Annotated in this window: 111 protein-coding genes (2 of these 111 running past the window's edge); 61 read left to right on the top strand and 50 right to left on the bottom strand. The window is 55.9% G+C overall.

The features are described from left to right. Together glmS and nhaD are read left to right on the top strand one after the other, a co-directional pair. A protein-coding gene (gene glmS / locus QEN58_RS19250; RefSeq protein WP_280105188.1) for a glutamine--fructose-6-phosphate transaminase (isomerizing) crosses the window boundary here: on the top strand, nt 1–1,129 show its 3' portion. Its footprint begins 713 nt before the window's first position; 1,129 of the gene's 1,842 nt are visible here — the last part of the coding sequence; its start codon lies off the left edge, out of view; its stop codon occupies nt 1,127–1,129. Between the two features lie 156 nt (nt 1,130–1,285). Continuing rightward, nucleotides 1,286–2,752 (top strand): sodium:proton antiporter NhaD, encoded by a 1,467-nt coding sequence (gene nhaD, locus QEN58_RS19245; protein WP_280105187.1) that lies wholly within the window; start codon nt 1,286–1,288, stop codon nt 2,750–2,752. Between the two features lie 90 nt (nt 2,753–2,842). Here the strand turns inward: nhaD and QEN58_RS19240 are convergent, their stop codons facing one another. From QEN58_RS19240 to QEN58_RS19205, 8 genes are all read right to left on the bottom strand, one after another. Beyond that, complete coding sequence (locus QEN58_RS19240; RefSeq protein ID WP_280105186.1) at nt 2,843–3,442, bottom strand: CBS domain-containing protein; 600 nt, start codon at nt 3,440–3,442, stop codon at nt 2,843–2,845. A gap of 130 nt (nt 3,443–3,572) precedes the next feature. Continuing rightward, a complete protein-coding gene (locus QEN58_RS19235) occupies nt 3,573–4,958 on the bottom strand; it encodes an ATP-binding protein (protein ID WP_280105185.1) in 1,386 nt (461 codons plus the stop codon). Continuing rightward, nucleotides 4,955–5,632: a response regulator transcription factor gene (locus QEN58_RS19230; protein ID WP_280105184.1), complete on the bottom strand. Its 678-nt coding sequence runs from the start codon at nt 5,630–5,632 to the stop codon at nt 4,955–4,957. The genes QEN58_RS19235 and QEN58_RS19230 overlap by 4 nt, the downstream gene beginning before the upstream one ends. Nucleotides 5,633–5,643: 11 nt before the next feature. Beyond that, the gene (locus QEN58_RS19225; RefSeq protein ID WP_280105183.1) at nt 5,644–6,309 is read right to left on the bottom strand and encodes a hypothetical protein; all 666 of its coding nucleotides are present in this window, start codon (nt 6,307–6,309) and stop codon (nt 5,644–5,646) included. Further along, entirely contained in the window at nt 6,306–7,148 is an 843-nt protein-coding gene (locus tag QEN58_RS19220; protein ID WP_280105182.1) for an SDR family oxidoreductase, read from the bottom strand. Before QEN58_RS19220 ends, QEN58_RS19225 begins: the two co-directional genes overlap by 4 nt. Beyond that, nucleotides 7,135–7,827 carry an iron-containing redox enzyme family protein gene (locus tag QEN58_RS19215; RefSeq protein ID WP_280105181.1) on the bottom strand — a complete coding sequence of 231 codons (693 nt, stop codon included), beginning with the start codon at nt 7,825–7,827 and terminating at the stop codon, nt 7,135–7,137. Before QEN58_RS19215 ends, QEN58_RS19220 begins: the two co-directional genes overlap by 14 nt. Further along, nucleotides 7,824–9,284, bottom strand: coding sequence for an AMP-binding protein (locus QEN58_RS19210; protein ID WP_280105180.1), 1,461 nt, complete (start codon nt 9,282–9,284; stop codon nt 7,824–7,826). Before QEN58_RS19210 ends, QEN58_RS19215 begins: the two co-directional genes overlap by 4 nt. Then, nucleotides 9,268–9,909 (bottom strand): thermostable hemolysin, encoded by a 642-nt coding sequence (locus QEN58_RS19205; RefSeq protein WP_280105179.1) that lies wholly within the window; start codon nt 9,907–9,909, stop codon nt 9,268–9,270. Before QEN58_RS19205 ends, QEN58_RS19210 begins: the two co-directional genes overlap by 17 nt. 115 nt (nt 9,910–10,024) lie before the next feature. On the opposite strand from QEN58_RS19205, the gene QEN58_RS19200 reads away from it, so the two are divergent. Together QEN58_RS19200 and QEN58_RS19195 are read left to right on the top strand one after the other, a co-directional pair. Then, nucleotides 10,025–10,972, top strand: a complete 948-nt coding sequence (locus QEN58_RS19200) for a GNAT family N-acetyltransferase (protein ID WP_280105178.1) — start codon at nt 10,025–10,027, stop codon at nt 10,970–10,972. Nucleotides 10,973–11,155: 183 nt separating this feature from the next. Beyond that, nucleotides 11,156–12,016 carry a c-type cytochrome gene (locus tag QEN58_RS19195; RefSeq protein WP_280105177.1) on the top strand — a complete coding sequence of 287 codons (861 nt, stop codon included), beginning with the start codon at nt 11,156–11,158 and terminating at the stop codon, nt 12,014–12,016. Nucleotides 12,017–12,149: 133 nt separating this feature from the next. On the opposite strand, the gene rep is transcribed toward QEN58_RS19195, so the two are convergent. After that, nucleotides 12,150–14,219 carry a DNA helicase Rep gene (gene rep / locus QEN58_RS19190; RefSeq protein WP_280105176.1) on the bottom strand — a complete coding sequence of 690 codons (2,070 nt, stop codon included), beginning with the start codon at nt 14,217–14,219 and terminating at the stop codon, nt 12,150–12,152. A 96-nt stretch (nt 14,220–14,315) separates the two neighbouring features. Here rep and QEN58_RS19185 point away from each other — a divergent pair, with 96 nt between their 5' ends. Next, nucleotides 14,316–14,786 (top strand): tRNA (cytidine(34)-2'-O)-methyltransferase, encoded by a 471-nt coding sequence (locus QEN58_RS19185; RefSeq protein ID WP_280105175.1) that lies wholly within the window; start codon nt 14,316–14,318, stop codon nt 14,784–14,786. A gap of 2 nt (nt 14,787–14,788) precedes the next feature. Here QEN58_RS19185 and pyrE read toward each other — a convergent pair whose 3' ends face one another. Next, nucleotides 14,789–15,454, bottom strand: coding sequence for an orotate phosphoribosyltransferase (gene pyrE / locus QEN58_RS19180; RefSeq protein ID WP_280105174.1), 666 nt, complete (start codon nt 15,452–15,454; stop codon nt 14,789–14,791). A 141-nt stretch (nt 15,455–15,595) separates the two neighbouring features. Here pyrE and QEN58_RS19175 point away from each other — a divergent pair, with 141 nt between their 5' ends. Continuing rightward, nucleotides 15,596–16,363 carry an exodeoxyribonuclease III gene (locus QEN58_RS19175; RefSeq protein ID WP_009286323.1) on the top strand — a complete coding sequence of 256 codons (768 nt, stop codon included), beginning with the start codon at nt 15,596–15,598 and terminating at the stop codon, nt 16,361–16,363. 142 nt (nt 16,364–16,505) lie between these two features. Here QEN58_RS19175 and QEN58_RS19170 read toward each other — a convergent pair whose 3' ends face one another. From QEN58_RS19170 to QEN58_RS19110, 13 genes are all read right to left on the bottom strand, one after another. After that, nucleotides 16,506–18,263 (bottom strand): ABC transporter ATP-binding protein, encoded by a 1,758-nt coding sequence (locus QEN58_RS19170; RefSeq protein WP_280105173.1) that lies wholly within the window; start codon nt 18,261–18,263, stop codon nt 16,506–16,508. 10 nt (nt 18,264–18,273) lie between these two features. Further along, on the bottom strand, nt 18,274–19,221 hold the full coding sequence (locus tag QEN58_RS19165) for an acetamidase/formamidase family protein (RefSeq protein ID WP_280105172.1): 948 nt from the start codon (nt 19,219–19,221) through the stop codon (nt 18,274–18,276). Further along, the gene (locus QEN58_RS19160; RefSeq protein ID WP_280105171.1) at nt 19,221–20,837 is read right to left on the bottom strand and encodes an ABC transporter substrate-binding protein; all 1,617 of its coding nucleotides are present in this window, start codon (nt 20,835–20,837) and stop codon (nt 19,221–19,223) included. Before QEN58_RS19160 ends, QEN58_RS19165 begins: the two co-directional genes overlap by 1 nt. Nucleotides 20,838–20,858: 21 nt before the next feature. Continuing rightward, a complete protein-coding gene (locus QEN58_RS19155; protein ID WP_280105170.1) occupies nt 20,859–21,785 on the bottom strand; it encodes an ABC transporter permease in 927 nt (308 codons plus the stop codon). Continuing rightward, complete coding sequence (locus QEN58_RS19150; RefSeq protein WP_280105169.1) at nt 21,786–22,634, bottom strand: ABC transporter permease; 849 nt, start codon at nt 22,632–22,634, stop codon at nt 21,786–21,788. Then, a complete protein-coding gene (locus tag QEN58_RS19145) occupies nt 22,631–23,230 on the bottom strand; it encodes an ANTAR domain-containing response regulator (protein ID WP_280105168.1) in 600 nt (199 codons plus the stop codon). Before QEN58_RS19145 ends, QEN58_RS19150 begins: the two co-directional genes overlap by 4 nt. Further along, on the bottom strand, nt 23,227–24,369 hold the full coding sequence (locus QEN58_RS19140) for a transporter substrate-binding protein (protein WP_280105167.1): 1,143 nt from the start codon (nt 24,367–24,369) through the stop codon (nt 23,227–23,229). Before QEN58_RS19140 ends, QEN58_RS19145 begins: the two co-directional genes overlap by 4 nt. Before the next feature lie 444 nt (nt 24,370–24,813). After that, the gene (gene rph / locus QEN58_RS19135; RefSeq protein ID WP_280106965.1) at nt 24,814–25,536 is read right to left on the bottom strand and encodes a ribonuclease PH; all 723 of its coding nucleotides are present in this window, start codon (nt 25,534–25,536) and stop codon (nt 24,814–24,816) included. 139 nt (nt 25,537–25,675) lie between these two features. Beyond that, nucleotides 25,676–27,232 carry an FGGY-family carbohydrate kinase gene (locus tag QEN58_RS19130; protein ID WP_280105166.1) on the bottom strand — a complete coding sequence of 519 codons (1,557 nt, stop codon included), beginning with the start codon at nt 27,230–27,232 and terminating at the stop codon, nt 25,676–25,678. A gap of 12 nt (nt 27,233–27,244) precedes the next feature. After that, nucleotides 27,245–28,234 (bottom strand): ABC transporter permease, encoded by a 990-nt coding sequence (locus QEN58_RS19125; protein ID WP_280105165.1) that lies wholly within the window; start codon nt 28,232–28,234, stop codon nt 27,245–27,247. Beyond that, on the bottom strand, nt 28,231–29,229 hold the full coding sequence (locus QEN58_RS19120; RefSeq protein ID WP_280105164.1) for an ABC transporter permease: 999 nt from the start codon (nt 29,227–29,229) through the stop codon (nt 28,231–28,233). The genes QEN58_RS19125 and QEN58_RS19120 overlap by 4 nt, the downstream gene beginning before the upstream one ends. After that, nucleotides 29,222–30,709 carry a sugar ABC transporter ATP-binding protein gene (locus QEN58_RS19115; RefSeq protein WP_280105163.1) on the bottom strand — a complete coding sequence of 496 codons (1,488 nt, stop codon included), beginning with the start codon at nt 30,707–30,709 and terminating at the stop codon, nt 29,222–29,224. Before QEN58_RS19115 ends, QEN58_RS19120 begins: the two co-directional genes overlap by 8 nt. A 93-nt stretch (nt 30,710–30,802) precedes the next feature. Then, entirely contained in the window at nt 30,803–31,786 is a 984-nt protein-coding gene (locus QEN58_RS19110; protein ID WP_280105162.1) for a substrate-binding domain-containing protein, read from the bottom strand. Nucleotides 31,787–32,101: 315 nt separating this feature from the next. Between QEN58_RS19110 and QEN58_RS19105 the strand changes: the two genes are divergently transcribed. The 5 genes from QEN58_RS19105 (at nt 32,102) to QEN58_RS19085 (ending at nt 36,798) form a co-directional block, all read left to right on the top strand. Further along, nucleotides 32,102–33,118, top strand: a complete 1,017-nt coding sequence (locus tag QEN58_RS19105) for a substrate-binding domain-containing protein (protein WP_280105161.1) — start codon at nt 32,102–32,104, stop codon at nt 33,116–33,118. A gap of 117 nt (nt 33,119–33,235) precedes the next feature. Then, nucleotides 33,236–34,099, top strand: coding sequence for a YicC/YloC family endoribonuclease (locus QEN58_RS19100; RefSeq protein ID WP_280105160.1), 864 nt, complete (start codon nt 33,236–33,238; stop codon nt 34,097–34,099). 32 nt (nt 34,100–34,131) lie between these two features. Then, a complete protein-coding gene (locus tag QEN58_RS19095; protein WP_280105159.1) occupies nt 34,132–34,707 on the top strand; it encodes a histidine phosphatase family protein in 576 nt (191 codons plus the stop codon). Nucleotides 34,708–34,768: 61 nt separating this feature from the next. Then, a complete protein-coding gene (locus QEN58_RS19090) occupies nt 34,769–35,809 on the top strand; it encodes a zinc-dependent alcohol dehydrogenase family protein (RefSeq protein ID WP_280105158.1) in 1,041 nt (346 codons plus the stop codon). Nucleotides 35,810–35,922: 113 nt separating this feature from the next. Next, nucleotides 35,923–36,798, top strand: a complete 876-nt coding sequence (locus tag QEN58_RS19085) for a pirin family protein (RefSeq protein ID WP_280105157.1) — start codon at nt 35,923–35,925, stop codon at nt 36,796–36,798. An 11-nt stretch (nt 36,799–36,809) separates the two neighbouring features. Here QEN58_RS19085 and QEN58_RS19080 read toward each other — a convergent pair whose 3' ends face one another. Beyond that, entirely contained in the window at nt 36,810–37,436 is a 627-nt protein-coding gene (locus QEN58_RS19080) for a DNA-3-methyladenine glycosylase family protein (RefSeq protein ID WP_280105156.1), read from the bottom strand. 151 nt (nt 37,437–37,587) lie between these two features. On the opposite strand from QEN58_RS19080, the gene QEN58_RS19075 reads away from it, so the two are divergent. From QEN58_RS19075 to QEN58_RS19060, 4 genes are all read left to right on the top strand, one after another. Then, a complete protein-coding gene (locus tag QEN58_RS19075) occupies nt 37,588–38,931 on the top strand; it encodes a type II toxin-antitoxin system HipA family toxin (protein WP_280105155.1) in 1,344 nt (447 codons plus the stop codon). A gap of 16 nt (nt 38,932–38,947) precedes the next feature. Further along, nucleotides 38,948–39,268, top strand: a complete 321-nt coding sequence (locus QEN58_RS19070; RefSeq protein WP_280105154.1) for a helix-turn-helix transcriptional regulator — start codon at nt 38,948–38,950, stop codon at nt 39,266–39,268. Between the two features lie 159 nt (nt 39,269–39,427). After that, nucleotides 39,428–40,639 (top strand): MFS transporter, encoded by a 1,212-nt coding sequence (locus QEN58_RS19065; protein WP_280105153.1) that lies wholly within the window; start codon nt 39,428–39,430, stop codon nt 40,637–40,639. A 157-nt stretch (nt 40,640–40,796) separates the two neighbouring features. Then, nucleotides 40,797–41,048, top strand: a complete 252-nt coding sequence (locus QEN58_RS19060; RefSeq protein ID WP_280105152.1) for a hypothetical protein — start codon at nt 40,797–40,799, stop codon at nt 41,046–41,048. Between the two features lie 15 nt (nt 41,049–41,063). Here the strand turns inward: QEN58_RS19060 and QEN58_RS19055 are convergent, their stop codons facing one another. Beyond that, nucleotides 41,064–41,759 carry an extensin-like domain-containing protein gene (locus QEN58_RS19055; protein WP_280105151.1) on the bottom strand — a complete coding sequence of 232 codons (696 nt, stop codon included), beginning with the start codon at nt 41,757–41,759 and terminating at the stop codon, nt 41,064–41,066. A gap of 149 nt (nt 41,760–41,908) precedes the next feature. Here QEN58_RS19055 and gmk point away from each other — a divergent pair, with 149 nt between their 5' ends. The 4 genes from gmk (at nt 41,909) to QEN58_RS19035 (ending at nt 45,559) form a co-directional block, all read left to right on the top strand. Next, nucleotides 41,909–42,541 (top strand): guanylate kinase, encoded by a 633-nt coding sequence (gene gmk, locus QEN58_RS19050; protein ID WP_280105150.1) that lies wholly within the window; start codon nt 41,909–41,911, stop codon nt 42,539–42,541. A gap of 95 nt (nt 42,542–42,636) precedes the next feature. Next, nucleotides 42,637–42,894: a DNA-directed RNA polymerase subunit omega gene (gene rpoZ / locus QEN58_RS19045; protein WP_007112267.1), complete on the top strand. Its 258-nt coding sequence runs from the start codon at nt 42,637–42,639 to the stop codon at nt 42,892–42,894. 32 nt (nt 42,895–42,926) lie between these two features. After that, nucleotides 42,927–45,071: a RelA/SpoT family protein gene (locus tag QEN58_RS19040; RefSeq protein WP_280105149.1), complete on the top strand. Its 2,145-nt coding sequence runs from the start codon at nt 42,927–42,929 to the stop codon at nt 45,069–45,071. A 98-nt stretch (nt 45,072–45,169) separates the two neighbouring features. Next, nucleotides 45,170–45,559, top strand: coding sequence for a RidA family protein (locus tag QEN58_RS19035; RefSeq protein WP_022521094.1), 390 nt, complete (start codon nt 45,170–45,172; stop codon nt 45,557–45,559). Here the strand turns inward: QEN58_RS19035 and QEN58_RS19030 are convergent. Then, nucleotides 45,556–46,437: an SDR family oxidoreductase gene (locus QEN58_RS19030; RefSeq protein WP_280105148.1), complete on the bottom strand. Its 882-nt coding sequence runs from the start codon at nt 46,435–46,437 to the stop codon at nt 45,556–45,558. The genes QEN58_RS19035 and QEN58_RS19030 overlap by 4 nt on opposite strands. Before the next feature lie 216 nt (nt 46,438–46,653). On the opposite strand from QEN58_RS19030, the gene QEN58_RS19025 reads away from it, so the two are divergent. Together QEN58_RS19025 and recG are read left to right on the top strand one after the other, a co-directional pair. Beyond that, on the top strand, nt 46,654–47,583 hold the full coding sequence (locus QEN58_RS19025) for a hydrogen peroxide-inducible genes activator (RefSeq protein ID WP_280105147.1): 930 nt from the start codon (nt 46,654–46,656) through the stop codon (nt 47,581–47,583). Further along, on the top strand, nt 47,580–49,655 hold the full coding sequence (gene recG / locus QEN58_RS19020) for an ATP-dependent DNA helicase RecG (protein ID WP_280105146.1): 2,076 nt from the start codon (nt 47,580–47,582) through the stop codon (nt 49,653–49,655). The genes QEN58_RS19025 and recG overlap by 4 nt, the downstream gene beginning before the upstream one ends. On the opposite strand, the gene yccS is transcribed toward recG, so the two are convergent. Beyond that, on the bottom strand, nt 49,652–51,862 hold the full coding sequence (gene yccS, locus QEN58_RS19015; RefSeq protein ID WP_280105145.1) for a YccS family putative transporter: 2,211 nt from the start codon (nt 51,860–51,862) through the stop codon (nt 49,652–49,654). The genes recG and yccS overlap by 4 nt on opposite strands. 172 nt (nt 51,863–52,034) lie before the next feature. Here yccS and QEN58_RS19010 point away from each other — a divergent pair, with 172 nt between their 5' ends. The 5 genes from QEN58_RS19010 to QEN58_RS18990 all read left to right on the top strand — a co-directional run bounded on the left by QEN58_RS19010 (nt 52,035) and on the right by QEN58_RS18990 (nt 57,084). Beyond that, on the top strand, nt 52,035–52,853 hold the full coding sequence (locus QEN58_RS19010; RefSeq protein WP_223288301.1) for a DUF3100 domain-containing protein: 819 nt from the start codon (nt 52,035–52,037) through the stop codon (nt 52,851–52,853). After that, nucleotides 52,840–53,334 carry a hypothetical protein gene (locus QEN58_RS19005; protein ID WP_280105144.1) on the top strand — a complete coding sequence of 165 codons (495 nt, stop codon included), beginning with the start codon at nt 52,840–52,842 and terminating at the stop codon, nt 53,332–53,334. The genes QEN58_RS19010 and QEN58_RS19005 overlap by 14 nt, the downstream gene beginning before the upstream one ends. Before the next feature lie 10 nt (nt 53,335–53,344). After that, complete coding sequence (locus QEN58_RS19000) at nt 53,345–54,502, top strand: M20 aminoacylase family protein (RefSeq protein WP_280105143.1); 1,158 nt, start codon at nt 53,345–53,347, stop codon at nt 54,500–54,502. Nucleotides 54,503–54,646: 144 nt separating this feature from the next. After that, nucleotides 54,647–55,537 carry an NAD(P)-dependent oxidoreductase gene (locus QEN58_RS18995; RefSeq protein ID WP_280105142.1) on the top strand — a complete coding sequence of 297 codons (891 nt, stop codon included), beginning with the start codon at nt 54,647–54,649 and terminating at the stop codon, nt 55,535–55,537. Continuing rightward, nucleotides 55,534–57,084, top strand: coding sequence for an aldehyde dehydrogenase family protein (locus tag QEN58_RS18990; RefSeq protein ID WP_280105141.1), 1,551 nt, complete (start codon nt 55,534–55,536; stop codon nt 57,082–57,084). The genes QEN58_RS18995 and QEN58_RS18990 overlap by 4 nt, the downstream gene beginning before the upstream one ends. Here the strand turns inward: QEN58_RS18990 and QEN58_RS18985 are convergent. The 4 genes from QEN58_RS18985 to QEN58_RS18970 form a co-directional block, all read right to left on the bottom strand. Next, entirely contained in the window at nt 57,063–58,010 is a 948-nt protein-coding gene (locus tag QEN58_RS18985; RefSeq protein WP_280105140.1) for a LysR family transcriptional regulator, read from the bottom strand. The genes QEN58_RS18990 and QEN58_RS18985 overlap by 22 nt on opposite strands. Nucleotides 58,011–58,088: 78 nt before the next feature. Beyond that, complete coding sequence (locus QEN58_RS18980; protein WP_280105139.1) at nt 58,089–58,445, bottom strand: hypothetical protein; 357 nt, start codon at nt 58,443–58,445, stop codon at nt 58,089–58,091. Next, entirely contained in the window at nt 58,445–58,717 is a 273-nt protein-coding gene (locus tag QEN58_RS18975) for an HU family DNA-binding protein (protein ID WP_064232353.1), read from the bottom strand. The genes QEN58_RS18980 and QEN58_RS18975 overlap by 1 nt, the downstream gene beginning before the upstream one ends. A gap of 108 nt (nt 58,718–58,825) precedes the next feature. Beyond that, the gene (locus tag QEN58_RS18970; RefSeq protein WP_280105138.1) at nt 58,826–60,016 is read right to left on the bottom strand and encodes an NAD(P)/FAD-dependent oxidoreductase; all 1,191 of its coding nucleotides are present in this window, start codon (nt 60,014–60,016) and stop codon (nt 58,826–58,828) included. Between the two features lie 137 nt (nt 60,017–60,153). On the opposite strand from QEN58_RS18970, the gene QEN58_RS18965 reads away from it, so the two are divergent. The 4 genes from QEN58_RS18965 (at nt 60,154) to phoR (ending at nt 63,747) form a co-directional block, all read left to right on the top strand. Next, on the top strand, nt 60,154–60,717 hold the full coding sequence (locus QEN58_RS18965; RefSeq protein WP_280105137.1) for a chorismate--pyruvate lyase family protein: 564 nt from the start codon (nt 60,154–60,156) through the stop codon (nt 60,715–60,717). Between the two features lie 35 nt (nt 60,718–60,752). Beyond that, nucleotides 60,753–61,643 carry a 4-hydroxybenzoate octaprenyltransferase gene (gene ubiA, locus QEN58_RS18960; protein ID WP_280105136.1) on the top strand — a complete coding sequence of 297 codons (891 nt, stop codon included), beginning with the start codon at nt 60,753–60,755 and terminating at the stop codon, nt 61,641–61,643. Between the two features lie 125 nt (nt 61,644–61,768). Next, nucleotides 61,769–62,458 carry a phosphate regulon transcriptional regulator PhoB gene (gene phoB, locus QEN58_RS18955; protein ID WP_007112280.1) on the top strand — a complete coding sequence of 230 codons (690 nt, stop codon included), beginning with the start codon at nt 61,769–61,771 and terminating at the stop codon, nt 62,456–62,458. A gap of 2 nt (nt 62,459–62,460) precedes the next feature. Further along, on the top strand, nt 62,461–63,747 hold the full coding sequence (gene phoR, locus QEN58_RS18950; RefSeq protein ID WP_280105135.1) for a phosphate regulon sensor histidine kinase PhoR: 1,287 nt from the start codon (nt 62,461–62,463) through the stop codon (nt 63,745–63,747). A 948-nt stretch (nt 63,748–64,695) separates the two neighbouring features. Here phoR and QEN58_RS18945 read toward each other — a convergent pair. The 7 genes from QEN58_RS18945 to QEN58_RS18915 form a co-directional block, all read right to left on the bottom strand. Next, complete coding sequence (locus tag QEN58_RS18945; protein ID WP_280105134.1) at nt 64,696–65,187, bottom strand: copper chaperone PCu(A)C; 492 nt, start codon at nt 65,185–65,187, stop codon at nt 64,696–64,698. An 87-nt stretch (nt 65,188–65,274) separates the two neighbouring features. Next, on the bottom strand, nt 65,275–66,006 hold the full coding sequence (cysZ, locus tag QEN58_RS18940) for a sulfate transporter CysZ (protein WP_280105133.1): 732 nt from the start codon (nt 66,004–66,006) through the stop codon (nt 65,275–65,277). Between the two features lie 74 nt (nt 66,007–66,080). After that, a complete protein-coding gene (gene phoU / locus QEN58_RS18935) occupies nt 66,081–66,806 on the bottom strand; it encodes a phosphate signaling complex protein PhoU (protein ID WP_280105132.1) in 726 nt (241 codons plus the stop codon). Between the two features lie 31 nt (nt 66,807–66,837). After that, nucleotides 66,838–67,653 carry a phosphate ABC transporter ATP-binding protein PstB gene (gene pstB / locus QEN58_RS18930; RefSeq protein ID WP_280105131.1) on the bottom strand — a complete coding sequence of 272 codons (816 nt, stop codon included), beginning with the start codon at nt 67,651–67,653 and terminating at the stop codon, nt 66,838–66,840. Then, complete coding sequence (gene pstA, locus QEN58_RS18925) at nt 67,647–69,068, bottom strand: phosphate ABC transporter permease PstA (RefSeq protein WP_280105130.1); 1,422 nt, start codon at nt 69,066–69,068, stop codon at nt 67,647–67,649. The genes pstB and pstA overlap by 7 nt, the downstream gene beginning before the upstream one ends. After that, nucleotides 69,065–70,183, bottom strand: coding sequence for an ABC transporter permease subunit (locus QEN58_RS18920; RefSeq protein ID WP_280105129.1), 1,119 nt, complete (start codon nt 70,181–70,183; stop codon nt 69,065–69,067). Before QEN58_RS18920 ends, pstA begins: the two co-directional genes overlap by 4 nt. 131 nt (nt 70,184–70,314) lie before the next feature. Next, the gene (locus tag QEN58_RS18915; RefSeq protein WP_280106964.1) at nt 70,315–71,238 is read right to left on the bottom strand and encodes a PstS family phosphate ABC transporter substrate-binding protein; all 924 of its coding nucleotides are present in this window, start codon (nt 71,236–71,238) and stop codon (nt 70,315–70,317) included. Between the two features lie 181 nt (nt 71,239–71,419). On the opposite strand from QEN58_RS18915, the gene QEN58_RS18910 reads away from it, so the two are divergent. After that, nucleotides 71,420–71,836: an acyl-CoA thioesterase gene (locus QEN58_RS18910; protein ID WP_071694786.1), complete on the top strand. Its 417-nt coding sequence runs from the start codon at nt 71,420–71,422 to the stop codon at nt 71,834–71,836. Nucleotides 71,837–71,921: 85 nt separating this feature from the next. On the opposite strand, the gene QEN58_RS18905 is transcribed toward QEN58_RS18910, so the two are convergent. The 4 genes from QEN58_RS18905 to hexR all read right to left on the bottom strand — a co-directional run bounded on the left by QEN58_RS18905 (nt 71,922) and on the right by hexR (nt 76,929). After that, nucleotides 71,922–73,016: a TRAP transporter substrate-binding protein gene (locus QEN58_RS18905; protein ID WP_280105128.1), complete on the bottom strand. Its 1,095-nt coding sequence runs from the start codon at nt 73,014–73,016 to the stop codon at nt 71,922–71,924. 104 nt (nt 73,017–73,120) lie between these two features. Continuing rightward, nucleotides 73,121–73,600: a phosphate-starvation-inducible PsiE family protein gene (locus QEN58_RS18900; protein WP_280105127.1), complete on the bottom strand. Its 480-nt coding sequence runs from the start codon at nt 73,598–73,600 to the stop codon at nt 73,121–73,123. 56 nt (nt 73,601–73,656) lie between these two features. After that, nucleotides 73,657–75,855: a DNA helicase II gene (gene uvrD, locus QEN58_RS18895; RefSeq protein WP_280105126.1), complete on the bottom strand. Its 2,199-nt coding sequence runs from the start codon at nt 75,853–75,855 to the stop codon at nt 73,657–73,659. Between the two features lie 219 nt (nt 75,856–76,074). After that, nucleotides 76,075–76,929, bottom strand: coding sequence for a transcriptional regulator HexR (gene hexR, locus QEN58_RS18890; RefSeq protein WP_022521119.1), 855 nt, complete (start codon nt 76,927–76,929; stop codon nt 76,075–76,077). 327 nt (nt 76,930–77,256) lie between these two features. Here hexR and QEN58_RS18885 point away from each other — a divergent pair, with 327 nt between their 5' ends. Further along, entirely contained in the window at nt 77,257–77,472 is a 216-nt protein-coding gene (locus tag QEN58_RS18885) for a PA3496 family putative envelope integrity protein (protein ID WP_035556145.1), read from the top strand. A 33-nt stretch (nt 77,473–77,505) separates the two neighbouring features. Here QEN58_RS18885 and QEN58_RS18880 read toward each other — a convergent pair whose 3' ends face one another. Continuing rightward, nucleotides 77,506–78,849: a sodium-dependent transporter gene (locus QEN58_RS18880; protein WP_280105125.1), complete on the bottom strand. Its 1,344-nt coding sequence runs from the start codon at nt 78,847–78,849 to the stop codon at nt 77,506–77,508. A gap of 155 nt (nt 78,850–79,004) precedes the next feature. Beyond that, complete coding sequence (locus QEN58_RS18875) at nt 79,005–79,859, bottom strand: DUF72 domain-containing protein (RefSeq protein ID WP_280105124.1); 855 nt, start codon at nt 79,857–79,859, stop codon at nt 79,005–79,007. Between the two features lie 214 nt (nt 79,860–80,073). On the opposite strand from QEN58_RS18875, the gene hglS reads away from it, so the two are divergent. From hglS to mscL, 3 genes are all read left to right on the top strand, one after another. Then, a complete protein-coding gene (hglS, locus tag QEN58_RS18870) occupies nt 80,074–81,435 on the top strand; it encodes a 2-oxoadipate dioxygenase/decarboxylase HglS (protein ID WP_280105123.1) in 1,362 nt (453 codons plus the stop codon). 58 nt (nt 81,436–81,493) lie between these two features. Beyond that, complete coding sequence (aroQ, locus tag QEN58_RS18865; protein ID WP_280105122.1) at nt 81,494–81,946, top strand: type II 3-dehydroquinate dehydratase; 453 nt, start codon at nt 81,494–81,496, stop codon at nt 81,944–81,946. Nucleotides 81,947–82,188: 242 nt separating this feature from the next. Beyond that, nucleotides 82,189–82,713 carry a large-conductance mechanosensitive channel protein MscL gene (mscL, locus tag QEN58_RS18860; RefSeq protein ID WP_280105121.1) on the top strand — a complete coding sequence of 175 codons (525 nt, stop codon included), beginning with the start codon at nt 82,189–82,191 and terminating at the stop codon, nt 82,711–82,713. A gap of 54 nt (nt 82,714–82,767) precedes the next feature. Here mscL and QEN58_RS18855 read toward each other — a convergent pair whose 3' ends face one another. Both QEN58_RS18855 and QEN58_RS18850 read right to left on the bottom strand, forming a co-directional pair. Continuing rightward, complete coding sequence (locus tag QEN58_RS18855; RefSeq protein ID WP_280105120.1) at nt 82,768–84,045, bottom strand: heme biosynthesis HemY N-terminal domain-containing protein; 1,278 nt, start codon at nt 84,043–84,045, stop codon at nt 82,768–82,770. Then, nucleotides 84,042–85,046: a uroporphyrinogen-III C-methyltransferase gene (locus QEN58_RS18850; protein WP_280105119.1), complete on the bottom strand. Its 1,005-nt coding sequence runs from the start codon at nt 85,044–85,046 to the stop codon at nt 84,042–84,044. Before QEN58_RS18850 ends, QEN58_RS18855 begins: the two co-directional genes overlap by 4 nt. Before the next feature lie 40 nt (nt 85,047–85,086). On the opposite strand from QEN58_RS18850, the gene QEN58_RS18845 reads away from it, so the two are divergent. Both QEN58_RS18845 and QEN58_RS18840 read left to right on the top strand, forming a co-directional pair. After that, a complete protein-coding gene (locus tag QEN58_RS18845) occupies nt 85,087–85,233 on the top strand; it encodes a hypothetical protein (RefSeq protein ID WP_280105118.1) in 147 nt (48 codons plus the stop codon). A 24-nt stretch (nt 85,234–85,257) separates the two neighbouring features. Further along, a complete protein-coding gene (locus QEN58_RS18840; RefSeq protein WP_280105117.1) occupies nt 85,258–85,506 on the top strand; it encodes a hypothetical protein in 249 nt (82 codons plus the stop codon). Nucleotides 85,507–85,575: 69 nt separating this feature from the next. Here the strand turns inward: QEN58_RS18840 and QEN58_RS18835 are convergent, their stop codons facing one another. Together QEN58_RS18835 and hemC are read right to left on the bottom strand one after the other, a co-directional pair. Further along, nucleotides 85,576–86,355, bottom strand: coding sequence for a uroporphyrinogen-III synthase (locus QEN58_RS18835; protein WP_280105116.1), 780 nt, complete (start codon nt 86,353–86,355; stop codon nt 85,576–85,578). Next, nucleotides 86,352–87,296, bottom strand: a complete 945-nt coding sequence (gene hemC, locus QEN58_RS18830) for a hydroxymethylbilane synthase (RefSeq protein ID WP_280105115.1) — start codon at nt 87,294–87,296, stop codon at nt 86,352–86,354. Before hemC ends, QEN58_RS18835 begins: the two co-directional genes overlap by 4 nt. A gap of 135 nt (nt 87,297–87,431) precedes the next feature. Here hemC and QEN58_RS18825 point away from each other — a divergent pair, with 135 nt between their 5' ends. From QEN58_RS18825 to QEN58_RS18790, 8 genes are all read left to right on the top strand, one after another. Then, complete coding sequence (locus tag QEN58_RS18825; RefSeq protein ID WP_280105114.1) at nt 87,432–90,221, top strand: bifunctional diguanylate cyclase/phosphodiesterase; 2,790 nt, start codon at nt 87,432–87,434, stop codon at nt 90,219–90,221. A 97-nt stretch (nt 90,222–90,318) separates the two neighbouring features. After that, nucleotides 90,319–91,722 carry an argininosuccinate lyase gene (argH, locus tag QEN58_RS18820; protein WP_280105113.1) on the top strand — a complete coding sequence of 468 codons (1,404 nt, stop codon included), beginning with the start codon at nt 90,319–90,321 and terminating at the stop codon, nt 91,720–91,722. Further along, nucleotides 91,719–91,850 carry an LPS translocon maturation chaperone LptM gene (gene lptM, locus QEN58_RS18815; RefSeq protein ID WP_007112308.1) on the top strand — a complete coding sequence of 44 codons (132 nt, stop codon included), beginning with the start codon at nt 91,719–91,721 and terminating at the stop codon, nt 91,848–91,850. The genes argH and lptM overlap by 4 nt, the downstream gene beginning before the upstream one ends. Before the next feature lie 46 nt (nt 91,851–91,896). Next, the gene (gene lysA / locus QEN58_RS18810; RefSeq protein WP_280105112.1) at nt 91,897–93,168 is read left to right on the top strand and encodes a diaminopimelate decarboxylase; all 1,272 of its coding nucleotides are present in this window, start codon (nt 91,897–91,899) and stop codon (nt 93,166–93,168) included. Next, on the top strand, nt 93,168–94,001 hold the full coding sequence (gene dapF, locus QEN58_RS18805) for a diaminopimelate epimerase (RefSeq protein ID WP_280105111.1): 834 nt from the start codon (nt 93,168–93,170) through the stop codon (nt 93,999–94,001). The genes lysA and dapF overlap by 1 nt, the downstream gene beginning before the upstream one ends. A gap of 16 nt (nt 94,002–94,017) precedes the next feature. Further along, nucleotides 94,018–94,728, top strand: a complete 711-nt coding sequence (locus QEN58_RS18800) for a DUF484 family protein (protein ID WP_280105110.1) — start codon at nt 94,018–94,020, stop codon at nt 94,726–94,728. Next, nucleotides 94,721–95,665 carry a tyrosine recombinase XerC gene (locus QEN58_RS18795; protein WP_280105109.1) on the top strand — a complete coding sequence of 315 codons (945 nt, stop codon included), beginning with the start codon at nt 94,721–94,723 and terminating at the stop codon, nt 95,663–95,665. The genes QEN58_RS18800 and QEN58_RS18795 overlap by 8 nt, the downstream gene beginning before the upstream one ends. Beyond that, complete coding sequence (locus tag QEN58_RS18790; RefSeq protein WP_280105108.1) at nt 95,662–96,420, top strand: HAD-IA family hydrolase; 759 nt, start codon at nt 95,662–95,664, stop codon at nt 96,418–96,420. The genes QEN58_RS18795 and QEN58_RS18790 overlap by 4 nt, the downstream gene beginning before the upstream one ends. Here QEN58_RS18790 and yihA read toward each other — a convergent pair. Further along, nucleotides 96,393–97,031, bottom strand: coding sequence for a ribosome biogenesis GTP-binding protein YihA/YsxC (yihA, locus tag QEN58_RS18785; RefSeq protein ID WP_280105107.1), 639 nt, complete (start codon nt 97,029–97,031; stop codon nt 96,393–96,395). The two genes, QEN58_RS18790 and yihA, sit on opposite strands and share 28 nt — an antisense overlap. 354 nt (nt 97,032–97,385) lie before the next feature. Here yihA and QEN58_RS18780 point away from each other — a divergent pair, with 354 nt between their 5' ends. From QEN58_RS18780 to dtd, 10 genes are all read left to right on the top strand, one after another. Further along, nucleotides 97,386–98,015, top strand: coding sequence for a c-type cytochrome (locus QEN58_RS18780; protein ID WP_022521226.1), 630 nt, complete (start codon nt 97,386–97,388; stop codon nt 98,013–98,015). Nucleotides 98,016–98,218: 203 nt separating this feature from the next. Then, the gene (locus tag QEN58_RS18775; protein WP_280106963.1) at nt 98,219–98,851 is read left to right on the top strand and encodes a thiol:disulfide interchange protein DsbA/DsbL; all 633 of its coding nucleotides are present in this window, start codon (nt 98,219–98,221) and stop codon (nt 98,849–98,851) included. A gap of 2 nt (nt 98,852–98,853) precedes the next feature. After that, nucleotides 98,854–99,690, top strand: a complete 837-nt coding sequence (locus QEN58_RS18770) for an endonuclease/exonuclease/phosphatase family protein (RefSeq protein WP_280105106.1) — start codon at nt 98,854–98,856, stop codon at nt 99,688–99,690. A gap of 101 nt (nt 99,691–99,791) precedes the next feature. Further along, entirely contained in the window at nt 99,792–100,352 is a 561-nt protein-coding gene (locus QEN58_RS18765; RefSeq protein WP_280105105.1) for a TRAP transporter small permease subunit, read from the top strand. Beyond that, complete coding sequence (locus tag QEN58_RS18760) at nt 100,352–101,758, top strand: TRAP transporter large permease (protein ID WP_280105104.1); 1,407 nt, start codon at nt 100,352–100,354, stop codon at nt 101,756–101,758. Before QEN58_RS18765 ends, QEN58_RS18760 begins: the two co-directional genes overlap by 1 nt. Nucleotides 101,759–101,927: 169 nt before the next feature. Beyond that, nucleotides 101,928–103,040 carry a TRAP transporter substrate-binding protein gene (locus QEN58_RS18755; RefSeq protein ID WP_280105103.1) on the top strand — a complete coding sequence of 371 codons (1,113 nt, stop codon included), beginning with the start codon at nt 101,928–101,930 and terminating at the stop codon, nt 103,038–103,040. A gap of 137 nt (nt 103,041–103,177) precedes the next feature. Then, nucleotides 103,178–104,008 (top strand): bifunctional hydroxymethylpyrimidine kinase/phosphomethylpyrimidine kinase, encoded by an 831-nt coding sequence (gene thiD, locus QEN58_RS18750; protein WP_280105102.1) that lies wholly within the window; start codon nt 103,178–103,180, stop codon nt 104,006–104,008. A 127-nt stretch (nt 104,009–104,135) separates the two neighbouring features. Then, entirely contained in the window at nt 104,136–104,981 is an 846-nt protein-coding gene (locus QEN58_RS18745) for a universal stress protein (protein ID WP_280105101.1), read from the top strand. Between the two features lie 126 nt (nt 104,982–105,107). Further along, nucleotides 105,108–105,692 (top strand): chalcone isomerase family protein, encoded by a 585-nt coding sequence (locus QEN58_RS18740; protein ID WP_280105100.1) that lies wholly within the window; start codon nt 105,108–105,110, stop codon nt 105,690–105,692. A 44-nt stretch (nt 105,693–105,736) separates the two neighbouring features. Continuing rightward, on the top strand, nt 105,737–106,174 hold the full coding sequence (dtd, locus tag QEN58_RS18735) for a D-aminoacyl-tRNA deacylase (RefSeq protein ID WP_280105099.1): 438 nt from the start codon (nt 105,737–105,739) through the stop codon (nt 106,172–106,174). Between the two features lie 26 nt (nt 106,175–106,200). Here dtd and QEN58_RS18730 read toward each other — a convergent pair whose 3' ends face one another. Next, nucleotides 106,201–108,177, bottom strand: a complete 1,977-nt coding sequence (locus QEN58_RS18730; protein ID WP_280105098.1) for an ATP-binding cassette domain-containing protein — start codon at nt 108,175–108,177, stop codon at nt 106,201–106,203. Nucleotides 108,178–108,206: 29 nt separating this feature from the next. On the opposite strand from QEN58_RS18730, the gene QEN58_RS18725 reads away from it, so the two are divergent. From QEN58_RS18725 to bamJ, 6 genes are all read left to right on the top strand, one after another. Further along, complete coding sequence (locus tag QEN58_RS18725; protein WP_280105097.1) at nt 108,207–108,794, top strand: TIGR02444 family protein; 588 nt, start codon at nt 108,207–108,209, stop codon at nt 108,792–108,794. A 185-nt stretch (nt 108,795–108,979) separates the two neighbouring features. Continuing rightward, on the top strand, nt 108,980–110,026 hold the full coding sequence (locus QEN58_RS18720; RefSeq protein WP_280105096.1) for a TRAP transporter substrate-binding protein: 1,047 nt from the start codon (nt 108,980–108,982) through the stop codon (nt 110,024–110,026). Nucleotides 110,027–110,258: 232 nt separating this feature from the next. Continuing rightward, complete coding sequence (locus QEN58_RS18715) at nt 110,259–110,837, top strand: TRAP transporter small permease (RefSeq protein ID WP_280105095.1); 579 nt, start codon at nt 110,259–110,261, stop codon at nt 110,835–110,837. 30 nt (nt 110,838–110,867) lie between these two features. Next, a complete protein-coding gene (locus QEN58_RS18710) occupies nt 110,868–112,151 on the top strand; it encodes a TRAP transporter large permease (protein ID WP_280105094.1) in 1,284 nt (427 codons plus the stop codon). Between the two features lie 21 nt (nt 112,152–112,172). Next, nucleotides 112,173–112,616, top strand: a complete 444-nt coding sequence (locus tag QEN58_RS18705) for a universal stress protein (RefSeq protein ID WP_280105093.1) — start codon at nt 112,173–112,175, stop codon at nt 112,614–112,616. 132 nt (nt 112,617–112,748) lie between these two features. Next, nucleotides 112,749–113,314, top strand: the 5' portion of a protein-coding gene (gene bamJ / locus QEN58_RS18700; RefSeq protein ID WP_280105092.1) for a BamJ family beta-barrel-assembly machinery protein. The gene runs 115 nt beyond the window's last position; only the first 566 of its 681 coding nucleotides appear in the window; it begins with the start codon at nt 112,749–112,751; the stop codon falls past the right edge of the window.

Here is a 113,314-nt window from a genome sequence, read left to right as displayed (position 1 = left end):
CCCTATTCATACCTTTGAGCACGGCGATGGCGCGGCCAGTAAGGGTGAGTATCGCCATTATATGCTCAAGGAAATTTTTGAGCAGCCGACGGTTATTGAGGCAGCATTAGAAGGGCGGCTAAGCGCTCAAAGCGTATTAGTGGAGAGCTTTGGCCCGGATGCACAGGCGCTCTTCCAACGTACTCGCCACGTGCATATCATCGCCTGTGGCACCAGCTACCACGCGGGGCTGGTGGCACGTTACTGGCTAGAACGTTATGCGGGTGTGCCGGTGCAGGTCGAGGTTGCCTCCGAGTATCGCTACCGCCACCCGGTCGTACCCGAAGGCACACTATTTGTCACTCTCTCCCAATCTGGCGAAACCGCCGATACGTTGGCCGCACTGCGCTTTGCTAAAACCCTCAACTATGTGGGCTCGCTGGCGATCTGTAATGTGCCTGGTAGTTCGCTGGTGCGTGAATCAGATATCACGTTAATGACCCGTGCTGGCCCTGAAATTGGCGTTGCTTCGACCAAAGCCTTTACCACCCAGCTAGTGGCGTTAATGCTACTAACGCTTTCAGTGAGTAAAGCCAAAAACCAAGTCGAATACCCGGATATCATCGACGCGCTGCGCACGCTGCCAGAAGTGTGCCAGCGAGTGCTAACGTTGGATAGCCAGATCGAAACGCTTTCCCAAGCGTTTGCTGAGAAACATCATGCACTCTTCTTGGGACGCGGGGCTCAATACCCGATTGCCCTTGAGGGGGCGTTAAAACTCAAAGAGATCTCCTATATTCACGCTGAGGCGTACCCCGCTGGCGAATTAAAGCACGGCCCGCTGGCGCTGGTGGACAGTGAAATGCCGGTGATCTCGGTCGCCCCCAACGATGACCTGCTTGAAAAGCTTAAATCCAACCTACAGGAAGTCCGCGCCCGCGGCGGCCAGCTGTTTGTATTTGCCGATGAGAGCGTGGGTATCGACGTCCAGGAAGATATTCGCGTACTGACCCTGCCCCACGTGCACGAAGCGCTGGCGCCGCTGCTATATACCCTGCCACTACAGCTATTGAGTTACCACGTGGCTGTGCTCAAAGGCACCGATGTAGACCAGCCCCGTAACCTAGCTAAAAGTGTGACGGTTGAGTGAGTTAGGTGTCAGGTTTTATATTGAGTTAAGCCAATAAAAACGCTTTACAAGATGCGGCAATTAGCCGCATCTTATGCGCAGCCGTTGCGTTGCAGCATGTTGATAGGGTGCTTATGATCGTGGCGGTCTTTCTCTCCCTGATTGGATAACATCGCCATGAAACCACCAAACGTCCTCGTAACCCGGCATTATGCTAGCCGGGTCGCTTGGTTGTTGCTCGCCTGCACGCTTTTTGTCTTTCCTTCGCTCGTCTATGCTGCCGCCGGACCCCTCGATCTTACTCTCACGCTTGCCGGTATCTCTTCTGTCGTGATCTTCGTACTCGCCTATGCGTTGGTGATGAGTGAAGAGCTACTGCACATGCGTAAGTCTAAGCCTGTACTGGTCGCGGCAGGGCTTATTTGGGCGCTAGTGGCTTGGGTCTATGTACAAGCGGGGATGCCGGAAGAGGCGGAAACCGCCTTCCGCGAAACGCTGCTTGAATACGCCGAGCTGCTGCTGTTTTTGCTGGTGGCGATGACCTATATCAACGCCATGGAAGAGCGCCGGGTATTTGATGCGCTGCGTTCTTGGCTAGTGCGTAAAGGCTTCAGCTATCGCACCCTGTTTTGGATTACCGGCGTTATGGCGTTTGGTATTTCAGCGATCGCCAACAATATGACCACCGCCATGCTGATGTGTGCTGTGGTGCTGAAAGTGGCCGAAGGGGATAAAAAGTTTATCGGCATTTGCTGCGTCAATGTGGTGGTGGCTTCCAACGCAGGCGGTGCCTTTAGCCCGTTTGGCGATATCACTACGTTGATGGTGTGGCAAGCTGGCCAAGTGCCGTTCGAGGGCTTCTTCGCGCTGCTGGTTCCCGCGATAGTTAATTTCATGGTGCCTGCGTTGATCATGAATTTCTTCATTGCTAATCGTCAGCCTGCGGCGTTACAAGAAAATGTCTGGCTCAAGCGTGGCGCGCGTCGGATTATCGTACTGTTTTTGCTCACCGTGGCCATTTCGGTACTTTGCCACTCTGTGCTGTATTTACCCCCCGCCATGGGCATGATGTTTGGTTTAGGATTACTGCAGTTCTTTGGTTACTACCTGCGCCGCAGCCTGCCCCGTTCCCTTGAACGCAAGCGGGAACGCTACTCACGCCGGGGCGATTGGAAGAAGTTGGAGCAACTGGGTAGCGTGGTGCCATTTGATATTTTCAGCCGTATTGCGCGTTCCGAGTGGGATACGCTGCTGTTCTTCTACGGGGTGGTGATGTGCGTGGGAGGCCTTGGGTTTATGGGTTATCTCAGCCTGCTGTCCGAAACACTCTACGGTAGTTGGGACCCAGTGTGGGCTAACGTTGTGCTGGGGCTTATCTCGGCAGTCGTTGATAACATCCCTGTCATGTTCGCAGTACTTTCCATGGCCCCCGATATGTCTGAGGGTAACTGGCTATTGATCACTCTAACCGCGGGCGTGGGGGGTAGTTTGCTCTCGATGGGCTCCGCCGCAGGTGTTGCCCTTATGGGCCAGGCTCGCGGAATCTATACTTTTTCCGTTCACCTCCGTTGGGTGCCGGCTATTTTATTAGGTTATATCGGCAGCATTGCCGCGCATCTCTGGATTAATAGCGCGTTGTTTTAAGCGCTGTATAGCAAACTGAAAACGCCCCTTATTGAATAATCAATAAGGGGCGTTCTTAGGAATAAATTAAATTGGCTAATGACAAGATCTTTATAGATCGTGGCCGGTTATAACGTGGCAAATATCGGCAAAGCTTTTTGCTCTGGGCACCGGATTGATCTCTTTACCCACCGCACTCTGTATATCGGTTGCTGAAATAATGCCACGAATCCTAGTCTCGTGATGATCGTTTTGCTCAGTAATTAACAGGTGTTGATCGGTAAAAGCTTCCATCGATAGTACCAGGTCTTCAATTGTCAATGATGCCAGTTGGGAGACGGGCATGGCACTCAGCTTATGCCACGGAGTCATAATCATTTCGGCGGTAATTTCTTCGCGGCTAAGGTTACGCTGCTGCATGGCCAGGTTGATACGCCTTGAGCCAATCACTTCTTTTGAGGTAATTACGCCGATACAGTGCGCTTTGTTATCCATGACAAACAGCATCCGTACGCCGCCATAGCGCATCTTAAGATGTGCCTCGTCGATAGGTGTGTCGGCATCAACGGATTGAGGCATGACTTGGGAAAAGTCGGTAAGCACCGTCATGGCAGGACTGGTAGGCAGTAACCGCCGGGCTGCAGGCATGGTCAGCAGTGGGGTTGCGCCGAGTTGAATTAAGGGTTTAGGTGCAAAAGTCACTTGGTTCATCGAGGGGACCTCCTTGTGGAGAAAGGTAAACCGTTACCATCTGGTTTACCGTGTTGCTCCACAGTTACACGCAATTCTTACCGCAACCTTAAGAGATTCATAAAACGAAGCTTAGGGAGCAAAGAAAATATTATTCTTCTCTTGGGCGCTGAAGATAAATACGTACGCGCAACCCTCCGCTTGGAGCTTCATCAAGCTGTAGGGTGCCGCCATGGCGCGTCACTAGCCGCTCAACAATAGAAAGGCCTAAGCCTGAACCCGCACTAGGGCCTGCACGCTGAAAGCGTTCAACCACTTTTTTGCGTTCATTGATCGGTATCCCAGGGCCCTGGTCATCCACCATTAATTGAAAGCCTTGTGGCGTCGTTGTCAGCGTAATGCTGATGACACTTTGGTGAGGGGAGTGCTGGATGGCATTGCCGACAATATTCTGTACCAGGGTTTCAATGGCGCCCGGTTCTTCTAACACTGTCCAATTCTCCTGCTCATCCGCATTTAACAACAGCTGCTGTTCTCGCTCAGCGGCCAGCGGCGAAAGCTTGGCCAAGGTCTCACGCACTTCACTAAGCAACTGGCTAGTGCGGTATTCAGGCTGCGACTCCTCTTCAGGCTCCAGACGCGCGAGAGTTAACAGTTGAGTAACCAAGCGGGTGGCCCGGGCAACGCCGCCGCGAAGGTGATTGAGCGCCTCCTGACGGTCTTCAATATCGTCGGCAGTCAGGGCATTTTGGGCGTGTAGATCAAGCACTGCTAAGGGGGTACGTAATTCATGGGCGGCATCGGCAATAAATCGCTTTTCGCGTACGCGCATTATGCGGATTCGCTCTAACAGCCGGTTGAGCGCACCTGCGATGGTATCTAATTCCTGGGGCAGTGGGCTGAGGGTGAGGGGCTGTAAATTATGCGGATCACGATTGCGAATTTGCTCGGCCATGCGCGATAGCGGTACCAAGCCCCAGCCAATCGACCACCACAGCAGGGCGGTGAGTAGCGGCAGGCCAATCAGGTCGGGCAGTAACGTACGCAGCGCGACTGCCCTGATCAGTTCCCCGCGAACGTCTTCGCGCTCGCTCACTACCACACGATTGGATGAGTCCGGCACCTCAAGTACATACACTCGCCAATCGTGTGCCCCCACGGTGAGCGTTGAGTAGCCGACGGGCTGCTGAGCAAGGGGCTGTTCAGGGGCGCTCGCAGAGCGCAGCAGTAGGCGATCGTCCTCCCACAGTTGGAAGGCTAATTTGCTTTCGTAGCGGTGGCCCGCAAAGCGTTTATCGGACTCGCGAGCGCGCTGTAATGCGCTCTCTAAGCTGTTAATTAACACATTGCGGTTGGTATCTGGCAGCGGCGCCTGTAACAAGCCTTCTAGCAGACGCGCATTCTGGGCTAAGCTGGCATCGTACAGCTCTTCTATTTCATGGGCGGCATAACGGTAGCTGACAAAGCCGATGACCAGCATGCTTAGGCCAAATACCAGTAGCGACAGCCCCAAGGTACGTTGTCGAATTGAGGTCATGAATCATCCTTTGACGGCTTATCCATGACATAGCCAATGCCACGCACCGTGCGAATAACGTCGGTGAATAGCTTGCGACGTATATGATGGATATGAACCTCAATGGCATTGCTCTCCACGTCTTCATCCCAGCCGTAGACCAGCCGAGCTAAAGTATCACGGGTAAATACTCGGCCAGGGTGGCTCATAAACTCTTGCAACAGTGTGAGTTCGCGTCGCGATAAACTTATATCTTGCCCTTGAAAGCTAACGTTTAAGGTATGGGGATCCAGACGAATGCCGCGATAGCTCAATATACTGCTGACTTGGCCCTGGCTACGTCTTAGCAAGGCGCGCAGTCGGGCTTTCAGCTCCGCCACTTCGAAAGGTTTGGTTAAATAGTCGTCGGCACCCGCGTCGAGTCCTGCGATGCGGTCATCCACCGCATCGCGGGCAGTCAGGACTAAAATAGGGACTTGGCTACCGTGGCGGCGTACCGCATTTAGCACCTCCATACCGTCCATTCGCGGCAGCCCTAGGTCGAGAATCACCGCATCAAAGGGTTCTCCCTCTTTCAGCGCATTCAGCGCGGTAGTTCCGTCGCTCAGATGATCCACGGTGTAGTGCTCGGGCTTCAAAGCCAAGCGGATACCCGAGGCTAGGCTTGGGTCATCCTCTACCAGCAAAATGCGCATAGGGCTCCTTTCTATTGAAGTTCTGACATCAATTGATGGATGTCGTCACGGCGGCCACTGTCTGCCAGTTCGCGACCCGGCCGGGGCGCTGCCATCAAGGCGCGTTCCAGCGCTTGGCGTGCTTCTTCATCGCGACCCTGTTCATGTAAATAGTCGCCCCAGAAGTAGAGACTGTCGATCCCTTCGGGGTTAATCGCAAGGGCTCTTTGCAGATGCCACTCGGCTTTCTGTTCATCGCCAAAGCCAAGTGGCCAGCCGGGAACCTGATAATAGAGCGCGCCCAGGCTGGTATAAGTCGAACCATCCAGCGCCAGCGGGTTCAATTCCAGTGCCGTTTCAAGCTCTTTTTTTGCCTGTTTTACCAGCCCCAGTGCGCCCAGCCCACCGCTGGCACCTGCTTCGGTCGAGCGGATAATGCCGGCCCAAATATGCAGCTCGGCGGCGTCCGGGTAGCGTTTTACGAGCTGCTCAGCCTGGTCGCCCAAGCGGCTGAAGGCTGCCGCCTGTTCATCGGGTGGCAGCGTATAGTTAATTTCTGCCCAACGCTGCTGTAGCTCGGCAAGCGATGCGGCGGCAGTCGCACTGTCGCCCTCGCTAGCGAACCCCTGCAGGCTTGCCAAGCCAATGGCGCTAGCCAGTAGCGTAGTACGCAGTGTTTTGAAAGCTGGCATGATCATAAGGAAGACTCCTTGGGGACAACGAACCGGCGAATGACAGGCAATTGGCGTAGCAGTGCCCGATCAACAGCGCTTGGCCATAGCATATTCAAGCGGGTAAAAAAGCGTTCTGGCAGGCCTATTTGTAGTTCCTCACGCTGCTCTTCCACGGCATTAATAATGGCCAGGGCAACGACGTCAGGAGAGTCGATGGTATTGCCCAGAGCTGCATTAAGCGCCTCTGTTTGTGACGAGTTCATAGCGGTGCGGGTGGCCCGTGGGGCGATATACATCACCCGCACACGAGTATCGGCCAGCTCCCGGCGCAGTGCTTGGCTAAACCCGTGCAGGGCGAATTTGGTTGCGCAGTAGGTGACTTGGCCTGGGTAGCCCAGCCGCCCGAACGTTGAACCAATGGTAATAATCGTCGCCTGGGGGGCAGCCATTAGCTGGGGAAGTAGCGCACGGGTCAGCTGCAGGGCGGCGGTCAGATTAATCGCCACCAGCTGTTCGATATCGCTGTCGCTGGTGGAATCGAAGAAGCCCTGCTGGTTGCTGCCAGCGGCATTAATCAACATATGGCAGCCTGCCCCTTGCGCAGCGCTGACTAAGCGGCTGCGATCACTGGCGTTGGTTAAATCAGCGCTAATGGCGGTGATGTGATTGGGAAAACGGTCGACTAACGAAGCCAGCGCATCTTGTTGGCGACCACTTACCAGTAGGTGCGCACCCCGTTGCGCCAGCGCTTCGGCCAGGGCCATACCAATACCGCCGCTGGCGCCGGTGATTAAAATCCGCTGGCCCGGCCATCCGCCGGGCAGCTTGTTTTTTCTTGGCCAAAGCAGGCTAGGCAAGCGCATGACAAAGTTCCTCCTCCGCGCTGCCGCCCTGACAGCGGGCTTCGATGCCTCTAAACATTGCCCCATACAGGCGGTAGAACATATTGGCGCTATCAATCACCACGGCTAGGTCGTCGGCATCTAGCTGATTGATCTGTTCTTCAAAAAAAGCCAAATGACCAATATCCAGAGTGCCGTGAGAGGTTAAGTAGCGCACAGCGTTATCGGGCAGTGAAAGGCTAGCCTGTAAATGCTCGGCTGCCTGGGTGGCAAGCGCCGTGCTGGTGCCTTCTAACACCTGCACCATGCCAAAAAACGCGACCGGGTTACCGTGCTCTACCGCATCTCGAATCCACGCCACCATAAGCCGGGTGGCAGGGTCTGGCACTGCGCTAGCAGCGGCATCCGCATCCCCGCCCGCGGCGCGAATATCGTCCAGGATCCATTTTTCATGGCCATGCTCCTCTTCGATATACTCCACCAGTGCCGTGCGTAACCAGTCGAGCCGGTCGGGCAGCCGTGCGCCGCAGGCCATCATAAGCGGCACGGTGAAACGAACGTGGTGATACGCCTGACCTAAAAAGGCGAGATACTCCTCTAGGGTGACATCGCCCTCCAGAGCGCGGTTGACGATAGGAGTGGTCAGTAGCCAGGTGCGTGCTTCTTGGGTGGCGTCTTGGAGCTGTTGGTAGGCAGTCATGGTGTTACTCCTTTGGGTGTGTCAGTCACGACGGCCCTTAGCCAGTGACCATAGGTGGCTAGCAGGGTGTCGCGGCGTAGGCGGCCGTTGGCCGTGAGTTGTTGGTTGTGGGGCGTAAAGGGGGCGGCGCGCTGCCATTCATGCACTTGGGCGTAATCGGGTAGCGTGCGATTCACTGCATTGAGGGCAGCGTCTATTTGGGCATTGGTGATATGGGGTGTCGCGGGTACGATCAGCGCACGGTTAGCGGGCAGGGCCTCGCCATACACCATGGCTTGGGCAATAGCAGACTGGGTGCAGAGCTCGCCTTCTACCCATTGTGGGTTAACGTTACGGCCGTAGGCGGTAATAAAGACTTCTCGCTGGCGGCCATTGAGCGTGATGGCGTTGTCTTGCCACTGACCGATATCCCCCGTGGCATACCAATCACCGCAAGGCGCTTCACCGACATAACCAAGCATTAAGGCACCGCGGATATGCAGCTGGCCATCGTTATCAATACGAACCTGGATGTGGGGCAGCGGGCGACCAACGCCGCAGCTTGGTTCGCCTGGGCGATTCAGGCAGACCACCGAGGTGCCTTCAGATAAGCCATAGCCTTCATAGACAGGCCATCCGCCACGCCGGGCGTGAGTGAGCAGAGTGTTGGCCACATGCGCGCCGCCCACGGCCACAAAGCGCAGGCTCTTGGGCGCCGTTGTGGACTGGCTGACCAACGCTTGAAGAAGTTGAGGAACCAAAATCATGCTGTGGGGTTGATAGCGCTCAATGGCGTCGAGGGCGAGCTGAGCGTTAAAACCGCTAGCCCCCTGCCAGCCTAAGGTGGCCATATCCGGCAAAATGCTGCAGGCACCCAGCCATAGCGGTAGATAAAGCCCACCGATATTTTCGAGCAACGTTGAGAGGGGCAGCAGGGCTAAGTGGCGGCGTATATCAAGCGGTGCCACTACCTCCGCCAGGCTTCCAGTAACGGTTAACAGCGCCGTATTATCCAGACACACCCCCTTGGGCGTGCCGCTGGTGCCTGAAGTGAAAGTGATGCGTGTGGTGCCTTCGTGTAACGCAGGGGGGTGATCAACCCGGCGCTGAGCAATGGCTGAGTCGGGGGTGGCTTGAAAACCGTAAGGCTCGCTGCCGTGGCCAATCCAGCTATCCAGCCCCGCCTGCTGAACCGTATGACGGCGCTGTTGGTCGCTAAAAAAGGCAGGGATGGGCACCGCCACACATCCTTCGGCCATCATAGCCAAATCCCATAGTGCCCACTCCAGACCGTTATCCAGAGCTAGTGCAATGCGGCAGGCATTGATGTCGCGCAAACGCTGGCGCCGTTGGGTGACGTGGTGTACCACATCGGCATAGGTCAGGGGCTGTGAGCCATCACTAAGTGCGATACGCTGTGGGGTGTGCTGAGCGTAATGGGCAATACGTACCATCAGCGGATTAGGCAAGTCGTGCATGCAACACCTCTTCGCTTGCTATTTCCGTAAAGGCTGGCAGTGTTTGAAGCGTGTGCATGGCGTGGCGAAGATCGCCGGCCATCACCCACGGGCGATGCTGATAGTAGTGGCCCCAAAGGTGTAACTGATCGCCTAAGCGGTGAGGGTCGGCAGGGGAAATAGGCTGTGGCTCAAGGCCCAAACGGCGTAGCCCGTTGGCGACTTCCGGGGTGGCTGTAAACAGTAGCCAAGCAACGCCTTCTGCTGCCAACTGGCGCGCTAAACAGATGAATAGCTGGTGCAGTAAGCCAGGGCGTAAGCTGGCTAAATTACCAATTTCAGCAATATCCCGACGGGCAATGGACTGTTGAAAACGCTGATTGAGAATGTCTTCGGCCTGGCCATCCAAATAGCACTCTAAAAATAATGGCTCGCTGTTGGCAAAGCGAAGCCCCACCGCGGCTTGCGGTTGCTCCGCCTGCCATAACCCAAATAAACGGGGCAAAAAATGCTGGATATGAGCGTTATGTTGTTGGGCAAAACGTTGCTGAATCAGCTGTTGAAGAGCCGCCGTTTCCTGCCAATTGAGGGCTTCATGCCAATCCAGCGTTGCTAACGCAGTAGGGAGCGAACGTAGGCGAGCCATCGGGTGATCTCCATCGTGTTTTCCGACACTCTGGGCGAAGCAACTTAACGTACGCTTAAGTTGAGTAACTATTCACTCCTAGCTTTACTGAGCTGTTGGAGCAGGCGGAGAGATAATGACGTCCGAACAGAAATTACCCGTCCAGGCCATAAAGTGCCCAGCCTCAAGGCGGCGCGAAGCACTGCTCCAGCTTGCAGCCGCCTATGACCCTGCACAGCAAGCAGCTCTGAGCGCAGCGGTAAAGGCAATGTACAATCAGCCAGATGCCCAGTGGGATGGGCTATGGATAACTATTGAGGCAGGCCAGTTGGTGAGCGCCATCTGGGTACAACCTCTGCCCATGAATATGGCGCAGCTATGGTTACCCAAGGAACTGTCCAGCGAACGGAGTGTGCATACTAGCGCCCTATTGCGTGCGGCCAATGCATGGGTAAACGTCCACAATATTCGCTTGTGCCACTTGGTACTTTCACCTCATGCGCCCGCATCAGAAGCGCTGTTAGTTGAGCATGGAATGCAGCGTTTAGCTTGCTTGGAGCACTTAACGGTCAGCAGTAAACGCCGTTTAATGATGCATGAAGCTATCCCGTTATCGCTGCAGCCGCTTAGCGAGTTTTCTCAGTCGGAACAGCTAGCCCTATTGGCAGCCGTGGGGCAGGATTCGCTGGATAGCCGTCCCCTGCGCGACGTACTCTCGGTTGAAGAGTTATTAGCCGGATTTTATCAACAGGATTCCCACGCGCCCCAGCACTGGTACGCTGTTGGCTATCAAGAAGTTGTAGTGGGCGTGCTTCTACTTGCGCCGCGCCCTGCGCAAGGCGGCTGGGAGCTGATGCTAATGGGGTTAACGCCCGATTGGCGTGGCAAAGGCTTGGGTCGTTCGCTGTTAAATAAAGCCCTGGAACTTGCCCAGCAGGCAGGCGTGCAGGAAGTTATGTTGGGGGTGGATGACGCCAATGTGCCAGCCAAACAGCTCTACCGGGAGGCGGGTTTTGTGCGCTATGCACAGCAGCGTTTATTAGCGTGGAAAGGTGGTGGCAAGGGGGGCGGAGCAGCAAAATAAGGCTTAGATAGTACCTATGGATCACATAAGCACGCTTAGTAGCATTTTCTTGCGCTTTGCGTTGCCGTTATACTAGTTCTATATGCACGTCTTGGCGTCTCAGCTGCGCACCGTCAATATTGGCGCTGCCACGCACAGGGGTTGAGGATAACGTTTTATGACAATACTCAAGAGGTGGTGAGAGTGAAAGCTAAGCTGATCATGAGCGGGCTGGCGGCCCTCGGCTTCATGGCGGGCACATCCAGTGTTTATGCCCAAGATGACGCCGCACGTGATGCGATTGCCGAGCGTTTGGCGCCGGTGGGTCAACTCTGTTTACAAGGCCAAGACTGTGGCACCGCGGCGGCACCAGCGGCCTCTGCCAGTAGTGGTGGTATAGACGGTGAGGGTATCTACAACAATATCTGTATGGCATGCCATGAAACGGGTGCTGCAGGCGCGCCTATTCGTGGTGATGAAGCTGCTTGGTCTGCACGTACTGAGCAAGGTTTCGCCACGCTGTTAGACCACGCTATCAACGGTATTGGCGCCATGCCAGCGAAAGGCGGTAACCCCAACCTTTCCGACGAGGAAATGGAAGCAGCGGTTGCCTATATGGTTGAGCCGGTTATGGAAGTGCCTGAATTAGGCGGTGGTGACGATGCTGCTTCTGAAGAGTCAGCACCGGTGGAAGAGGCTACTGAAGAGGCCGCCGCTACTGAAGGTGAAGCCGCTTCAACTGAAGAAAATATGGCTGCTAATGACGGCACTGAGAGTGAAGAAGCCGCGGCCGCCTCTGAAGAAGCGAGTGGCGGTAGCGATTTAGACGGTGAAGCGCTTTACGCTAGCTCTGGCTGTGTGGCGTGCCACGATAATGGCGTTGCCGGCGCACCCACCAAAGGCGATTCAGAAGCCTGGGCGGCACGTTTAGAGAAAGGGGCTGATGAACTTTACGCCAGCGCGATTAACGGTAAGGGCGCTATGCCTGCCAAGGGTGGCAACCCCAACCTGTCTGACGAAGAAGTGATGGCCGTTGTGGATTATTTAATGGCTCAAGCCCAGTAGCATTAATGAGTTCGATTAAGCAGCACTGATTTAGCTTAGTAAATTTATCCACAGGGTGTTTTAGTGATCGCCCTGTGGATATTTTTGTTTTGAAGCCTCATTTATAAAACTCGCGTTTATAACTTCCGCTTGATCACCCCAGCAGCGAGCGCAGCCCGGCAATGGCGTCTTTGCCGCGAGCCTGTTTCTTATCCGGATCCTCTTTATCCGCACGACCTTCCCACTCCAAATCCTCCCCAGGCAGCTCGTCTAAAAAGCGGCTGGGTGCGCAGTCCATCAGTTCACCGTAGGCTTTGCGCTGGCGGGCAAGGGTCAACGTCAGCGTACGCCGCGCCCGGGTGATGCCTACGTAGGCGAGCCGCCGCTCCTCCTCCACGGTGCCTACTTCGATGGCGTTGCGGTGGGGCAGCAGGTCCTCCTCTAAGCCCATCAAATAGACATGCGGAAACTCCAGGCCTTTTGAGGCGTGCATGGTGAGTAGCTGCACGCGATCGGAATCATCCTCTTCCGCCTGCTGTTCCAGAATATCGCGCAGCACCAGGCGCGAAATAGCCGCTTGAACACCGTCGGTTTCGGTCTCGGTGGAGTCGGTATCGTCTTCTGGCTCTCGGTTGAGCGACTTTTCTAGCTGGTCGATGAGAATCCACACGTTGGCCATGCGGCGTTCGGCGACGGTGGGCGCGCTGGCGTTTTGATACAGCCAGGCTTCGTAATCCATATCCCGCAGCATGTCGCGAATGGCGGCAATGGCATCGCCTTGATCCATGCGCTTGCGCACGCCATCAATAAAGTGGGTAAAGCGGCTTAAGCGCTCCGTCGCTCGGGTTGGCAATACCTGTTCTAACCCTAACTCGTGACAGGCGGCAAATAGCGATATCGAGCGTTCGGTGGCGTAGTTGGCGAGTTTCTCGACGGTTCCTGGGCCCACTTCTCGACGTGGCACGTTCACAATGCGCAAAAAGGCGTTGTCGTCCGCGGGGTTAATCAGCAAGCGCAGGTAAGCCATGGTGTCTTTAATCTCGTTGCGCGAGAAAAACGACGTGCCACCGGAGAGCTTGTAAGGAATCTGGTAGTGCTGCAACTTAAGCTCTAACAAGCGGGCCTGGAAGTTGCCCCGATAAAGCACCGCAAAGTCCCGCCACTCGGCTTTCTCCTTGATGCGCCGAGTGAGCATTTCGCTGGCGACCCGCTCAGACTCTGCCTCTTCATGGCGATTCACGATCACCCGAATCGGTGCACCGTCGCCCATATCCGACCACAGCGTCTTCTCGTAAACGTGGGGGTTATTGGCGATCAGCGTATTGGCGGCGCGCAGTATCGTGGCGGTAGAGCGGTAGTTCTGCTCCAGCTTGATGACTTTAAGGCGCGGAAAATCTTCACCCAGGGTAATCAGGTTTTCAGGCCGGGCGCCGCGCCAGGCGTAGATCGATTGGTCGTCGTCACCCACCACGGTAAACGTGGAGCGCTCCGCCATCAGCAGTTTCACCAGCAGGTACTGGGAGACGTTGGTGTCCTGGTACTCATCCACCAGCATGTAGTGGATTTTGCGCCGCCAGCGCTCCAGCGCTTCAGGGTCACGTTGCAGCAGTACCACTGGCAGCAGAATCAGATCGTCAAAATCCACTGCGTTGTAGGCTTTTAGGTGACGTACGTAGGCTTCGTACACCCGGGCGGCAAAGTGATCATCGTCATCCGCAGCAAACGAGAGCGCGTCGCTGGGCAGCACCAAGTCGTTCTTCCAGGTGGAAATTTTGCTCTGCACGGCGTTGATCTGCTCGGCGTCCACCTGAGCGTCTTTGTTCATTAAATCGCGCAGCAGCGCCTTGGCATCTTCCGGGTCAAACAGCGAAAAACCCGGCTTGTAGCCCAGGGTTTTAAGCTCGCCGCGGATAATATTCAGCCCCAGGGTGTGGAAGGTGGAGACCGTTAACCCGTGACCCTCTTTGCCATGGAGCATCTGGCCGACGCGCTCTTTCATCTCCCGGGCGGCTTTATTGGTAAAGGTCACCGCAGCGATTTTGCGCGCACTCATCCCGCACTCTTGCACCAAATAGGCAATTTTGGTGGTGATTACGCTGGTTTTACCGGAACCTGCGCCCGCCAACACTAGGCAAGGGCCATCAATGTAGCGCACGGCTTCCTGCTGGCGCGGGTTGAGCCCTTTAATGCGACTTAGAATGCTCTTTGGCGTGGCAGGCGTCATGGCGTGGGCGATCCTCTGCGAGTGTTGCTAGGCGATTTCGATTACAATCGGCGGCGCTTGGTCAATGCATAATGGGCAAACAATAGGCAGGTGGCGATGTTTGAAGTAGCTCTTTTTGAACCGCGTATGGCGCCCAATACGGGCAATATCATGCGCTTGGTGGCCAACAATGGCTGCCGGTTACACCTGATTGAGCCACTTGGCTTCGACCTGGAAGAGAAAAAGCTGCGCCGCGCCGGGCTGGATTACCGCGATCTCGACAACGTGACTCGCCATGCGGATTTTAACGCCTTTCAGCAGGCCATGCAGGGGCGGCGCATCTGGGCGATCACCACTAAAGGGACTCGCACCTACAGCGATGCCGATTTCGCTCCAGGCGATGTGCTGCTGTTTGGCTCTGAAACCGCTGGGCTCTCGCCCCAGGTACACGAAGCGCTAACCGCGGAACACAAACTGCGCCTGCCTATGCAGCCCAATAACCGTAGCCTAAACTTATCCAACGCCGTGGCTATTGTGAGCTACGAAGCGTGGCGCCAGCAAGGTTTCGCTGGCGCAGGTTCGATCTAAAATCAACTAGCGATCCCATAGCGGTCACGATAGGCCCTGATCGCTTCAGCGTAGGCGAGCATTTCGCCACCGGCTTGCTCTTCAAGGTAAGTAAGCACTTGCTCTAAAGTGACGATACTGACCACCGGCATACCGTATTCGGCCTGTACTTCCTGAATCGCACTCTGCTCGCCCTGGCCGCGCTCCTGGCGATCAAGCGCGATAATTACGCCCCCGGCCTGGGCGCCGCTTTGCTCAATCAGTGTCATCACTTCGCGAATGGCGGTGCCCGCGGTAATCACGTCATCAATGATCAAAATATCGCCTGAAAGCGGTGCGCCTACTATGTTGCCGCCTTCGCCGTGGGTTTTAGCCTCTTTGCGATTGAAAGCGTAAGGCATATCCAGGTCGTGGTGATCTGCCAGGGCTGCTGCCGTCACTGCCGCCAGTGGGATGCCTTTGTACGCCGGGCCAAACAGCACATCGGCATTTAAGCCGCTATCGACAATTGCCTGGGCGTAAAAACGCCCCAGTTTGGCCAGCGCACGACCGGTTTGAAACAGCCCCGCGTTGAAAAAGTAGGGGCTAGCGCGGCCAGATTTAAGCGTAAACTCACCAAACTTAAGCACGCCTTGCTCAATGGCAAAGGCAATGAAATCGCGCTGGTAGGGTTGTAGAGTGGTAGCCACGGCATTCCTCACTAGGCGGTAGGTTTAAATCGGTACGAAAGCAACAATAAAAGTGGGGTAAATGGCAAGTTTTACTAGCTGCCTTTACCCAAACGTCTAAACGTCGGGTATCATACAGCAGCGACGCAAAAGGGACGATTTATGAAAATTGCCAGCATCAATGTCAATGGTATTCGTGATGCCGTCGATCGTGGCTTCCTGGACTGGCTGGCTCAGCAGGATGTCGACGTGGTCTGCGTGCAGAACATCAAGGCAAAAAGTTTTGAACTGGGTGACCACATTCTGTATCCGGAAGGCTATGAAGGCTACTTCCTGGATGCCGAAGAGGATGGTTTTTCCGGTGTGGCACTCTATTGCCGCAAAATTCCCAAGGCGATTATGTATGGCCTTGGGTTTCCTCAGTGTGATCATGAAGGACGTTTTCTGCAGGCGGATTATGAACGCTTCAGTATCGTCTCCTTCCTGATGCCTGACGGAAGTGACCAAAAAGCCAAACAGGCGTTTATGGAGCAGTATCAGGAGTACCTGACGAAGATGTCGCGCAAACGCCGCGAATACATCCTCTGCGGTACCTGGCATATTGCCCATAAAACTGTCGATTTGGCTAACTGGTCGGATAATCAACTGACCTCAGGCTTCCGCCCGGAAGAGCGCGCCTGGATGGATCAGGTGCTTGGCCCCACCGGGTTTATCGACACCTTCCGCGAGATTAACCGCGATGCAGGTGAGTACACTTGGTGGCCGAAGCTTGACCAAGACGTACCCCGTGAGCGCCAGGAAGGCTGGCGGATCGACTATCAGTTAGTCGGCCCCAACTTCCGCCGCCACGTTGTCGACGCGTGGATCGATTACGATGCGACCTTCTCCGAGTTCGCACCGCTAATCGTTGAGTACGACCTGGCGCTTTAAGCGTTAGATTACGCACTTTTCCCGCGTCGCCGCTCGTTCTTAGAAACAGCTCGTTCTTAGAAAAAGTCAGTGGTAATAAGCAACAAGCCGACCCTTGGGTCGGCTTGTTGTGTTGTGGTACTACCACGCAAACATCAGCCATTTAGCTTAGCGCCACGAAATGACCTTCCTGTGGTTGAGTGTACTCTAACGGTTGAGTTGGGTAGTTGCGTGGTTTGATGGGGTCAGGTACTTCGCTCGCCTGCAAGAGCGAAGCGAAGTCACGCTTGATATCCACATCTGGCATGGGCACGGCTTCGAGAAGACGCTGCGTGTAAGGGTGCTGCGGATTATGGAGTACCTGCTCACAGCTGCCAGTCTCGACGATACGCCCACTGTACATGACCGCCACGCGATGACTAATTTGCTCGATAACCGCCATATCGTGGGAAATGAACAGGTAGCTTAGGTTCAGACGCTGCTGCAACTCCTCCAGCAACGCCAATACTTGAGCCTGAACTGAGACGTCCAGTGCCGATACTGCTTCGTCGGCAATGATAACTTTGGGATTAAGGGCAAGGGCACGGGCGATACAAATACGTTGGCGCTGGCCACCGGAAAACTGGTGTGGATAGCGTAGTGCCACGTCTGCCGGCAGGCCTACCTGTTCAAGCAGCTCTGCAACCCGAGTATGGCGCTCATGAGCATTGGCTAGGCCGTGGACTAGCAGGGGCTCGCCGATAAGATCGCCGACGGCCTTACGAGAATTGAGCGCGGCAAACGGGTCTTGAAAGATCATCTGGATATCGCGCCGAACGGCTTTAAGCGCCGCGCCGCGCAACCCGTTGAGCTCCTGTCCATCCAGTCTTACGCTGCCGGTAAAGCTAAGCATGTTCATCAGCGCTTTACCGGTGGTTGACTTGCCGCAGCCACTTTCGCCGACGATACCCAGCGTCTCGCCTGCGTGAAGCGAGAAGCTGACATTTTCCACCGCGCGCACCTCGGTGCGTGTTTCAAACGGTGAACGGCGTTTCACCGGGAAGCGTACATTGAGATTATTCACCTCAAGCACGCACGGTTGCTCCTTTTGAGAGGTCCGTTTTTCCGCACTGCCCAAGCGCGGTACTGCCGCCAAAAGCTTGCGGGTATAGGCCGCTTTGGGCGCGGTGAATAGCTGCCGGGCTGTCGCCGTTTCCTCAACAATGCCCTGATTCATGACCACCACTTCATCGGCCACTTGTGCAACCACGCCCATGTCGTGGGTGATCATCAGTAGTGCCGTGTCGAACTCGCGCTGCAGCTCGCGTATCAATTCAATTATTTGTGCTTGGATGGTCACATCCAGTGCCGTGGTTGGCTCATCGGCAATCAGTACACGTGGTTTGCAAACCATCGCCATGGCGATCATTACCCGCTGACGCATACCGCCCGACAACTCGTGTGGATGTTGTCTAAGGCGCTTGTCGACTTGCGGTACGCGAACTGCGTCGAGGATCTCGCGAGCCAGCGTGTGAGCCTGACCACCTTCGGCTAGCTTGTGGCGACGGACGGTCTCCTCAATTTGTTGTCCTACCGTCATCAGCGGGTTAAGTGAGGTCATCGGCTCTTGGAAAATCATTGCGATCTGACGCCCGCGTAAATGCTGCATCGCCCTTTCGGGGAGACTCAGCAGATCCTTGTCATCGTAAATGATAGCCCCGCTGGGCAGCCTAGCCACCTTAGGTAACAACCCCATGATCGCCAGCGATGAAAGCGACTTGCCGCTGCCCGACTCACCAGCAATACACAGAGTGCGTCCGGCATGTAACACGAAGCTCAGGTCGTCCACCACGCGCTGGGTATGGTGCTCGTGCGAAATGTCGATCGACAGGCGCTCGACGGACAGGACGGGAGGGAGGTTCTGACCAAGCTGAGTTGTCATTACTAACCCCCTATTCGAACACGATCTGCGGCATGTAGAACGACACCACCCAGTTGGGCATATCGACAATCTCATTGATACGTAGATCACCACATACCGAGCACAGCATGTAGGCTTGTTCAGCGGGAATGTTACGGGTTTTGACCAGCCACTCAATCGCCCCACTCAAGGCCTGGCGAGCGCCTTCCATGAGGTCCGGACCAATACCTGTAAAGACCTCGTAACCGGCCCCGTCCAAGTGGCGTGTTACTGGGCCTGGGGTGGAAAAGCGCGGCATCGCTAGCGGCGTCTGCTTGATAATATCCAGCGTCAACGTTACGTCCATGGCACTTTCCAACGCTGTGCCGCATACCTCGCCGTCACCCTGGGCGGCATGAGTATCGCCAATTGAGAACAGCGCCCCAGCAACTTCTACCGGCAGGTAGAGTGTAGTGCCGACACCGATATCGCGAATGTCCATATTGCCACCGACCCGCCGGGGCGGCACGATAGAGTGATTACCAGCGGCTGCCGGGGCCACGCCAATGGTGCCGGCGAACGGTTTGAGCGGTACGCGGGCATGCTCGCCGAAGGCCGCGGGCGTCATTCGTTGAGTATCGTAATGCCACAATGCCAGCGCTGGCGCCTTGAATTGGTCTGCTAGCAGCCCGAAGCCGGGAATGTTAGCCGTCCAGCCGAAGCCGGACGGGGTAAATTCGTTTATCTTGACGCTCAGAATGTCACCCGGTTCAGCACCGTCAATAAAGATCGGCCCTGTAACAGGATTAATGCGGTCGAACGGCATATTTTCCACTGCCGAAATATCCGATGTCGGCGTGAAGTGCCCGCCTGAGGAGTCGTTGCACTCGAATGACATGGTAGTACCGGGCGCGACGTGCGCGACCGGCGTGTTGGCGTTGTCCCAGCCCAGGTGGCAATGGTGACTGTGAATAGTCTTGACCAGTCTGTTATCACACATCATTTCACCCAGATGTAGTCGTAGTTAACAGGTACGTGGACTGGGTCGACGTAAAGTGCATCGTCACCACCCATACGCGCTGAGTGAACGGTAAAGCGTTGTTCGTTGAAGATTGGCACCCAAGGCGCATCGTCCATCGCGGTGGTGAAGATTTCTCCCCATAGTTCGGCGCGCTCTTCCTGCTGGTCAGGATCGACCATTGCGTTGGCTTCATCGGCACGCGCATCGAGCTCCTCGTTGCAGTACCAAGCCCAGTTCCAGCCGCCGGGTACCGCCCCTTCGCAACCTAAAATCGGGCCCCAGAAGTTGGAAGGATCAGGGAAGTCGGCGATCCAGGCCATGCCGCCTGACCAGATCAACGGTGCCTGTTCTTGCTCGCCACCAGCGGCAATGACATTGGCTTGGGCCAGTGACGTAATATCAGCCTTGATGCCAATCTGTGCCAAGTCCTGCTGGATCGCCTGAGCAATACGCGGCTGCGGGTCGGTGTTCATGACGAATAACTCTGTCTCGAAGCCATCGCCGTAGCCTGCTTCTTCAAGCAACGCTCGTGCCTGCTCGACATCATATGGGTACCCCTCATAGCTCTCGTCGTACCCAGGCATGGCCGGTGGCAGCGGCTGGTTGGCCGGGGTAGCGCGACCATTGATGACGCGGACAATGCGCGCTTTGTTGATCGCCATATTGATCGCCTGACGTACCTTGACGTCATCCAGCGGCGGTATATTGACGTTCATCGTCATATAGCCGGTGTGCAGTTGATCGCCCACAACCATCAGGTTCTCAAACTCGGGATCATCGCGGAACTGCAGGAACTGGGCCGGGGGTATGCCGTCGCCAGCAATATCGACTTCGCCACGTTGAAGGCGCATCAAGGCGACGTTAGGCTCTTGCCCGATCTCGAAATCGATCTTGTCGATGTAGGGAATACCTTCACGGAAGTAGTCTTCGTTCTTCACAAAGGTTAACCGTTGGCCAAGCGCCCATTCGTCAAGCATATATGCACCAGTCCCCACAGGCTGCTTGCCGAAGTCGCGGCCCGCAGCCTCGACGGCTTCCTGAGGCACCACGGAAGCGAAGTTCAGTGCCATAACATGTAGGAAAGTCGCATCGGGCGCACTTAAGGTAATTTCTACCGTCCGCTCGTCGGGCGTGGATATGCCTGAAAGCTCAGTTACCTCGCCACTGGAAACCTCATCGAAGCCCTCAATTGAAGAGAAAAAACCGGCGCCGGGGCTCTGCGTTTGCGGGTTAACAGTACGTTCCAGCGAGTACTTAACGTCGGCGGCGGTCATTTCACGACCGTTATGAAAAGTGACCCCTGGACGCAGCGTGAACGTGTAGGTTAGGCCATCCTCAGAAATCTCGTAATGCTCTGCAAGGTCGTTCTTAAGCTCGGTGGTACCCGGCTCGTAATCCATCAGGCCATCAAACAGGCTCTTGATCATCGACCAGTTCTGCCAGTCGTAGCCGATGGCCGGATCGAGCGTTGCCACATCGTTTTGATAGGTAACGACAATCTCACCGCCCGGTTGGGGAGTATCTTGTCCCAGCGCCTGACCGCTAATGGCTACGCACAGAGCGCTTAAAGCGAAACCTTTGATCGTGTTTTTCATTGTCTTTCCCTTCCGTCGAGTTTAAGACTTGTTGATGTCGATACGTGGATCGACAAACAGCACGGCCAGATCGGCCACCAGATTGCCCAGAATGATAGCTACCGCCGATAGCGTGGTTACGCCCACGATGACCGGGATATCCACCTGCTGGATCGCCTGCCAGGCAAGCTGGCCCAGACCGGGCCAACCAAATACCGCTTCCACGACCACCAGTCCGCTCATAAAGATGCCGATATCAATACCAATCATCGGAATCACAGGAATGATAGCGTTGGGCAGCACATGTCGAAGGAGCACGCGTAGACGCTTCAGCCCTTTAGCACGGGCTGTACGGATAAAGTCTTGGTGGAGTACTTCTATCATCGACGAGCGCACCATGCGTGAATACCAGCCGCTGCCCAGCACACCCAAGGTGATAGCCGGTAGCATGAGGTGTTTTACCTCGCCATACCCCCCCAGCGGGAACCACTCAAGCTGCACAGCAAAGACGTACAGCGCCAGCATGGCGGCGATGAAGTGGGGTGAAGAGACGCCGATAAACGAAAATGCCATTAGCAGTTGATCGAGCACCGAATTACGCTTGAGAGCGGCGACGATGCCCAGCGTGACGCCAATCAGTAGCTCGAAGCCGATGCCAGCGGCCATCAACTGCAATGTCGGTCCAATACGGGCTTCGATCAGTGTGGCTACTTCCGAACGCTGAACGTAGGAACGCCCAAAGTCTCCCTGGACAAGATTGACGAGATAGCGGAAGTACTGCTCGTAAAAAGGCAGATCCAGACCCAACTGGTGACGGATATTGGCAACCACTTCCGCCGTGGCGCTGCGTCCAGCAATCTGGCGGGCAGGGTCGGCTGGAATCATATAGAGCAGCAGGTAAGTGATGAAGGTCACACCGAGCAGTATTAGCAGCGAATAGGCAATGCGTTTGGCAATGAACCAGGCCATTTAGAGTCTCCCCTTGAGCGTCGGATCCAGCTCATCACGTAATGCATCGCCGACCAGATTGAAGCTCAACGACAGCGCGATGATGGCGAGTCCAGGGAATAGCACCAGCCAAACCGCCGAAGTGAAGTAAGTCTGACTCTCAAAAATGATGTTGCCCCAGCTAGGCATTGGTGGCTGCACGCCGACGCCCAGGAACGACAGCGTGGCTTCAAGCAGCACGGTGGTGGAGATGCCTAGCGTGGCCCATACCATGATCGTCGGCAGTAAGTGCGGTAGCAGATGTGAGAACAGGATGCGCTTGTCGCTGGCGCCGATGGTTCGCTCAACGGCGACGAAATCTTTAGACGCGAGAGAGATAGTTTCTGAGTAAATAACGCGGGCGATCTGTACCCAATTAACCATTGCGATCACCAGCGCCACAATCCACAAACTGGGTCGCAGGATGGCGGCTAGGGCGATTGCCAATAGCAATGCTGGAAAGGCCATCATCAGATCGGTTAATCGCATCAGCAGCGAGCCTATCCAGCCACGCACAAACCCCGCGGTGATACCGACGAGGGTGCCAATAATCACCGCGATGCCGTTAGAGACGATGCCAATAATCAGCGAGGTACGTGCACCATAGATGAGCCGTGAGAGTAAGTCGCGACCCAACAGGTCTGTGCCCAGCATGAACTCTTCGTTGGGTGGTAGCGGTGCCCCTTCCAGGGTCAAACCGTCGAAGAATTGTTGAGTGGGATCGAAAGGCGCCAGCCACGGTGCGAAGACTGCTGCGACAACAACGATCACGATATACAGCAGCGCGATGGCGACAGCCTTGCGCCTGACTAGCGCAGTTAGCAGCGTCATGGCGTAGTCCTCCCTTGGCGAGCGAACAGTGAAGACGGCTCGAGGAGGGTCCGACAAACGTGCTCAATGGGTTGCTGGGTCGACATGGCATGACGCCGCAAACGCTCGTAGGCATCTTGCTCGCTTAGCTCCAGCTTGACCATGAGGTGTGCCACTGCCTTGGCAATGACCTCGCGCTGGGACAAAGTATCAGTGAGATCGCGCTTGGCTATTTCGAGGGCATGTATACGCTCGTTCAAGCCACGTGCCATCATCAATGTGGTGTAAACAGCGCTTTGTGTAATGGGTTTATTGAGTATTGCCGTTGCCCCTAAACGTAAAGCTCGCTGGATTTGCGAGGGCGTTTGGTGATGCGTTACTGCAACGATTGGCAGTCCCCGTTCCTTCACCGAGGCCAGCAAACGCTCGCTGTTTAAGTAATCAAGCTCGACAATAACGCCGTGAATCGTGTCTAGATCGCCCCAGTCATCGTCGGCGACAATCAGACAGTCAATTCCGAGACGCGTTAAGCACTTATCGAGCATTGCCTGGGTACGGGCATCGCAGTCGACGAGCAGCAGTTGGCTTCGAAAGTCCTGATAAACGTCAAGTTTCATTTGACGATCCTCAGGCTGGGCGCCGACGCTTTGCATACGGCAAGTTCATGAAAACGCGCCAAACTGGTGCGTGTTAGGTAAGGATCAGCATCCAGAACGCTAGGCTCGCGGTGGATAATACTGAATTGTCCCTGTCTGGCTTCAGCGATGCAGCATGGTAGCGCTAGGTGATTATTGGACGCCTTGACCTGGAGTTTACCCATGAGGGTGGTTAGCTGGTTGCCATGTAACCACTGCAGGACTTTTTCTGGATCGTCATCCCCCATTGCTTGGCAAGCCAGTGCAAATAGGTGCACGGCGTTATAAGCACTGGTGTAGCAGTGCGAGTAGCACTGCGCGCCATGCTGCACGCGCTGACGAGCTGAAAAACCATTGCCGGGCGTGTCAAACCAAGGACCACATGAGAGAAGTCGAACGTGAGATAATGAGCCGACTTCCGGCAGCTCGCACTCGGTGAAGTTGCAGCTCAATACCGGCATTTGAATATTAAGGCGAGCGCAGGCATCGTTGAGCTGGCGGAGAAAGAAATATGATGATTCGCCAACTAAGTTATTGAGAATAAAAGCGGTCTCGTTGACTAATATTTGATCAATGATGGCTTTGAAATCGGCATCCCCGAAGCGGTAATACTTCTCTGCGACGACGTTACCTTCAGCAGCCTCGACTAGCTCGCGTGCAATGCGGTTGCTCTCCCAGCCCCACACGTAATTAGAGCCGATTAAAAGGGCTGAACGGCCGAATTCCCTGAGTGCATAATCGAGCAGGGGCACCAAGTTCTGGCTAGGGCAGCCGCCAAGATAGACAACGTTCTCGCTGCACTCGAAGCCCTCGTAGGGCGTGGCATACCACAATAGCGCTCCGGCCTTTTCTACATCTGGAACGATGTCTTTGCGGCTCGCCGAGGTCGTCGTTCCGACAACATGCCGGGCGCCATGGGCAAGTAAATATTCGACTCCTCGCTGGTAAGCAGAGAGCTCGCCCTGAGGGTCGAAGTAATGCGCAGCTAACGTGATACCTGCAGTCTTGCTTCGGTTGATCTCGTCGATGGCGTGACGTGCGCCAAGCAGCGAATTACTGCTCATGCGTTGGTAGGTACCAGAGCTCGAATAGAGCACCCCAATGGGTATGGTTAGTTTCATCTTAATTCCCCGCACAAAAAAAGCCTGAACGTCCATAAGGACATTCAGGCTTCTTTGCCAGCTTATTAATCTGTACAAGACTTATGGAAGCGTTGGCTTCATGCTTGGTTATAATTTTTATGGAATCTTTATGCCATAAATTATTTTTATCAATAAAAACATTAACTTAATATGTGCAGTTCTCCATCATGCTTTTAATCTTCAATCTGCCCTTTTAGGCATGCACTCCTAAAGAACAAATTCTTACTTAATGCACCAAGATGGTATGTGCCTCAAGCCTGGAAAGAATGAGACTTCTCGCGTAGCCGAGGTAAATTCAATATAGCTAGCGCAACGAGTTCAGCGTTATACGACTAAGGTACGAAAAGCAGGAGCATCACCCCGTTAGTGACGGGGTGATAGAGAATTGGCACACTCCTGTTCAAGCTGGATAGGACGTTTAAACTACCCTCGAATACCCAGCGCTTCGCGCTGATGGTCGCGAAGCGTATCGCCTGCCTTCTCGGCCAAATCGAGCATGCCGTTTAGCTCGGCTCGAGTGAACGCACCTGCTTCGGCGGTGCCCTGCACTTCGATCAGCTCGCCGCTTTCCGTCATTACCACGTTCAGGTCGGTATCGGCCTTGCTGTCTTCCGGGTAGTCCAGATCCAGCACCGGTACACCTTTATAGATGCCTACGGAAATGGCGCTTACCAACTGCTTGAAAGGGTCGGCTTTGATCTTTTTCTCGCGCTGCAGATAACGAATCGCATCGATCAGCGCCACGCAGCCACCGGTAATCGCCGCGGTGCGGGTACCGCCATCGGCCTGGATCACATCGCAATCCACGGTAATGGTGAACTCACCCAACTTCTTTAAATTTACCGCGGCGCGCAGGCTGCGGCCTATCAAGCGCTGAATTTCCAGCGTGCGGCCACCTTGCTTGCCGCGGGTCGCTTCACGGTCACTACGGGTGTGGGTCGCGCGGGGCAACATGCCGTACTCAGCCGTTACCCAGCCCTGATTCTTACCGCGCAGCCAGCGCGGCACTCCGGCCTCTACGCTGGCATTACATAGCACTTTGGTATCGCCAAACTCCACCAGGACGGAGCCTTCCGCATGGCGGGTATAATCACGGGTCAGGCGAATCTCACGGAGCTGGTCGGCTTCGCGACCGCTGGGGCGCACAACATCAGGACGCTTAGCACTGCTCACAAATAGTACCTCTCAATAAACGCACAACTAGGAAAAGCCCTCCATTGTACACGTCTGGGCGTGCGCTGATGGGCTTAACCTCCAGCTAGCGTCTTGAAGTAGGTTGGTTGTGTCAGTCTAGACGCCCTTCGTAAAGTTTCTTGAAAGCGGCGTAACGCGCAGTGTGCAGCGCTTGCATTGCCTGGTCGGGCGCTAATGTTTGTTCGCCTGGGGAGAGGCCACTGGCAACACTGAGCACCTCACCATTGGCCTGAGCAGCCAGGGCCGCCACGGCTACCCCAAGAAGCACGGGTTCCGGCGCATCCGCCAGCACAACCTGACAACCGGTACCGTCGGCATAGAGCTTGCGTAATAGCGCTGAACGTCCATGTCCTCCACTGAGGTGCAGGGTATCGATGGCATAACCATGGGCATTCATACGCTCTATGATGGCGCGGGTGCCGTAAACCAGCGAGGTGGCTGCCGCCCAATAGACCTTGATGAAGCTCTCGCGAGGCGTATCAAGGGTCAATCCTGTGATGGTGCCGCGAATTTTCGGATCGGCCAATGGCGAGCGGTTGCCAATGAAGTCAGGACAAACATGGGTGTCAGGGGCAGGGTCACCGGCTGCCAAGCGTTCGAGTAGAAGGTCGGATAACGCGCCGTGAAGATCGTCGCCGAATTCACTGCTGGCTGAAAATAGTGCCGCCAAGTGATCTAGAAGAGCGCCGGTAATGCTTTGCCCTCCTTCGTTGGCGACAAAACCATTGCATAGCGCTCCCGGATAGGGGCCCCACACGCCGGGTACCTCTCGCCGCACGGGCAGGGCGCCAATATGACAGGTGGAAGTGCCGCCAATCACGGCAAGGCGGCGCTCGGGCGCATCAGCGAGGCTTCTGCCTAGCGTGCCAAGCGCACCGGCATAGGCATCAATCATGCCCACTGCGAAGGTACACCGAGTCGTCAGTCCCAAGTCATCGGCGGCTTCTTCGGTCAACTGCCCAAGTGCTACGCCCACGGGAAGGGCTTGTTCGGGCAGTCGGGCGCACTCCAGTACATCCTGCATATCGATCTGCTTTAGGAAGGCATGATCCCAGCCATGTCCAGGGCGAGGGTCAAATGTCCACTTGCAGGAGAGCATGCAGACCGAGCGCTCAAGAGAGCCGGTGCACTTAAAGCCAAGCCAGTCGCCTAGATCACCTGCGTAGCCAATCTGGGCGTAAAGCTCGGGCCGATGCCGCTTCAACCACATGAGCTTAGGCATCTGCATCTCTGGAGACATGACGCCACCCAGGTTGCGCAGCGGTGCTCCCTTTGTAGCCGTGCACTCAGCGGCTTCTAAGGTTGCCCGGTGATCCATCCACACGATGATATTCCACGCCTCATCGCCCGGTGAAAGCGCTAGCGGCTTATCCTGCTGATCAAGGAGCACCAATGAGCAGGTGGCGCTTACCGACATGCTGGTGATGGAATCGGACGTCACACCGGCAGCCTCGCGGGCGCGCCGCGTCGCGCTGCATACAGCGCGCCAGATATCCGTTGAGCTTTGCTCGACGTGATGCTCGGCAGGACGATGCATGGCAATCGGTGTTTTCGCTTCGGCCAGCATCACGCCATCCGGCGTGAAAATGCCTGCCCGGGCGCTGCCAGTGCCGATATCAATGCCTAGAACATGTTCTTGGTGACTCATGGAAAACCTTACTCAAGACTGTTTAATAAACGGCATACGCAGTGCCATTACTATAATTAGAAAAGCACCCCACACCGCGGTGGCCAGGTGTTGGCTGGCGCCCATCAGGTTCATGCCCGAGGCAATTACTTGCAGGCTCATCAAGCCCAGCACCAGGGGGAGGACGCGGCCAAAGCCGCCAAAGGGGTTCGCCCCGGCCAGAAAACAGGCCAGCACGGTAATCAGCAGGTAACTCTCGCCGTGGCCTACACGTACGGAGTTAAAGCGGGCGAGCATCACCATACCCGCGAGGCCAGCGAGCAGACCGGAAATCGTGTAGACGGTGATCAGCACGCGCTTGACGTTAATGCCCGAGTACTCGGTAGCACGGGGATTAGACCCGAGCATGTAGATTGAGAAACCCGTGCGGGTAAAGTGCATCACGTACATCAGCCCAGCGGCGGCGCCGAGAAAGATCAACATGGGAATTGGCACGCCCAGAAAGTTTCCGCTACCGATGGTTTGAAATACCTCAGGCATACCTGAAATACCGCCGCCGCGAGTTAAAAACTCGCCCACACCCTGGAGAAAAATCATCGCACCTAGCGACACCAGAATGGGATGGGCGCCCACATAGGCGACGATAACGCCGATTAAAAAGCCGGCGGCAGCACCCACGACAAGTCCGGCCATAATCGCCATCGGCACACTGAGAATCCCCATGCCGGCCAGTAACCCTTGCACCAGCCAGGCGGTGGTGAGCCCGGCAATATTGGCGGTAAAAGTAACCGAGAGGTTTAGCCCGCCGGAAATAATCGGTACCAGCATTGCCAGCGACAGTAGACCAAGCTCTGGCAACTGCATCGACATTGAGCTGAAATTCGTTGCGGAGAGGAACCCTGGGGCCAGCAACGAGAAAAACACGATGCTGAAGATCAAAAGGGCCGTCATGGCCATCACTTCGATGGTATCGCCACCCAGGCGTACGCCAGCACTGGATGGCGTGTTCAGCGGCTTATTCATACGTTTTTAGCCCTGGTTGAACGGGGCAACAGGTTGCCCAAATTACTGGTCGTGATCGCGATCAAAATAATCAACCCGACAATCATGCGGAAAGCGTAGGGCGTTACACCTAGCAGGTTAAGGCCGTTTTGCACCACGGCGAGCAGCAGCACGCCCAGCACGGCGCCAAGCACTGAGCCTCGACCGCCGCCCAGCGTTGCGCCGCCCAGCACTACTGCGGCTAGAATCGGCAGTTCCTGGCCGATCAAGGCGTTGGGCACCACCTCTTGCACAATATGCGCCTGCATAAGGCCTGCAACCCCTGCACATAACCCCAGCCAGCCGTAAGCGAAGGCGTGAATTTTCCACACACTCACGCCTGAACGGCGCGCGGCCTCGGGGCTAGAGCCAAAACCATAAACCGCACGGCCGAAGCCGGTGCGAGCCAGAATGAACCAAGTGAGCATGACCATGACCGCCATGACGGCAGCGGGGAAGTAGAGCGTGGCCGAGCCGCGCTCGGCGGGTAGGTCGAGCAGAGGAATGGAGTAGTAGAGCCAGTCGGGAATATCGTAGATCGATACCCCGCCCGTGAAGTACATCAATAGCCCGAAAAACAGGTTAAAGGTGCCGATAGTGACGATAATCGAAACAATACGAAAACGGTGAATCAGCAGCGCATTAAACAGACCCAGCAGGGTGCCCACGAGCATTGAGAGGATGATGCCCAGTGCCCAGCTGCCGCCGCCCAGCGTTTCGATGAGCAGAGTCATCACCACGTACTGCACCACCGACGCTGCCACCGCGAAGGAGATATCAATGCCCCCCGCGATGAGTACGACCACCAGCCCCACGGCAAAAATGATATTGACCGACTGATTGTTGAGCAGGTCAAACAGGTTCTGAAGGCTTAAGAAACTGTCGGTGGTCAGCGCCAGCACTATCGAGAGCGCCAGAATAATGCCCAGCAGCACCCCTTCGGTGCCGAGTCGTGTGCGCGATAAAAGATTACGCATTGATGATCGCCTCCAGCGCTTCTTCCGTTGTTTCAGAGGGGAACACCTCGGTAGAGATTCGCCCATCGCGCAGTACCAGCGCGCGGTCTGTATTCATCCAGATTTCCCCCGCTTCGTCGGAGATCAAAATAATCGCCACACCCTGGTCGGCAAGACCGCGGATGATCTCGAAGATCCCCGCTTTAGCCCCCACATCGACACCAATCGTTGGGCAGTCGAGAATCAGTACGTCAGGTTCGGTCGCCAGCCACTTGGCAAGCGCAATGCGCTGTTGGTTGCCGCCAGAGAGCGACGAGACCGCCAGTTCGGCATCACTGACCTTGGTTTTAAGCCGTTCTATCCAGTGGGCGGTGAGCGCCTTAATGCGCTGGGGAGAGAGAAAAAAACGCGGTTTCTCAAGCGTCGGTAGCACTGTGACGGCGGTATTCATATTGATCGACTGATTTTGTACCAGGCCAAGATGGAGTCGGTCTTCCGAGAGGTAGGCGATCTTATGGCGCACGGCGTCGCGGTTGGAGCGTAGCTTGAGCGGCTGGCCATCCTTGTGAATCTCGCCCGATGTGGGCTTTGTCATACCAAAAATGGTGTGGGCGAGTTCGGTACGCCCCGCGCCCAGCAAGCCGGTTAAACCAAGAATTTCCCCGCGGTGCAGGGTAAAAGAGATATCTGCAAACTCGCCTGCACGCGTCAGTTGCTTGAGCTCAAGTACCGGTGCGCCTTTATGCGTCTCAGCCCGGGGGGTGAGCGCTAACTCAAGGCCGGTCATCAGCGTGGAGAGCCGCGCCTGGGTCATTCCCTCGGTGGGGTAGGTGCCCACCAACTGGCCGTTACGCAGTACGGTTACCCGCTGGCAAACCTCCAGCACTTCCGCCAAGCGGTGGCTGACCAGCACAATAGAAATGCCCTTTTCTGCCAGCGAGCGGGTAATCGCCAATAGCGCCTGCACCTCTTTGTAGGTGAGCGAGGCGGTGGGCTCATCCATAAAAATAATGCTGGCACCTGCACGCAGCACGCGGCAAATCGCGACCAACTGACGGTGGGCAATCGAAAGGTCTTCAACGCGGGCCGTGGGATCTAGTTTCAAACCAAATTGCTGAATAATTTCGCGTGATTGCTGCAGCGCTTTTTTATACGAAATTGGCCGCCATGGCTTAGAAACGTAGTCATCAAAGACGATATTTTCCGCGACAGTGAGGTGTGGAAAGAGCGCCAGATCCTGCCAGATGACATGGATGCCTCGGCTGCGTGCCTCCAGCGGGCTAATCACAGAAAGGATTTCATCTCCAAACGTAAACTCAACACCCGGCTCGGGCTTGTAAACGCCGTTGATAATTTTAATGAGCGTACTTTTGCCGCAGCCGTTTTCGCCCGCCAGGCACATGACCTCACCGCGGCGAAGTTCGAATTCGACATCATCCAGCACCCGGCTTTGCCCGAATACCTTGCTAACATGACGCGCTCGAATCGCGATCTCGCTCATCGGCGGCTCCTCTCTAGACATGACGGCTCTCTTAACATAACTGCCGCGCTCATTGAGCGCGGCAGCGTTTACAGCAAATGAATAAGCGCGGTTTTAAAGGCCAAGCTCTGCCAACTCATCCACGGTTTCTTTATTGAGCTCCAGTGGCTGCGAGGCAAAGATCGTGTGGCCGTCCAGGGTGATGTCGCCTAGCACCGGAAGCTCAGCCCCATCGGTAATCTCTTCACCGTTATAGAGCATCTCACCGAGGGCGACGAACGCTTTACCTGCTTCCAGTGGGCTCCATTGGAAACCACCTGTGATAACCCCTTCATGTACCAAACGACGCCCTTGACCCGGTGAGAAAAGCCCCATGACGGCGACATCGCCCTCTAAACCACGCTCTTTAACCGCACGAGCGGCACCGATGGTGCCTTGGCTGCCAAATGACATAATGCCGACCAGGTCTTCATGAGCGCGCAGCAGGTCAAGAGTGGTATTACGGCTATCGTCGACGCTCTCAGCCACACCGAAACGTTCAGCCGCTTGGGTCAAGCCTGCGCAGTTTTCATCCAGCCAGTTCACCGCCGCATCCGCCCAGGCGTTGTGTGCGGGCACACTTAGACCGCCCACATAGACAGCGTAGGAGCCTTCGCACCCCGTGGTCTCCGCGAGCAGTTTGGCGTGCTCTTCGCCGAGCTGCTGCGCCGAAATCATTTCAAAGTCATAATCGATATTCTCTGACTCGGGGCTCTCGTGGGTGAGCACAATAATGCCCTGCTCACGCGCGCGCTCAAGCACCGGCTCAAGTACTTCACGGTCATTGGGCACCACGCCGATGACATCAACCCCCCGGCTGATCAAATCCTCAATCGCGCGTACCTGCAGGGCCGGGTCAGCGCTGGTGGGGCCTACCATATAGGCCTCGACGCCCAGCTCTTCACCCATCTGCTCAATGCCCATCTCCATGGCATTGAACCAGGGGATGCCACCCACCTTCGCGACCACGGCAATCGTAGGAGGCTCTTGAGCCATTGCGCTGGCGCTGCCGATAATGCCTGTTAGCGTAGCCGCGGTAAGAAGTGCTTTGTATTTCATTGTGATTTCCTGCTTGCTGTTGGCTAACCCAGTCAGTGAAATAGCGTGCATTGAAGCGCTTTAATAGTGCTGCTGTACGTTGCGCCAGGGTCAAATGGAATGACGCAGACGCTTCCGAGGCTCACAATGCATAGGAATTTAATGCATAAAAACGTTACACGGTGCTGGATACGTTGAGTGGTACTTAAGCGATGCTTAATCGCTATCGGTTTTGTCATTTAAACGAGCATGCACAATCGGTTGTGCAATGTGTAGGATTGATCTATTCCATCATCACGTCAATGCTACTTTTATCTAATCGCAAGGAGCTGCCCGGTGGTTAGCGACTCTTCAGCCAAGCGGCTGACAATTTACGACTTAGCGAGGTTGGCAGAAACGTCGCCTAGCACCGTCAGTGCCGTGCTCAACGGCACTTGGCAGCGGCGTCGTATCAGCAAAAAATTGGCTAACAAAATTCTTTCCCTTGCCCAGTCTGAAGGCTATTCGGCCAACATGCAGGCCCGTGCCTTGCGGCGCGAGCGCTCAGGTATCATCGGTATGATCCTGCCGCTTTACGACAACCGCTATTTCAGTTCGATAGCCCAGCATTTCGAAGCCCAGGCGAGGCGCCGTGGGCTGTTTGCAATTGTTGCGTGTACCAACCGCGACCCGACCCAAGAGCGCGAGGCCGCGCGCATGATGCTCGCCTACCGGGTCGAGTGTTTGGTCAGTACCGGGGCGACTGATCCCGACACGATCTCTGCGATGTGTGACGAGAGCGGAGTGGCGAGTATCAATCTGGATCTGCCCGGCGGTAAGGCACCCTCGATTATTTCCAATAACCGAGAGGGCGCGCAAAAGCTGACCCACGCCATTCTTGATCAGCTAGCCAGCCTAACGCCGAGTGACAACACCATCCTGTTTATTGGTGGTCGTGCGGAGGATCACAATACCCGCGAGCGGATTGCCGGATTCACCCAGGCTCGCGCTGAACGCGGGCTTTCCACCTCTGAGGCAGACATCATTCCCTGCGACTATGCCGCCGATAAGGCCCAGGTCGCGCTAGAGGCGTATATGCGCCACCGCACCGCGCTTCCCAGCGCAATGTTCGTCAACTCGACGATTTCGCTTGAGGGGATCGTGCGCTGGCTACAGCGGGGCGGTTACCAGCTTGACGATATGATTGTTGGCTGCTTTGACTGGGACCCGCTGGCCGCTGCGTTTCACCCTCACCTGATAATGGCACGACAAAATGTGGGCGAGATGATCGACCACGTCTTCGAGGTGATGGATACGCCATCGCCGGATGCCAGTCTGCTTATTGAGGTGCAGCCAGACATCATGGGTGTTTGATGTTCGTACACTGGTTCAGTATTCAGCGTATCGAATAAATAGACGCGTCAATTCAAACAAGAGTGTTAGCGAATGCTCTACACTTCCAGCACGCTAATCTCTCTACAGGTTTTTTCCATGACGCACAGCATGACCGCCTTCGCCCGTACCGAGCAGGCCGCCCCCTTTGGCACCCTGCAGGTCGAAATTCGCTCGGTGAATCAGCGTTACTTAGAGCCACATTTTCGCCTACACGAAAGTTTACGCGACCTAGAGCCGGTGCTGCGCGAAGCACTGCGTACTCGCCTGGCCCGAGGCAAAGTGGAGTGCAGCGTGCGGTTTGAGAGCGCCGATACCGCTCAAGCGCCTGCGGTGAATGCCCAGCGGTTAAAAGAGATTGCCGATGCCTTAGCCGCCATACAACAGCAGGTGCCTACCGCCGTGCCACCCACCACGCTTGCGCTCCTCAACCAGCCCGGCGTAATGGAAACTCAGCATCTCGATCAAGAGGTCATCAAAGCCGCCGCCAAAGCGCTGTTCGACCAAGCGCTAAATGAGTTAATAGACGCCCGCGCCCGTGAAGGCGAAAAGCTCGCCGAGATGATCACCACCCGCTTAGATGCGGTGACTGAGCAAGTGGCCACCGTACGCAGCCTGCTACCGCAGATTCTGGAGCGCCAGCGTGCCCAACTACTGGAGCGCCTGGAAGTCGCCAAGACTGAACTTGACCCCCAGCGCCTGGAAGCCGAGCTGGTGCTGGTGGCGCAAAAAGCCGATGTGGATGAAGAGCTAGACCGCCTAACGGCGCATATCGAAGAAGTGAGCCACCAGCTTGCCCAGAAAGGCCCCAAAGGCCGACGCCTGGATTTCCTAATGCAGGAGCTCAACCGCGAAGCTAATACGCTCTCGTCAAAATCCGTAGTGGCAGAGACGACCCGCTGCGCGGTGGAGTTGAAGGTGCTAATCGAGCAGATGCGGGAGCAGATTCAGAATATTGAGTAGTTACTTACCACCACTGATAGAGAACGCCTCCCATGTCCACACTACGCTACCTCACCTTAGCTCTACTGTTCAGTGTGTTGGGCGCGTTGCCACTCAGCGCCCAGGCAAACGACGCCACTTGGCAAGCACTCCAAGAAGGCGGCTTGGTGATTCTAATGCGACACTCTATTGCCCCAGGCATTGGTGACCCGCCGGGCTTTGAGCGTGGCCGCTGTGAGACTCAGCGTAACCTTTCTGCCGCTGGCCGCGCTCAGGCTGAAGCCACTGGTCGTGCATTTCGTGCGCGGGATATTCCTATTACGGCGGTGTACTCATCAAGCTGGTGCCGGGCGTTGGATACCGCTGAGCTAATGGCGGTGGGCTCTGTCGAGCCTACTCCCTGGCTGGATTCGTTCTTTCGCGGGCGCGGTGATAAAGCGTCCATCACTCAAGACGCCCAAGAGCAGATTGCCGCATGGCAGGGGCCGGGGAATTTACTGCTGGTTACCCATCAGGTAAATATCACGGCATTGGTGGGTAGCGGTGTGGACTCTGGAGAAATGATTGTGGTGCGCCCAGAGGGTGATGTGTTTAGGGTAGTGGGGCGATTAAGCGCTAGCACCCAATAATTTGCTCCTTATCTGCGGGTGCGGTTATAAAGTAAAAAGCGATATAGTTTAGGAATCCTTTATGAAAGCCGTTGTTTTTGAGCAATTTTCCGCTCCTCTCCGCATCCAGCAATTAGCTGACCCTACGCCTGAGGCGCATGGGGTCGTTGTGAAGGTGATGGCAAACGGGGTTTGCCGAAGCGATTGGCATGGCTGGATGGGTCATGATACCGATATCCAGCTTCCCCATGTGCCGGGGCATGAGCTTTCCGGTGTGGTCGAAGCCGTGGGCAAAGACGTAAAAAAGTGGCGTATTGGTGACCGCGTCACTGTTCCATTCGTTGGCGGTTGCGGTACTTGCCCCGAGTGCCACTCCGGCAATCATCAGGTGTGCGATAGCCAGTTTCAGCCCGGCTTCACTCACTGGGGCTCATTTGCCGAGTATGTGAGTATTCACTACGCAGACGTCAATTTAGTCGCACTACCCGAGACGCTCGATTTTGCGACGGCGGCCAGCTTGGGGTGTCGTTTCGTTACTTCATTTCGGGCGGTGGTCGATCAAGGCAAAACATCGGCAGGCCAGTGGGTGGCTGTCCACGGCTGTGGCGGTGTAGGTCTATCGGCGGTGATGATTGCCAATGCGATTGGCGCTAACGTTGTCGCCATTGATATTTCGGAAGACGCGCTGAATCTGGCCCGTCAATTGGGCGCTGTTGCCACCGTGAATGCCGCTAAGGTAGCCAATGTGGTGGAAGCGGTGGCGGAAATAACCCGGGGAGGCGCTCACGTATCGCTGGATGCGCTGGGGCACCCGACAACTTGCTTTAACTCCATCAGTAACCTGCGTAAACGGGGCAAGCATGTCCAGGTTGGGCTGATGTTGGCCGAGAACAGCACGCCCGCCATTCCCATGAGCAAGGTAATCGCCAACGAGCTTGAAATACTGGGTAGTCACGGCATGCAGGCCTACCGTTACGACGCCATGCTGGCGATGATCGAGTCTGGAAAGCTAGCGCCTGAAAAGCTGATCGGCAAACGGATTAGCCTTGAGCAGTCCATTGATGCGCTGATGAACATGGATAAGTTTGAAGGGGCGGGGGTGACGGTGGTGACCGAGTTCTGAGGAAACGGCAGAGACGTTTAATAACAATTTCCTTCAATGAAACAGGGCAAATTATTCGCTCCTCATCTGCTGCCGTAGGTTTTACGCTGGGCGGTATTGATAAGGAGTCAGTGATGCCATTAGATACTAACCAAACAGCACGTCGCGTGATTGCCCAGCACCCGGCCCAGCGCGATGATATCGGCGATTTAGTTACCCGGCGGCCGCTGCCGGGGCCGCAGCTTGAGCAGCTCGATCCGTTTCTGTTTCTTAACCATCACGGCCCACAGAAGTATCCGGCCAATAACAGTGGCCTGCCGTTTGGCCCGCACCCGCACCGCGGCTTTGAAACGGTCACCTTTATCTTGGAAGGCTCATTGGCCCACGCCGATAGCGCCAAGCATCAAAGCGTGATCAATGCGGGCGGCGTGCAGTGGATGACCGCTGGCAGCGGCATCGTGCATGCGGAAATTTCACCGGAGGAGTTTCTGCGCGAAGGCGGCCCGCTGGAAATTCTGCAGCTGTGGGTCAACCTGCCGTCGCGCTTGAAAATGAGCGAACCGCGCTACGTGGGGCTGCAGCAGGAATCAATCCCCGCTATTGAGCTGCCCGGTGGCGGTGAGCTGAACCTGATCGCCGGAGAGTGGCAGGGCAGCGTCGGCCCTGTCGACTCGCTGACCGGTGTGTTTATGTCAACGCTAAGGGTGCCTGCCGGTAGCCACGAACAGTTGCCCGTAACACCTGGGCGGCAAGTGTTTCTCTACGTGGTGAGTGGGGAGGTTGAGGTGGGCGGTGAGCCAGTTCAGCCCCACCATTTAATTGAAGTCGATCGCTATGGCAACAGCCTCGACATCGAAGCTGGCAGCGATGCACGCCTGCTGTTTGGCCATGGTGATGTCATTGATGAGCCCATCTACTCCCACGGCCCCTTCGTGATGACTACCCGCGAAGAGATTGTCCAGGCGGTAGAGGACTACCAGAACGGCAAATTTGGCGGGCTCACTCTCTAAAGGTCAACTTCTTAGAGCGGCTCGCCGCGATAGTAATGCCACAAAAACAGCGAGCCCACGCTACGCCAGGGCGCCCAGTGTTCTACCAACTGGCGCGCCTGTTTCGGAGTAGGCTTGTTGTCCATACCTTTTAAGCGGCCCAGCGCAACTCTCAGAGCTAAATCGTCTGCGGGAAAAATGTCCTGACGTTTCAGCGAAAACATCAGGTAGATCTCAGCGCTCCAACGGCCAAAGCCGCGTAGCTGGGTAATCGCGGCAATGGCTTTATCATCGCTTAGCTGTTCAAGCCCCTCGGCGCTAAAAGTGCCTGCCAACTCTGCTTCTGCCAGCCCTTTGGCGTATTCGATCTTGCGCCAGGAAAGCCCCGCATCGCGCAGCGCTTGGCCCTCCACATCTATCACTGCCTGGGCGTGCAGCTCAGGCAGCAGTGTATTGACGCGGCCCATAATCGCGCGGGCGGCTTCGGTGGATAGCTGTTGGCTAACGATGGTGGAGAAGAACGTTGGGAAGCCTTTATCACGCTCACGAGGCGGAGGCGCCCCCACTAGCGGCAGGGCACGGGCGATATCCGGGTCAGCTTTGGCAAGTGCTGCCATGGCAAGCTCGATGGTGTTCAAGGATGAGTCGTTAGAAGTCATCACTACTCCTGGCTATAAATGAGTATTTTATTGCTCATTAATTGGGGTTTTATCTATTTATGAGTATTAAAATGCACATTATCTTGCTGTGAGCTAGACTATTGAGCATTAAACTACTCAATTATTAACTGCTCAATGAAGGTGGCCCACGTTGCTAACCATCCAGGCATTTCATCATGGCCAGTGGCACGATGCCGCCGAGCTGGTGATTGAGCACCCAGAGAAAGGTCGCCGAGGGCCTGCTCGTTTGGGGTATATCACTGACTATGCGCTTGAGTGGCTGGATCGTGATGACGAGCATGCCTGTAGCCTGCGTTTACCTATTGAACTCATGAACACTCATCAGTCGTCAGGCTGGTTCGCATTTCTAGACGATATCATGCCTTCCGGGGCGAGCCGCCGTTACTGGGTCACGCAGTTGGGGATATCGGCGCTTACCGAGGCTGAACAGGATTACGCCTTATTGGCTAAAGGGACGATTGCACCGGTTGGCAATTTGCGCATCAAAGAGGCCCTTCCCGAGCGTCCAGCAGGCAGCACGCTTGAGCAGCAGCGTTTTGCCTTACGTGATGTTGTGGATCGAGATAGTGATTTTCTCGCCTATGCACAGCAGATGGGTGCCGCTGGGGGCGGCGCGACCGGGGCAGGTGGCGAAGCGCCGAAGCTATTGCTGCGCTGTACGCCTAATGATCAGGTTTGGATCGATACCTATCAGGATGACGTGACAAATACTGACCAGCACTATCTGGTGAAATTTCCTCGCGGACAGCGCACCGAGCTTGATAACAACATCCTTCGCGCGGAGTACCATTTCTATCATGAACTGGCGTCACTCGGCGTGGCGACCATCGACACGCAAGGAACGCGGTTAATAGAAGGTGAGCGCTACCCATCGCTCTGGTTGCCCCGCTTTGATGTTGATTACCCCGCAGGGACGCGAACGCTGTATGGGTTGGAGTCGGTTTATTCCGTAATGGAGCGTCAGCCGGGAAGTTTTTTAAACCATTTTGCCGTGATTGAGACACTGGTTGGCCTGTTGAGCCAGCAATACCGTGTTTGTGAGTCAGGAGGTCATTTTGATACGGCGCGTTTCGTGAGCGAGTGGGTGAAACGCGATCTGCTTAATGTCGCTTTTGCTAATAGCGATAACCATGGCCGCAATACGGCGTTGTTGAAAACGCCTCAGGGCATCTGGCTAGCGCCCGTCTATGACTTCGCACCGATGAAGGCTGATTCAGAAGGCATTATCCGTACCACCACCTGGGGAGCACCGTTTGAAGAGGGGCGTGAATTTAACTGGGTGGCTATTGCAGCGCACTTAAATGCCTATGTGCCACCTGAGCAGTTGATGACAGAGCTAAAAGCGCTAGGTAATCAATTAGTCGGCCTAAAAGAGCGGCTAGCGGCCCGGGGCGTACCAGAAACGTTATTGGCGTCAAAAGCAGTAGGGTTTGATTATCTGGACGATAAGCTGCATCGCTGGGGGCTGGTATGAAGCGCAAAGAGCTTTTATGAAACGCAAAGATCTCTCTAGCATTGAGCGCGAGGCGCTACTGATGGAACTACTGACCCGGCTATTGCGTGAGGAGATCAGCTCAGGGCAGGTGCTGCGTCAACTACGCCGCGATGTGTTGGGAATGTCGCAGACACAATATGCCGAGCTGGTGGGCATCAGCCGTCGCTCCTTGTCTGATTTGGAAGCCGACAAAGCAAGCCCTACATTGGCACTGCTTAACCAAGTATTACGCCCGTTAGGGCTGCAAACGGGATTGGTGCCGCGTAACCGTGGGCTGCGTGAACGCTTACTGACTGTGGATAAATCGAGCACTTGATAGCAAAACATCTCGCCCAGGTGCTTCCTGAACCTCGGGTTCCTGTATTGAGTTCGCCCGCTAACTTTTTAAACATAGCTTGTTTCTACTTTCGTCTAATCCTGCGATCATTTAGCGCTAATCGAGATACCAACAGGGCGGTATCCCAAGGAGTTAAGTATGCAGGATTCGATACCATCGTCGTCTCAAGGGCTGGCGCGTAACCCGCGTTTGGCCGAGTTTGTGTTGGCGCTGGGCGGCTTTGGGATTGGCACCAGTGAGTTCGTCATTATGGGCTTGATGAACCGCGTGGCGGGTGATTTAGCCGTAACCGTGCCGCAAGTGGGTTACGCAATCAGCAGCTACGCGCTGGGCGTGGTAGTCGGCGCGCCGCTGATTTCCGCGTTAGCCGCGCGGGTGCCGAGGCGGCCACTGTTGATCATTTTGATGCTGGTGTTTGCGGTGGGCAATATTGCCAGCGCCATGGCACCGGGATTCTGGTCATTTGTGGGTCTGCGTTTTCTGGCTGGCTTACCGCATGGGGCCTATTTTGGCATCGCGGCGCTGGTAGCGGCGGGGGCGGTGCCGGTAGACCAACGAGCGCGGGCAATTTCGCGGGTAATGCTGGGCTTAACCGTGGCAATTTTGATTGGTGCGCCGCTGGGTACCTGGACGGGTAACCTGTTGGGCTGGCAGATCGCCTTTGCGGGTGTCGGCGGCATTGCGCTGCTCACTGCCCTGTTGATTCGGTTTTACGTACCAGTGCAGCCCGTCGATACCCAGGCGAGCCCTGTGCGTGAGCTGTCAGCGTTGCTTAAACAGCGGGTGTTGGTCACCCTGGCGCTTGCCTGCATCGGCTGTGGGGGCATGTTCGCCATTTTTAGCTATGTCATGCCGACATTAACCCAGCAGGCGGGCATGAGCGAAGCGCTGGGGCCGCTGGTGCTGGTGATCTTCGGCCTGGGCTCCATTGCCGGCAATTTAATCGGCGGGCGCATGGCGGATAAAAACCTGATGCGCGCAATACCCACCATCCTGCTGTGGTGCGGTGTGATTCAGGGGCTGTTTTACTTTGCGGCAAATAACGTTTGGACGGGGCTGCTGTTTGTTGGTCTGGTGGGCACTAGCATGGCGCTGGCGCCTTCTTTACAGACTCGCTTGATGGACGTAGCAGAGGATGCCCAAACCATGGCCGCCTCTTTGAACCACGCGGCCTTTAACGGTGCCAATGCCTTAGGGGCGTGGCTAGCAGGGCTGGCAATCAGTGCGGGCTTTAGCTGGTCGAGCACGGGCTTGGTCGGGGCGGGTTTGGCACTCTGCGGCTTGGTGATTTTTGCCGCTGGGCGCTGGCTGGAAAAGCGTACCTATGGCGTCGTAGCCCAGCGTGCATAGCTTTGCCTGACGTTGCATAGTAATTGATCAGTTAACTAGATATTGACCCGTTACTAGATATTGACCAATTGCCTAGTTATCGAACAGTGATAATTAATATGGCTAAAAAGTTGAATTTTCTCTAATGTGTAAGAGCAGAAACCATAAGGAGATGACCATGCAAATTCAGGTATTGAATTCGACACGTATAATTACCCTCTTCGCAGTGGTGGCGTTAACCATTGGTTTGGCGGGTTGCGGCACCACTACCGGGGAGCGTGCCTCTAGCGGCGCCGGTGTGGGTGCGGCCATTGGTGCGGGGGCCGCAGCCGTAACGGGTGGCAGCGTCGTTCAAGGTGCAGTTATCGGCGGTGGCGTTGGCGCTGCGACCGGTGCCGCAACGGATGAAGATGACATCAACCTCGAATAAGTAGTGGTTGATCCATTAGCGACACAGCCTAAATCCGCGCATGCCCATATGAAAGTGATCGGCATGCGCGGCGTTATAATCGGGGCCTAGTACATTTCCGAAAGTATCGCAGGCGCCATCACGGGCAGCGCGTAAAAACTCACCCTCCTCGCCTTTATCATCCCAGTCATTGATCAGCGTGATGCGCTGACCGTTCTCAAATTGAAATCCCACCACATCCAGCGCTTCGGCGGTGGCGTGTTCGCTGCGCCTGCCCGTTTCGCGGCCATAAACATTACGGCAGGCAAAGCTACCCACATGATTAACCTGGCTCACCCGGCTGCCCATAATCTCCTCGGCAGCAGGCTGTAACGCGTGGCGTTCATACATAACCCACGCCAGCGCCATGGGACAGGACGCCACGAAGCTCCGATTGAACACGACATCGCTTGACTGGATGCGCACGATATTGGTGAGCGGGCAGCTAGCTGTCGGGGCGTAATCGGCTAATGGCGTGTAGCGCAGCTCGCTTTCGGGCGCCGTGTCTAGTGCCGCTAAACAGGCGGCGCGGTCATCCGCCAAGCGGCTTAGCTTGAGTTGCGTGACCGGCGTAATGGGGTCGTCAATATGCAGCGGTGCCCAAGGCGCCCAGTGGCGAGGAATCTCTATAAGGCCTTTTTGCAGGGCTACGCCGAGTGCAATCAAGACTAAAATAAACAGCGTACTGCGCATGCCTACCTCCCTGTATGTCACCGCCGACGCTACAGTCGTCGCGCTGGGTGTGCGATACTGCGCAGCCTTATTGCTCTGCTGCAGTCGCTCTACTTGTGTTTACTACGTTTTCCGCTACTTATTTTCGCTAACTGAAGGGAAAGTACTTCATGTCCCAAGGTACGCTGTTTATCGTTTCTGCCCCCTCAGGTGCTGGCAAGACTAGCTTGGTGCGCGAGCTAATCGAAAGCCTGGATGGGATTCAAGTGTCGGTGTCGCATACTACGCGTGCCAAGCGCGAGGGTGAGGTGAATAGCGTCAATTATCATTTCACCGATGTGGCCGAGTTTGAAGCGATGATCGCGCGGGGGGAGTTCTTTGAGTATGCCAAAGTATTTGATAATTACTACGGCACCTCGCGCCAAGCAGTAGAGGTATTGCTGGCAGCGGGGCAGGACGTCATTCTGGAAATCGACTGGCAGGGTGCTCAGCAGGTTCGTGAACAAATGCCTGATGCGGTGTCGATTTTTATTCTACCGCCCTCCCGCGAGGAGTTGGAGCGACGCCTTGCTAGCCGCGGCACCGACGAGCATGCGGTGATTGCCCGACGCATGCGCGATGCGGTGAGTGAAATGTCTCATTACCACGAATATGATTACCTCGTTATTAATGATGACTTCACCACGGCGCTGCAGGAGTTACAATCATTGGTGATCAGCCGTCGCTTAAGCCGCCCGGTAATGAGTGAGCGCCACGCGCCGCTGTTGGCTGCGCTCTTGTCACAGGCGCCTACGGTCGAGTAATCTATTCGGTTCTACATCTTTTTTTCGCTGGGTCGACGCCGTTTTTCAACTCTAAAACGGTGTCGGCCCGGTTCCGTCATAACAGGAAGGCTCCCATGGCTCGCGTAACCGTTGAAGATTGTCTTGAAAATGTTGAAAACCGTTTCAAGCTGGTGATGATTTCCACCCAGCGTGCTCGTCAGCTGGCGCGCGGCTCCCGCGATGCCCTGCTGCCCTGGGAAAACGACAAGCCTACGGTGATGGCGCTGCGTGAAATTGCCGCAGGCCTGGTCGATCACACCGTACTAGACGAACCCGTTGAAGCCGCTGTCCGTCCGCGCCCGGCTATGGCGCCTACTCATATCGACGACTAACGTTTTCAACGAAACCGATAGAGGCGCGGTAGATGTTCACCATTGATGACCTGGCCGACCGACTTGGCGGCTACTTACCCTCGGATGAAATCCAGCAGGTCAAACGCGCCTTTTACTACGCTGAGCAGGCCCACGATGGCCAGCGGCGGCGTTCCGGCGAGCCTTATGTCACCCACCCGCTCGCGGTGGCGAATATTCTTGCCAATATGCACATGGATCATCAAAGCTTGATGGCTGCCATGCTGCACGACGTTATCGAAGACACCGGGGTTTCCAAAAAGGCCCTTGAGGCTCAGTTTGGCAAACCGGTAGCAGAACTGGTGGACGGGGTATCCAAACTTACCCAAATCACCTTTGAAGACAAAGCCGTCGCCCAGGCGGAGAATTTCCAGAAGATGGTGTTGGCGATGTCGCGGGATATTCGCGTCATCATCGTCAAGCTGGCGGATCGGCTGCATAACATGCGTACGTTGGGTGCTTTAAGACCTGATAAGAAGCGTCGCATTGCTCGTGAAACCCTGGAAATTTATGCGCGCATTGCCGGGCGATTGGGTATCAACACTATTCGCGTTGAGCTTGAGGATCTTTCCTTTCAAGCGATCCACCCGATGCGCGCCGAGCGCATTAAGCGTGCGGTGGCTAAAGCGCGTGGCCATCGGCGCAGCGCGATGCGCGAAATTCAGTCCTCGCTGCAAAAAAGCCTGGATGAAGATAGCCTGAACGGCACGGTGATTGGGCGTCAAAAGCACCTTCTGTCGATCTACAAAAAGATGCGCGACCAGCGTAAGCCTTTTGCTGAAATCATGGATGTCTTCGGGTTTCGCATCATTACCGAAGACGTTGCCAGCTGTTATCGCATTTTAGGCGTGGTGCATAACCTCTATAAGCCGGTGCCCGGGCGTTTTAAAGACTATATTGCGATTCCCAAGGCCAACGGCTACCAGAGTTTGCATACTACGCTGTTTGGCTCCCGCGGGATGCCCATTGAGGTGCAGATACGCACCCGTGAAATGGAAGCCATGGCCAATAATGGCATTGCCGCTCACTGGCTTTATAAGGCGGGTCAGACGTCGCATCCGATTGCCGAAGGCAGCCACGCTCGCGCGCGCGCCTGGGTTAAAAGTTTGCTGGAAATGCAGCGCCACGCAGGCGATTCGTTAGAGTTTATCGAACACGTTAAAAACGATCTTTTCCCCGACGATATCTACGTTTTCACGCCTAAAGGCGATATCATGGAGCTGCCGCAAGGCGCGACTGTGATCGACTTCGCTTACACCGTGCACACGGACATCGGCAATAATTGCATCGCTTGCCGGATTGATCGGCATTTGGCGCCACTTTCGACGCGCTTAGAGAGCGGCCAGACGCTGGAAATTATCACTGCCCCCGGTGCGCGCCCGAATCTTGCCTGGCTTAATTTTGTCACCACCGCCAAGGCGCGTTCGGCAATCCGCCACGCGCTTAAATATCAGCAGCAGACCGAAGCGGTCATGCTGGGCCGTCGATTACTCAATAAGGCGCTGGCGCCGTTCGATACCAGCCTGGAAGAGCTGGATGAGAGCGCTCTTAAGCGTGCCTTCAAAGAGTTGGATGTCTCTTCTGAGGAGTCGCTGTTGGAGTCGCTAGGGCTGGGCAACCGCATGACGCACGTGGTGGCACGTCGCTTAGTCGCTGCGGCGCATGGCGATACTTATGAACACTCAGCGGGCGGGGAAGGCAACCAGGCCGTCCTGATCAGCGGCAGCGAGGGCATGGTGATTAACTTTGCTCGCTGCTGCCATCCGCTGCCGGGCGACCCTGTGGTGGGCCACCTTTCCACAGGCAAAGGTTTGGTGGTGCATCGCGCTGAGTGTAAAAACGTTATTGATAAGAACTTCGCCGATAAAAACGACCCCGATAAGCTCTTCGCATTGGAGTGGTCGGACACCATTGATGAAGACTTCCCGGTCGCGCTACGTATCGAAATTGAGAGCCGTCGCGGGTTGGTCGCAGAGCTTGCCGGGCTGGTTACCGATGCCGATGCCAACATTGAGCGGATTGGCATCGAAGAGCGCGATGCCCGCCTTTCCACCGTCAATCTGACCCTATCGGTGAAAGGCCGGGTGCACTTGGCGCGGATTATCAAACGTATTCGTAATCTTCCCAACGTCGGCAAAATTACCCGACTCGCTAATTAACACCTTATATAACGATATGCTGATAAAAAATCGGCAGCGATTACTATTTTTTAGTTTCAAATAATTAAGTATTACCCATTACAGGAGCGAAACCTCGCATGAGCAATAAAGCTGTTATTAACACCAGCAAAGCCCCCGCTGCTATTGGCCCATACTCCCAGGCCATTAAAGCGGGTAACACGGTGTATCTTTCCGGTCAGATCCCGCTGGATCCCGCGACCATGGCGATTGTGTCTGAGGATTTTGAAGCTCAGGCGCGCCAAGTCTTCACCAACCTGCAGGCTGTGTGTGAAGAAGCGGCGGGTTCGCTAAGCGATATTGTGAAGCTGAATCTGTACTTGGTGGACTTGGATAACTTTGCGATTGTTAACCAAGTCATGGAGGAGTTCTTTACCGCGCCTTTCCCCGCCCGCGCCGCCGTTGGTGTGAAAGCGCTGCCCAAAGGCAGCCAAGTGGAAGCGGAAGCGGTGATGGTCATCGGTGACTAGGCTTTATTTAGTTCTAAAAAGCCGCCCTCTTTAAGTACCTGGGCATAACCCTCGCGGTAGCTGGGGAAGCGGAACTGATAGCCAGTGTCAATAATGCGCTGGTTATCGCAGCGTTTGCTGGCCCGACGGCGGAGTGGGGACTGCATGGTCTCGGTGGCTTCTACTTTTAACTGCTCGGCCAACCACATCATCACGTTATGCATGGTGACCGGTTCGCAGTCACTACCCAGGTAGATATCCGCCAGCGTCTCACCGCTCTCCTGATAGCGAATCAGGTGCGCGATAATGCCTGTGCAGTCGTCGCGGTGGATACGGTTGGAGTAAATTACTGGGGTGATCGCAGCCACGCGGCCTTCAGCCACCTGATGAATCAGCCGATCACGGCCTGGACCGTAAATACCTGAAAAGCGAATGACGGTGCCGGGCAGGGGGTGATTGATCAACGCCTGTTCGGCTTCGCACATCAGCGTGCCAGAGAAGCTCGAGGGGTCGGTGGGGCTCTCTTCGTTAACGACTTCGCCCTCCTGCTGGCCATGCACACTGGTCGAAGAGACGAAGAACACCCGACGCGGCGGCGTTTTGTGCTGTTCCATCACACTCAGCACGCGCTTTAAGCCCTCTGGGTAGGCGCTCTGATAGGCGCTCTCTTCGAAACGGTCAGCGCTGACGGTATAAACCACATAGTCGGCTTGGGGGAGGCTTTTGGCATCAGCGTCCTCAAGGCTATCAAGGTCTAACGCTAGCGGTTTAATGCCGGTGTCTTTTAAGGCTTCCACGTTGCGGCGCAGGCCAATCACCTGATGTCCTTCCTCGAGCAGTTCGCGCCCGAGGTTGATCCCTATATCGCCACAGCCGATAATCAGTACGGTTAGCTTCACCGTGCTCACTCCTCTTGATTAATATTCCCTATTAGATGCAAAGTCTCTATCAACGATTACAGTGAACCGTGGCATTGTCGGGTGAGAAGGCCGACGGCAGAGCTTGCTTGTCCTTTTCCATCCCGTTGACCGTCATGATGCTAGGTCTTGCACACACCCTATGTTCATACAAATCCTAGTCACGAGCTGCTACGAGAGGATGCCATTGGCACCGCTATGACTTTAACAGAACTTCGCTACATCGTAACCCTTGCCCAGGAGCGTCACTTTGGCCGCGCAGCTGAACGCTGCCACGTTTCGCAGCCGACGCTCTCGGTGGCGGTGAAAAAGCTGGAAGAAGAGCTCGAAACAGCGCTATTCGAGCGTTCCAAGTCCACCGTACAGGTTACCCCCCTGGGTGAAAAAATCGTCGCCCAGGCGCAGCGTGTGCTGGAGCAAAGCAGCCTGATTTTTGAGCTTGCCAGTGCGGGTAAAGATCAGTTGGCCAACCCGCTACGCATTGGGGCGATTTACACCATTGGGCCCTACCTGTTTCCGCATCTGGTGCCTGCTCTGGCGAACGCGGCACCGCAGATGCCGCTGTATATTGAAGAGGGTATGACCGGTACGCTGCGCGCCAAGCTTAGAAGCGGCGAGCTGGATGTGATTATTGTGGCGTTGCCGTTTACCGAAACCGATGTGGTGACCAAGCCAATCTACGATGAAGCCTTTGAAGTACTCTTTCCCGCCAATCATCCATGGGTTGAGCGGAAGGCGATCAACAAAGAGGACTTACTCGAAGAGCGCCTGCTGCTGCTTGGCGAAGGTCACTGCTTCCGGGACCAGATTCTGGAAGCCTGCCCGGCGATTACCCAAAAGCTCAACAGCCCCAACAATACGCTGATTGCCGAGGGCGGGTCGCTGGAAACTATTCGCCATATGGTGGCCTCTCGATTGGGAATCACAGTGCTGCCGCAGTCGGCCCTGGGCACCGACCAGTATGAAAATGCCATGCTGGTCAGTCGGCCCTTCGTTGATCCAGCGCCGTCGCGCACCGTGGCGATCGCCTGGCGGGCGAGCTTTCCCCGGCCCAAAGCCATCGAGGCGCTGATTCAGGCGATCAGCCACTGTCGTCAACCTGCCCAAGCCGTGAAAAGCGCCCCATGAGCGATCTTTCCGCGCCGATTACCGCGCTGAAGGGCGTAGGCGAAGCGTTGGCGATGAAACTTGGCCGCTTGGGAATCGAGCGGGTGAGCGACCTGCTGTTTCACCTGCCGCTGCGCTATCAGGATCGCACGCGGCTGACGCCTATTGGCCTGCTGCGTGCGGGGCAGGAGGCGGTGATTGAGGGCGAAGTGACCGCCTGCGACGTGGTCAAAGGGCGCCGCCGCAGCCTGCTGGTACGCCTGCGCGATGCCAGCGGTATTTTGAGCCTGCGCTTTTTTCACTTCTCGCCAGCCCAGCAACAGCAATTGCGCCCCGGCGCCACGGTGCGGGCGTTTGGTGAAGCGCGGGCCGGTGCGACCGGTTTAGAGATCTACCACCCCGAGTATCGACTGAGTGGCAGTGAAACCCCGGTAGAGGAGTACTTCACGCCTATTTACCCCACTACCGAAGGCTTGAACCAGCCGCGGCTACGCGCCCTGGCACAGCAGGCGCTCGGTTTACTGGACAGCGCCCCTGAAGCCTTGCCCGACGTGATACCCGATGCGCTTCTCACGCGTTTTCAACTGCCAGGCCTACACGCCAGCCTACACTTACTGCACCAGCCGCCACCCGATGTGAATATAGAGCAGTTGACCAGCGGCCAGCACCCGGCCACGCGGCGGCTGGCGCTGGAAGAGCTGCTCGCTCACCAACTAAGCCTGCGCGAGGTGCGCCTGCGTATTCAGGCGGATGGCGCGCCGACGCTTCCCTCCGGACGCAGCCTGCAGGCGCGCTTTCTGTCCCAGCTACCATTTGCCTTAACCGGTGCCCAACGGCGGGTACTCGACGAGATCGGCCATGACTTGAGTCGTCCTGCGCCGATGCTGCGCTTGATCCAGGGCGATGTGGGATCGGGTAAAACCGTTGTCGCCGCCATGGCCGCGCTGTGCGCCCTGGCAGGTAACTGTCAGGCAGCGATCATGGCGCCGACCGAGATCCTCGCTGAGCAGCATTACCGCTCGTTTAAAGCCTGGTTTGAGCCGCTGGGTATCGAAGTGGCGTGGCTGGCGGGCAAGCTTAAAGGCAAAGCGCGGCTGGATGCCAAGGCAGCCATTGCCGACGGCCGCGCGCGTATGGTGGTGGGCACCCACGCGCTGTTTCAAGACGACGTGCACTTTGAGTGTTTAGGGCTGGCGATTATTGACGAGCAGCACCGCTTTGGCGTGCATCAACGCCTGGCGTTGCGCGAGAAAGGCGAAGCGGGCGGGCTTACCCCGCACCAACTGATCATGACTGCCACACCGATTCCCCGCACCCTGGCCATGAGCGCCTACGCGGATCTGGATGTCTCGGTGATTGACGAGCTACCCCCTGGTCGTACACCGGTAAAAACCGTGGTAGTGCCCGACGAACGCCGTCCGGAGGTAGTTGAACGCATTCGGCTGGCCTGCAGTGAAGGTCGTCAGGCGTACTGGGTGTGCACGCTGATCGATGAATCAGAGGTGTTGCAGTGCCAGGCCGCCGAGGTCACCCGCGACGAGCTAACCGTAGCGTTGCCCGAGCTGGCGGTGGGCTTGGTTCACGGGCGGATGAAGTCGAGTGAGAAAGCCGAGGTGATGACCGCCTTCAAAGCGGGTGAACTGGATCTGCTGGTAGCCACCACGGTGATCGAGGTGGGGGTGGATGTACCCAACGCCAGCCTGATGATTATCGAGAACCCCGAGCGCCTGGGACTTTCCCAGCTGCACCAACTGCGCGGCCGGGTAGGGCGCGGCAGCACGGAAAGCTTCTGTGTGCTGCTCTATCATCCACCACTGTCGAAAAGCTCCCGCCAGCGTTTGGCGGTGATGCGCGAAACCACTGACGGCTTCCGCATCGCCGAGAAAGACCTGGAGATCCGCGGCCCCGGCGAAGTCCTCGGTACCCGCCAAACCGGCCTTGCGCAGATGAAAATTGCCGACCTGGAGCGCGATGCCGACCTTCTGGAACGAGTCAGCGCCATGGCCCAAACGCTGCAGGGCAACCCCGACGTCACCGCTGTGTTGGTGCGCCGCTGGCTGGGCGAAGCGGCAGGGCGCTATGGGCAGGTTTAAGCAGTTGAATTGGGAGTGCTCAGTGTCTGCTCCTCGCTCCCCTCCAATCGATTAGCGGCCTCGCCCAGCGGGGCGAGCTGCTCGGTAATAAGGCGCAATTGGCTTTGGATAGGACGGTAGAGCGTGACCCCTTTTTCATCTGCTGATAGCGCACTTTTCTCTTCTAGCTGGGCTAATAACTCGGCAGCTTGATCCGCGAGTGGTTCAACCGGCTGGCGCTGGTTTAATCGCTCGGCAATCTGTCCCAGCAGCTCACCAATACGCTTTGCTACCGGCACTAGCGTGGCGTCATCTTCATCGTCTGCCAACTGGTGGCGATGGGCGCCCAGTGCAGAGAGATGACTGAGTAGCGTATTGGAGAGCACTAAAAAGCGCAGCCCGTTGTCCGCGTCCTGTTTTCGGTAGTGTCCCGGTTCATGGAGCATATTGGTGAGCAGGGTGGAGAGCGCTGCATCGGCGTTATGGGCATTGCGGCGCGCTAGGCGATAGGCCAAATCATCCTGTTTGCCCTCCTCGTACTGGTGGATAATCTCCTCCAGGTAGTGGCGGTGGTTATTGAGCGCGTTGGCAGCTTCGCGATAAAGCCTGCGCCCCTGCCAGTCGGGCAGAATGAAAAATACCGCTAAGCCTGCGATCAGCGAGCCGATCAAGGTATCGAACAGGCGCGGTAATATCAGGTTAAAGCCATCGCCTACCTGGTTGAAACTGCAGAGCACCAGCAGCGTGATGGAGGCGGTGGCGATCACATAGTGCTTTTCGCGGTTGGCGAAGAACGACACCCCTGCGGCCACGGCGATCATGCTCTGCACCAGCGGGTGCGGAAAGAGACTGATCGATGCCCAGCCCACGGTTAGGCCCAATACCGTGCCCATAATCCGTTGGGACAAAAATCGTCGCGTCGTCGCAAAGTTGGGACGGCAGACAAACAGCGTGGTCAGCAGAATCCAAAAGCCCTGCTCGGGGTCGATCCACTGCATTAGCCCGTAACCGGTCATTAGGGCAATGGAGAGCCGCACCGCATGGCGAAAAGTGGGAGAGCCAAGGGTGAAATTCAGGCGCACCCGCTTCCATGCTTCCAGTAAACTTGACGGCGAGCGGTCATATAGCGAACTGTCGCGTCGCTCATCGCTGACGCCGGGGTTGTGGGCGCTGGCGAGCTGGTTTTCCAGGGTAGCCAGGTTGTCGGCTAATGCGCTTAGGGGATACAGCAGCGGGCGCCACTCGGGCTTACCTCGGCCGCGCAGGTTCTCAATCGAGGCATGTAAGTCGGCTAGGGCTTCTTCGCTCTGCTGGTGGTCAAATGGGCGATTGAGCAGCAGCGATTTGGCTAGCTGACGGCAGGCGCGCCCCTGTTGATCCAGCAGCCGCTGACAGCGAAACAGCACATCATGGTGGAAAAAGGCTTTGCTGAGCGCGCTATAGGGGTAGTGAGTGGAGCTGGCGCGTTCATGAATATCCTGGGCGATAAAGTAGATGCGTAGGTAGCGGTTGAGCTTTTGGTCGCCGCGCTGGCCCTCTAAGCGCCGGAAAATCATCTCTTTGGCTTGATTGAGCGCAGCGACAACTTTGCCGTTCTGGCGCGCTAAAGCCACACGACGCGCTTCCACGTCTACACCGCGCACCGGTTCAAACAGCGCCGATTTCAATATCAGAAACTCGCCTAGTGCCTTGTAAACCCGCGCCATGCTCTGCTTGACCGGCTGGCGTGAAAAAAGGGCGCACCACACCACCGAAATTAGCCCGTACCACACCGCTCCAGCCAATAGCAGCAGCTGGCGCGCCGCCACGTCTTCATCCACCCCGCCGTGCTGCTCGATGTTGATCATCGAGTAGATCGAGAGTATTAGCGTGCCTGAAGCGATGGTGGCGTAACGCTGACCGATAGCGCCGAGCATTATCAGGGTAAAGGTCGAAAGCCCTAGCCCCACAACAAACAGCCACGGCCAGGGAAACAGCCACTGCACAATAAATGACGCCGAGGTAAAACACACCAGCGTTACCAGCAGTGCTTGGAAACGGCCTTGCCAACTGTCATCGGTTTCAGACAGCGCACAGGCGATAATGCCCAGAAACAGCGGAATGACCAGCGCCACATCGCCCATTAAGCCGCTGAACAGCAGCGCACCGCTGAACGCTATAAAAACGCGCAGGCTGTAGGCGAATTTATCGAGAGTCCAAAGGCGCCGTAGCGGCAAAGATATGGGCATAAAGGCTCTTATAGGTGGTTATTAGACTTTAGTATAAATGTGTAGGCGTTGGATGTCGCTACCTCTGCGCTCAACGGTTGGGTGTTCTAAAAATTAGCGCACTAAAGCCCTATGATTGAAACAGTAACCTTTCGATACTCGGAGTGACTCTAAAAAAAACAGGGACACTCCTATGGATCTCAAGCTACTGCTGGACTGGCGTCTTCACCTAACGGTGATCGTGACGTCAATGTTTGCCGAGTGGGTCGGCATCGTACGTATCCCCCTCGGGCCTGGAACGCTGCTGTTATTACCGCTGCTCTATGCTTTTATCATTGGCGTACTGTTCAATCCTCATCTTTTCTCGGCAATGGGCAAGGTCATCCCCAAGCCGGTCAGCAATGCGGCTGGCCCGATCATCCTGATCGCTATTTTGCCGTTTATTGCCAAGTTTGGCTCCACCATTGGCCCCGCCATTGAGCAAATTATCGCCGCCGGCCCTGCGCTGATTCTCCAGGAATTGGGCAATCTGGGCACCATGCTGATCGCGCTGCCCTTTGCGGTATTAGTGCTCAAAATGGGCCGTGAAGCGATTGGTGCTACCTACTCTATCGCCCGTGAACCCAATATTGCCATCATTTCAGACCGTTACGGGCTAAGAAGCCCTGAAGGTATCGGTATTATGGGCGTTTACGTAGTGGGCACCATGTTCGGCACGCTCTACTTCGCCTTAATGGCGGGCTATATCGCCTCGTTGGATATTCTCGATATTCGTGCTCTGGCCATGGCCTGTGGGGTGGGCAGTGGCAGTATGGTGGCGGCGTGTTCGGCTGCGTTGGCCGAAGCGGTTCCGGCGTCTAAAGATGAGCTACTCGCCTTTGCCGGGGCCAGCAACCTGCTTACCTACGCCACCGGTTTGTATATCTCGCTATTTATCGCGCTACCGGTCACCGAGTGGATGTACAAGCGCTTAAACGGCTCGCGCCAGGAGATTAGCCATGAAAACTCATGAGAGCACGGTCGATCAGTTTGATGCCGAAGCGCTGAAAGAGCTACGCCCGGAAAACCAACTCGGTAAAACGGCTTTAGTGCTGGCAGCCGTATGTATCGCCGCTTGGTTTAGCAATATCGTTAACGGTTCGCCTTTATTAGATGCGCTACCCGGCATGCTGATTCTGTATGTCATGGTCATTATCGGCTTGGTGGTTGGGCGGTTTTGCCCTTTTTACCTTCCCAGCGTGGCCTGGGTGTCGCTGATCAGTATTATCGCGACGCTGCCGTTCTTCCCGGGTAATGGGTGGATAATCGCACGGCTGGCTGAAGTGGATTTTCTGGCAGTGGTCACGCCGGTACTGGCCTACGCAGGGCTGGCGCTTACCGGGCGTGAGTTTGCCATGTTCAAGCAAACTGGCTGGAAGCTTGTGATTGTGGCCCTGCTGGTCTTTACCGGTACCTTTATTGGCTCTGCCGTTGTCGCCCATGTGATGCTTTAAGGATAAGACGATGACTGCTTCAGTAGACTTACCGGATAACGCAGAACTAAAAGCGTGGCGCCATGATTTTCACCAGCATCCGGAAACGGCGTTTGAAGAGCACCGCACCAGCGCCCGCATTGCCGAGCTGCTGACTGAGTGGGGCTTTGAGGTAACCACCGGGATTGCCGGCACGGGTGTGGTAGCCGCTCTGGATGGTCAACAGGGTGAAGGTAAAACCATCGGCCTGCGGGCCGATATCGACGCTCTGGATATTCGTGAAGAGACTGCGCTTGCCTACGCGTCGCAAACGCCGGGCAAGATGCATGCCTGTGGCCACGATGGCCACACAACGATGTTATTGGGTGCTGCCTGGGCGTTAAAGCAGCAACCGGATTTCAAAGGCCGTGTGGTGTTCATCTTTCAACCCGCTGAAGAGAACGCAGGCGGCGGGCGGGTGATGGTTGAAGAGGGTCTGTTTGAGCGCTTTCCCATGGACGCCGTGTACGGCCTGCATAACTGGCCAGGCCTACCCGTAGGCGTTGCCGCGGTGCACGATACCGACGTCATGGCCGCCTTCGACATCTTTAGCCTGACGCTGACGGGCAAGGGCTGCCATGCGGCGATGCCCCATTTAGGTACTGATACGGTGTTGGCGAGCTGCCAACTGATCAGCCAGCTGCAAGGGCTGGTGAGCCGCGAAACGCCACCGGACAAATCAGCCGTGCTGAGTATTACCAGCATTAATGCGGGGGATACCTTCAACGTGATTCCTGAACAGGTGGCGCTTCGCGGCACGCTGCGCTGTTTTGATATGGCGCATAAAGAGCACTTAGAGGCACGCTTTAAGCAGGCGATTGCCAGCTTGGCGGAGTTTCACGGCTTAACCGTTGATCTGGATTACCAGCGCTGCTATCCCGCTACTATCAATACCCCTGAACACGCCCAGCAATGCGCCTCGGTGCTGGAAAGCTTACTCGGCAGCGACAACATGATTCGCAACCCACCCCCGAGTATGGCGTCTGAGGATTTCTCGTTCCTGCTGGCCGAGCGCCCAGGTGCCTATATCTGGATGGGCAATGGCGAGGAATCCGCTTCGCTGCATAACCCCCGTTATGACTTTAACGATGCCTTGCTGCCGCTGGGTGCACGCTACTGGGTGGAGCTGGTTAGGGCGCTTCTCGTCTAAATCGTCACCTGTTTCTTAACAACAATTTCTTAACAACAAGCGTTATTCGCTCCCCGATGCCCACTGGGTAGGGGAGCGTCTACGCCAAAATCAACACCGAACACGGCGCCTCGTTACCCAAAAAGCGCTGTAGGGAGTTTTAGGATGTCTTTAACCATTACCGTTATCGGGCTGGGGCAGATGGGCGGCAATATGGCGCTCACTCTCAAAGCAGCAGGGTTTGAAGTAGCGGGTAGCGATGTGTTTGAGCAGGCACGGTCGCGTCTTGCTGCTCAAGGATTAACCGTTGTGGCTCCCGAAGAATTACCCGCTAGCGACGTTTACCTGCTGTCGTTGCCCACCTCCGCCCATGTGCGCGAGGTGATCGAGCAATCCCCAGGCTTACTCGCCCTTGCGCCGAAAGGTAGCGTGATTGTCGATACCTCCACCAGTGACCCTGCCGTGACGCGTGAACTGGCTGAAAAAGTAATTGCTGCGGGCCTTCTATGGTTGGATGCCCCCGTCAGCGGCGGCCCGAAAGGCGCTGCCAGCGGCAAGCTGGGTATGCTGTTGGGAGGCGATGAACACACTATCGAACGGGTATCGCCGATGCTGGAAGCGATGTCGGCCAAGCGCACCCATGTGGGCGGCCCGGGCAGCGGCCATGTGGTCAAGCTTGCCAATAACTACCTGTGTGCCGCGCACTTGTTAACTACTGCCGAAGCCGTTGCTATGGCAGCTAAGGCGGGCGTTGACCCCGCCGCCTGCTTGGCGGGCCTTAACAGTGGTTCGGGCCGCAGCGCGGTCAGCGAGGTGAACTTCCCCGAGTGGATACTGAGCGAGCGTTTCGATTCAGGCTTTACCACCGGTTTGATGCGTAAAGACCTGCGCTTAGCACGGGATGCGGCTGAGCAACTGGGTATCCCCTCGCCGCTCTTGCAGGCGGTGGTCGATGCCTGGCACGCGAACCCCGAACAACCAAGCGATAGCGATGATTTTAACCATATCACTACACCGATATTAGCGCGTGCCAGCCAGGCGGAGGAGCAGTCATGAACGCACTTAGCCAACATGCTCAAGATCACCTTGCCACGCTCCTCGAAGGTTTTGGATTAACGGCCACCACGCTGTTGAGCAACTGGATTGATGGCGGTTTAGTGGCGGGAGAGGGGGAAGTAATCACCCTGACCAATCCGGCCACCGGCGAAACGCTGGTGAGCTATCGCGATGCGGGTGCCGCGCTGATTGGGCGTGCCACCCAAGCCGCTGAGCGTGGGCAGCGCGAATGGATGGCGCTAACCGCCAGCGAGCGTGGACGGCGCATGAACGCCGCTATACGCGGCCTGGAGGGCCATGAAGAGGCGCTGGCTCAACTGGAAAGTGTGGTGGCCGGTAAGCCGATTCGTGACTGTCGGGCTGAAGTAGGCAAAGTGCGCGAGATGTTCGAGTACTACGCGGGTTGGTGCGATAAGCAGCATGGCGAAGTGATTCCGGTACCTACTTCGCACCTTAACTATGTGCGCCATGTGCCTTACGGCGTGGTGGGGCAAATTACCCCCTGGAACGCGCCAATGTTCACCTGCGCCTGGCAGCTGGCCCCGGCTATAGCAGCGGGCAATGGGGTAGTGCTGAAGCCTTCCGAACTGACGCCCTTCTCCTCGGTGGTGATTGCCAAGTTACTGGAAAGCGGCGGGCTACCTAAGGGACTGATCAATATCGTCAACGGGCTGGGAAAAACGACCGGCGCAGCGCTGACCGACCACCCCACCATCAGCAAGCTGGTATTCGTGGGCTCTCCCCAGAGTGGCCGCATGATTGCTGAAGCGGGCGCGCGGAGGCTGGTGCCCAGCGTGTTAGAGCTGGGGGGCAAATCGGCCAATATCGTCTTTGCTGATGCCAAGCTGGATGAAGCCGTCGCGGGGGCCCAGGCGGCCATTTTTGCCGCCGCTGGCCAGAGCTGTGTGGCGGGCTCACGGCTGCTAATCGAGCGCTCGGTGTTTGAGCAGGTCACCAGCCGTTTGGCACGGGCCGCGGAGCAGATTGCGGTGGGGTTACCCAGCGATGAAGCGACGCGCATGGGGCCACTACAGAATCGCCGCCAATTTGAGCAGGCCACCCGCATGATTGAGGCCGCCGAAGCGGCAGGCGCGAGAGTATTAACGGGCGGCAAACGTCCCGAAGGACTGCCAGACGAGGCCCACGGCTATTTTATCGCCCCGACCGTGCTGGTCGATGTCACGCCGGATATGGAGATCGCTCAGCAAGAGGTGTTCGGCCCAGTGCTGGTGGCGATGGCCTTCGACACTGAAAATGAGGCCATTCAACTTGCCAACGAGACCCGCTTTGGCTTGGCTGGCGCCGTTTGGAGTCAGGACGTGGCGCGGGCGCATCGCGTCGCCGGGCAACTGCGAGCGGGCACGGTGTGGATCAATAGCTATAAGGCGATCAGCGTGATGTCGCCGTTTGGTGGCTTTGGCGATAGCGGCTTTGGGCGCTCTAGCGGTTTGGATGGCCTGCGCGAATACACGGTGCCGCAAAGCGTCTGGGTGGAAACCGCCCCTGAAGCCAGCGTGGCATTTGGTTACGGCAGTGGCGTGGGTTGATCGCTTAGCACTGAGCCTGGGGCGCGAAACGCCTGCATCCAGCGCTGCAAGTGGCGTAGCAGCAGAACGCTGGCCTTGGGCTGTTGGCGGCCTACCCGCGTGACCATGTGGGCTTGGGAGCGCTGAAAAAGCGGATTATCGACCGGGCTCGCCACTAACGTGCCGAGCTCTAAATCGTGGGCGACGGCAAAGGCGGGCAGTAGGGTAATGCCCATGCCGCTACGCACATACTGAGCCAGAATCACCATGGAGTTGGTATTCATTGCCATGCGTGGGGCTATGCGCGACTGCTGAAAGGCTTGGTCAACCATTTGACGTACCCCATGGGTAGTGTCCCACATGGCCATGGGCTGATCGCTAAGCTGGGTAAGCGTGAGCGGTGATGTTTGGCTGGTTAAGGGGTGGTCGGGCGGTAAAATGGCCATTAGCGGCTGAGGCGTCGATGCCCAGAAGCGTAGCTGGGGGTGGGTTCGCTCATGGAACATTAAGCCGATATGAGTATGATCGTCGACAATGGCTTCAATAATGCCCGAGGTGCCTGCGGTATGGATATCGAGCTGAATACCCGCATAGCGTTGGGTAAATTCATGCAGCGGGGATGCTACTAAGTCACTGACAAACCCTTCACCGACGGTAAGCGAGATCTTGCCGGTTTCCATGCGTTGGTAGGATTCAAGTGACGCAATAAAGCCTTCATCAAGTGCGCCGCGACGTTCGCAGTATTCAAGCAGCATTTCGCCTACCGGAGTAGGCGAAATGCCGTCGCGCTGACGCTCCATCAGGGTGGCTCCCAAGGCTTCTTCCAGCAAAGCAATTTGCCGGCTTACTGCCGAGGGAGCGATATCCAAGCGCGCCGCTGCGCGGCGCACTGAGCCAGACTCAAGGGTAACGCGGAAGTAAACAAGGCGTTGATGAGGTATGTCCATCGATAGCTTTTATACCTCTACCTTGTTTAGCCTAAATTTATTTAAACTAAGCCGCTACCCTATGCTGATCGTAAGCCGCTACAAATATTTGAGTAGTTTTTGCAGCTTATTCATATCGGCGGAATCACCCACTAAGCGCACGTCGCCGTTCATCATGCCGTCGAGAAAGGCCTGCTGGGTTGGCTTTTTGAGCACTTTCAAGGCGGTATCCTGATCACGGAAGCGTAACTCAAGATCTAAGTCCACGGGCAGCCCTTTGCCGGTACTGACACTTTTCGGCGTCATCCGGTAGTGGCGGGCAATACTTAGATCTTCCGTGGCAATCCCCCAGTCCAGGCCGCGCATGCGCTCTAACTGTTCACGAAAGCGCGGTTTGCGGCGCAGGGCACGTTTGAGCAGTATGCCCAGCAGCCACAGCGTCAGCTTGAGCTTCATTAGGAAACGGCGTCCTTGAGTCCTTTGCCTGGCTTAAAGGCAACGTTTTTGCTAGCCGGAATCTGCAGCGGGGCACCGGTTTGCGGATTTTTGCCGGTACGCGCTGCGCGCTCACGTACCGTGAAGGTACCGAAACCAATCAGCGCGACATCTTCGCCCTTGGCACAACTGTTGGTGATCTCATCCAGAATGACGTTCAGCACCTGGCCAGCTTTATCTTTGGACAGGTCGGCACTTTCAGCGATGGCTGCTGCGAGTTCAGGTTTGCGCATAAGGAATCTCCCCTTTTTAAAAGAAATCAAACATCAAACAAATGCATGTTGTTGGGTGCGTAGCCGATTAGGATAGCTTCTCTAGCCTAGTCGTGAACGCGACGAAAATCAGCCTAGCAGCGCAGGTGCTGCTCTGGAAAGCTCCACTTTCCTTCTCACGCAGCCGCCTGTCAACGCAAAACCAATCAAACGTCCGTCTTTATTTTCAGCCAAGGCACTGATATCACCGCCTTCGCCTTCAATTCGCCAACGCTCGGGCGTGGTGGTTGGCGGGTAGGCCACTACTGGCAGTAGCGGCGTTTTAACCACTACCGGCCAGGCGCCAAAGCTAACCGGCGTGGGGGTGCCCGAAAGCGTTGCTGCCAGTGCCTTGGCGCTGGCTTGCAGCGGCTGAACGTACATGGCATTAACGCCGTCTACGCAGGCCACATCGCCCAGGGCGTAGATATGGGTGTGCGAAGTACGCAACTGCCGGTCAACGACTATACCGCTAGGCGATACGCTTAAACCAGCCGCTTCGGCAAGCGCCGTGCGGGGGGCAAGGCCGGTTGCCATCAGTACGAGGTCAGCGCTGACGGTGTCGCCGTTATCCAGGCGCAATACGATGTCTTCGTCGCTTTCGGACGTAATGGAATCAATCGAACGGCCAAGGTGAAGGTTGATCCCTGCTTCGCTAAAGGCATCGCTCAGGGCGTTTCCTAAAGGCGGTGGTAGCAAGCGAGGAAGCAGGCTTCCTTCAGGGGCGATGACGCTGACGTGATGGCCGCCAGCATGAAGATCGTTGGCAAATTCACAGCCGACCAGCCCCGCGCCAATAATCGCCACCCGTGCTGGGCCATGGCCTAGCGCCGAGTGAAAGTGGCGGTAGTCGTCTAAGTCGTTGATGGCAAAGCAGCGTGGGGCTACGCTGGGCTCAAGGCTGAAGGGCAACCGTGGTGCAGCGCCAGTGGCCAGCACCAGTGTGTCGTAGCCGAGCACCCTGCCGTCTTCAAGAAGAATTGTTTGGTTATCCACATCCAGTGCGTCCACTTGGGTGTGGATAACCATCTGGGCAGTTAGCTCTTCGCCTAGTTCAGCAGCGCTGCGCTGGGTTAATTGTTCGGGCGCGAGGCCCTTGGCGAAGCCGGTGGAGAGCAACGGCTTGCTGTAGTCATCGCCGCTGTCAGCGCTTACCAGCGTGATTGAGCGTTGGTCGCCCAATCGGCGTAACGCCCGGGCAAGGCCAACCCCTGCCATGCCAGTGCCAATAATCACCAGCGCAGCGTGAGAGGACGTTTTCTGTGTTTGGGTGGCGGGCATGCAGACACCAAAAAAAGTTGCTAAAAAGAGTGCGAAAAAAGAGGCGCTAAACCGAGTCTTTAAAAAAGTCGCTGAAACAAAAGCCTTTCAGCGCTCATGTTACACTAGCCAACCCGTTAATTGCCCTGGAGAACTCGGTGACGGCTGCTGCTTATCGGCAAACTCCTCTATTTTCCCGCTGGCGCCCGATTGATGCGGCTCGGCCTGCAATGAGTGCTCCCTGGTGGCAGTGGGTTGCCTCCACCGACTCGTTAACCGCCCGCTTAATGGCCGCGGGTGGCGAGAAGCCGTTTCGAGTAAGGCTGCTAAGACAGGGTGTCGGCTGGCCGCGCCAGGATGAGGCTCAGGCGCTGGGCATTGGCGTCAAGCGTTACGCCTGGCTGCGGGAAGTAGCGCTGTGCTTGGATGAAACGCCGTGGGTGGTGGCACGCTCGGTCGCCCCCCTCACGCAGCTAAAGGGGCAGCGTTTGGAGAGTTTGGGCGAGCGCTCGCTAGGCAGTTGGCTATTTCGACAGCCTGATTTGGTTCGTGGGCCGTTGGAAGCGACGAAGCAACCCCCGGATTTTATTAGCGTGAATGGTATCGATGGGAGTTGTGCCTGGGGTAGGCGCTCCGTCTTTTATCACGGCTGCCTGTCGTTATTAGTGCAAGAGTATTTTTTGGGTGCGATGGCAGATGATCTCGGCCTGCCTTCGCGCTAGGCTAGCGCCTGCATCTTATTCTTCGTGAGGTAAGCATGGATCGTTCACTGTTGCGGCCGAAGGGATGGGCTCGCCTAGCAGACTTTTTACAGTTGATGCGCTTGAATCGGCCGATAGGCACATGGCTTTTGATGTGGCCGACGCTGTGGGCTCTATGGGTGGCTGCGGAAGGTGTACCAGGGCGAAATGTGCTGCTGATTTTTGTGGCCGGCGTCTATGTGATGCGCGCCGCGGGCTGCGTGGTCAATGACTATGCTGACCGACACTTTGACGGTCATGTGAAGCGCACTAAGCATCGTCCCCTAGCGACGGGCCGTATCAGCGAAACAGAAGCCCAGCTACTGTTTATCGCCCTGGTGGCCGCTGCGTTTATTCTAGTATTACTGACCAACTGGTTTACGGTGCTGCTCTCGCTGGGTGGGGTGCTGCTGGCAATTATTTATCCGTTCATGAAGCGCTATACCCACTTTCCTCAAGTGGTGCTGGGCGCGGCGTTTTCCTGGGCGATTCCGATGGCGTTTGGCGCCGTGTTGGGCCACGTGCCGCTGGAAGCATGGCTGCTATTCTGCGCGAATGTGTGCTGGACAGTGGCCTACGATACCCAGTACGCCATGGTCGATCGCGACGATGACTTAAAAATTGGCATTAAATCAACGGCCGTGCTGTTTGGGAATGCGGATCGTTTGATTATCGGCTTACTCCAGCTAACCACCCTGGGTTTACTGACCTGGGTAGGCTGGCGGGTTGGTTTAGGTGGTTTCTTCTGGCTAGGGCTTGCGGCAATGGGGGCGACTTTTCTGCATCAGCAGCACTTAATTCGCCATCAGGGGCGGGATGCCTGCTTCCAGGCGTTTCTCAATAATCACTGGTCGGGTCTGCTGGTTTTTGCCGGTATCGCGCTAAGTTGGTGGCCTGCGGCGGGCTAATTTCTATGAGTGTCATATAATTGTCATCAAGTCATGGTGTTATCGTCACTGACATGTCATTGAACTGTTTATCTTTGAATTTGCTTTCGTTGAACTAGTTTTTTCGAACACCGTGAGGCTCTGGTATGACCGCCAAGACCGTTCTGATTGTCGATGATGAGGCGTCGATTCGCGAGATGATCGCGGTAGCGCTGGAAATGGCTGACTATCGCGTGCTCGAAGCGGACAACGCCCAGGATGCTCATGCCATGGTGGTCGACCACCAACCCGACCTGCTGCTGCTGGACTGGATGATGCCCGGCACTAGCGGTATTGAGCTGGCGAGACGCCTAAAGCGTGAAGAAGCCACTGCCGAAATACCGATTATTATGCTCACCGCGAAAGGCGAAGAGGATAATAAAATTCAAGGGCTTGAAGCCGGTGCAGATGACTATATCACCAAGCCTTTTTCACCTCGGGAGTTGGTGGCACGGCTAAAAGCGGTGCTGCGCCGAGCGACGCCGCGTGGCGTTGAAGACCCGATTGAGATTAACGGCCTGCTGCTTGATCCGGTGAGCCACCGGGTAAGTGCTCACGGCAAAGCGCTGGAAATGGGCCCCACCGAGTACCGCCTGCTGCAATTTTTTATGACCCATCAAGAACGCGCTTACACACGCAGCCAGTTGCTTGACCAAGTGTGGGGTGGCAATGTTTACGTTGAAGAGCGTACGGTCGATGTGCATATTCGTCGCTTGCGTAAGGCGCTGGGAGACGTGCATCAAAACCTGATCCAAACGGTTCGGGGTACCGGTTACCGTTTCTCTGCACGGGTGTAAATGTGCGTTTATGGAGTCGTGAGCTGTGGCGAATAGCGTGGCTGGCCGCGCTGGGGGCATGCTTAGGCTGGCTGTTGGGCTCGGCCGGGCTGGGGCTCGCGGCAGGGCTTGCGGGATGCCTGTTTTACCACTTGCGACAGTTACGCGAACTCTATCGGTGGCTCACCCTCCACCCTCACGATGAGCCGCCTGCCGCCAGCGGAATGTGGGGTGAGCTATTCGATCGTTTATACCGCTATCAAAAAAGCCAGCGCATTACCCAAAGCCGCCTGCGCGCTACCTTGGCGCGTATTCAGGAGTCGTCTGAAGCAATGCGTGACAGCGTGGTTATGCTTGATCGCCACGGCGACCTGGAGTGGTGGAACAGCGCCGCTACCGCCATGCTGGGGCTTCAAACCGCCCATGACCGTGGTCAACATATTACCAACCTGCTGCGCGACCCTAGTTTTATTAGCTACTTTAATGCGCGTAACTACAGTGAGCCGTTAACGCTCATTTCGCCCATTGATGAACGGCGCATCCTGCAGTATCAAATTACCCTCTACGGTGACGACGAGCGCTTAGTGATGGCCAGGGATATTACCCGTTTGCATCGCCTTGAGCAGATGCGGCGTGACTTTGTTGCCAACGTCTCCCACGAGCTACGCACTCCTCTGACCGTCCTTTCTGGCTATTTAGAAACCTACAGCGATATTGCTGATCAACTTCCGCCGCGATTGGGTCGCAGCATCCAGCAAATGCAGGAACAGACCCAGCGGATGCAGAACCTGGTTAACGATTTATTGCTGCTTTCGCGTTTGGAGATCGATCAGGGCGGTAAAGATCATCATCCGCTGTCACTTGAGCCTTTATTGCAAAGCGTGTGTGATGATGCACTGGCCTTGTCGCATCAACGTCATACCATTACCGTCGCGCTTGAGAGCGATGCCCGGCTGTTAGGCAGTGAACAGGAAATTCGCAGTGCCGTCTCTAACCTCGCCTTTAATGCGGTTCGTTACACGCCAGCAGGCAGCCAAATCACACTGCGCTGGAAAGCTAGCGCTAGTGGCGGCGGCTATATTGATGTGGAAGATAATGGTGAAGGGATTGATCCTGTTCATATTCCCCGCCTAACGGAACGTTTTTACCGTGTTGATAAGGGACGCAGCACTGCGACTGGCGGCACAGGCTTAGGCCTGGCGATCGTTAAACATGTGCTGTTGCGTCACGATGCGCAGCTACAAATTGAGTCTCACCCAGGCAAAGGCGCGCTGTTTCGCTGCGCCTTCCCCTCCTCGCGTCTCGTTTAATTTAACTTCACGCCACACTACATTTGTAGAAGTGTTTAATTTTGGCATACAAAATGGGTGATATTTTTCGCATGTGCCATTTTTACACATTGTCGGGCGCTGTATTTTGGTAATTAAAGCGATTCATGGCACAGGCCAATGTATGGCAAGTTTTTGATTTTAAATAATTTATTTTTTATTTATGGCTCTTTGGAATGTTTTATGCTTATTTCTGGATAAGAGCGCATTGGAACACAGATGATGTCGTTCAGGAAAAAAGCGACATCTAATGTTTTTATCTTTTAGATATCATTGAATGCTTCTTCGCAGGACGGAGATGCCAGCAACAGGATGTTGCGAAGGCAAGGATGTTTTCTCGATTCACGGACGAATCAATAGATAATCAGAACGTTAGTCAGGGTAAATTCCAAGGTTGGAGTCCCGCACAAGGAGTGGAAGCTAGCGTTAGTCATTATCTGTAGCCAATTCTGATATCGGGGCCCCTATCGGGGCCTAATTTTTTGCTGCCCATTACTCTCCCCATCTTTACTCTCCCCACTCTTATCCAGCTTTTTTCTCTTTTTATCTAAATGTAATTAGGTTTTTGTTTGCGGGTATGAGACGTATTTATTCAATAGAGCACGCGTCTCCTAGTGCTTATGGGGTGGATACCGCAAAAACTTGACGCATGTTGAAGTAAGTAGAAACGTTTGGTAACAAAAGTTTGCAATTGTGCAGAAATACATTACGATTGAAGGGCGAGTTAAACTTGCGAAAGCATGACACACCAATACGGATGCACGATGATTCAAGGAATGAATCAAACGACAATCAGAGCGCTGGTCAGGGTTAAATTCCAAGGTTGGAGTCCCGCAAAAGGAAAGGAAGCTAGCGTTAGTCATTGTCAAAGAATAGTGTGATTAGACTCCGCTATTGCGGGGTCTAGTTTTTTATAAGCGGCAACAGCTGCTAATGGTGACCATCAGCTGCTTCTCTGCCTTCCTGGGCGCTTTGGATCCAGACCTCTATGTCCACATCACCTTGTTCCGCAAAGGTGAGCGTGAGGGGAAATTGCTCGCCCTCTTTTAGCGGCTCCGTTAATCCAATCAGCATTAAGTGAAAGCCGCCACCAGGACGCATGGTGTAGGTCTCCCCGGCCTCGATACGAATCTCTTCCACATGCCGCATCTGCATCATATCGCCATCCATTTGCATCTCGTGCAGCTCAACGTTGCTGCTCGCAGAGCTGCTCGCGCCAACCAGGGTAACCGCACCTGAAAGGGCGGTGATGTCGACGTAGGCGGCGCCGTTGACAGCCCCTGGCGGGGTGGGTGTCGCGAAGGGGTGGGCGATACGCATAGCGTCTGTTTGCACGTCGTGGGCTATCGCCATAGACGCCATCGAAATAGACATGGCGCCAATCAAGAGTACGCCACCCAGCCAAGCCATCGGTTTTAACATGTATTTATTCCTTTGTTGTTGATTGAGTTCAGTACAGACGAGCAAAAGGCAAAGGTAGCAAAATGACGTAGCCTGGGTAATAAGCGTCTACTGCGGCGTGATGCCACGTACGTCTCTGTAATGGTCATCCCAGAGCAGCACGGCACCGGCTACGGCGCCGGGAATCAGAAATAGATTGGCCAGAGGGATCCAGGTGATGAGTGTGACCAGACCTCCAAAACTGAGGCTTTGCCACCAGCGTTTAGAGAGTCGTTGACGCATATCGGCAAACGTTACCTTGTTATTATCCATTGGGTAATCCAAATAAGTGATGGCCATCACCCAGGCAGAAAACAGCGCCCACAGTAGAGGGGCAACTAAATTCACACCAGGAATCCAGCTAATCACAAACAGGCACGCGGCACGCGGCAGAATATAGGCGAGCTTAACGAACTCACGACCAATGGCATCGATGGCTGTTTTGGTCAGATTTCGGTCATCAAGCGGTTCACGGCCGGTGGCTTGGATTTCAACTTTGGCGGCCAAAAAGCCGTAAAAAGGGGCTGCAATTAGGCTGGTAACCAGCGTAAAGGTAAAAAAAACGACGACTAACAGGCTAATCACAAACAGGGGCCAGATAAGCCACGCCAGCCAATCAAGCCAGGCGGGCACCATGTTCATCCAGTGAGCCAACCAGCCATCGAAGCGGGTGAGAACAAAGCTGAACATACTCACATAGACAATCAGGTTGACGAGAATCGGCAGAAAAATATAGCGGCGCATACCCGGCTGATACACACAGCGTGTACCTCGGCTAAGCGCAGTGACAGCATCCAGCATGTTGGGTGAGCTCCTTATGATTCAAACGTCCAGGCCGCAGCCTGGACGTATTGCAGGAGGAAACCCCTATCAGGTCAAGACTTTTTTAGTACCTTCGTATCCAGCTCGTCGGTGTCGCTATGGCGAATATCCAAGCCTTTGACGAGGTAGACCACGTACTCAGCGAGGTTGTCGGCGTGGTCGCCTACCCGTTCCAGGGCGCGCAGTACCCACATGATACTGAGAACTGACGTAATCGAGCGCGAGTCTTCCATCATAAAGGTCATTAACGAGCGCATAGCGCTGCTGTACTCGTCGTCAACCAGCTCGTCTTCGCGCACGACCTGCATCGCCAGGTCGGTATCAAAGCGGGCAAAGGCGGTGAGCGCATCGCGCAGCATTTTACGTACGTGCTCGCTAATGTGACGCACCTCCACCAAGCCACGAATGGTGCTGGTGTTTTCGCTCAGTAACAGCGCGTTGCGGGCGATCTTGCTGGCTTCATCGCCAATGCGCTCTAAGTCTGAGGTGGCGCGGATGACGGCCAGCACCAAGCGTAAATCGGACGCTGCAGGCTGACGGCGCGCCAGTACGCGGGTGCATTCGTCGTCGATTTGCAGCTGCAGATCGTTGACCTGACGGTCATTGTCACGCACCTGCTCGGCCAAGCGGGTGTCCCCTTCCAGTAGCGCAAAGACAGCGTCCTGCACTTGCTTCTCCACCAGGCCGCCCATGGCCATCAGGTGGGTTTTCAGCTCTTCCAGCTCCTGGTTGAACTGGCGAGAGATATGCTGGCTGTGGGTATCGCTCGTAATATCCATGGAGCACTCCTGACGTTTCAGTCGCTAAGGCCTAGGTGATGCGGCCGGTGATGTAGTTTTCGGTGCGTTGCAAACGGGGGTTGGTGAAGACCTGATCGGTAGGCCCGTATTCAACCAGCTCACCTTGATGCAAGAAGGCGGTGTAATCCGATACACGCGCCGCTTGTTGCATATTGTGGGTAACCAGTACTAGCGTCAGCTCCGACTTGAGGTTACGGATCAACTCCTCAATTTTGAGGGTTGAAATCGGGTCGAGCGCGGACGCCGGTTCATCAAGCAGCAGCACGTCGGGCTGTACTGCTAACGTGCGGGCAATTACCAAACGCTGCTGCTGACCTCCAGAAAGCTGCCAGGCGGAGCGATGCAGACGATCTTTTACTTCATCCCATAAGGCCGCGGAGGTTAATGCCCACTCAATAATGTCGTCTCTTTTGCGCTTGGGAAGACGCTGTTGCAGTCGCAGGCCAAAGGCCACGTTTTCATAAATCGACATAGGAAAGGGGTTGGGCGTTTGAAATACCATCCCGACGCGCCGCCGCAGCTCGGTCACATTCATTTGCGGGTCATGAATATCTTGCCCTTCCAGCCTGACCTGACCGCTATGGGTTACCGATTCATTGAGGTCGTGCAAACGGTTAATCGCCCGTAATAACGTCGACTTACCGCAGCCTGACGGACCAATGAAGGCCGTTACACGATGACGCGGAACGCTGAGGGTTAAGTCGCGCAACGCCTCTTTCCCCGCGTAGGCGAGGCTAAGGTGATCGATGCTCAGGCAGCTGTGCTCAGATGCAAAATGCGCCACTGGTGCCTGAGAGGTATTGTTTGAATGTAATGACGCTAGCATTCGTTTCCCCGTTGACGCCTAAGATAATGACGCAGAAATATGGCAGTTAGGTTAAGCACCAGCACAATCAACACTAAAAGTAGCGCCGTGGCGTAAACCAGCGGAATGGCGGACTGCACATCTTCGCCATGAAAGGCGGTATCAAATAAATGATAGCCAAGGTGCATGAACTTGCGCTCTAAATGTAGGTAAGGAAACTCACCATCGATGGGCATCTGAGGCGCCAGCTTAGCAACGCCAACCAGCATTAGCGGTGCCACTTCGCCGGCCGCGCGGGCTACCGCTAAAATGACCCCTGTCAGCATGGCGGGTGCTGCCATGGGCAGCACGATGCGGGTGAGCATTTCTAAGCGTGTAGCGCCCAGCGCTACGGCACCTTCACGCTGAGCCTCGGGAATCCGCGCTAACCCCTCCTCTGTGGCCACAATCACCACCGGTAGGGTCAGCAGCGCCAGGGTGAGTGACGCCCATAGCAGGCCGCCGGTACCAAACGTGGGTGAGGGCAGCGTATCGCTGAAAAACCACTCATCCAGCGAGCCGCCGATGCCGTAAACAAACACGCCCAAACCAAATACCCCATACACAATAGACGGAACGCCCGCGAGGTTGCGCACACCAATGCGAACCAGCCGGGTCAGCCGCCCCTGGTGAGCGATCTCATTGAGATAAATGGCGGCGAGCACCCCAAACGGGGTCACCATTACCGACATTAAAATCACCATCAGCACCGTGCCAAATATTGCGGGCCAGACGCCACCGTCGGTATTGGCGGCCCGTGGGCCCTCGCTCAGAAACCGCCAAACCGCATCCCCCCAGGCGAGCGTTTTCTGCCACACGCTCATGGCATTGGGAGTCTGGGCACTCAGCACGCTGGCCAGCGGTTGGCGTAGGGTTTGGCCGTCCACGGTGGTAAGCAGCAGTTGGCTATCTTGGCGTTGGCTGGCGGGAAGTTCCAATAAAGCGTTTAATCGCTGCCAGGCAGCATCCCCCTCCCAGCGCTGGTCCTGCTGCTCAATGGCCTCCAAGCGGCCAATAAAGTCGCCCCATGGGCTGCGGTCAAGACGAATCAATTCGTCTGGCCGGGCGCGCTCGGCAATGTCATCAATCGCCACCCAGCGCCAGCGAACGCCCTCCAAATCCTGGTTGCCGGTAAAGTAGAGGCGTTCATCCCCTGCTCGCTGGGGTAGCGCGACCTCACGTACGGCTTGGCCAGCAAAGGTTTCACCCGAGCTAAGGGTGACCTCTTCCAGCGTAGCGGGCCAGAAGTGCCCTAGCCCGCGTACCAGCAGTAACGTGAGTAGGGCGCCCAGCATCAGCAGGGAGAGCGCTACACTGGCCGCGCATAGCCAGGGCCACACATCATTCGCCCGGCTAAAACGAGGGCGTCGAGAGGCGGCAGGGGGCGTAGAGTTCATGATGTGCCCCCCATCTGGCTGAAGCGGCTGCGTAAACGCTGGCGGACGACCTCGGCAAGGGTATTGACCAGAAACGTGAAGATAAACAGCACCAGGGCGGCCAAAATCAGCAGATGGTAGGTCTGACCACCAGGAGATGCTTCAGGCAGCTCAATGGCAATAGCCGCGGCCATAGAGCGCATGCCTTCGAAAGGACTGGCGCTAAACAGGGCGGTATTGCCGCTGGCCATTAGCACAATCATGGTTTCGCCCACCGCCCGGCCCGCACCAATCATTACGGCTGAGAAGATGCCTGGGCCCGCTGCCACCAGCGCCACTTTCCACAGCGCCTGCCAGCGGCTGGCCCCCAGCGCCTGGGCGCCCTCTATTAAGGTCGAAGGCACATCGGCGAGCGCGTCTTCTGCCAGTGAATAGATACTGGGGATAACGGCAAAGCCCATGGCAAGGCCGACAATCAGCGCGTTACGGGTGGCGTAATCCATGCCGTAGCGCTGGTCGAGCAACTGGCGTAGATCACCGTCCAACCAGTGTTGCTCTAACCATGGCGCAAGCCATAGCGCTATTGCCACCATTACAACGAGCCATGGAACCAGCCAGAGGCCCGCCCAGGAGAGCGGTAAGCGGCAGCGTAGGCGTGTTTTGGCCAACTGCCAGAGCAAGCCGGCAAGCGCGGCACTAAGCGGCAGCCAAATGATCAGTACTAAAGTGCTGGCGAGATGACGCTCTACCCAGGGTGCCAAAATTAGCCCGGCAATAAAGCCCACCACCACGCCGGGGATCGCCTCCATCATTTCGAGTGCGGGCTTGATCCGCGAGCGCAGGCGTGCAGACATAAACAGTGCTGAGTAAATGGCTGCTCCCAAGGCAACGGGAATGGCAAACAGCAGCGCGGCTAACGCGGCTTTGAGGGTGCCCCACGCCAGAGGAGAGAGCTTAGCCATGGCAAAGGTATCGCCAATCGCCAGCAACGGGAGCGTTTCCCACACCAGAAAGATGCCGATAGCCAGAATTGCCAGCAGCACACCCACGCCTCCAGCGGTGATTAACCCGGTGGCTACGCGATCCTGAAGCAGCCGCAGCGGCTGTCGAGAAGAGGTTAACCGAGGTGGGATCATGTCGCTATCATGACAAAATTAGGCATGGCAAAACCGAGGTGATCATAGCGCTGACCGATAAGTAGTGAAAAACAGTGCATAGATAGGTTCCCTACCCTAAGACAATTATGTGTCAGTTAGATGACAGTGGTTTACCACCGTTGCTGTGCGTTAAGGACACTGGGGGCTAACGGGACAAAGCCGGATGCGCGGGCAATCTGTTGGCCTTCCTCGGACATAATCAAGCTGAGGAGTGCCTGCTCAGCTGAGGGTAAGGTCTCGCCAGGCGGTAAGTTCACGTAGAGATATAGGTAGCGCGACAGTGGGTAATCACCGCTTTGTATCGCTGCGACATCGGGCGGTATGGCGGTGCCGTCATCGTTATAGAGGCTTAACGGATGCACCGCAGGCGTCAGGTGGTTAAACCCGGCGTATCCCATCGCATTGGCGGATTCACCGACAGCAGCGACCACTGCCGATGAACCAGGGTGTTCGCTGATATCGTTGCGAAACTGTCCGTCGCATAGCGCCCGCTCTTGAAATAGCCCATGGGTGCCCGAGGCAAGGTTACGCCCATGTAGCGCAATACTGCCAAATGACCAGTCACGGGTTGCCGGGAGTTGCTCCCAGCGCCTGATCGGCGACTCGGCACCGCAAGCACGCGAGGTTGAGAAGATTGCATCGACCTGCTGGCGGGTTAGCGCGCGCAGCGGGTTATGCCGGTGTACGACAACGATAAGCGCGTCACGTGCGACTTTTAATTCCAGGGGCGGGTAGCCATAGCGCTCAATAAAGTTACCGCGCTCTTCGCTGGTCATCGGGCGAGACATCGGGCCAAGTCGGGTGGTGCCAGCCACCAGTGCCGTAGGCGCGCTAGCTGAACCACTCGCCTGGAATTGTAGCTTTACGTCGGGATAACGGGTGGTAAGGGTTTCGCCCCAGCGCAGCATTAGCCCCGCCATGGTGTCGGAACCCACCGCGCCCAAGGTGCCGTTAATGGGTGCTTGCTGCTGCCCCCAGGCCAGGGGCGTTAACAGCAGCAGGGACGCTAATACACGTACTAATGCGTACTTTATAGCGAAAGGCGAGCCCCTGTTTGTTAAAAAAGTTGTTAAAAGAGTCGTCAAACGAGTATTCAAACGAGCGTCCTCTTATGGTTAACTGAACCCATTCCTTTGTGTTGCGATGCAGCAACACCCATAAACAACGTGCCACTCAGCAACGTTTACAACAATAAACTGACTAAGCGACGAACTCATGACTCTTCTGGAAACTGATTTGGACGACGTACCCGCCCCTCAGGGCCAACTGACTTTAAAATTACTGGCTTCCCGCCAAGATACCAATTTTTATGGTGATATTCCCGGGGGGTGGCTGGTCAATCAAATGGACCAGGCGGCTGAGCTGGCTGCCGGGCGTGAAGCGGGCGGCCGCACAGCGACGGTGGCGATTGAAGCCATGGACTTTTTAAGCCCGGTGCGCGTGGGCTCAATGGTCAGTGTCTATACCCAGGTACAAGAAATTGGCCACAGCTCGATCAAAATTGACGTAGAGGTTTGGGTTCGTCCTCATCATGGGCAGCGCATTGAGGAGCGTCAAAAAGTCACCGAGGCGCGCTTTGTGATGGTTGCGCTGGACGATAATGGGCGCATCCGAGCGGTGCATAGCGACTAGTACCTCACTAAAATTGCTTCCAAAACAGCAAAGGGCGCTTAATGCGCCCTTTGCTGTGTCTGTCGCTTACCCTCTTGGCGGTTTATTAACCACCGACGTTATCGCGATTCTTGAGGTAGGCGTACTCACCTACATCGCTGAACGGACGCAGCAGCTTCTGGAACGCTGAATAAGACTCGTAAACACGGCGGGACTCTTCGTCGTTATCTACCTGACGCTGAATGGCTTCCTGGGAGGAGGTGTAAAGCGCTGCCATTACGTCGTCAGGGAAGGTACGCAGCTGAACGCCGTGCTCATCGACCAGTGCTTCCAGGGCCTGGGCATTACGGAAGGCGAATTCGCTGATCATGGCCAGGTTAGACGCCCGTGCCGCTTCGCGAATCACGTCCTGTAGATCTTCTGGCAAAGCGTTCCAGGCATCCAGATTGATCGTCCCTTCCAGTACCGCAGAAGGCTCGTTCCACGCCGAGGTGTAGTAGTAGTCAGCCACCTGATGCAGGCCGAATGCCATATCGTTATAGGGTCCCACCCAGTCAGCGGCATCCAGTGCACCGGTTTGCAGCGAGGTGAAGATTTCCGAACCCGGCATATTAACGGTACTGACGCCAATGCCGTTCATCGCTTCACCCGCGAGGCCAGGCAGACGCAGTTTCAGCCCCTGCATATCGTCTAGCGAGTTGATCTCTTTCTTGAACCAGCCCGCCATCTGCGTGCCGGTATTGCCCACGGCAAAAGGCTTCAGGTTATGGTTGGCGTAGATCTCATCCCAAAGCTCCTGACCGCCGCCATGGTACAACCAGGCGTTCATTTCGGTGGTGGTCATACCGAACGGTACGGCGGTGAAGAACTGCGAGGCAGCGACTTTGCCGCGCCAGTAGTAAGAGGCAGAGTGGCCCATTTCAGCGGTACCAGCAGCCACGGCATCGAATACTTCCAGGGCAGGCACCAGTTCACCGGCGCCGTGGACGCGAATCTGCATGCGGCCGTTGGAGAGCTGCTCTACCCGGCGGGCAAAATCATTCGCTCCAGTGCCCAGGGCGGGAAAGTTTTTTGGCCAAGAGGTGACCATGTCCCAGGTAAACGTCTCTTGAGCGCGCGCGCTAGAGGTGGTTACAAAAGGGGCAGCAGCGACACCGGCGGCACCTAGGCCGACGGTTTTAAGAAAGTTACGGCGTTGCATGGCGAGCAAAACTCCAAAGGTAATTATACTATTGTTATAAGACGTTAAGTGCGAGGTGTTCTCTAGCTAGTATGCTGTATAGCAAATTTAGCCCGCAAGCCTGATTAATCATCTGAAGCGTCTTTCATGCTGTTGCCATGGCGTACCAGCCAGTAGCAGCCGCCTAATGCCAATACCGCCGCCGAAAGGGCGCCAATTTGCCAGGGGTCGATGACTTCCATATCTAGCACCATAAACTTGCGCACCAGCGCCATAATGGCAATCAGCACTACAATTTCAACGTGAATAAAGCCTTTACCACTGGTCATTGTGCGAATGATGGAGTTGTTGAACTCCATGGCAATCAAGACGGTAAGAATCATGTCGAATAATGCTTGAAACACGCGGTAATCGAAGGGGTCGCGGCTTTGAATAAACAGCAACTGCACCACATGAATGACCAGGTAATACATGGCGACCAGCACAGCACCGCCGATGGCGATGGTCAGAACCATCGAAACTAAGCGTTCAAAACGCTGGTAGCCACTAAGTGCCTGCCAACCGTTACACACTTCTGGAAATAGCCGTTTTAAGCGCTGTTTCATAATGACCTCTATGTGGTGCCTGGAGCGCGTAGGCGTAGTTAATGAGAAGTAGGTATCTACAGCGGCGTTAGCTTGGCAAAGCCAAGTACCAGCCATTTCACCCCTTCCCCTTCAAAGCTGACCTGCACACGGGCGCGGGCACCTTCGCCTTCCGCGTTAAGAATAATCCCTTCGCCGAACACCGGGTGCTCAACGCCTTGGCCGACGTGGAGGCTAGGCATGTCTCCGCTACTTTCGACGCTTTGCTGGGCAAAGGAGGAGCGTGATGCGGTGACCGGGCGGGAAATATGCCCGCGTAGGCGGACTTCTTCGAGCAGGTGCGGCGGTAGCTCGCGTAAAAAGCGCGACGGGCGTGGAAACACCTCTTTGCCGTGCAGGCGGCGGGTTTCGGCGTGTGTGAGGTAGAGTTTCTGCATGGCGCGGGTGACGCCGACGTAACAGAGCCGACGCTCCTCTTCGAGTCTACCCGGCTCTTCCAAGGACATCTTGTGCGGAAAGAGTCCCTCCTCGACACCGGCAATAAAGACGACGGGAAACTCCAGGCCTTTGGCGGAGTGCAGCGTCATCAGCTGTACGCTGTCTTCAAACTCTTCAGCTTCATGGTCGCCAGCATTAAGGGCGGCTTCTGAAAGAAACGCTTCCAGTGCCGCCATGCCTTCGCCCGCTTCGGGGGCTTCAAAGACATCGCCTTGAGTAAAGGCACGGCCAGCGTTAACCAGCTCTTCCAAGTTCTCGACCCGCGCCTGGCCTTTCTCGCCGCGTTCGCTTTTGTGGTGCTCTATCAGGCCCGTGTGAATCGTGACGTGATCGATAATTTCGTGCAGCGCCATGCCGGAGGCATCATTATCGAGCTGCTCGATCAGGTTGGCGAAGTTTTGCACGGCATTGGCCGCGCGGCCTTTCAAAGTGCCGTCGTTAATCGCATCGTGGAGCGCCTGCCACAGCTGAATGCCTTGTTCACGGGCACGTAAGCGGACAATCTCCACTGTGCGTGTGCCAATACCGCGGGTGGGTACGTTGATCACCCGCTCCAGCGAGGCGTCGTCATCGCGGTTGAGCATCAGGCGCAGGTAGGCCAGGGCATTCTTGATTTCCAGGCGCTCGTAGAAGCGGTGACCACCATAAATACGGTAGGGCATGCCTTGGCGAATCAGCGTCTCTTCCATCAGCCGCGATTGGGCGTTTGAGCGGTAAAGAATAGCGATATCGCGGCGGTTAAAGCCTTCGTCGACCTTCTCCTTGATGGTATCGACGATATAGCGGGCTTCTTCCAGGTCGTTAAACCCGGCGTAGATCGAGATCGGCTCGCCTTCGATGCCGTCGGTCCACAGATTTTTACCCATCCGCTCGCTGTTGTGGCTGATCAGGGTATTGGCGGCTTCAAGAATCGCGCTGGTGGAGCGATAGTTCTGCTCTAGGCGCACGGTATGGGTTTGTGGGAATTCCTGCTCAAAGCGGCTGATATTCTCCACCTTGGCACCGCGCCAGCCATAGATTGACTGGTCGTCATCACCCACGGCGGTCATCGGTGTCTTCATGCCGGTGAGCAGTTTCAGCCAAGCGTATTGCAGGGTATTGGTATCTTGAAACTCATCCACCAGGACATGACCAAAGCGCTCCTGATAGTGTTTAAGCAGCGCCGGGTTGTCGCGCAGTAGCTCCAGGCTTCTCAACAGCAGCTCGCCGAAATCGACCAGGCCGCCGCGCTCGCAGGTCAGTTGGTAGCGCTCGTAGAGCTCGACCATCTGGCCCATGTAGGCATCACCATCCACATTGACTTGGTGTGGGCGTAGCCCCTCCTCTTTACAGCCGGAGATAAAGTGCTGTACTTGGCGGGGCGGGTAGCGTTCGTCGTCGATCGAGTAATCTTTCAGCAGCCGTTTGACCAGGCGTAGCTGATCGTCAGAATCGATAATCTGGAAGTGTTGCGGCAGCCGGGCATCCTGCCAGTGGGTGCGCAGCAGGCGGTGGGCGATGGAGTGAAAGGTGCCTACCCACACATGGCGCATCGATATGCTCAGCAGCGCCTCGAGGCGGGTGCGCATCTCCTTGGCGGCTTTATTGGTAAAGGTGACCGCCAGCAGCGCGTAGGGTGACAGCCCTTCGGCCTGCATCAGCCAGGCAATGCGATGAACCAGCACGCGGGTTTTGCCCGAGCCTGCGCCTGCGAGTACCAACAGATTACCTTGGGGGGCGCTCACTGCTTCGCGCTGGGCGGAGTTGAGCTGATCGAGAATCGCCGTGACGTCGTCCATAGTAGCCGCTGCCGGATCAAAAAATAGGCGGCTAGTCTAGCACAGCCAGCAAACTGGCTGTGTATACAGGTGTGGCAATCTTCACTCCTGTGCGTCGAGGGCAGGTTTACGCGAGGGCGCTGTGAACCCATCCGTGGGCGCTACTTTTGACATCCCTGTCAAAAGACCCTCGCTTCAACCTGCCCTCGCTCCCGGACAATGGGAACGTGTAGGTAAAGACTAAGACTCTTCAGGAAAGCGCAGGGTATTAAGGCTCTTTTTAACCGCTTTGAGCTGTTCGGCGAGTTTCGGGCCGCGGGTTTTGGCCACGCCGACGGCAAGTACGTCAATCAGCACCAGATGGGCAATGCGTGAGCTAAGCGGGGTGTAAATTTCGGTGTCTTCGTGGACATCGATATACAGCGGCAGGCTGACCTCTTCGGCGAGTGGCGAGCCGCTGGGGCAGAGGCCAATGACCGTCGCGCCCGCTTCACGCGCCAGGCGTACGCTGGCAACCAGTGCTTTGGTACGGCCAGTCTGCGAAATGGCCACCACCACGTCGCCATCGTTCAAGGTCACTGCCGACATATTCTGCATATGCGGGTCGGCGTAGGCAGAAGTGGAGATCTGCAGGCGGAAAAACTTGTGCTGGGCATCAAAGGCCACGGCTCCGGAAGCCCCAAAGCCATAGAACTCGACCCGGTTGGCCATCGCCAGTGCGTTCACCGCACGACCCAGGGCATCGTTATCCAGCCGATCACGAACCGAGAGAAGCGTGCCCACGGTCGAGTCGAAGATGCTGTGGGAAAACTCAGCGACCGAGTCGCTATCGTTCATGGAGAACTGGGCAAACTGACTGCCGCTGGCCAGCATTTGTGCCAGCTGTAGCTTGAAGTCCTGAAAGCCGTTGCAACCCAGCGCACGGCAAAAGCGCACCACGGTGGGTTCGCTAACGGTGGCTTCGGTGGCCAGATCCACTATACGCATGTGGATGACCTCTTCGGGGTTGCGCAGTACAAACCGCGCCACTTTTTGCTCGGAGCGTCGAAAGTGCTCCATGCGGCGTCTCATTTCATCAAACAGGGCGCGACTCACGTTCAGCTCCTTGGGTGCTCAACCAACAGGTATTCAACAGTACGCCAATATACGCTCGTTTGAAACGGTCGTTTATGTCTGTCTGTTCATTGCTATGCTTTGCGTTAATTCAATGCTGATGTTCACAGTATGCCTCAATGAGTGGATAGGGCCACTAACTATCGGACCGTGTTTTGTCAGCGTTTAAAGGTCGTTAGTCAGTTTTTTTAAGATTGGTCATCATTTTGTCAAGTAGGTTATAGTAATAATTGAAGTGCCGCACTGCATCATAACAGTCGTCACGGATGCAGGTGGACGAAGGCATATTCATCTGGAGGAACGTCGATTATGAGAAACGTCGAACGAATCACCTCGGTTAAAAGCGAATTGCTCGACATTTTTATGAGTTTACAAGTGGATGAGCATGCTCAGCGCCAGCGTAGCGCTGCCCAGCGTAGCTTAAGAGCGCGCCGTGGCATTGAGCTGCACAGGGAGTTCCAAAAATTATCGCGGGATATCGCCCCCTTGCCTGATGAAGATCGGCAAGAGAGCGAATTGCACTAAGGCTAGTAAACAGCAGGGTAGTGACAGCTTACCTTAAATAAGACCCGTCACGAACACAGCAATAACGCCAGCGGGCGCTAAATAGCGCGCGATGATGTTCCATACGCTCTTTCCGGTCGCGGAAAGACCCAGCTCGTCTTCCACGCTGTTGCGCTCCAGGCACCAGGCGGTGAATAGAATCGCACCCAGCCCCGTTAGCGGCAGCATGATTTTGCTGGTCAGTGTATCCAGCAGGTCGAACACACCCAGCCCAAACAGCACCGGTTCGCTCCACACGTTGAACGACAGCAGTGCCGCAATACCCAGTAGCCAGGCTCCCACACCAGCTACGATAGTTGCGGTGACACGGCTTAGCGGCGTTCGCTCTTCAATGAACTCTACCACGGGCTCAAGCAGTGAAATGGCCGAAGTTAATGCCGCAAACGTCAGCAGCAAAAAGAACATCAAACCTAACAGTAAACCACCATCAATATTGCCAAAGGCCAGCGGCAGGGTGACGAAAATCAGCCCTGGGCCCGAAGCGACATCCAGGTTATTAGCAAACACGATCGGGAAGATGGCTAAACCAGCGCCTAGCGCGATGACGGTATCCATAATGATGACCGTGCGGGCGGTTTGCAGCAGATCGATCTCTTTGCCCAGGTAAGAGCCGTAAGCCATCATGATGCCCATACCCAGCGAGAGGGTGAAGAAGGCGTGGCCCAGGGCGGCTAGCACGGTTTCTGCCGTGAGCTTGCTCCAGTCAGGGTTGAACATATATGTCAACGCTTCGCCAAAGTGACCGGTCGTCATTCCGTAACCGATCAGCACCACCAGCAGCAGTGCGAGGACTGGCATCAGAATGCGTACAGCGCCTTCAAGGCCTTTGGTAACGCCCCGGGCGACAATCCCAATGACCAGTAGCATAAACACGGAGTGACCCAGCAGCAGCAATCCAGGGTTACTCAACATGCCGCTAAATAGCGCTCCAATCCCATCGGCGTCTTGGCCGGTGAATGCACCACTCACTGAGTTGACGGTGTAGTAGAGCGACCAGCCGCCAATCACGCTATAAAACGACAAAATCAAGAAGGCCCCGACAATGCCGCTAATGCCCACAATGGCCCAGGCTTTCGGTTTATTCGCCGTGCGCGCCAGCTCTGACATGGTGCTGGCGGGGTTCTTCTGGCCGCGTCGCCCCAATAGCCACTCAGAGACGAGAATGGGCAAGCCAATCAATGCTATACAGATCAAATACACAAATACGAAAGCAGCACCGCCGCTTTCGCCCACCATATACGGAAATTTCCAGATATTTCCAAGACCCACCGCCGAACCCGCGGCGGCCAGCACAAAGGTCATTCGTGATGACCACTGTGCATGTGCAAGCTTCGCCATACATCACCCATTAAGTCGATTGTTGTGTAAGTTACTGCGTACTGTGCACGCCAGTTTTCGGAAAAATGAGTCATTGCCAGCGTACTTTTCCGAAAGTAGGCGCAATTTATCTGATCGAAAGGAAGCATGCCAGTTAGCTGGCCTAAAAAGATGGGTTAAAACAGCTGGCTTTGCTTTTCACCCGCGAAGGGCGCAAGTGGGGGTAAGGGTGTTACTTCTCCCAGCGCGTCATAGAGTAACCGAGCCATGTAGGGAGACTCACGGTTATCCGCAGTATGCACAAATAAGAAAGGGGTTTTCCCCTGATTTATCCACAGCTTTAGACGGGCTTTCCAGGCGGTGAAGTAGCTGCTATTAATTGTTTTGTCAATATGGCCAATGAAACGAATGACAGGAAAATTTGCCGTGGAAAGCACGTGTAGCGGGAGTTTCGGCTTTTCTTGCTGGGCATGGGCCAAGCCCATATGGCCATTTGACGGGGTTGAGAAGAGCGGGCGTACGTCGAGCATTACGCGGTTGGCCGAATAAGTTATCAACAGGCGGTTAAGAGCCGTCTCGGCGGCTCCTTTGTGGAAAAACGCTGGGTGACGTACCTCGACCGCGCAAGGCAAATGGGCAGGCCAAGCGGCGAGCAGCGCTTCAAGCTGGGGAAGCTCTTGTGGGCCAAAATCCCGGGGTAGTTGCACCATGGTCGGTCCAAGGCGGTCGTGCAGCGGTTCTAGCGCCGTTAAAAAAGCCCAGGCATCTTCTAACCGCGTTAACCGTTGATCGTGGGTGACGCTGGCAGGCAATTTAAAACAAAAGCGAAAGTGAGGTGGTGCCTGACGCACCCAGGCGGCAATGGTTTCCGGCTTTGGGGTACCGCTATAAAAGGTAGTGTTGCCCTCAACGCTGGAAAACACCGCGGCGTAATCGCTTAACAGCTCGGTTTTGGCATGGCGTGGATAAAAGTTGCCAAGCCAGTCTTGATTGGCCCACATAGGCAAACCTAGATAAAGAGGAAGCGTCATGGGTGCCAGCCTACGTCAACAAGATCAAGTGCTAATGTAACAGGTTAAGCGCCCTGCCCGTTAAGCGTGCATAGCGGCTCTTATATGGGCTTTGCATGGCTTTTATGTATAGCAAGGTGCGGAAAATGTGAAATTGTTAAGACGCCGATAGCGCTACTATGGTGGGTAAAGCCCTCAATGGGCAGGTGTAGCCGCTTACGAATAGGATAGCCCGATGAGTTCAGTTTACGTTAGCAGTGATGAAATCCGTGACCAGTTTTCCCGCGCGATGTCGGCAATGTATCAGCAGGAGGTGCCGCAATACGGCACCTTGCTGTCGCTGGTTGAGGCGGTTAACCAGGAGGTGCTAGCCGCTAATCCTGGGCTGAATAACGAATTGCAAAATAGTGATGAGCTGGCGCGTATCAACGTTGAACGCCATGGCGCTATTCGTGTGGGCACTCCTGGCGAGCTTGCCATGCTACGACGCATGTTCGCGGTCATGGGGATGGAGCCGGTGGGGTATTACGACTTATCTACCGCAGGCGTGCCGGTACATTCCACGGCGTTTAGACCCGTTGCTGATAGCGCGCTTAAGCGTAACCCCTTTCGCGTATTTACCTCGTTACTGCGCCTTGAACTGATTGAAAAGGCAGCGCTAAGAGAGCAGGCAAGCGAGATTTTAAGCGCCCGCGATATCTTCACCGCCAACGTCAAAATGCTTATCGGGCGTTTTGAACAGCAGGGCGGCCTAAGTGCCGACGATGCCAAGCAGTTTGTGCAGGAAGCGTTGGAAACATTCCGCTGGCACGACAACGCCACGGTCAATTTAGCTACCTATGAGCGTTTGCATGCCGAACACCGCTTAATCGCCGATGTTGTCTGCTTCCGCGGCCCGCACATTAACCACCTTACGCCGCGAACGCTGGATATTGATGAAGTGCAGCAGCGTATGCCCAGCGTTGGCATTGACCCTAAAGCGACTATTGAAGGCCCGCCACGTCGCGACTGTCCGATCCTCCTACGCCAAACCAGCTTCAAAGCGCTGGAGGAGACGATTGCCTTCGCGGATGCGGCAGAGGGTAAACACACCGCCCGCTTTGGCGAAATCGAACAGCGCGGTATCGCCTTAACGCGGAAAGGGCGCGAGCTATATGACCGCCTGCTAGCAGTTGCCAAGGAAAGTGCACCCGTAGTAGCGAATAACGACGCCCATCAAGCGCATTTATCTGAGGTGTTTAAAGCGTTTCCCGAGACCTATGAAACACTGCGTCGTGAAGGGTTAGCGTTTTTCCACTATCAAGCGGTTCACGGTGTATCTGTACAAGGACCGATCTCGGTTGAGCAGGTGGATAGCTTGATCGATCAGGGAGCTCTTAGCGTTACCCCCATGATTTATGAAGATTTCTTACCCGTGAGCGCGGCCGGTATTTTTCAATCCAACCTGGGTGAAAGCAGCCATGATAATTATGCCAGCAGCGCAAGCCAGCAGGCGTTTGAGCAGGCCTTAGGGAGTGCCGTCATCGATGAAATCGCGCTGTATGCCCAGCGCCAGGAAGCATCGCTTGAGCAGGCGCTGGCGCAGTTGGCGGGTTAAGTGATAGAACAGGCTGTATCCGCGATTTATCCACCAACACACAAGGTTGAAGAGCGTTATGAGTCAAGGAAAGGTATTGGTATTGCATGGTCCCAATCTAAACTTGCTGGGTAGCCGTCAGCCAGAGATATACGGGTACGAGACGTTAGATGACGTGAATAATCTCTTGCGGGAGAAAGCAGTGATGGCCGACTGGGACATCACTTGCCTGCAAAGTAACCATGAAGGCGAACTGATTGATGCTATTCATGCCGCGCGCCTGGATGGCACCCAAGCGATTATCATCAATCCCGCGGCCTACACACATACCTCTGTCGCTATTCTTGATGCCCTCAATGCTTTTGATGGCAAAGTGATTGAGGTGCATTTGTCCAATGTTCACAAGCGTGAAGCCTTTCGCCATCACTCCTACGTATCGCTGCGCGCCGATGGCGTCATTGCCGGTTTAGGGGTTCAAGGTTACCGAGCGGCGCTAGAAGCGGTGATTTTATTAGATACTACCCATCGATAGCATAAAGAAAAAATGTGGTGATAGGGTCTTTCCTTAACGTTAGTAAATATTAACCCTAATGCGTTATTCGCGGTATTCATCGTTTTTTTTTAAACCTTACTTTCTTGTCCTGGCGTTTACTTAGGCTTTTTTATTAACGTTTCTAGCTTGCCGCTTAACGCGCTGTCACCCATTCTCTTAATTGAATGAAGTGACTTTGGGTATTGGCTAAAACGAACGAACGAACGGTAGGACGTTTGAATATGGCAAAATTCTTTCAGGAGTTCCGTGAGTTTGCGGTAAAAGGCAATGTTGTCGATATGGCCGTGGGGATCATTATCGGCGGGGCATTCACACTGATTGTGCAGAGCCTGGTGGCGGATGTGATGAACCCGCTGATTGGTTTACTGGTGGGTGGGGTCGACTTCTCCAATCTGTTTGTGGTGTTGCGGCCAGGGAGTGTGGGTGGCCCTTATGCGACGCTGGCAGATGCCCAGGCAGCGGGGGCGGTAACACTCAATGTGGGACTGTTTATCAATGCAGTGGTGAGCTTTACGATTGTCGCCTTTGTGGTCTTCTTATTGGTACGGACCATCAACCGTTTAAAGCGCGAAGAGGCAGTGGCGCCTGCAAGCCCTACCGAGCAGCCGTGCCCTTACTGCTTGATGGTGGTGCCGATCAAAGCGACACGATGTGGCCACTGTACAGCGATGCTGTCTCAGCCAGTGGAGGCTGAAGCGCCGGTTGAAGCTGCATCTGAACCACCCATTCCACCTGCCAAGCCTTAGCCACTAAAAAGGGCGCCTATGAAGGCGCCCTTGAGCTGTATAGCAGAAGCGCTACTAGGCGCTTTTCTTAATGGTTTTACTCTCTTTTTGCTTACTGTCTGGCTTTTTGCTGTCGTCAGCATCGCTGGGCTGCGGCAGCGATGGCAGTGATTTAGCCAGCATTTCAACACTATGACGGTAGTAGAGCTGACTCTTGTTATGCTCGCCCAGGCTGGCATAGAGGCGCGCAAGCTCCGCACACACTTCGCCGTTGGGGCGCTGACGCTGGCTGGCTTCAAAGTACTCGATTGCTTTTTGCCACTGGCCGGTGCGCAGGGAGAGACGACCGCAAGCAAGCAGTAGCTCTGGGTCGTTGGGGCGCTCTTGTAGCCACTTCTCGGCTTTGACAAGTTGGCGACCCGCGTCCACATTCAGCAGGCCGTAGCGTTTTACCAGCCGCGCGTCCCAGTGGTGATCCAGCGAGTGGTTGAGCAAGCGCTCGGCAATTGGTTCTTCGTTGGCTTGAATCAGCGCTTCGCTGTATAACACGATCAACTCGGTGTTGCCGCGCAGGTAGTCGGGCATATCGGCCCAAAGGCCACGCACCCGTTCAATGTTGGTGGGGTTTTGCGCTTCAAACACGATCAGTTCGCGGTAGGCTTTAAACTCCAGCTGCTCACGCTCTTGCTGGGTAATGAGCTTCTGCGCCGCCAAACGTGGAATCAAACGCCGTAAGCCTTCCCAATCGTTGACACTTAAATGCACCTGCTTGAGTAGCTTGAGCACCTGTGGGTGGTTAGAGAGCTTCTTATCCAGACGATTCAGAATCGCCAGCGCCTCTTCCGGCTGCTGGCGCTCAATCATCATTTGCGCCTGCATCAGGCCAACGGCCGTATCGGCGCCGTCGGTGGTGAGCTGCGCCTGATTCAGGTGCTCCTGGGATTTCACGTGGTGCCCCTGGTAATGGGCCGCCAGCGCTGCGGATAGGTAATTGACTAGCGGTGTGCTGGAGTCATCGGCGGCATTAACCAGGGTTTTTTCGGCTTTTTTCCAGCGTCCTTCGGTCAGTGCTACCAAGCCACGCACGGTGCGCTGCATGGCGCGACGGTTGCGGGCGCGACTGTTCCAGCTACGAAAACGTCCCATGGGGCGAATAATACCGCTGAGCAAACGCAGCACGAAGTGTAGGACGATAAAGGCGGCAAACAGCAGCACCAGACCAAACCAAAACGATGTCTGGATGGAGGAGTCGCCCACGCGGATCAGCCAGTAACCGGGCACCGACATCATCAGGTGCCCAAACAGGGCCCCGACGGCGAGGCCTGCGACAATGAGGAGAACAAGCTTTCTCATGAATCACCTCCGCTTTGGCCACGCGTCTCATAGCGGTTGTCGATAAAGCGTGCGAGTTCCTGCTGTGAAGCGCTGATATCGGGTAGCTCGGGTTTTACCTCGGCTTCCTTAAGCTCTTCAAGGCGCGCAATAACGCTTTGGGTCTCTTCGCGAGTGGTGTCGTAGTAATCGTTCAGCAGCTGTAGCGCTTTGTCTAGACTCGCGTCATAAAGCGCTTTCTCTTCGTTGAGTAGGGCCAACTGCGTCTGCTCCAGCACTAAGCGCAGGCTCTGGCGCAGGTAAGACTCTTGCTCCGGGGTAATCAGTGCTTCCAGCGCTTCATCGTGATGGCGAACCACCACCAGGTCTTTAAGCTCTTCACCGAAGCGTGCCAGCTGGCGCTGGAAAGTGCCGGTCGGTGGCTGTTCGATGCTGGAAGTGACCGCTTGCTCTTCAATTTCTTGAGAGAGTCGCAGAGTGGAGATGCGCTCTTGCTGGGCATTGAGTGCTAAGTAAAGGCCGGTGCGGTCGATCTGGGGCACGGCGTCAAGTGCGGCTAGCTCATTGGCAATCGCTTCGCGCACGGGCGTCAATGCTGGGTTATCAGCATCAACCAGACGTGCATCAGCGGTACGCAGCAGCGCAGCAGCGCCGTCAACGTCGCCTTCCAGCTGTAAGCGCTGATTGGCCAGACGCAGCAAGTAGGCGGCTTCGGCGTGCAGCCACTCGCGCTCGTCGGTGTCCTGCTCTTGAGAGAGCTGATCCAGCACTTGGCCCAGGGTCTCATCGACATCGCTGCGGTAGCTGTCAAATTCGTCGCGTAGATCATCCAGTGTGCTCTGCAGCGCTTCATCGCGCTCGGCTTCACCACTATCTATGCGTGATTCAAGGTCGCTAACCGCCTGTTGCGAGGCGCTACCTTCAGCCTGTTGCGCTACTTCGTCAAGGCGCTGCTGCTGGCTCTCAAGGCGCTGCCAGCCTTGCCAGGCGATGAACGCCAAGGCAATCGCCAGGATAATCACCAGGGCAATCGCGAGACCGCCACTTTTACCGCCCCCGCCTTTGCCGCCACCGCTCTGGCTGCCGCCTTTGTGGCCAGTGGGCGGTGTAGTCCCCGCCGATGACTTGTCGCTGGTCGACTTTGACGAGGTGGCGCTTGAAGATGGCGAACTAGAGGCTGACCCACTTGAGGAAGAGGGGCTTGGTTGAGCTGCACTGGGTGAAGGTGAGGTCGTGCTGCTGGCGCTCTCTTTAGGCGCGCTAGGGGCGCTCGTGCTACTGGGCGTGGTATCTGCCGGTTTAGCCGTGCTGCTGGCAGCGGTTGAACTCGCCGCTGACGAGCCCTTTCCACGCCGTCGCGACCGACTATTTTTAGCACCACTTTGCGCTGGTGATGTTGAGCTCGGTGGTGTGGTCGGCGTACTGGGCTCAGTCGCGTTGGATGTGGAAGCTGCTTTGTCGGTCGTTTTAGGGACGCCTTGAGAGGCATCGGCGGACGTCGGTTGTACATCGTCCTGATCGTTTACTTGTTTGCTCATGTGTCGCTAGCCCTTAGTAAGTTCCTTGATCGACATCGGCACCCTGTGGGTCGCAGGTCTCCAACGCCGCTATCAACGCAGCTGGCGTAGCTCCGGACGCCACCTTGAGGTCACAAAAACCCAGTATGCCAGCCAGTGTAGCCAAACGGCGACTGGAAACGATTAGCGGTTGGTTCAAGGCCGCTTGATTGCACCATTTTGCCAGATGTTCCAGCAGTTCGCTGCTGGTGACGATCAACGCCCGGTAATTACCTGAAAAAAGACGCGTTTGCAGATCAGGTGCTAGAGGTTGAAACGTGCGTCGATACACCGCTAGGCGAGTTACCTGTGCTCCCCGCGCGGCAAGCGTTTCAGCGAGCAGCGGGCGGCCACCTTCGCCCGCCACCAGTAGAATACGCTGGTGCGCTAGCTGCTGGAGCGAGGCAAGCGCAAGCAGTGCTTCGCTGGTATCTTCGCCCGCACTCGGCGAAGGCACATGCACGCGGACACCCAACTGATTATAAAGCGTCGCCGCCGTGGCGCTGCCAACGCTGTAGTAGTCAATACCAATAGGCAGCTGTGGCCAGAAGCGATCCAACGCTTCGCTTAAGCAAGTGGCCGCAAAGGGGCTAATGACTATTATTTTATGGTACTGATCAATATCCAGCCAGATACGTCGCATTTCGGGGGCTTCTGGCAAGGCTTCAAGTTGCATCACATTGAGTGATTCAACGCTTTCGCCCCGCTCGCGTAGAGCAGCGGCGAGCGCTTCACCGCGCTCGCCGGGGCGACAGATCAGTACCGGTTGGTTCATATGGCGCGGCCGTAAACCTCGGCCAGAATATCGCCAGCGCCCTGGTCGAGCAGCTCTTCGGCAATGCGAATGCCCAGCGCTTCGGGCTCATGCATCGAACCACGGCCTTCGGCGCGCAGCACTTCGGTGCCCTCTGGGTTACCGACTAAGCCGCGTAGCCACAGGGTTTCATTGTCAATATCCAGCACAGCGTGGCCGGCAATGGGTACTTGGCAGCCGCCCTCTAAACGCGTGTTCATGGCCCGTTCGGCGCGCACGCGGGTCGCGGTATCCGCGTCATCAAGCGGGGCTAGTAAGGCAATCAGCTCGGGATCATGCAGGCGGCACTCGATGCCTAGAGCACCTTGGCCGCAGGCGGGCAGGCACACTTCCGGCGGCAGCGCCTGGGCAATCCGCTCATCCAAGCCCAGCCGCTTGAGGCCCGAGGTCGCCAGGATGATGGCGTCGAATTCCCCTGCGTCTAATTTGCCTAGCCGCGTTTGCACGTTGCCACGCAGATTAAGAATTTGCAGGTCGGGGCGGGCTTCACGCACCTGTAGCCCGCGGCGTAGGCTGGCGGTGCCAATACGCGCCCCTTCGGGAAGCTCATCAATGCTAGAGTAATGGTTGGATACAAACGCATCGGTAGGGTCGGCGCCCTCTAGGATGACCGACAGACCTAGCCCTTCGGGGAAGTGCATGGGGACATCTTTCATCGAGTGGACGGCAATATCGGCACGGCCATCCAGCATCGCGTCTTCCAACTCTTTGACGAACAGTCCTTTACCACCAATTTTTGAAAGCGGCGTATCGAGGATTTTGTCGCCCTTGGTAGACAGTGCCACAAGCTCGACCTCGAGGCCGCTGTGAGCCGCCATTAAGCGGTCGCGAACGTACTCAGCCTGCCACATGGCCAATTGGCTTTTACGCGTGGCAATGCGCAGTTTGGTGATTGATAGCACGTTATTCTCCCTATACCGCTGACACGGCGAGTCAAGCTATGATAAGTGTCATCATAAAGCACCGAGCGCCACAGTAAAAATAACGGAACTAATTATGCTCTCGTAACGTGGTTTATCCGTTGCCCAGGAAATCCTATGTCCTTAGTGTTACCCCACGGCCAGCTTGACCAGTTTTTCCTGCTCTCACAGGATCTGTTCTGCTGTATCGACTTTGAAGGCACGCTGCTGCAAGTCAATCCAGCTTTAGAGACGCTGCTGGGGTACTCGTCCGAAACATTAATTGGTCGTGCCTGTGGAGTGGTCATTAACCCCCTTGATCACCCCGTGATTGAGCAGGCGTTAAAGCGGATGCACCAAGGCGAAAAGGTTCTGCCCTTCGAGGTACGCGCGGTTTCTGCAGCCGGTCAGCAGCACTGGCTGGAAGTCACTGCTTCCTTTGGGGGGGACGTGATTTACGTCATCGCCCGGGTAATAACGCGCCGTAAGGCATCAGATGAGCAGTTGCTACGTAACCAACGGCTATTCAAAATTGCCGGTGAAACTGCCCTGATTGGCGGCTGGTATGTCGACATGGCAGACGGTAAGCCTATCTGGTCGGATGAGCTTAGCCTTATCCACGGTATGCCTGCTGGGTTTCAACCCAGCGTTGAAGAGGCGTTTTCGTTCTATGCGCCTGAGTCGCAGGAGCGGCTGATGGCGGCATTTAATGCCTGCTGTGAGTACGGCATCAGTTTTGATGACGAGTTGGAGGTGATTACCCCCCAAGGCAGGCATCTGTGGGTGCGGGCGATTGGTAAAGCGGTGCGCGATGAAGAGGGCCGCATTATTCAGGTTCAGGGGGCATCGCAGGATATTACCGAGCAAAAGCAGCTGCGCGAAAACCTTTCCCAGCTTGCGCACCGGCTCACCATTACGCTGGATAGCATCACCGACAGTTTTTTTACTCTAGACACGGAGTGGCGTTTTACTTACGTGAACAGGGAAGCTGAACGTATTTTGAAGCGCCGTGAAGGTGAACTGATAGGCCAATATATTTGGCAGACGTTTCCTGACGCCATGGGCAGCAAGTTTCAAAAAGAGTATCAGCGTGCTGCGAGCCAGCAGGAAGCGGTACATTTTGAAGCGTTCAATCCGCGTCTCAATAGTTGGCTTGAGGTGCACGTATATCCGTCATCCGAAGGGCTTACGGTCTATTTCCGTGATATTAACGAGCGTAAAGCGACCGAGCATCAGCTAAAACTGCTTGAGCGTAGCGTTGAGTCAAGTACCAACGGGGTAGTGATTGTCGATGCCCAGCGCAGCGATCTGCCTATGGTCTACGTTAACGCCGCCTTTGAGCGCATCACCGGATATACGCGCAGCCAGGCGCTGGGGCGCAACTGCCGTTTTCTCCAGGGTGACGAGACCGATCCCGCTACTATCAAACAGTTGCGCGCAGGGATTGTAGAGCAGCGCGAAGTGCACGTGGTCATTCGTAACTATCGGCGCGACGGGACGGTTTTTTGGAACGACCTGTACATTTCGCCCGTTCTTGATGAGAACGCTGAAGTAACCCACTTTATCGGCGTACAGAACGATATTTCCGAACAGCGCGAATATCAGGCGCAACTCGACCATAACGCCCATCATGATGCCTTGACGGGGTTGCCCAACCGTTTGTTGCTTGGTCTGCGCTTAGAGCAAGGGTGTGTGTTGGCACGTCGCTACCAGCGCTACGTAGCCGTGCTGTTTATTGATCTGGACGATTTCAAACCGATTAACGATACCTTGGGCCATGAGGTGGGCGACTTTATTCTGGTTGAGGTTGCCAAGCGGCTGGAAAGTGAGCTGCGCCCCTGGGACACTGTTGCGCGCTTTGGTAGCGATGAATTCGTTGTGCTGCTGCCGGATCTGGCGCACCAAGATGATGTGATCCAAGTAGTAGAACGCGTTCTTCGTGGGCTTTCGCCGCCCTACTGGTATTGCGGCAGCGAGCTGCGTATTACCGCCAGTATTGGGATTGCTATCAATGACGGCAGCATGAATAAACCCCGCCAGCTTATCCAGCAGGCGGACTTGGCCATGTATAAAGCCAAACGCCGCGGGCGCAACACCTACCACTGGTATACCGAAGACTTGAATCGCAAAGTGAGCGAACGGGTCAGCTTACGCAGCGCGCTCCAGCAAGCCATTGAGCAGCAGCAGTTTGAGCTTCACTATCAGCCGCAAATTCACGCGCCGAGCGGTCGTGTGGTGGGAGTTGAAGCGTTAATCCGCTGGCAGCACCCAGAGCGCGGCAATATCCCGCCGTCTGATTTTATTAGCCTTGCCGAGGATACGGGCCAGATTATACCCATCAGCGAGTGGGTATTGGCATCCGCCTGTCGCGATGCCCAACAGCTCAATGGCCTGGGGCTGGGCGACATTACTATGGCGGTCAATATTTCGCCTATGCAGTTTCAACGCCCCGGATTCGTCGCCTCCATAGAGCAGGTGCTGATGAGCAGCGGCCTAACGCCAGCGCTGTTAGAGTTGGAGCTTACCGAAGGGGTGCTGATGGGGAGCGCCGAACAAGCGATCCAGGCGTTAAAGAACTTGCGAGCGCTGGGAGTTCAGATTGCTTTAGACGATTTTGGCACCGGCTTCTCTAGCCTAAGCTATTTAAAGCGCCTGCCGATTAACCGCATCAAGATTGACCGTTCCTTTGTACGCGATGTGACCTTTGATCGCCACGATGCCGCCATTATCGATGGCGTGGTCGCCATGGCGGGGAAAATGGGTTTGGAAGTATTGGTCGAAGGCGTAGAGACGGCAGAGCAGTTTGGCTATCTTCAACAACGTCACTGTGACTACTATCAGGGCTACTACTTTGCCCGCCCAATGCCTCTCAGTGCTCTGCACGAATTTCTGCACAAACCACCTGCGGACATGACTTCATGCTATTAGCTACTGCAGAAATAAAAACGGCGTGCCGCTGACCGGGGCGACTCTGGTACACTTTCTGCTAACGACTCCTTTGTTTTGTCAGCAGGATATATCTTCGATGAGCCAAGCCACGAATCAGTCTTGGGGCGGTCGCTTTAGCGAGCCCACCGATGCCTTTGTTGCACGCTTCACCGCGTCTGTTAATTTCGACCAGCGCCTGGCCCCCCAGGACATCCAGGGCTCCATCGCCCACGCCACTATGCTGGCTCGGGTAGGCGTGCTCACTGATGACGAGCGCGATGCGATTATTAACGGCCTGAACGAGATTCAGGGCGAAATCGAGCGTGGCGAATTCAACTGGTCGGTGCCGCTGGAGGATGTGCATATGAACATCGAAGCGCGGCTGACCGAAAAGATCGGCATTACCGGCAAAAAGCTCCACACCGGTCGCTCGCGTAACGATCAAGTCGCCACCGATATTCGTCTGTTTATGCGCGATGAGATCGACGTTATCGAAGTGGAGCTGAAACGTCTGCGCGAAGGCATGATCGAGCTGGCTGACCGTGAAGCTGAGACCATCATGCCGGGTTTTACCCATCTGCAAACCGCCCAGCCGGTCACCTTTGGCCACCACATTCTGGCTTGGCAGGAGATGCTGGCCCGGGATCACGAGCGTCTGCTGGACTGTCGCAAGCGCGTCAACGTAATGCCGCTGGGCGCTGCTGCACTAGCGGGTACTACCTATCCCATCGACCGCCACGTTACTGCAGAGCTGCTGGGTTTTGACCGTCCAACGGAGAACTCTCTGGACGCGGTCTCGGATCGTGACTTCGCCATCGAATTCACCAGCTTTGCCAGCATTCTGTTGATGCACCTATCGCGCATGAGCGAAGAGCTGGTGCTGTGGACCAGCGCTCAGTTCAACTTTATCGACCTGCCCGACCGCTTCTGCACCGGCTCTTCAATTATGCCGCAGAAGAAAAACCCCGATGTGCCTGAACTGGTGCGCGGCAAAACCGGCCGTGTGTATGGCCACCTTATGTCGCTGCTAACGCTGATGAAATCGCAGCCGTTAGCCTACAACAAAGACAATCAGGAAGATAAAGAGCCGCTGTTCGATGCAGTGGATACCGTGCGCGATTGCTTAAAAGCGTTCGCCGATATGGTGCCCGCAATCGAGCCTAAAAAAGCCAGTATGTATGAAGCGGCGCGGCGTGGTTTCTCTACCGCGACTGACTTGGCCGACTACTTGGTGCGCAAGGGCGTGGCCTTCCGCGACGCCCACGAAATCGTCGGTCAGTCGGTGGCCTATGGTCTCAAAACCGAAAAAGATCTCTCCGAGATGAGCCTCGATGAGCTCAAACAGTTCTCCGATACCATCGAGCAAGACGTATTCGAGGTGTTAACCCTGGAAGGCTCGGTAGCTGCCCGTAACCACATCGGTGGTACCGCGCCGAATCAGGTGCGGGCTGCTGCCCAGCGAGCGCGCGAGGCGTTGGTCGCGCTCAAGGTGGGCGCATGAAAACGTTGGCAATCATGACCCTTACGGTGTTGCTGTTAACCGGATTGGCAGGCTGTGGGCAAAAAGGGCCGCTTTATCTGCCGGAAGATGCACCCGCTGACGAGCAACCTGCCCAGCCGTCTGAATAGATTGCTGCAGGCCCAGGACGCAGGTTCATAATAAGGGGAGAGCACCATGGACTATTTTAATTACCGCGATGGCGTGCTGTACGCCGAAGATGTGCCGCTGTCACGCATTGCCGACGAGCACGGTACGCCTTGCTACGTCTACTCAAAAGCTACTTTTGAGCGTCACTTTCGCGCCTATACCGAAGCGCTGGGCGGCCACCCACACCTGATTTGTTACGCGGTGAAGGCCAACTCTAATCTGGCGGTGCTCGGCCTTTTAGCCAAGCTGGGTGCAGGGTTCGATATTGTTTCCATCGGCGAGCTTGAGCGGGTGCTTAATGCAGGCGGCGACCCGGCGAAGGTGGTGTTTTCGGGCGTTGCCAAGCAGGCCCACGAAATGGCTCGGGCGCTGGAAGTGGGCATTAAGTGCTTTAACGTTGAGTCGCGCCCGGAGCTTGAGCGGTTGAATCGCGTTGCAGGGGAGCTGGGGAAAATTGCCCCGGTATCACTGCGTGTGAACCCGGATGTGGATGCGGGAACTCACCCGTATATCTCCACCGGATTGAAGGACAATAAGTTCGGCATCCCGGTGGACGAAGCGCTGGATGTTTACGAACTAGCCGCGAGCCTGCCCAACCTGAAGGTGAAGGGGCTCGATTGTCACATTGGTTCGCAGCTCACCGAAACGGCGCCCTTTCTGGACGCCCTTGATCGCTTGCTGATGCTCATGGAGCGCTTGCGTGAACGCGGCATCGAAATTGAGCATCTCGATTTAGGCGGTGGTTTGGGCGTACCTTACCGCGATGAAAAGCCGCCCCAGCCGTTCGATTACGCCAGCCAGCTGTTGGCGCGGCTATCCCGCTGGGAAGGTGGCGAAGCGCTTACGCTGCTGTTTGAGCCGGGCCGTTCCATCGCCGCTAATGCGGGCGTCATGCTCACTCGGGTAGAGTTTCTCAAGCCCGGTGAGACCAAGAACTTCGCCATTGTCGATGCGGCCATGAACGATCTGATTCGTCCGGCACTGTACCAGGCCTGGCAGGCGATCGTGCCGGTGGATACTCGTCAAACGCGCGAAAGCGCCCTTTACGACGTAGTGGGCCCGGTGTGTGAAACCGGTGACTTCCTGGGCAAAGAGCGCGAGCTGGCAATTGACGAAGGTGATCTTCTGGCGGTGCGCTCGGCGGGGGCCTACGGCTTTGTCATGGCGTCGAACTACAACAGCCGTCCTCGTGCCGCTGAGTTGATGGTCGATGGCGACAGCTGCCATGTGGTGCGCGCGAGGGAAACCGTTGTTAGTCTTTGGGCGGGTGAAGCGCTGCTGCCCGAAGGGGGGCATTGATGCTGTTACACTTCACCAAAATGCATGGCCTGGGTAATGACTTTGTCATGGTGGATCTGGTGACTCAGCGCGCCCGGTTGGACGAATCGCAAATCCGTGCGCTGGCAGACCGGCGTTTCGGCATTGGCTTTGACCAGTTGTTGGTCGTTGAGCCACCCCGCGATCCCGAGATGGATTTTCGCTACCGCATTTATAATGCCGACGGCAGTGAAGTGGAAAACTGTGGCAACGGGGCGCGCTGCTTTGCCCGTTTCGTGCGCGATCAGCGGCTGACTCACAAGCATGAAATCCACGTAGAAACTGCCGGGGGGCCGTTGGTGCTGACCGTGCAGCACGATGGCATGGTGCGAGTGGATATGGGCCGCCCGCGGTTTAGCCCTATGGCGCTGCCGTTCGATGCCCCAGGGGATCAACCTTTACATCAGCTACAAGTGGGTGATGAAACGCTGCAGATCGGCGTGGTTTCCATGGGCAACCCCCATGCAGTGCTGCAGGTTGAGAGCGTTGATAGCGCCCCGGTGGAGCGCCTCGGGCCGTTGGTAGAAGCGCATCCTCGTTTTCCCAAGCGTGTTAACGTGGGCTTTATGCAGGTACTCTCACCCAGCGAAATACGCCTGCGCGTATACGAGCGCGGCAGCGGCGAAACGCTTGCTTGCGGCACGGGTGCCTGTGCGGCAGTGGCCAGTGGTATTCGTCAGGGGCTCTTAAAAAGCCCTGTAAAAGTCCATTTACCAGGTGGAGAACTCAGCATTGAGTGGCCCGACCCTGAAGGGGCACTGACGATGGTGGGACCAGCTACACGCGTCTTCGATGGCCGCGTAGCCCTTAATTAATTCGAGGAGAACGGCGATGTCACAAGCCCCCGAACCCCGCAAAACGCTCGATCCTGATCAAGTGGCGTTCTGGCTGGCGCGTCATCCCGATTTTTTCGTCGGTCGTGAAGGTCTTCTGCAACAGCTGCAGGTGCCGCATCCGAACATCGACGGGGCGGTATCGCTGTTGGAGCGCTTGGTGTTAGACCTGCGTAAGCGTGCGGAAACCGCCGAAGGCCGCTTGGAGCACTTGCTGGAAACCGCCCGCCATAACGAGTCCCAGTACCGACGGCTACGGGAAACGCTCGTCGCGCTGGTAGAAGCCCAAGACCGCGATGCGCTGGCGCAAGCGTTGGCCACCCAATTGAGCGAGCGCTTTGAAACCCCCGCCATGGCACTGTGGTGCCCGGCGACGTTAAGCGACAGTGAGCCAACGCCGCCCCAGCCGCCACGTCACGTACTGGATCAACACGCTAGTGCACGCCTAACGGCGCTGTTGGATGGCCGCACTAGTCGCTGCGTTAAGCTCAGCGTCAGTGACTGGAAGTGCCTACTGCCTCACGTGAAAGCCCCGCGTAAAGCGGGTTCCTGCGCGATTTCACGTCTCTCTGCGGGTGACCCATTGGGCTATCTACTGTTGGCCAGCCCCAGCCCCGACGCCTATCGCGCCAGCATGGATACGCTGTTCACCGAGTACTTGGGTGATATCGTCGCGCGTCTTTTGGTGCGTCTCGGCGATCATGGTTGAGACGACGCTGGCCGAAACCATGATCGCCGAGCACGTCGAGAGCTTTCTAGCCGCGCTGGCGTCCCATGCTAGCCCTGCCACCGTGGAGGCTTATCGGCATGATTTGTCTGCACTGTGTAACTTTACCGAACGGCGCGATGTTACCGACCCCGCAGCGTTAGACACCGCACTGCTGCGCGCTTTTCTAGGCTCTGAGCGTAGCCGGGGCTTGGCGCCTAGAAGCCTTGCCCGGCGCCGGGCGGCGCTTTCCAGGTTCGCGGATTACCTGGTCAAGCAGGGCGTTTTGAACGATAACCCGGTCGGGCTATTGCGCACACCCAAACAGCCCAGCCACCTGCCACGCCCTGTTGATGTCGACGCCCTGGCGCACTTTCTTGATACCCCTCACGATGGCTCGCCATTGGGCGTACGGGATCAGGCTATTCTTGAGCTGTTTTACTCCAGCGGTTTGCGCTTAGCGGAGCTGGCGGCGCTTGATTTGGGCGATTTGCAAAATAGCCGGGTAAGGGTAATCGGCAAAGGCGGCAAACCGCGTCAGGTGCCGGTAGGGCGCCGCGCCCAGCAGGCGCTGGCCGAGTGGCTGGGGTGTCGCTCAGCACTCGCGACAACGGGGGAACTTGCGCTATTTGTGGGGCAGCGCGGGACACGGTTAGGTCATCGTGCCATTCAAAAGCGCTTAGCGCAGCTGTCGGTAGCTCGTGGCCTACCCGAGCATCTTCACCCCCACCGTTTACGCCACTCCTTTGCCAGCCACCTACTGGAGTCGAGCCAGGATCTGCGCGCCGTGCAGGAGCTGTTAGGGCACGCTAATCTGTCGACCACACAAATCTACACCCGACTTGATTGGCAGCATCTGGCGACCAGCTACGATGCCGCACACCCCCGCGCTAAACGAGGACCCAACGAGCGTATGAATAGTCCCAGGAGCAAGCCATGACGATGCTGCAGGCCATTACCTTCGATTTGGACGATACTCTATGGGACAACCACGGGGTGATGGCGCGCACCGAAGAGGGCCATTACCGCTGGCTGCTGGAGGCACTTGAGACATGGCGAGGCGTCCGTCAGGAAAAAGCGCTGGCGTTATCCCACGAAGAGGGCGGGCTGGATTACCTTCAGCGTCGTCAGCAGTTGGCTAAAGAAGTGCCTGAACGGCGCGGTGACTTCACTTGGCTACGTTTGCGCGCCCTGGAGGCCCAGTTAGAAGACGCCGGTCTGCACCGCAGTGCTGCGTTGATGTGGGCATCAGCGGCGATGAATGAGTTTCACCGCCTGCGCGTCCAGGTCACGCCCCACCCAGAGGCGGCCGGCTTACTGGCTGCCTTGGCGGAACGCTATCAGTTGGCGGCGATTACCAACGGCAATATACATCTTAAGCGTCAGCCGCTGGCTGGCTACTTTTCGGTCGCCATCGCCGCGGGCGAGTTACTGGCGCCCAAGCCCGACCCGACGCCGTTCCTCACCGCGCTGTCGCGCTTAAACGTCGCCCCCGAGTGCGCTATGCACGTGGGTGACTCTTGGCAGGAGGACGTGCTCCCTGCCCAGCAACTGGGCATGCACGCGGTATGGATTTCTGAAGCGGAGGATCAACCGCTACCCCCGCGTGTACATCGCATCGCCCATATTAAAGAGTTACCCCGCGTGCTGGAGCAACTAGAGAGGTATCATTCAGGCGGTGTATACAGCCACTGATTGAGCTTCTGGGACAGCGTATCGACGCCGTCGCGCTTGAGTGAAGAGAAAAGCTGAACAGAGACGAGGTCTTCCCACTCTTTCAAGCGCGAACGCACTTTTTGCAAGGCGGCGCTGGCAGGCCCTTTTTTCAGCTTGTCGGCTTTGGTGAGCAAAATATGCACCGGCATTCCGCGCTGGTCGGCATAGTCGAGCATCATTTGGTCGAACTCGGTGAGCGGGTGGCGCACGTCCATTAGCAGTACTAAGCCGCGTAGGCTGAAACGGTTGCGCAGGTACTCGGCAAGGTGCTTTTGCCACTCTAGCTTGACTGCTTCCGGTACCTTGGCGTAGCCGTAGCCGGGCAGGTCGACCAAGCGCCGCGCCTCGTCGTTCATAACGCTGAAAAAGTTGATCAGCTGAGTGCGCCCCGGTGTGCGCGAGGTGCGCGCTAACGCATTCTGTTGCGTTAATGCGTTGATAGCACTTGATTTGCCCGCGTTTGAACGGCCGGCAAAGGCGACTTCTGCGCCGGTGTCATCCGGGCATAGGGCCAGGGTGGGGGCGCTGATAAGAAAACTTGCCGTCGGGTAGTTCAGCCGAGGGACTGGGCTATCATGGGGGGTAGTCATGGGGTTGATCCTGAAAAACGAACATAAAAGCGGCCTACTCTGCGCACTATCAACTCTCTATCGCTTCACCATAAGGTAAAGTAGGACGCATGATAGCGACTCATGATAGAGAATTGAGAGCAGTACCGCGACGAATTACCCCTAAAGCAGGTCAGCACTTGCATTCCCGCCGCTGGGGTGATTCGTTATAATGCAAGCGGATTATATCTGCGACCTGGGGCGCTAGTGTACCATCGCGATACGTTGTTGGTATTAGCGAAGGTTGGTATTGGCGCTAACCCTGGTAACTTGTGAAACCTGGGAAGCGCCCAGGGTGCGTACCAGTCAAACATAAAACGGCATAGTGGAATAGCAATGAGAAAGTTACTGGCAAGCCTAGCAATTACCATGGGCGCCGTTGGCATCGCCCACGCTCAAACGGACTACCAAGCTGATGCTGACGCATCCGCTGGCCAGGAAATGGCCCAAACCTGCGCCGCCTGCCATGGGCAACAGGGCATTAGCCCATCGGGCGCTTTCCCTAACCTGGCGGGTCAGCAGATGTCCTATCTGGCGAAACAGATTATGGACATTCGCGATGGCAACCGCATGGTTCCCCAAATGGCCGGTCAAGTTGATGACTTCTCTGACCAGGACGCCTGGGATGTGGCGGCGCACTTTGCGCGCCAAGACGCCAACCTGGGCCAAACCAGCGACGAAGACGCTGAGTTACTGGCACGCGGTGAAGAGCTTTACCGCGCTGGCGATATGTCCAAGGGCATTCCCGCCTGTTCTGCTTGCCATACTCCCACTGGCGTCGGTATCGGCAGCGCCGTTTATCCTGGCTTGTCTGGGCAGCACGCTCAGTACACGGTCTCAACGCTGCAGGCATTTGCATCAGGTGATCGTAACAATAGCCCCAATAACATCATGGGCGACATCGCTTCAAAAATGAGCGACAACGATATGGAAGCAGTGGCTAACTACGTGCTGGGTTTGAACTAAGTATTGGGTTTGAACTAGCGTTTTAATCCCTAGCGTTTAACACCACACATAGACAGCCTAAATACTTCCTTATGCCGTTTGCGGGTTCTTACTAGGCAACGTTCTTGGCAACGTTTGCTAGCTGAGGGAACCCGCTAATGTATCCACGGTCTCACCCTTCGCTTACCCATGGAGAAGCTTTTACAATGTCTAAAACGCGAGCGATGTTTAAAACGGTAATGGTCGCACTGGCCGGTTTGGGGCTTTCTGCGGCAGTGAGTGCCCAGGAAGTAGTGGAAGGTCAGCACTATGAAGTGCTTGAATCGCCAGTAGAAACACAGGTTGATGACGGGCAAATTGAAGTCACCGAAATATTCTGGTTTGGCTGCCCGCACTGCTACCGCCTTCAAACGCCGATTAACGAGTGGTACGAGACCCTGGACGATGACATTAGTGTCGTCAAAATGCCTGCCACCATGGGCGGCGATTGGAATACCCACGCCACAGCGTTCTACGCGGCAGAGTCGTTAGGCATCGAAGATGAGCTACACGCCGACTTCTTTAACGCCATCCATCAGGAGAATCAGTCTCTTACAGATTCCGATGAGATTGCGGCTTTTTTCGCCAACTATGGCGTCAGTGAAGAAGAGGCCAAGCAAGCGTTGACCGACTTTAGTGTGCGCAGCGACGTGAATGATGCCAATAACCGTATGCGCAAAATGAAGTTAATGGGTGTGCCTGCCCTGGTGATTGATGGCCGTTTTTTGGTGACGCCGAGTTCAGCCGGTAGTCTGGAAAACATGCCGAAAATTGCTGAAGCGTTGGTTGATCAGGTACGTGAAGAGCGCGCAGAGTAACCGTGTTGCGTGAAGCTAGGGAGCGTGACGAAACAGCCATAAATGGCCCACGCTCGACGCTGCTTGAAGATGGGCACCTGCGTTTGCTGACTTTTAATTTGCAGGTCGGCATTCAGACTTCGGCGTATCATCACTATGTTACGCGCAGTTGGCAGCACCTATTGCCCAATCCGCGTCGTCAGAAGCGGCTGGACGTGATGGGTGAAGTGCTGAGTAAGTTTGACGTGGTGGGACTGCAAGAGGTCGACGGCGGTAGTTTTCGCTCAAGCCGCGTCAATCAGGTGGAGTATCTCGCTGCCAAGGCGGGATTTCCCCACCATGTTCAGCAGCTCAATCGCAACCTGGGCCGCATTGCCCAGCACAGTAATGGTTTACTCTCGCGCTTGGTACCCAGCCAAATAGAAGAGCACCGTTTGCCGGGTGCAATGCCGGGCCGCGGCGCGATTCACGCCCGCTTTGGTGAAGGGCCCGATGCGCTGCATATCTTTGTTGCCCACCTAGCGCTAAGTCACCGCGGCCGGGTGCGTCAGCTCAACTACTTAAGCGACATCATTCAACCACTGCGCCACGTGGTGGTCATGGGAGATCTCAACTGTACCCCTGACCAACTGCACGCTCACGAGCGTTTTAGTGCGTCGTTACCGCTGCACCCGGTTAAACCCTTGCTCAGTTACCCCTCCTGGCAGCCGCGCCATGCGCTGGATCATATCTTGTTGTCGCAGTCGCTAGAGGCCGCCGAAGTGCGGGTGCTGGATCATCTCTTTTCTGACCACCTGCCGATTGCTGTCGACCTACCCTTGCCCGAGGCCTGTTTGGCGGCAATTCGCCCAAGCGTTTAATAATAAGCACGCTGTGCGGCGCGTGAGCGCTGCATTGTCCGCGTATATGCGCTATTGTCTGGGACGCTGATCCCCTAAGCCGTTTTACGCGAGACACTCCCATGTCGGACACAACACAACTACCTGCTTTTATTGGTGCGCTGGACCGCGCTTCTGAATGGTTCGGGCGTACCCTTGCGTGGCTGATCATCATTATGATGTTGATTCAGTTCGCGATTGTACTGCTTCGCTATGCCTTCAGTGTGAACAGCATCTTCATGCAAGAGCTAGTGATGTATATGCACGCCAGTGTCTTCATGCTGGCTGCCGCCTATACGTTTCGTCACGACGGTCACGTGCGGGTCGACATCTTCTATCGAGGGATGACCCCGCGCCGCCAGGCGTTAATCAATGTGGTGGGCATTATCACACTATTGATTCCAGTGATGATCTTTATCATTGCTTCCAGCCTGGGCTACGTGGCCAATTCCTGGCGCATTCTGGAAACCTCCCCAGACTATGGCGGTATTCCGGCCGTCTACGCACTAAAAACCCTAATACCGCTGTTTGCCGTGTTGATGATCGTGCAAGGTGTGGTTGAGATTGTACGCAATGGCTACGTGGTGGCCGGACGTATAGCGCCTTCTGCCACGGGTGGCAATCATCTCGAGGAGCGTGTTTGATGCTGGAATTTATGCCAGTTATTTTATTTGCCGTTATCTGTATTGTATTGATGTTCGGCTTTCCCGTAGCGCTTTCTCTGGCGGGCACGGCGCTGCTGTTTGCCGGTATGGGGCTCGGGTTGGAAGCCATCGGCATCGACGCTAATTTTGATAGTGGCTATCTCGCCGCCTTGCCGAACCGGCTATACGGCATCATGACTAACCAAACGCTGCTGGCGGTGCCGCTGTTTGTGTTAATGGGCGTGTTGCTAGAAAAATCCAAAGTGGCGGAAACGCTGCTGGATGCCATGGCCTTGCTGTTTGGCTCATTGCGGGGTGGCTTGGGCATTTCGGTAACGCTGGTGGGCATGCTGATGGCTGCCTCTACCGGTATAGTGGGGGCCACGGTGGTCACCATGGGGCTGATGTCACTACCTACCATGTTAAAGCGGGGTTACAGCACGTCGCTGGCGACCGGCACCATCTGTGCCACCGGCACGCTGGGGCAGATTATCCCGCCCTCCATTGCCTTGGTACTGCTCGGTGACGTGCTGTCATCGGCGTATCAGCAAGCACAGCTGGATATGGGGATCTTCAGCCCAAAAACGGTCTCCGTGGGCGATCTGTTTATGGGCGCGCTGGTGCCTGGGCTACTGCTGGTCGTGATGTACATGATCTATGTGGCCCTGGTGGCGTGGTTGCGCCCGCATATGGCGCCTGCTGCCGACCGCGAAGAGTTAATGGCTGAGCTTGGCCATACCTCCGGCGTTGGCATGCTGCTGCTCAAAGGTCTGGTGCCTCCCGTGGTGCTGATTGTGGCGGTACTGGGCTCGATTCTAAGCGGTTTTGCCACGCCCACAGAGGCCTCTGCGGTAGGCGCCTTCGGCGCTCTTGTGCTGGCACTGGCTTATCGTCAGCTCGACTGGGCGACCCTTAAGGACGTGCTGCGTTCGACCACTCACGTCACCACCATGGTGTTTTTGATCCTGATCGGCGCAGCGCTGTTTTCGCTAGTCTTTCGTGCCTACGGCGGCGAACATATGGTGACCGAACTGTTCGAGGGTATGCCTGGCGGGGTGGTTGGCGCGACGATCATCGTTATGCTGGTGATCTTCCTGCTCGGCTTTATTCTCGACTTTATCGAAATCACCTTTGTGGTGGTGCCGATTGTCGGGCCGATTTTGCTCGCCATGGGGCTTGATCCGATTTGGCTGGGTATTATGATCGCGATTAACCTGCAAACGTCGTTCTTAACGCCGCCGTTCGGCTTCGCGCTGTTCTATCTGCGTGGTGTAGCGCCGCCGTCTGTCTCTACCTCGGCTATTTACCGTGGCGTAATCCCGTTTATCCTGATGCAGCTGGGCATGTTGCTCATGTTGAGCTTTTTCCCCCAGCTAGCAACGTGGCTACCTGCGCAGTTTGGCTAAGAAAAGGGGTAGTTGAAAAGTATCGCTGCTATCAACGCTAAGAAGTGGCAACCTAATTAAAAAGCAGTAAATAGCCGTTAATGGCCTGTAGTAAACCGCCTGGTGTTCTACGCTAGGCGGAGTATTCCCTACTCATAACAGTAATAATAGAAAGTAAGAGGGTTATTGTATGAAAGCCAAAACACTTCCCGTCGCGATTGCCATGACGACCGCACTTTCCGCCAGTTTGCTGGTGGTTTCTAGTTTCGATAACCAAGCCCAGGCGCAAGAGGACGAGTTCCGCTGGAAAATGGTCACCTCCTGGCCGAAAAATTTCCCAGGTGTGGGCCAAGGCCCAGAGCGTCTATCGCAGCTGGTCGACGAAATGTCTGATGGTCGCCTGACCATTGAAGTCTTCGGGGCTGGCCAATTGGTACCGGGGTTTGAGGTATTTGACGCCGTTTCTGATGGTACCGCTGAACTAGGCCACTCCGCTTCCTACTACTGGAAGGGCAAAGCGCCTGCCGCACAGTTCTTCGCCGCCGTGCCGTTTGGGATGAATGCTCAAGAGATGAACGCCTGGCTAAGCTATGGCGGCGGTATGGAGCTTTGGAACGAGCTGTACGATGACTTCGGCGTTGACGTCATGGTGGCGGGTGCCTCCGGCGTGCAGATGGGCGGCTGGTACAACAAAGAGATCAACTCGGTTGCCGATCTCGACGGCCTGAAAATGCGTATGCCGGGCCTGGGTGGCGAAGTGATGAGCCGCATGGGTGTCGCCATTGTGAATATGCCCGGCGGTGAGATCTTTACCTCGCTGCAATCCGGCGCGATTGACGCAACTGAGTGGATTGGCCCTTACAATGACTTGGCATTCGGCCTGCATCAAGCCGCCGATTATTACTACTATCCAGGTTGGCACGAGCCGACGGTCATGTTCGAGGCAATCGTTAACGAAGAAGCTTACGCGGAGCTGCCAGCGGATTTGCAGGCGATCCTGCGTACCGCTATTAGCGACATTAACCAAAGCGTACTGGATGAGTACACCGCACGTAACAACGATGCGCTGGAAACCCTGGTGAACGAGCACGATGTTGAGCTACGCCGCATTCCCGACGACGTACTGGCCCAGGCGCGTGAGCACTCGCAAGATGTGGTTGCCGAGTTAGCGGAATCGAGCGAATTAGCTACGCGTATCTATGACTCCTATCAAGCGTTCCAAGAGAAGGTCGAGGATTACCACGCCATCTCCGAGCAGGCGTACTACAACGCCCGCAACCCGGAAGGTGACACCTCGCAATAGTTTGCCGTGCTTGACGCATATTAACGAGCCGCCTTCGGGCGGCCTTTGTGTGTTTGGCATGTACGTTTTCGGCAGCATAAGGCGCGCAGCTTGGGTATCCTAGGAGCACAGTGACGTTTTTGCCGTGAAGGAGCCCCATGTCTACCCATTCCCGTCTTCGCAATGTGCTTACCATCGCCGGCTCCGATCCTTCGGGGGGCGCCGGGCTGCAGGGTGATCTGAAAACCTTTTCAGCTCTCGGCGTTTACGGCACCAACGTGATTACCGCGGTAATTGCCCAGAACACCTGCGGGGTGGCCTCGGTGTACCCCGTTTCGCCCCAGGCTATTCGTGAGCAGTTGGAACACCTGCTGGATGATGTCTCGCTAGACGCGGTCAAAATTGGCATGGTGGCCAGTCGCGAGGTCGCCGAGGTGATAGCCGATGTGCTGCGTCAGCGGCGCCCACGCTGGATCGTGCTCGACCCGGTGATGGTGGCCAAGAGCGGCGATATTCTGGTCGATGACGCCGGCATTCGCGCAGTGCGCGATATTCTCGTGCCCTTGGCCGATGTGATTACCCCCAACCTGCCGGAAGCCGCGGTACTGCTCGAAACATCATCGCCCACCAGTTTAGACGCCATGGAGGCGATGTTGCCGAGGTTAACGCAGCTGGGAGCACCCTATGTGGTGCTGAAAGGCGGCCATCTGCGTGGAGCGACCTGTCCGGATCTGCTGGCTACCCCCAACGGCCATGAGTGGTTACCCGCCTCGCGCATCGATACCGACAATTTGCACGGTACCGGCTGCGCGCTCTCTTCGGCGATTGCCGCCTGCCTGGCGAAACTTCCCGTGGATGCCGACGCGGATGCCCCGGTAACTGCCATCAGCGATGCCAAGCAGTGGCTGCATGCGGCTCTGGAGGCGAGCGTACGCTTGAATGTTGGGAAAGGACGCGGCCCAGTGCACCATTTTCATGCGTGGTGGTGATCGAGTGTACTGCTTTGAAGCATTTGGGCAGCAGGTAGCTTGCGAGAATGGATATTGCGCACCATGCTAAAGAGTGTTTGCTTAACTGCTTGTAAGGCTGAGCTGCTCAGCCGAGGAGCGTTTCGCCATGCCTCGCACTATTCTGTTTGCCACCGATCTTTCCGCTGATAATCGCGCCGCTTTTGCTCGGGCGCTACGTTTGGCCTATGCCCAGGGCGTTCAGCTCGATGTACTGCACGTGTTGGACCCTTACCTACCCAGGCGAGTACTACTGGATGTCGAGAGCGCGGTAGTGGAAGACATCACCACTATGTTGACGGATCTACGCGAAGACTACGCCCTAGAGGCGCCGAAAACGTTGATCCAAACCGTGACCGGCTCGCCTCACGTTGAAATCGTCCGCGAAGCCCATGAGCGTAACGCCGAGCTGATTGTGCTGGGCATGCATCGCAAGCGAGGGCAAAAAGACCTGCTGGCGGGTACCACCACAATGCGCGTGCTACGCAGTGCGCCATGCCCTGTGGTGGTCTCTTCTCACCAGCCGACCCAGCCCTGGCAGCATATCCTGGTGCCCATCGATTTTTCGTTGACGGCGCGACATACCTTGAAAGAGGCGCTAATCCGTTTTCCTGAAGCGGCGCTCACCCTGCTGCACGCCTGGACACTGCCCGGCGAACGCGAGCTGGGTTCGCAGGCCTATTATGCCCACTGGCGTGAACATGAAGTGCAGCGACTGCGTGAGCAGTTGAGTAACGAAGTCGATAGCCTGATGCGTGAGTTAGACGGGGTGCCCGATGTTGAGTTGGTGCTAGAGCAAGGCACACCCTGCGATGTGCTGCAGGCGTATATGAAGCGCCACTCGCCCGATCTCGTGATGATCGGTAGCCGTGGGCAGCCCCATCACACTAGTCAGCTAACCGAGATGCTGCTGGGTGAACCGCACTGCGATCTAATGCTCTGCCGCGCTTGGTAAGCGGGCGCTATTAATAATCAAACGGGCATTGTTAATAATCAAGAGTGTGCGGGCAGCAATAAATATTGTACGGAACCTTTATTTTGAGCAATGGTATGTATAGTTATGCTGCCAGGAGGAGGTTCTATGCCCACATGCTTATTAGGTGCTAGGCGCGCCGTACACTTGTCATTGCTGTTAGCTGGCCTATTGCTAATGCCCTGGGCGATGGCCAGCAGTGTGACTGAGAATGGCGAAACGTTTGAACGCACGGTAGAGGAGGACGGCCAACGCTATCGTCTTATCGGTAGCGGTGTGTTGCGTTACATGATTTGGACTGCTTACGCGGGCGCCTATTACCAAGCGGCAGATGAAACCCAGCCGCAACCGTTGGGTGACGTACCACGGCGCCTGGAACTTGCCTATTTTCACGCCATCGACGCCCCGGACTTCGCCGAGTCCACCACAGAAAGCCTTAAGAAGAGCCTCACTGCCTATGAGTATTCACAGTTAGAAGCAGATATTAACGCCTTTAACCGAAGCTATCAGGACGTCGAGCCGCAAGATCGTTATGTGTTGAGTTGGGATGGCGATGCTTTGCGTCTGGCGCTCAATGGCGAAACGCTATTTGAGGGCGGTAACGCAGAACTGGCCAGCGCCATGTTTGGTATCTGGCTGGGCGAGCGACCTCTGAGTGACGACTTCCGCGATGCGCTGCTAGGGAAAAATTAACAAGCGGTCGTTATAATGGTTGTTTGTCAGTTCGGAGACGCTTTGTGAAGGCACTCATTCAGCGCGTTAAGCGCGCCAGCGTGGAAGTGGAAGGCAATATCGTCGGGAGTATCGACCACGGGCTGCTGGCGCTGGTAGGCGTGGAGAAACACGATGACGCGGCCAGCGTTGAAAAGCTGCTGCACAAGCTCCTCCACTACCGGGTGTTCAGCGATGCGGACGGCAAGATGAATCACAACCTGCAGCAGGTGAACGGTGGCTTGCTGCTTGTCTCCCAGTTCACCCTGGCGGCGGATACCCATAAAGGGTTGCGGCCCAGCTTCTCCAGCGCCGCTCCGCCAGCCCAAGGCGAAGCGCTGTTCAATTTGCTGGTTAGCCAGACCCGCGCTGCCTGGCCGTACGTGGCCACCGGTGAGTTTGGCGCCGATATGCAGGTGGCGCTAATTAACGATGGTCCGGTGACATTTTTGTTGGAAAGCTAGCCCGGTTTTTGAATACTCGCTTTTTGCTAGCTCGCCGTCTCTTCGCTGGCGAGTAGCTCTGCTTCCATTGTCTCCAGCGCCTCTTCGGCGCTCAACCACTGCCTTTCTGACTCATCCAGGCGCGCTTTAATCTCCGCTTGCTGACCCAGCGTCTGGGTCAGTTCGGCTTTGCGGCTGCTGTCGGTGTATAGCTCTGGATCTGACAGTACCTGCTCAACCTTATTGAGCTCCTGCTGGGCCTTTTCCATCGCCTTTTCCGCCTGGTCACGCTGCTTTTTGAGCGGGCGCAGCTTCTCACGCAGCTCGGCGGCCGCTTTACGGGACGCTTTACGCGCTTCACGGCTGTCGCCGCTGGGTTGCTGGTTCTGGCGCTCGGCTTTTTCACCGCGGGAATCCCGGCGGCTCTCTTCTAGGCGTGCTTTAAGCCAAACCCGGTAATCTTCCAAATCACCATCGAAAGGTTCAACGCGGTTATCCGCTACCCGCCAGAACTCATCGACCGTGGCGCGCAGCAAGTGGCGATCGTGGGAGACCAGAATCACCGTGCCTTCGAAGCTTGCCAGCGCTTGAGTCAGCGCCTCGCGCATCTCTAAGTCCAGGTGGTTGGTGGGCTCATCGAGCAGTAGCAGGTTGGGTTTTTGCCAAGCAACGAGCGCTAGCGCCAGGCGGGCTTTCTCGCCACCCGAGTAGTTGGCGACTTTGCCGAAAGCATCGTCGCCCTTAAAACCAAAGCCGCCCAGGAAATTACGGATATCCTGATCGCTGGCTGTGGGTGAGAGGCGCTGGACATGCACAAAGGGCGTCGATGAGACATCCAGGCTCTCAAGCTGATGCTGAGCAAAATAGCCAATCGCCAGGTGCTCGCCGGGCACGCGCTTGCCGTTAAGCAGCTCAAGTTCGCCGGTGAGTGATTTGATTAGCGTCGACTTGCCCGCTCCGTTGGGGCCTAACAGGCCAATGCGGCTGCCGGGCAACAGGGTAACGTTGACCTTGTCCAATTGGACATTGTCGTCACTGCCGTCGCCCTTTTTACCACGGTAGCCAAGCTGCGCCTGATCCAGCACCAGCAGTGGGTGCGATGTTTTGTCGGCGGCGGGCAGCGTGAAGTGGAAAGGGGAGTCCACATGAGCGACGGCGATATCTTCCATGCGCTCGAGCATTTTTACCCGACTTTGCGCCTGCTTTGCCTTGGTCGCCTGGGCCTTGAAGCGGGCGATAAAGCGCTCGATCTCCTCCCGTCGCGCCTGCTGCTTGGCGGCTTCCGCCTGCTGCAGGGCAAGCTTTTCGGCGCGCGTGCGCTCGAACTGGGAGTAGTTGCCGCGGTAAAGCTCCAGGGTTTGGTGGTGCATATGTACGATGTGGTCGCACACGGCGTCCAAGAAGTCGCGGTCGTGGGAAATGAGCAGCAGCGTGCCCGGGTAGCGTGTCAGCCACTGCTCCAGCCACAGTAGGGCATCGAGATCCAGGTGGTTGGTAGGCTCATCCAGCAGCAGTAGATCGGAAGGCATAAACAGCGTACGAGCGAGGTTGACCCGCATCCGCCAGCCGCCCGAAAACGCCGAGAGCGGGCGGGCGAGGTCAGCCTGGACGAAGCCCAGCCCGACCAGGAGCTGCGCTGCTCGTGACTCTGCACGGTAGCCATCCAGGGTTTCAATCAAGCCGTGCAGTTCGGCTTCACGGTGAGCTTGCCCGGCTTCCTGAGCGGCCAACAAGTCAGCTTCTGCTTGGCGTAGCGCCAAGTCGCCATCGAGTACATACTCGATAATTGGGCGGTCGAGGGCGTCAACTTCCTGGGCCATATGCGCGATGCGCTGGCCGCCGCTCATCTCTACATCGCCCTGGTCGGGCGCAAGCTCGCCGAGCAGCAGTTTGAATAGGCTCGATTTGCCGGCGCCGTTTGCCCCGATAATCCCGGCCTTTACCCCGTTATTAAGGGTAACGTCCGCGTTGTCGAGTAGCGTTTGCGTGCCGCGTTGCAGGGCGACTTGGCGCAGTGCGATCATGCCTTCTCCCGAAGAAAGTGGGTCATTTGATGCGAGATTCTAATACGCTTGATTCTACCCGATTGCAGCGCCTACAGCAGACACCGTTATGGGATTTTGCACTGACGCTCTACGCTACCCCCGGCGTTGAGGCGGCCTGCCTGAAGCTTCAAGACGAGGCCGGTCTGGATGTGTGTGAGGTGCTGTTTCATTGCTGGCTCTACTCTTGCGGTCTGGAAGCTGAGCCCAAAGCGCTGGCTTCCCAGCGTGAGCAGCGATGCCTTTGGCAGTGCCAAGTGACGGAGGTATTGCGTGGCTTGCGCCAAGACTTAAAAGCCTCAGCATCGGAAAGCGAGTCCGTGAAAGCGCTGCGTGAGACCATCAAACAGGCCGAGTTGATGGCTGAACGTGAGAATATTCAACGTTGGCAAGCGTGGGCTTGGGCATCGTCCAGCGATGAGCAACGTGTGGTCAACGTTGTCGAAAAGTCGCCAGATGCAGCTAAATGGCTGCTAAATCAGCTGCTTTTAGACCAAGGTAGCCACCAAGCAGAGGATGGCACAAAGGAGAAAAATGAGTGGCTTTGTTCGCTACAAACGCTTACTTGCCAGCTTGACCCTCATCAAGGAGCGCGCTAGCCTGAAATTAAGCTGTATTTGAAATACCTAGCGCTATTCGTCCGCTAGCACGCAGTATAGAGCAGTATCCATTGCCGGTTAGCGAACACAGTTAACGAACATCAGTGTCGTGTTGAGATACGCGAGACTTATTAAGGTTCTTGCGCACTCGAAAAGCGCGCTTACCATTGCAAGGGGAACACCGCATGAAGGCAAGCAAATTCGTTTCTACTCATTCTGTAACTGCAAAATTAATGACCACGGCAAGTGTGGGTGCACTGCTGTTTGGCCTAAGCGCCGCTGCTCAAGCTGACAACTGGCGCTACGCTCATGAAGAGTATGAAGGCGACGTACAGGATGTCTTTGCCTATGCTTTTAAAGAGTATATTGAAGATAACTCAGACCATACTGTACAGGTTTACCGCTTTGGTGAACTGGGTGAGTCTGATGACATCATGGAGCAGACTCAGAATGGTATTCTGCAGTTCGTGAACCAGTCGCCTGGCTTCACCGGTGCACTGATTCCTGAAGCGCAAATCTTCTTTATCCCTTACTTGCTACCCACCGACGAAGAGACCGTTCTGGAGTTCTTCGACGAAAGTAAAGCTATCAACGAGATGTTTCCTGAGCTTTATGCCGAGCAAGGCCTAGAGCTACTGAAGATGTATCCAGAAGGCGAAATGGTCATTACGACCAACGAGCCGTTCTCCTCGCCCGAAGAGCTGGATAACAAGAAAATCCGCACAATGACCAACCCGCTATTGACCGAAACTTACGACGCTTTCGGTGCCACGCCGACGCCTCTGCCGTGGGGCGAAGTCTATGGTGGCCTGCAGACCGGCATCATTGATGGTCAAGAGAATCCGATTTTCTGGATCGAGTCTGGTGGTTTGTATGAGGTGTCTCCGCACCTGACATTTACTGGCCACGGTTGGTTTACCACTGCGATGATGGCCAACCAGGATTTCTACGAAGGGCTATCTGAAGAAGATCAGACGCTGGTAAACGAAGCCTCTGAAGCCGCGTATGACCACACTATCGAACATATCAAAGGCTTGGCTGAAGAGTCGCTAGAGAAGATTCAGGAAGCCTCTGATGAAGTGACGGTGACACGTCTTGACGAAGAGCAAATTCAGGCCTTCCGTGAGCGTGCCCCGCAGGTTGAAGAAGCCTTCTTGGAAATGACCGGTGAAGACGGTGAAGAGCTACTTGAGCAGTTTAAAGCTGACCTTGAAGCCGTAACCAACGAGTAATTACTCTCCAAGTTACATTGGAGCACGAGTGATTATCAGGGGGCAGCAAAGGCTGCCCCTTTTTAGTTTGCAGTGGTAAGGCGTCAGCCCTTCGGGGCTGCCTTCAAAATGTTACCGTTGGGTCACGTATATCTAACGTTGAATCACTGAAGGCGTCGTGCCATTACGCTGTGTTTATTGTGCCGGCGGCACTTAATGAGTGCCGTGAGAGCCGTTCAAAAGGAGACCGGCCATGACCGATGATGAAATGGAAAAGAGTTACCGCTCCGGTTTGCCGGGTGGGCTTGGCGTGATCGACACTGCAATTAGCAAAATAGAAGCCGTGATTCTTGCGATGGGTGTTTTGCTAATGGCGCTGAATACGGTCATCAACGTGGTTGCCCGCTTTGTTTTTGGCAACAGCATCATGTTTTCCGGTGAGCTAAACCGCATTTTAATCATCATGATTACCTTTGCGGGCATTGGTTATGCCGCGCGCCATGGTCGTCATATTCGAATGTCGGCTATCTACGATGCGCTACCGGTAGGTGGGCGCAGAGTGCTAATGATCTGCATTGCGCTTTTCACATCGCTAGTGATGTTTTTCCTGCTCTACTATTCGATTGTTTATATCCTCGATCTGTATAGCAAAGGCAGGGTGTTGCCCTCCTTGGGGTTGCCGGTGTGGATCATTTACCTATGGGTGCCGATGGGTTTTTTAATCACCGGTATTCAATACTTGCTGACCGCTGTTAAAAACGTCACGTCACACGATGTCTACCTTTCGACGGGCGTGGTGGATGGATACAAAGACACCGAAACAGAAGTCTAACGCGGGGCACTGCACCCTAGGGGAACAGCCATGACGACAGTAATGGTCACCACCATGATTGCCCTGCTGCTGCTGGGTTTTCCAATGATGATTCCGCTGATTACCGCTGCGGTAATTGGCTTCTATATGATGTTTAACGGCTTTGGCCAGATGGATACGCTTATTCAGCAGATGATGGCAGGTATACGGCCAGCGTCGCTCATTGCCGTACCCATGTTTATTCTTGCTGCTGATATTATGACTCGTGGTCAGTCCGCTAACCGTTTGATTGATATGGTCATGGCGTTTATTGGTCATATTAAGGGCGGCTTGGCGGTAAGTACGGCGGCTTCGTGTACGCTGTTCGGTGCTGTATCCGGCTCTACCCAGGCGACCGTAGTGGCCGTTGGTTCACCGCTGCGTCCGAAAATGCTTAAAGCGGGCTACTCGGACTCTTTTACGCTGGCGCTGATCATCAATGCCAGCGATATCGCGTTCTTGATACCGCCCAGTATCGGCATGATTATTTATGGCGTTATCTCGGGCACCTCTATCGGCGAGCTATTTATTGCTGGGATTGGCCCAGGGCTAATGATCCTGTGCATGTTCTCGATTTATTGCATTATCTACGCCATCGTGAAAGACGTACCTACTGAAGCAAAATCTAGCTGGAAAGAGCGTGCAGTCGCGGTTCGGCAGGCTCTTTGGCCGCTCGGCTTTCCGGTCATTATCGTTGGTGGCATTTACGGCGGTATCTTCAGCCCGACGGAAGCCGCTGCAGCCTGTGTGCTGTATGCCATTTTGCTTGAGTTTGTGGTCTTCCGTTCGCTTAAGATGAACGACATTTACGCTATCGCTAAATCTACCGGCTTGATTACCGCCGTAGTCTTTATTCTGGTGGCGGTGGGTAATGGCTTCTCATGGATCATTTCGTTTGCTCAGATTCCCCAAATGATTCTGGAGTCGGTGGGTGTCAATGAAGCTGGCCCCACGGGCGTATTGATTGCCATCTGTGTCTCCTTCTTTGTGGCCTGCATGTTTGTTGACCCAATCGTGGTCATTCTGGTGCTAACCCCCATTTTCGCACCTGCCATTGCGGCGACGGGCCTGGATCCTGTATTGGTGGGTATTTTAATCACCTTGCAGGTGGCGATAGGTTCGGCAACCCCACCCTTCGGGTGCGATATTTTCACAGCGATTGCGATTTTCAAACGCCCCTATTGGGATGTGATCAAAGGCACCCCGCCGTTTATTTTCATGCTCATTTTAGCGGCTGCTCTGCTGATCATGTTCCCGCAAATTGCGCTGTTCCTGCGCGATGTTGCCTTCCGCTAAACAGCCACAAGGAGTACGCGAATGTTTAATCGCATTTTAGTCCCGGTGGATGGTTCAAAAGGCGCCTTAAGGGCGCTGGAAAAAGCGGTAGGTTTGCATATGCTAACTGGCGCTGAGCTCTATCTGCTGTGCGTGTTTAAACACCACAGCCTGCTGGAAGCCTCACTCTCGATGGTGCGACCCAATCAGTTGGATATTCCTGACGATGCGCTAAAAGAGTACGCCACCGAGATCGCCGTGCATGCAAAATCCCATGCGATTGAGCTGGGCGCTGACAGTTCGCGCGTGCGCGCTTTTGTGAAAGGCGGGCGGCCTTCGCGCATTATTGTGCGCTTTGCCCGTAAGCGAGAGTGCGACCTGATTGTGATTGGCGCCCAGGGCACCAATGGCGAGAAGAACCCGCTGCTGGGCAGCGTCTCTCAGCGTGTGGCGGGCGCAGCACACTGCCCCACGCTGGTCGTCTAGCTCTGCTAAACCTCTCTCTCATTTTGTGGTCTTATTGGCACCCACCACCCCGAAGATGCAGCTCGGGGCGGTGGGTGTTAGTCTTTGCATGACACTGATTGGCGTACGGCGCCGCTATAAAAAGGATCTTTCATGAAACAACTTCTCTCTACTACGGCTTTGACAGGTTTGCTGCTAGTCGCCCCCTTTGCAGCGGCAGCGCCTGAAACCGATGAACAGCGTCTGGCTTACAGCTTGGGTGTCACCCTGGGTGAAAGCATGCAAGCGGACATCGAAGACCTCGACTTGGATGCGTTTCACGATGGCATGAGCGACGTTTTTGAAGATAATGACTTGGCGCTCAGTGAAGAAGAGATGACCGAAGCGTTGATGGCGTTTCAAGAGCAATCTATGCAGGCGCGTGCAGCCGAAGCTGAAGAGATAGCGCAAAACAATCTCGAAGAGGGCGAAGCTTTCCTAGCTGAAAACGCCGAGCGCGAAGAAGTGAAGGTGACTGACTCTGGCCTTCAGTATGAAGTGCTTGAATCTGGCGATGGTGCTACGCCCGGCCCTGAAGATACTGTCGAAGTGAATTACGAAGGCATGCTGTTGGATGGCACCGTTTTCGATAGCTCTTTTGAGCGCGGTGAATCCGTTAGCTTTCAAACCAACCAAGTGATCGAAGGTTGGCAGGAAGCGCTGCAAATGATGAGCGTCGG

Origin of the sequence: Halomonas alkaliantarctica (assembly GCF_029854215.1) — a bacterium.
GTDB lineage: Bacteria > Pseudomonadota > Gammaproteobacteria > Pseudomonadales > Halomonadaceae > Vreelandella > Vreelandella alkaliantarctica_A.
The sequence above is the reverse complement of the archived record's forward strand: the minus strand, read 5'-3'. Positions and strand labels throughout refer to the sequence as shown.

What these genes read in the sequence shown, in the direction of transcription:
- nhaD (WP_280105187.1), top strand. Translation starts at nt 1,286, where the DNA reads ATGAAACCACCAAACGTCCTCGTAACCCGGCATTATGCTAGCCGGGTC.
- QEN58_RS19240 (WP_280105186.1), bottom strand. Translation starts at nt 3,442, where the DNA reads ATGAACCAAGTGACTTTTGCACCTAAACCCTTAATTCAACTCGGCGCA.
- QEN58_RS19235 (WP_280105185.1), bottom strand. Translation starts at nt 4,958, where the DNA reads ATGACCTCAATTCGACAACGTACCTTGGGGCTGTCGCTACTGGTATTT.
- QEN58_RS19230 (WP_280105184.1), bottom strand. Translation starts at nt 5,632, where the DNA reads ATGCGCATTTTGCTGGTAGAGGATGACCCAAGCCTAGCCTCGGGTATC.
- QEN58_RS19225 (WP_280105183.1), bottom strand. Translation starts at nt 6,309, where the DNA reads ATGATCATGCCAGCTTTCAAAACACTGCGTACTACGCTACTGGCTAGC.
- QEN58_RS19220 (WP_280105182.1), bottom strand. Translation starts at nt 7,148, where the DNA reads ATGCGCTTGCCTAGCCTGCTTTGGCCAAGAAAAAACAAGCTGCCCGGC.
- QEN58_RS19215 (WP_280105181.1), bottom strand. Translation starts at nt 7,827, where the DNA reads ATGACTGCCTACCAACAGCTCCAAGACGCCACCCAAGAAGCACGCACC.
- QEN58_RS19210 (WP_280105180.1), bottom strand. Translation starts at nt 9,284, where the DNA reads ATGCACGACTTGCCTAATCCGCTGATGGTACGTATTGCCCATTACGCT.
- QEN58_RS19205 (WP_280105179.1), bottom strand. Translation starts at nt 9,909, where the DNA reads ATGGCTCGCCTACGTTCGCTCCCTACTGCGTTAGCAACGCTGGATTGG.
- QEN58_RS19200 (WP_280105178.1), top strand. Translation starts at nt 10,025, where the DNA reads ATGACGTCCGAACAGAAATTACCCGTCCAGGCCATAAAGTGCCCAGCC.
- rep (WP_280105176.1), bottom strand. Translation starts at nt 14,219, where the DNA reads ATGACGCCTGCCACGCCAAAGAGCATTCTAAGTCGCATTAAAGGGCTC.
- QEN58_RS19185 (WP_280105175.1), top strand. Translation starts at nt 14,316, where the DNA reads ATGTTTGAAGTAGCTCTTTTTGAACCGCGTATGGCGCCCAATACGGGC.
- QEN58_RS19175 (WP_009286323.1), top strand. Translation starts at nt 15,596, where the DNA reads ATGAAAATTGCCAGCATCAATGTCAATGGTATTCGTGATGCCGTCGAT.
- QEN58_RS19170 (WP_280105173.1), bottom strand. Translation starts at nt 18,263, where the DNA reads ATGACAACTCAGCTTGGTCAGAACCTCCCTCCCGTCCTGTCCGTCGAG.
- QEN58_RS19165 (WP_280105172.1), bottom strand. Translation starts at nt 19,221, where the DNA reads ATGTGTGATAACAGACTGGTCAAGACTATTCACAGTCACCATTGCCAC.
- QEN58_RS19160 (WP_280105171.1), bottom strand. Translation starts at nt 20,837, where the DNA reads ATGAAAAACACGATCAAAGGTTTCGCTTTAAGCGCTCTGTGCGTAGCC.
- QEN58_RS19155 (WP_280105170.1), bottom strand. Translation starts at nt 21,785, where the DNA reads ATGGCCTGGTTCATTGCCAAACGCATTGCCTATTCGCTGCTAATACTG.
- QEN58_RS19150 (WP_280105169.1), bottom strand. Translation starts at nt 22,634, where the DNA reads ATGACGCTGCTAACTGCGCTAGTCAGGCGCAAGGCTGTCGCCATCGCG.
- QEN58_RS19145 (WP_280105168.1), bottom strand. Translation starts at nt 23,230, where the DNA reads ATGAAACTTGACGTTTATCAGGACTTTCGAAGCCAACTGCTGCTCGTC.
- QEN58_RS19140 (WP_280105167.1), bottom strand. Translation starts at nt 24,369, where the DNA reads ATGAAACTAACCATACCCATTGGGGTGCTCTATTCGAGCTCTGGTACC.
- QEN58_RS19130 (WP_280105166.1), bottom strand. Translation starts at nt 27,232, where the DNA reads ATGAGTCACCAAGAACATGTTCTAGGCATTGATATCGGCACTGGCAGC.
- QEN58_RS19125 (WP_280105165.1), bottom strand. Translation starts at nt 28,234, where the DNA reads ATGAATAAGCCGCTGAACACGCCATCCAGTGCTGGCGTACGCCTGGGT.
- QEN58_RS19120 (WP_280105164.1), bottom strand. Translation starts at nt 29,229, where the DNA reads ATGCGTAATCTTTTATCGCGCACACGACTCGGCACCGAAGGGGTGCTG.
- QEN58_RS19115 (WP_280105163.1), bottom strand. Translation starts at nt 30,709, where the DNA reads ATGAGCGAGATCGCGATTCGAGCGCGTCATGTTAGCAAGGTATTCGGG.
- QEN58_RS19110 (WP_280105162.1), bottom strand. Translation starts at nt 31,786, where the DNA reads ATGAAATACAAAGCACTTCTTACCGCGGCTACGCTAACAGGCATTATC.
- QEN58_RS19100 (WP_280105160.1), top strand. Translation starts at nt 33,236, where the DNA reads ATGACGCACAGCATGACCGCCTTCGCCCGTACCGAGCAGGCCGCCCCC.
- QEN58_RS19095 (WP_280105159.1), top strand. Translation starts at nt 34,132, where the DNA reads ATGTCCACACTACGCTACCTCACCTTAGCTCTACTGTTCAGTGTGTTG.
- QEN58_RS19090 (WP_280105158.1), top strand. Translation starts at nt 34,769, where the DNA reads ATGAAAGCCGTTGTTTTTGAGCAATTTTCCGCTCCTCTCCGCATCCAG.
- QEN58_RS19085 (WP_280105157.1), top strand. Translation starts at nt 35,923, where the DNA reads ATGCCATTAGATACTAACCAAACAGCACGTCGCGTGATTGCCCAGCAC.
- QEN58_RS19080 (WP_280105156.1), bottom strand. Translation starts at nt 37,436, where the DNA reads ATGACTTCTAACGACTCATCCTTGAACACCATCGAGCTTGCCATGGCA.
- QEN58_RS19070 (WP_280105154.1), top strand. Translation starts at nt 38,948, where the DNA reads ATGAAACGCAAAGATCTCTCTAGCATTGAGCGCGAGGCGCTACTGATG.
- QEN58_RS19065 (WP_280105153.1), top strand. Translation starts at nt 39,428, where the DNA reads ATGCAGGATTCGATACCATCGTCGTCTCAAGGGCTGGCGCGTAACCCG.
- QEN58_RS19060 (WP_280105152.1), top strand. Translation starts at nt 40,797, where the DNA reads ATGCAAATTCAGGTATTGAATTCGACACGTATAATTACCCTCTTCGCA.
- QEN58_RS19055 (WP_280105151.1), bottom strand. Translation starts at nt 41,759, where the DNA reads ATGCGCAGTACGCTGTTTATTTTAGTCTTGATTGCACTCGGCGTAGCC.
- gmk (WP_280105150.1), top strand. Translation starts at nt 41,909, where the DNA reads ATGTCCCAAGGTACGCTGTTTATCGTTTCTGCCCCCTCAGGTGCTGGC.
- rpoZ (WP_007112267.1), top strand. Translation starts at nt 42,637, where the DNA reads ATGGCTCGCGTAACCGTTGAAGATTGTCTTGAAAATGTTGAAAACCGT.
- QEN58_RS19040 (WP_280105149.1), top strand. Translation starts at nt 42,927, where the DNA reads ATGTTCACCATTGATGACCTGGCCGACCGACTTGGCGGCTACTTACCC.
- QEN58_RS19035 (WP_022521094.1), top strand. Translation starts at nt 45,170, where the DNA reads ATGAGCAATAAAGCTGTTATTAACACCAGCAAAGCCCCCGCTGCTATT.
- QEN58_RS19025 (WP_280105147.1), top strand. Translation starts at nt 46,654, where the DNA reads ATGACTTTAACAGAACTTCGCTACATCGTAACCCTTGCCCAGGAGCGT.
- recG (WP_280105146.1), top strand. Translation starts at nt 47,580, where the DNA reads ATGAGCGATCTTTCCGCGCCGATTACCGCGCTGAAGGGCGTAGGCGAA.
- yccS (WP_280105145.1), bottom strand. Translation starts at nt 51,862, where the DNA reads ATGCCCATATCTTTGCCGCTACGGCGCCTTTGGACTCTCGATAAATTC.
- QEN58_RS19010 (WP_223288301.1), top strand. Translation starts at nt 52,035, where the DNA reads ATGGATCTCAAGCTACTGCTGGACTGGCGTCTTCACCTAACGGTGATC.
- QEN58_RS19005 (WP_280105144.1), top strand. Translation starts at nt 52,840, where the DNA reads ATGAAAACTCATGAGAGCACGGTCGATCAGTTTGATGCCGAAGCGCTG.
- QEN58_RS19000 (WP_280105143.1), top strand. Translation starts at nt 53,345, where the DNA reads ATGACTGCTTCAGTAGACTTACCGGATAACGCAGAACTAAAAGCGTGG.
- QEN58_RS18995 (WP_280105142.1), top strand. Translation starts at nt 54,647, where the DNA reads ATGTCTTTAACCATTACCGTTATCGGGCTGGGGCAGATGGGCGGCAAT.
- QEN58_RS18990 (WP_280105141.1), top strand. Translation starts at nt 55,534, where the DNA reads ATGAACGCACTTAGCCAACATGCTCAAGATCACCTTGCCACGCTCCTC.
- QEN58_RS18985 (WP_280105140.1), bottom strand. Translation starts at nt 58,010, where the DNA reads ATGGACATACCTCATCAACGCCTTGTTTACTTCCGCGTTACCCTTGAG.
- QEN58_RS18980 (WP_280105139.1), bottom strand. Translation starts at nt 58,445, where the DNA reads ATGAAGCTCAAGCTGACGCTGTGGCTGCTGGGCATACTGCTCAAACGT.
- QEN58_RS18975 (WP_064232353.1), bottom strand. Translation starts at nt 58,717, where the DNA reads ATGCGCAAACCTGAACTCGCAGCAGCCATCGCTGAAAGTGCCGACCTG.
- QEN58_RS18970 (WP_280105138.1), bottom strand. Translation starts at nt 60,016, where the DNA reads ATGCCCGCCACCCAAACACAGAAAACGTCCTCTCACGCTGCGCTGGTG.
- ubiA (WP_280105136.1), top strand. Translation starts at nt 60,753, where the DNA reads ATGGATCGTTCACTGTTGCGGCCGAAGGGATGGGCTCGCCTAGCAGAC.
- phoB (WP_007112280.1), top strand. Translation starts at nt 61,769, where the DNA reads ATGACCGCCAAGACCGTTCTGATTGTCGATGATGAGGCGTCGATTCGC.
- QEN58_RS18945 (WP_280105134.1), bottom strand. Translation starts at nt 65,187, where the DNA reads ATGTTAAAACCGATGGCTTGGCTGGGTGGCGTACTCTTGATTGGCGCC.
- cysZ (WP_280105133.1), bottom strand. Translation starts at nt 66,006, where the DNA reads ATGCTGGATGCTGTCACTGCGCTTAGCCGAGGTACACGCTGTGTGTAT.
- phoU (WP_280105132.1), bottom strand. Translation starts at nt 66,806, where the DNA reads ATGGATATTACGAGCGATACCCACAGCCAGCATATCTCTCGCCAGTTC.
- pstB (WP_280105131.1), bottom strand. Translation starts at nt 67,653, where the DNA reads ATGCTAGCGTCATTACATTCAAACAATACCTCTCAGGCACCAGTGGCG.
- pstA (WP_280105130.1), bottom strand. Translation starts at nt 69,068, where the DNA reads ATGAACTCTACGCCCCCTGCCGCCTCTCGACGCCCTCGTTTTAGCCGG.
- QEN58_RS18920 (WP_280105129.1), bottom strand. Translation starts at nt 70,183, where the DNA reads ATGATCCCACCTCGGTTAACCTCTTCTCGACAGCCGCTGCGGCTGCTT.
- QEN58_RS18910 (WP_071694786.1), top strand. Translation starts at nt 71,420, where the DNA reads ATGACTCTTCTGGAAACTGATTTGGACGACGTACCCGCCCCTCAGGGC.
- QEN58_RS18905 (WP_280105128.1), bottom strand. Translation starts at nt 73,016, where the DNA reads ATGCAACGCCGTAACTTTCTTAAAACCGTCGGCCTAGGTGCCGCCGGT.
- QEN58_RS18900 (WP_280105127.1), bottom strand. Translation starts at nt 73,600, where the DNA reads ATGAAACAGCGCTTAAAACGGCTATTTCCAGAAGTGTGTAACGGTTGG.
- uvrD (WP_280105126.1), bottom strand. Translation starts at nt 75,855, where the DNA reads ATGGACGACGTCACGGCGATTCTCGATCAGCTCAACTCCGCCCAGCGC.
- QEN58_RS18885 (WP_035556145.1), top strand. Translation starts at nt 77,257, where the DNA reads ATGAGAAACGTCGAACGAATCACCTCGGTTAAAAGCGAATTGCTCGAC.
- QEN58_RS18880 (WP_280105125.1), bottom strand. Translation starts at nt 78,849, where the DNA reads ATGGCGAAGCTTGCACATGCACAGTGGTCATCACGAATGACCTTTGTG.
- QEN58_RS18875 (WP_280105124.1), bottom strand. Translation starts at nt 79,859, where the DNA reads ATGACGCTTCCTCTTTATCTAGGTTTGCCTATGTGGGCCAATCAAGAC.
- hglS (WP_280105123.1), top strand. Translation starts at nt 80,074, where the DNA reads ATGAGTTCAGTTTACGTTAGCAGTGATGAAATCCGTGACCAGTTTTCC.
- aroQ (WP_280105122.1), top strand. Translation starts at nt 81,494, where the DNA reads ATGAGTCAAGGAAAGGTATTGGTATTGCATGGTCCCAATCTAAACTTG.
- mscL (WP_280105121.1), top strand. Translation starts at nt 82,189, where the DNA reads ATGGCAAAATTCTTTCAGGAGTTCCGTGAGTTTGCGGTAAAAGGCAAT.
- QEN58_RS18855 (WP_280105120.1), bottom strand. Translation starts at nt 84,045, where the DNA reads ATGAGAAAGCTTGTTCTCCTCATTGTCGCAGGCCTCGCCGTCGGGGCC.
- QEN58_RS18835 (WP_280105116.1), bottom strand. Translation starts at nt 86,355, where the DNA reads ATGAACCAACCGGTACTGATCTGTCGCCCCGGCGAGCGCGGTGAAGCG.
- QEN58_RS18825 (WP_280105114.1), top strand. Translation starts at nt 87,432, where the DNA reads ATGTCCTTAGTGTTACCCCACGGCCAGCTTGACCAGTTTTTCCTGCTC.
- argH (WP_280105113.1), top strand. Translation starts at nt 90,319, where the DNA reads ATGAGCCAAGCCACGAATCAGTCTTGGGGCGGTCGCTTTAGCGAGCCC.
- lptM (WP_007112308.1), top strand. Translation starts at nt 91,719, where the DNA reads ATGAAAACGTTGGCAATCATGACCCTTACGGTGTTGCTGTTAACCGGA.
- lysA (WP_280105112.1), top strand. Translation starts at nt 91,897, where the DNA reads ATGGACTATTTTAATTACCGCGATGGCGTGCTGTACGCCGAAGATGTG.
- dapF (WP_280105111.1), top strand. Translation starts at nt 93,168, where the DNA reads ATGCTGTTACACTTCACCAAAATGCATGGCCTGGGTAATGACTTTGTC.
- QEN58_RS18800 (WP_280105110.1), top strand. Translation starts at nt 94,018, where the DNA reads ATGTCACAAGCCCCCGAACCCCGCAAAACGCTCGATCCTGATCAAGTG.
- QEN58_RS18795 (WP_280105109.1), top strand. Translation starts at nt 94,721, where the DNA reads ATGGTTGAGACGACGCTGGCCGAAACCATGATCGCCGAGCACGTCGAG.
- QEN58_RS18790 (WP_280105108.1), top strand. Translation starts at nt 95,662, where the DNA reads ATGACGATGCTGCAGGCCATTACCTTCGATTTGGACGATACTCTATGG.
- yihA (WP_280105107.1), bottom strand. Translation starts at nt 97,031, where the DNA reads ATGACTACCCCCCATGATAGCCCAGTCCCTCGGCTGAACTACCCGACG.
- QEN58_RS18780 (WP_022521226.1), top strand. Translation starts at nt 97,386, where the DNA reads ATGAGAAAGTTACTGGCAAGCCTAGCAATTACCATGGGCGCCGTTGGC.
- QEN58_RS18775 (WP_280106963.1), top strand. Translation starts at nt 98,219, where the DNA reads ATGTTTAAAACGGTAATGGTCGCACTGGCCGGTTTGGGGCTTTCTGCG.
- QEN58_RS18765 (WP_280105105.1), top strand. Translation starts at nt 99,792, where the DNA reads ATGTCGGACACAACACAACTACCTGCTTTTATTGGTGCGCTGGACCGC.
- QEN58_RS18760 (WP_280105104.1), top strand. Translation starts at nt 100,352, where the DNA reads ATGCTGGAATTTATGCCAGTTATTTTATTTGCCGTTATCTGTATTGTA.
- QEN58_RS18755 (WP_280105103.1), top strand. Translation starts at nt 101,928, where the DNA reads ATGAAAGCCAAAACACTTCCCGTCGCGATTGCCATGACGACCGCACTT.
- thiD (WP_280105102.1), top strand. Translation starts at nt 103,178, where the DNA reads ATGTCTACCCATTCCCGTCTTCGCAATGTGCTTACCATCGCCGGCTCC.
- QEN58_RS18745 (WP_280105101.1), top strand. Translation starts at nt 104,136, where the DNA reads ATGCCTCGCACTATTCTGTTTGCCACCGATCTTTCCGCTGATAATCGC.
- QEN58_RS18740 (WP_280105100.1), top strand. Translation starts at nt 105,108, where the DNA reads ATGCCCACATGCTTATTAGGTGCTAGGCGCGCCGTACACTTGTCATTG.
- QEN58_RS18730 (WP_280105098.1), bottom strand. Translation starts at nt 108,177, where the DNA reads ATGATCGCACTGCGCCAAGTCGCCCTGCAACGCGGCACGCAAACGCTA.
- QEN58_RS18725 (WP_280105097.1), top strand. Translation starts at nt 108,207, where the DNA reads ATGCGAGATTCTAATACGCTTGATTCTACCCGATTGCAGCGCCTACAG.
- QEN58_RS18720 (WP_280105096.1), top strand. Translation starts at nt 108,980, where the DNA reads ATGAAGGCAAGCAAATTCGTTTCTACTCATTCTGTAACTGCAAAATTA.
- QEN58_RS18715 (WP_280105095.1), top strand. Translation starts at nt 110,259, where the DNA reads ATGACCGATGATGAAATGGAAAAGAGTTACCGCTCCGGTTTGCCGGGT.
- QEN58_RS18710 (WP_280105094.1), top strand. Translation starts at nt 110,868, where the DNA reads ATGACGACAGTAATGGTCACCACCATGATTGCCCTGCTGCTGCTGGGT.
- QEN58_RS18705 (WP_280105093.1), top strand. Translation starts at nt 112,173, where the DNA reads ATGTTTAATCGCATTTTAGTCCCGGTGGATGGTTCAAAAGGCGCCTTA.